The following is a 112,043-nucleotide window of genomic DNA, read 5'->3' as shown; positions in this document are numbered from 1 at the left end:
TACGCACGTAGTCGAGCAGCAGGTTAAGCATCCACGGGCCAGCAACAATGATGGCAATAAACACCGCGACAATTTTGGGAATGAAGGACAGCGTCATTTCGTTAATCTGGGTCGCCGCCTGCAGAATACTGATGATAAGACCTGTGACGAGAGCGACCAACAGCAAAGGCGCAGCAAGGGCCAGGGCGACTTTCATCGCCTCTGTGCCCATCATCATGACCGATTCAGGAGTCATTTCGCGCCTCTAACTGTAAAAGCTTTGTGCCAGCGAGCCGACAAGTAGCTGCCAACCGTCTACCAACACAAACAGCATCAGCTTAAACGGCAACGCGATTGTGGCTGGCGGTACCATCATCATCCCGAGCGCCATCAGTACGCTGGCGATCACCAGGTCGATAATCAGAAACGGAATAAAAATGGTAAAACCTATCTGGAATGCTGTTTTCAACTCACTGGTGACATAAGCGGGTAGCAAAATTCGCATCGGCACGGCTTCTGGTCCCTGTAATGGACCGCTGTTTGCTAAGCGCGCGAAGAGGGCCAGATCGGCTTCACGGGTCTGGCGCAACATAAACTCACGCAGCGGCTGGGCGCCTTTCTCCATAGCTTCCTGCATGGAGATCTTCTCTTCGCTGAACGGTTGATATGCGTCGACGTAGATTTTATCGATCACCGGCGACATGATGAAAAAGGTCAAAAAGAGCGCCAGGCCCAGTAGCACCTGGTTAGGTGGTGCAGAGGGGGTACCCAGCGCATTTCGCAGGAGACCGAAAACAATGATGATGCGGGTGAAGCTGGTCATCATCAGCAAAATTGCAGGCAGGAACGTCAGCGAGGTGATGAACACCAGTGTCTGCACGGGCAAAGACCAGCTTTGTCCGCCGCCCGGCAATGGCTGACTAACCAGACCCGGGAGTTGGGCGAGGGCAACGGGACTGAAAAGCCACAAGCCTGCCAGCGTGAGGGATAACAAACGGCGCATCAGGATCTCCCAGGACGCTTAAGCAAACTCTTCATCATGGCCTGGAAATCCGCAGGGGAGGCCGTTTTTTCTTCTGCATCGGCAGGTGCCGGGGGCAGGGTGTGCAGGACGTTAATCTGCGAGGCTGTGACACCCAGTACCAGACGGGCATCTTCGACCTCGACAATCACCACGCGCTCACGTGGACCCAATGAGGTGCTGGCTGCGACTTTCAGCCCGCGAGTACCGGCACTTTTGGGGGCAAACCCCAGACGTTTAATGACCCAGGCCACCGCCAGGATCAAGACGATGATCCCGAGCAGCGCGCCGCTTACCTGCACCAGCGGTGAGCCGGGAACGGCGGCGGGTTGAGAAACGGTAGCCTGGGTATTCATGATTAACGGCTCAGACGGCGCATACGTTCAGATGGGGTGATAATGTCAGTGATACGCACACCGTATTTATCCGCGACCACGACGACTTCGCCCTGGGCAATCAGATAACCGTTGATTAGGATATCCAGCGGTTCGCCTGCCAGACCATCCAGTGCGACAACCGACCCCTGCGTCAGGCGCAGCAGCTCTTTGATGGTCATGCGGGTACGGCCCAGTTCGACGGTCAGTTTGACCGGAATGTCCATGATCAGGTCGATGTCCTGCAAAGCACCGCTGACGTCGCCGCCACCTAACTGCTGGAATACCGCATCGGCCGCACTTTTGGTGGGCGTGGTTTTTTGCTCGTTTAACGCGTCAGCCCACAGATCGTCCAATGCGCCAGTGTTCTCATCGGACGGATTATTCATATCACTCATTTGGGCTGTTCCTCATTCAGCGAATTCAAAATCGGGTTTATCAGATGTTCTACGCGTAACGCATACTGACCGTTTACAGTGCCATACTGGCTGGTCAGCACAGGCACGCCGTCCACATGAGCAATAATGCGGTCGGGTTTTTCAATCGGCAGTACATCGCCGGGTTTCAGTTTTAAAATCTGGGATAGCCGCAGCGGAATGTCGGCAAAGTTTGCCACCAGCTCCAGCTCAGAATGCTGAACCTGACGCACCAGATTATTGCGCCAGTTCTGATCTTCATTACGCGAGTTTTCCAGCGGCGGATTCACCAGCAGCTCACGCAACGGCTCAATCATGCTGAATGGCAGACAGATGTTAAATTCACCGGTCAGGTTGCCAATTTCAACGTGGAACGGGGTGTTCACCACAATGTCGTTCGGGGAGGTGGTGATATTGGTAAATTTCACCTGCATCTCGGAACGGACGTATTCCACTTCCAGCGGGTTGATGGCCTTCCACGCGTCGCTGTAGCTTTCCAGCGCCAGCTTCAACATGCGGTTGATAACGCGCTGTTCTGTGTGCGTAAATTCGCGGCCTTCCACTTTCGTCGGGAAACGACCGTCACCACCGAACAGGTTGTCTACGGCGATAAATACCAGACTTGGTGAGAACACCACCAGACCCGTACCGCGCAGCGGCTTCAGGTGGATTAAGTTCAGGTTGGTCGGAACCGGCAAGTTGCGCGCAAATTCGTGGTATGGCTGGATACGGATCGCCCCCACGGTAATATCCGGACTACGGCGCAACAGGTTAAATAACCCCATACGGAACTGGCGCGCGAAGCGTTCGTTAATGATCTCCAAAGCCTGTAAACGCTCACGTACCACGCGACGCTGAGTGTTGGGATCATAAGGACGAATATCGCTTTCTTTTGCGATACCTGAAATGGGTTCGTCTTTGGTTTCGCTATCGCCGTTCAGCAATGCGTCGATTTCTGCCTGAGAAAGAATACTGTCGCCCATGTCTTTACCGCAGAATAAAAGCTGTATAAAGAACGTCGGTGACAACCTGTTTCGGCTGCCCAACAACAAGCGGAGTCGCCAGCGTCTCTTTGATGGCGGTAATCAGCTGTTGCTTACCTTCCTCGGTGGCGAGTGTGGCCGCATTCTGACGAGAAAATAGCAGCAGCAAGCGGCTGCGCACTTCCGGCAGATATTCGTTAAGACGTGAACGTGTCGCCTCATCTTTCATGCGCAGTGTGATACCGATATACAGCACACGGTCTGCATCACCCAGATTGACGGTAAAGGTATCCAGCGCAAAGAACACCGGGGCTGGCGGTGGAGCCGGTTCCGCTTTGACGCTGGCGGAAGGCTGCTGCTGCATGCGCCAGTAGCTATAACCTGCAGTTGCGCAGGCGGCGAGGGTAATTAATACCAGCAGAGGGATCCAAATAGCGCGTTTACTTTTTTTGTTAATCGCGGAGTCAGTCATCAGATACGGGCTTCCTGTTTCGGTACAGCTTATGGGCTGATTATCCCGTGTCCTGTCCACGACAAAGCGTGGAAAAGACGCGGATAATCATGCTACCTCTGGCGTTAGGCGAAGATGTCTACTGCGCCATCGCCGCGGGCAGCGGCTTGCAGCGAGGCTGGGGTTGCCAGTATTGCGTCATCTTCAGCGGTAAAAATGTCTTGTCCTTGAGCGCGACCAGACTGCTGTTGCTGTCCGGAAGACTGCTGATGGCCAGCGAAGCTTTCACTGCTGATGTTGCTTTGCCCCAGTTGGATCCCGCTTTCAGCCAACTGTGTACGCAGCATCGGTAATGCGGCTTCCAGTGCGGCGCGCACGTGACTGTGCGGTGAAACCATTTGTAACTGCGCGAGGTTATCGTCCAGCTTGAGCGAAATATGTACCTGACCCAGGTCCTGCGGATGCAGACGCAGCTCTGCGCTTTGCTGGCCCTGGCGCGTGAACAAGGTGACGTGCTGGCTCAGCGATTGCTGCCATTCATGGCTACCTAACGGAGCGCTTAACACCGGCGCGGCCGTCGGTAACGGTTGTGCGTGTGTTTGTGGACCACTTAGCGGGGCCGCAGTCATGCCAATGCTGGTCGGTGACGGGGTGCTGTCGATTTCAGCTCTGGCGTTCACTGCTGCCGTCAGCGGGGTTAATGTTGGATTGTTTGCCTGATTAGCACCACCGCCAGCAATCGTGACATCCGCTTTGCCTTTTTTGGCATCGCCCGGCAGTAATTCGTCTGCATTATCAGTCGCCGCGCCGTGTACCGCGCCTCGTGACAATGCGGAAAGCGCCGCATCAACAGGGGCTGGTGCGCTGTCGACGGCAGGCGTAGCCAGTGGTTGTCCTGGCAGCATGGCGAACAACGCGCTCAGGTTGGCGAGATCGTCATCACTCAGCGTAGTGTTTTTTTCGTCCTGCTGAGCGACTTTGCCCAGTGTCGTCAGGGCATTCGCTTTCAGTGAAGGCGTGAGAGCGGACAACAGTTGCTGAGCGTCAGTCATGTCGGCAAGAGAAGTCTCGGTTTGCAGCTCCTGTTGCGCCAGCAGATCGGTTAATTTGACCGACGGTGTGGCATCGCCATTTTTTTGCAGCAACCCTTTTTGCAGCTTGCTGCCAGCCGCTTTTAAATCGGCAAGCGACAGCGGGGCATCTTTACCTTGTGCGTCGCCCGCACCTAATGCGCCAGCCAGCAGCGCTAAAAAATCCTCGGGTGAATCTACCGCTTTGCCTGACTGAAGACCTGCGGCTACATCGGTGTCGGTGGTAATCAGTTGGGGTAAAGTAATCATTCGGGTTTCCTCATAGCTGCGCGCTGAGCAAATTCATCCATTTTTTTCTGATCCAGACGGTTTTCGGCCAGTAACGCCGCCGAGGTTTGTCTGTCCTGCAACGTCTGCCACGCCTGTAATCGTTGTTTTTTGTCGCGCCAACTGTTCAATGCCTGGTCTACTTTCTGTGTCCATTGATTGAGCTGTTGGCGATGTTGCTCAATCGCTTTTTCCAGCGTCTGAATAAATTGTTGGTAATTGATCCAGCGATTGCTGGTAATACCTTGGCCCATATCGGTATTCAGATTGTTGCGATACTCATGCTGATAATCGATCAGCATTTTTAACTGTTCTTCCGCCTGCTGACAGCCACGACGCATCTCTCCCAATAAGACAGCAGCGTCATCTACTTCTTTTTCAGCCAGGTCTTTCAATGTTGCTAATGCACCATGTTGTGCCATGACCTATGCTCTCCTGCTTAATCACACACCAGGGAAAATCAGTTCCAAAGCTTGTAGAGAATCTTCCCAGTCAGCCCGTTCAAAAATACCTTGCTGTAAGAATGCTTCCAGCTGCGGCCATAAGGCGATGGCTTTATCCAGCATCGGATCGCTGCCTTTGGCATACGCCCCCACGCTGACCAGATCGCGGTTACGCTGGAAACTGGACAGCAACTGTTTAAAGTTACGCACCCGTGCATAGTGTTTTTCACTAATGAGCGCAGTCATGGCACGGCTGATCGAGGCTTCAATATCGATGGCCGGATAGTGACCCGCCTCGGCCAGATGACGAGACAGCACAATGTGACCGTCCAGAATCGCGCGCGCGGAATCGGCAATCGGGTCTTGTTGGTCGTCACCCTCGGTCAGTACCGTATAAAACGCGGTAACTGAACCGCCTCCGTGGATACCGTTTCCGGCCCGTTCGACCAGCGCCGGTAACTTAGCGAATACTGAGGGTGGATAACCTTTGGTTGCCGGTGGCTCGCCGATCGCCAGGGCTATCTCACGTTGTGCCATCGCGTAGCGGGTGAGGGAGTCCATAATCAGCAATACATGCTGTCCGCGATCGCGAAAATCTTCGGCGATGCGCGTGGCGTAGGCCGCACCTTGCATACGTAACAGCGGCGAGACGTCCGCCGGAGCGGCAATCACTACCGAGCGTGCGCGACCGTCAGCGCCGAGAATATTTTCAATAAAATCTTTAACTTCGCGACCACGCTCGCCAATCAGACCCACGACGATAACATCGGCCTGGGTATAGCGCGCCATCATGCCGAGCAGGACGCTTTTACCGACGCCGGAACCTGCGAAAAGCCCCATACGCTGGCCGCGGCCAACGGTTAACAATGCGTTGATGGGGCGTACGCCGGTATCCAGGACGTGTTCAATTGCGGTCCGTTGCAGCGGGTTAAACGGCGGTGTAATCAGCGCGCCGGTTTCGGTGGTATCCGGGGCGGGCAGTCCGTCGAGCGGTTTGCCGCTACCGTCCAGCACACGACCCAGCAGAGCAGGGCCAAGCGGTAATTGCTTCCCGCTTTGCAGACCTTCTCCGGCAATATTCTTCGCGTATACGCGCGCGCCGGGCAGAACGCCTTCGACTTCTTCGAGCGGCATCAGAAACAGACGTTGACCGTTAAAGCCCACGACTTCGCTTTCGACCTCCTGGGTTTCGTTGCCGTCCTGACGTTCAATGACGCAGGTGGCACCGAGCGGCAGCTGTAACCCCGTGGCTTCCAGCACCAGCCCGGTTGCGCGGGTCAGGCGACCATAACGACGCACCGCAGGCAGCAGTGACATTTTCTCTTCGAAGTTGTCCAGCGTATTGAGCCAGCGAGTCAGGCGAGTGGTCATTACACGACTCCCGGCGCTGCCAGACGGCAGAGTTCTTGCCAGCGCGTGGCGACGCTGGCATCCAGATCGCCTTCATCAGCTGAGACTTTACAACCGCCGTGATGCAGCGTGGGATCGCCGCGTAGCCGCCAGCCGTGCAGGCTGAGAGTGGCACCGAGCATCTCCTCCACACGCTGGAGATCGTCCGGATGTACGCGCAGCTGCGGTTTACCGCTAAACAGCGGTTCCTGTTGCAATAACTGTTGGATTTGCTTAATCAGCGCCGCGTTATCCACGATTGGCGTCTGACCAATCACCTGACGCGCAGCTTCCAGCGCCATTTGCATCAGTCGCGAGGCAATGACGCTATCCAGCGCGTCCAGCGTATTCTGAAACTCACTCACCAGCTGCTGCATGCGGGCATGGATCGGCGCATGCTGTGCTCGCGCCTGGTTCTGGCCTTGCTCCAGCCCCTGGCTCAGACCTTCCTGATAGCCTTGTTCGTGACCTTTTTGTCGACCTTCCGCCAGCCCCGCGTTATACCCTTGCTCATGGGCCTGCATTTGCAGCTGTGCGAGCTGCTGTTCAAGCTGTTGCTCTGCGGAAAGCTGTGGCTCTTCAGCTTCTTCTGACAGCGGCGTTTCGCTGTAGTCGGCCAGTACGAACTCCGCCATCGGTGGGGCGAGGTCGTCCGGAGTCCAGACTTTCCACGGCAGTTCGTTAGACATAGGTATCCTCGCCGCTGCCTATCACCATCTCGCCGGTTTCCGCCAGACGACGCACAATAAGCAGAATGGCTTTCTGTTCGTTTTCCACCTGCGACAAACGCACCGGGCCGCGGTTGGCAAGGTCGTCGCGCAGAATATCGGCAGCACGTTGCGACATGTTGCGCAGGAACTTCTCGCGTAGCGGCTGTTCGGCACCTTTCAGGGCAATCAGCAGTGATTCGGAATCCACTTCCTGCAACAGGCGCTGGATACTGCGATCGTCGACGTCCACCAGGTTTTCGAACAGGAACATCTCGTCGATAATTTTCTGTGCCAGCTCGCCGTCGAATTCGCGTACGGCGGTAATAACCGCTTCTTCCTGCTGAGTTTTCATCAGGTTGATAATTTCTGCTGCCGTTCTCACGCCGCCCATTTTGCTGCGCTTGAGGTTCTGACCATCGAGCAGACCGTTCAGTACCTCGGTCAGTTCTGCCAGCGCGGCAGGCTGCACGCCGCCGAAGGTGGCGATACGCAGCATCACGTCGTGACGTAAACGCTCGTCGAACAGCGCCAGAATATCGGCGGCCTGGCCCCGTTTGAGGTGCACCAGAATGGTGGCGATAATCTGTGGATGCTCGTCGCGGATAAGGTCGGCGGCGCTTTGTGGCTCCATAAAGTTGAGCGTTTCAATGCCGCTGGTGGTATCGCGGGTTTCCAGAATATCTTCCAGCAGGCTGGAGGCGCGTTCCTCGCCCAGCGCTTTCACCAGCACGGAGCGCAGATATTCGTTGGCGTTGATATTCAGCGCGGCAAATTGTTCTGCTTCTTGCTCAAACTCGGCCAGCACTTCCGTCAACTGTTTGTTGGAGATCTGGCGTACGTTCGCCATCGCTGTACTGAGCGCCTGAACTTCGCGCGTGGAAAGGTGTTTAAATACCTCAGCCGCGCGATCTTCGCCAATGGTCATCAGCAGGATGACGCTTTTATCGGTACCGGTAAGGGCATTACTCATGATCGTTACTCATCCACTGGCGAATGACCAGCGCCACGACGCGCGGATCGTTATCTGACATTTCACGAATACGCTGGCTCATCACTTCTGCACCCAGACGTTGATTCGTACGACGCTGCTGGGTTTGTTCGTCTTTGCTGAGGCGAACTTCTACCGCTTCTTCGGTTTCCTGACGGATACGCGTTTGTTCTTGTACCGCTTTGGCTTCTTCGCTGCGGCGAACCAACTGCGGGCGAACAGCCTTACGCCACAGGATCCAGGCAACAAGCAGCACCAGCAACCAACGGCCAGCGGTCATCAACTGTTCAATAAAGACCTGCTGTTTCCAGAACGGCAGTTCGCCAATGGAATCGTCGGTCGCCGTGAAGGGTGAATTCACCACGTTCAGGGTATCGCCACGCTTGTCGGAGAAGCCCATCGCTTCGCGGGTCAGGTCCTCAATCTGTTTCATCTGATCGGCGGTTAACGGCAGCGGTTTACCGTCCGGCAACGTTTTATAGTTGACCACCACTGCAACCGAGAGACGCTGTACATCGCCGACGTTCATTTTGGTGTGGCGAATGGTACGGTCGACTTCATAGTTGCTGGTTTCATTACGCTGCGTACTGCGTGGACCAGCATTATTGTTGTTATTTGCCGTTTGCGTGGTTTGCGTGGTTTGCGCATTTTGCTGATTAGCCGGAGGGGTGGCGATTGGCGCGGTATTAGCCGGTGCTGGTTGATTAGACAATGCGCCCGGTACGCCGCCTGGCGCTCCGCTCCCGATCTGCTCGCTGACGTTTAACTGGCGTGAACGCAGCACGGCCTGGGAATCATCACCGTTTGGACGGTACTGTTCTTCGGTTTGCTCTTTATTAGCAAAATCCAGTTGCGCGGTGACCTGCGCATGTACGTTACCGTTGCCGACAATCGGCGACAGGATCGATTCGATACGACGTTGAACGCGCCCTTCGACATCGCTCGCGTATTTCAACTGCGCATCGTTAAGATCGCGGCTGCTGGTGTTCGACTGAGTTAACAGATGACCCGCCTGGTCGACCAGCGTAACGTTGCCCGGTGGCAAGCCTGCAACAGCGCTGGAAACCAGATGCGTGACCGCACTGATTTGACCTTCATCCAGTGCGCGGCCAGGTTCAAGGTTAACGGTCACGGAGGCTGAAGGCGCTTTTTGCTCACGCACAAACAGCGACGGTTTTGGCATTGCCAGATGCACGCGGGCGCGTTTTACCGGTCCCAGCGTTTCAATAGTACGGGCTAATTCACCTTCCAGCGCACGCTGGTAGTTGACCTGCTCGCTAAACTGGCTAATACCAAACTTTTCCTGATCCAGCAGCTCAAAGCCAACGGCGCCGCCCTTCGGCAGACCTTGTTGTGCCAGACGTAACCGCAATTCGTGAACTTTATCGGCAGGAACTTCTATAGCACCGCTTCCCTCAGTAAAACGATAGGGAACGTTCATCTGCGTCAGTTGGGTGACAATCGCGCCACCATCCTGATCGGATAGGTTGCTGAACAGTGTGCGGTAGTCAGGTGTTTTGGCCCACAGGACCATCGCCACGATGATAGCGACGGCAGCGGCTCCCGCCACAATCAGAGGAATTCTGGGATTCGCGCGCAGGCGGTTTAACCACTCGAGAGGTTTAAGCTGGGTTGCAGTCGATGCTGTCGCACTCATCTCGCACCTCGTGGCTTATCGTGGACGGCGTTTTTTGCAAAGTGGAACAAGACTCACTCCCGGGTCAGCAAACTCGAAAAATTGACGGTCTCATTATTTGCGGTTTCGAATTTTTCTATGCGTTAAAAACCGTGGTTTTTTATCGTTATTTAACGCCTTTATCTTATTGACTAACTGGTAATCTCAGCTAAGTAAAAAATCATCCAGGGGATCAGAATGTCGGCAATACAGGGGATTGAAGGGGTCATCAGCCAGTTACAAGCCACGGCGATGTCAGCAAAAATGCAGGATATGCAGCCACAACCGACCGTGAGTTTTGCCGGTCAACTGCATGCGGCGTTAGACAGGATCAGCGATGTGCAAACCGCGTCCCGTACGCAGGCTGAGAAATTTACCCTCGGTGAACCGGGTATTGCGCTGAATGATGTGATGACCGATATGCAAAAAGCGTCGGTATCAATGCAGATGGGTATTCAGGTGCGTAACAAGCTGGTGTCGGCCTACCAGGAAGTGATGTCGATGCAGGTGTAGGTTTAACGTGCAGAGATTGTTTGCCGGATAAGCGCAGCGACCATCCGGCAACCAGTTACTTCTGAATCAAATAGCGGATCGTTGGGCCATCCTGCTGAATATCCAGCACCGTATAGCCGTGATTACGCGCATCCAGTGGAATATTGTTGATTGACTGCGGGCAATCGCTCACCACTTCCAGAATTTCACCTTTCTTCAATTGCGGCATCGCTTCCAGCGTGGCGACAGCCGGGTATGGACACGGTTCGCCGACCATATCGAGGCGATAATCAGGCACGATATTTTTCATACAGACTCCTTGGCAGGCGTCAGTCCTGCGCGACGGAAGAAGCGTTTTTCCCAGCCGATAATGAGCATCAGCGCGGCAAACAACAGCAGATAGGTTATCAGCAGACCACCGAGCGGACCGAAGGTGTTGAGCAAATTCACTTTGTCCCAGTTGGTGGCAAGCGCGGGAGCAAAATCATCCCAGTAGTAGGCCAGAATGGTCGAGCCAATAACGTTGCCCAGACCAACCCACCAGTAATGCACCTGGCCTTCAACGGCGCGGTACATCCAGCCGGTTTCACATCCGCCCGCTAAAACGATGCCAAAGCCGAACAGCAAGCCGCCGATCACCGCATTTGGACCCGCCCACATGATTTTAGGCTCGACCCCCAGTTGCACGTAGCTAAAGATACCGATGGCGCTGACCGCCATCCCGAAGATGATCGCTTTTGCCATATGGGTGCGACCAGAAATCCACAGGTCGCGGAAGGCGGAGGTGAAGCAGATTTGCGCCCGTTCAATCAGCAGACCGAACCCAACGCCAAACAGCATCGCCAGACCGAGTTTGGGTTTATCCATCGCGGTGAGCAGCGCCCAGCCGATCATGCCGATAAACACCAGCATGCCGAGGCGAAAACGACGACGGGCCTGATCCGGCTTTTGCGTTAACGGCGAAGCGGCGGAGACTTTCTGCATTTTGACCGGAATACGGAACATCGGCAGCAGGGTAAAGCGAGCACCAAACCATGAGCCGATTGCCGTTGCCAGCGCGAAAAACCAGGCGTGTAGTGAGAACTGCGGAATGCCGGTGAAGAATGCGGCCAGGTTACAGCCCATCGCCAGTCGCGCGCCGAATCCGGCGATCATCCCGCCAACTATCGCCTGCATAATGCGCACCCGACTGCGCGGCATGCGTAACTTGACGTTGTTAGCCCACAGTGCGGCAGCAAAACAGCCACCGAACATACCGAGGATCATCATGCCGTCAATGCGGGTCAGGGGCGAGCCTTCGAGATGAATCAGCTTGTAGTATCCCCACTGTTCGGCGTGCACGCCAAACAGTTGCAGGATTTGCCCACCCCAACGGGTGAATTCACCGGTAACGGCCCAGAAGGTTCCCGTAATGCCGAAATAATAAGTGGAGAGAATACCCGCTGCGATGACCGCAGGGGCGGGGGCCCAAAATTTAATTAACCAGGCCTGTTTGAAGTGTTGCCATGACATGCGTTGCGCCTCTGAACTCAGAAGGTATGTAACAAGAAGTGTGGATACTACACCGTTCAGAATTTTTGACTATGAGTAATAAGAGGTAATACCGTATGGATCAATCTTTCTCAATGCCGCTGAAAGGCTGGCGACATCAGGCCTTTAATGCCACAATCCCATTTTCTTCGCATGCAGGATGAATGATGAAAAAATTAGCAATCGTTGGTGTATTTCTGGCGCTAACCGGATGCGCCGAAGTAGAAAATTATAACGACGTGGTGAAAACGCCAGCGCCAGCCGGTCTGGAAGGATACTGGCAGTCAAAAGGTCCGCAACGCAGTCTGGTAAGCCCGGAAGCGATTGCCAGCCTGGTGATAACGAAAGAGGGCGATACGCTGGATTGTCGCCAGTGGCAGCGGGTGATCGCGCTGCCGGGGAAACTGACGATGCTCTCTGGCGATCTCACCAACGTGACGGTGAAACGCGAGCTGTATGAGATCGAGCGCGAAGGCAATACGCTGGAATATGACGGTATGACGCTGCAGCGGGTGGATCGCCCGACGCAGGAGTGCGCTGACGCGTTAAAGAAAACGCCGCTGGCCACACCGCTGCCATAAACCGTACGCCCCGGTAGCCTCTGGCCACCGGGGTTGAACTTTACAACACGTCCTCAATCACCCACACGCTGACGCTCCCGCCGTTACAATAAAACGTTGCTTCACCGTTTTCATCGGTGACCACGCTTTCCTCGCGATTTCCCAGATAGTCACGCCAGGTTTTATTGCCGTAATTCGCGCCGAGATTGATGGTCTTTTCCCCGTCATCGCCGTTTGACAGTACCACCACACAGCCGGGAGCGTCGTCCGTTCCGCTGCGGCTAAAAGCGATACAGTTGGGATGATCGAAAAAGAGCGTCTGTACCCCGTGTGCGAAGCGCTGGCGCGCGAGGATCAGTTCATCAAGCTGTTCAATGATCGGCATGTCGATAGGATAGATTTCGCCATCGCCGCCGGTGTCTTCGTAATGCGCTCCGTAGAGGTCAGGGTAAAACACCGACGGTACGCCATTTTCACGCAGCAAGATCAGCGCATAGGCCAGCGGCTTAAACCACGGCTCGACGGGGGCTTCGAGTGCCTGTAAAGGTTGGGTGTCGTGATTGGCCACCAGCGTGACGGCATGAAACGGATCTGCTTCTACCAGGGTATCGGTGAAAATCTGGCTCATGTCATAATCGCGGCCCTGACGGGACGCTTCGTGAAACTTCATCTGTAGGGGGGCGTCGAACAGCATGGTTTTCCCCTCTACCTGGTTGATGTAGGTTTGCAGCTTGTCGACTTCGTGGGACCAGTATTCCGCGACGATAAACAGCGGTTTTGGCGCGACTTCCTGCAAGTGCTCAATCCACTCTTTATAAAACCAGGCCGGAATATGCTTGACGGCATCCAGGCGAAAGCCGTCGCAATGGGTTTGATCCATCACCCAGCGCGCCCAGTATTTGATTTCCTCGGTGACGGCGTGATTACGAAAATCGATATTTTCTCCCATCAGATAATCAAAATTACCCAACTCATCATCAACCTGATCGTTCCAGCCTTCGCCGGTGTAATCGTTAACGATTTTGAAAATGCCGTCTTCGGTGGGATTCTCTATATGGTCAATGCCGCTGAAGCATTTGAAATCCCAAATGAATTGCGAGTACTGGCCTGCGCGGGCAGGGAAGGTGTAGCGCGTCCAGCCTTCGCATTCGATAATCTCATCGCCTATTTGCGTGCGATCTTCGGCGTTAACGCGCTGGACGCGGATCTTTTCTTTCTCATCCGCGCCCATTTTGTGGTTAACCACCACGTCCAGCAGTACGGCAATATCATTGTGTTTCAGCGCGTCAATCGCCGCCAGCAGCTGGTTTTTATCGCCGTATTTGGTGGCGACGGTTCCCTTTTGGTCGAATTCGCCCAGATCAAACAGATCGTAGGAGTCATAGCCAACGGAATAGCCGCCGGACGCGCCTTTATAGGCTGGGGGCAGCCATACCATATTGATGCCGATATCATTGAGTCCGCTTGCGCGTTCGGCAAGTTCGGGCCAGAGTTGGCCGGCATCAGGGTAATACCAGTGGAAGTACTGCAATAATGTGGGATTTTTCATCTTCCGTGCTCCAGAAGTCGTTTGGCCGACCTCTGGAGTATGGAAGATAATTCAGACGAGACGGGAAATTATTGTGGGGCAGTGGGAGCGTCGGGGACTAACAGCATGCCGGAAAGACGGCCATAGGCGTTATTCAACGTTTTCTGGCGCGTTGACTGACCGATGAGATTGCTGAGCTCATCCAGGCGCCGCTGCAACAACGTTTTGAGTAATTGTTCATTATCCAGCGTCTGTTTAATATACCCGGCCACTAAATCCTGAATACTTCGCGTAATTCCCGGTGGAGTTTGCTCTTCCATGACCACTTCAATACTTTGCAGATAGGTAACTTCCTGTTCCAGTAAAAGGTCCCATTCACCGCGCTGCGCCAGTTCCAGCAGTGAGTGACTGAGCAACGCGATGCGCTGCCAACGGTTGATAAACTCCACGGCTGAGGTCATTAACGAGACTCCTGGGAAGATGCTTTCGGTGAGATCTGTTTCCAGGCATCTGCAATGTTGCCGAGTAATTCTTCGACTTCTTCAATGGCCTGACAATCATTACGCAAGTTAGCTTGCAGTAAACGGCGGATCATATAGTCATACAGCGAGGACAGGTTAGTGGCGATTTCACCGCCATTCTCCTGATCCAGGCCTGCTTTCAGACCATTGTCGATAATGTTAATGGCTTTGCTTAAGGCCTCGCCTTTGGCGACGATATCACCCTGCTGCATAAACAGGCGAGCGCGCACCAGGGCGCTGTTCGCGCCATCAAACAACATTTCGATCAGCTGGTGTGGACTGGCGCTCATCACGCCACTCTCTATGCCGACCTGTGCATAGGCTTTGGTACCGCTCGCGGTATACATACTTACCTCGTGTTATCAGGATTTATTCATCGCTGTAAATTGCTGGCCCAGATAGGTACTGGTGTTATTCAGTTTGCTCATCATGCTATCAAGCTGGGTAAACTGCGCCGTATAGCGCGCAACCATGTCATCAATGCTGGCGCTCACAGACAGGTACTGTTTGGTCAGCTTTTTCAACGTGGCATTAATGCTGTCCTGCGCGCTGTCAATAATACCGTCATCAGCCAGGTAGCTTTTAACTTCAACTGCAATCTTGGTAGTAATACCGGTTTCTTTACCATCGCCAGCCAGCAGTTCACGTACCGAAGCGGTGTTTTCGTCCAGCGCTTTTTTCAGTTTGGTATCATCGATGGTCATCTTGCTGGTTTTGCCATCTTGTTTAATGCCGATTTCATTCAGGGTCTTAAAGGCGCCTTCGCTACCAGAGTTAGCAAACTGCGCACGGATACCAGTCTGGATCATACGTACTACGCTATCACCCACCAAGGCACCGTTGTCTTTGTCCTGTCCTTCAGCACCTTGATCAACGGCTTTATATTTGGTCAGCGTATTAAAGGTATCGATCAGTGAGTTATAGGCATCCACCCAGCCTTTAATCGCTTCCGTGGCTTTGTCATTGCTTTTGGTCACGGTCACTCGGGCGTCGGTGACTTTTTTGGTCAGCTCAAGCGTAACACCTTGCGGGGCATCGGTGACTTTGTTGCTTTGACGTTCAATATCGATACCGTTCATCGTGAGCTTGGAGTTTTGGGCCTGAACCAACTCGGTCATTTTCCCAGCACCGGTCTTACTGTCGTAGGCCAGCAGATCGTTCAGCTTACTGTCGCCGTCAACGGAGATGGTCATCTTGCTGTCCAGACCTTCGGCTGCGGTGAGTACCAGTTTGAACTCACCGTCTTTCACCTTGACGATACTGGCGGAGATACCGCTGTCGGTATCGTTAATTGCCTTGCTGATATCATCCAGCGTGGTCTTATCTTGCGAGAGTTTAATCTCCAGCGGCTCTTTCCGACCCGTCTGTTCAATTTTAATAGTACGAGTACCAGAACCATCACCCAGGGCCTCTTTGCTGGAAGTAACCGATGAGGTGCTCAGAGACTGTGCCTGGGCCAGCTGCGTGACGCTGATGGTATAAATACCCGGTGCCGCGCCGGCTTCGGTGGTAACTTTCAGATCTTCGGTACTGCTGGTCACATTACTGCTTCTGAACAGTTCTGGTTTATTTAACGCAGTATTGGCCGTCTGGAATTTTTCCAGCGCACTCTTAAGCGTACCGTAGGCCGTCAGGCGGGCGGTATTGTCGGTTTGTTGCTGAGTGATTGGGTTTAAACGTTTTTTTTCCGCGATAGTCAGGTTGTTTAGCAACGTATCCAGTGGTAAGCCTGAGCCTACGCCCAATGATGTAAATGAAGCCATGCCCGATTCCTTGTGATTGCAAACAATTGTTAAGCGGGTTATCGGCAATCTGCGCGCAAAGTTTAATGATAGTTTTGTAATAATAATGCGCAGAATAGTGGGGCATATTGCGGGTAATTCTGGGGCTAAGAAAAAAGAGGGCGGAAAGTAAAAAATTTCTAAAGTTCGAATTTAAGGTGCCGATACATGGGTTACGGTGAGAAACCGTGGGCAACAGCCCAATAACATCAAGTTGTAATTGATAAGGAAAAGATCATGGCACAAGTCATCAATACGAACAGCCTGTCGCTGTTGACCCAGAACAACCTGAACAAATCTCAGTCTTCCCTGAGCTCCGCTATCGAGCGTCTGTCTTCCGGTCTGCGTATCAACAGCGCGAAAGATGATGCGGCTGGTCAGGCGATCGCTAACCGTTTCACTTCTAACATCAAAGGCCTGACTCAGGCTTCCCGTAACGCCAACGATGGTATCTCCATCGCGCAGACCACTGAAGGTGCGCTGAACGAAATCAACAACAATCTGCAGCGCGTTCGTGAATTGGCTGTTCAGTCTCAGAATGGAACAAACTCAGATTCTGATGTTCAATCTATTCAAGAGGAAATTCAACAACGTTTAGCTGAAATTGACCGGGTCTCAGGTCAAACTCAATTTAACGGTGTTAAGGTATTAACCTCAGACTCAAAACTTAGCATCCAAGTTGGCGCTAACGATGGAGAGAAGATTGATATCGATTTGAAGAAAATAGACACAGGAACTCTCGGTTTAGCAAACTTCTCTGTTGATTCAAAATTTGATGCAACAAGTGCTAAAGTTGTTGCTGCTGGTGCTGATATCGTTCTGTCCTCCAAGACTGTTAAAGCAGAAATCCAGATTGATAGTGAAACTACTACTCCAAAAGCGGCAAACGGTTTGTATGCTCTGAAGGACGGTAGTGGATATGTAGTAAAAGATGAAGACGGTGTATATCATGCTGCTACTAAAAATGCTGATGGCAAGGTTACCTGGAATTCAACTACGGCCGCAACAACAGCAACTGATGTTGATGAAACGACTAAAATTACAGAGTTCAAGGAAGTAGATAAAAAGGTTGCCGCTGATATATCCGGACTTGCTACTAACCAAAAATTGCAATCTTACAAAAAAGATAATGGCGATCTTGGATATGTGGTTAAAAATGCTGATGGTTCTTTTAATCGCGCTAATGTCGATTCTAAAACGGGTGTTGTGTCTGTAGGAACTAAAATTTCCACAAGTCCTGATGTCTTAGCTACTATCGATAATGCTTTGAAGATTGTTGACTCCCAACGTAGCTCATTAGGTGCAATCCAGAACCGTTTCGATTCAGCTATTACCAACCTGGGTAACACCGTCAACAACCTGTCTTCTGCACGTAGCCGTATCGAAGATTCCGACTACGCGACCGAAGTGTCTAACATGTCTCGTGCTCAGATCCTGCAACAGGCGGGTACTTCTGTTCTGGCACAGGCTAACCAGACCACGCAGAACGTTCTGTCTCTGCTGCGTTAATTTACGCTTATCGCGCAAACCCCGCTCCGGCGGGGTTTTTTACATTCGGCTTTACCCGTAACCCCTAAATAACCCCCCATTTCACCCACTATTCACCCGATTAAAACCCCTGCAGAAACGGATAATCATGCCGATAACTCATTTAACGCAGGGCTGTTTATCGTGAATTCACTGTATACCGCTGAAGGTGTAATGGATAAACACTCGCTGTGGCAGCGTTATGTACCGTTGGTGCGTCACGAAGCATTGCGCCTTCAGGTGCGTTTGCCGGCGAGCGTAGAACTGGATGACCTGCTACAAGCGGGCGGCATCGGGTTATTGAATGCCGTTGACCGATATGACGCTTTGCAAGGAACGGCATTTACCACTTACGCAGTGCAGCGTATTCGTGGAGCAATGCTGGACGAACTACGTAGCCGGGACTGGGTGCCGCGTAGCGTTCGGCGCAATGCTCGCGAAGTGGCACAGGCGATGGGACAACTGGAGCAGGAATTAGCGCGCAACGCGACGGAAACCGAAGTGGCGGCGCGTCTGGCTATTCCTGTGCAAGAGTATCGTCAGATGTTGCTCGATACCAATAACAGCCAACTCTTCTCCTACGACGAGTGGCGGGAAGAGCATGGCGATAGTATTGAGCTGGTGACGGAAGAACATCAGCAGGAAAACCCGTTACAACAGCTACTTGAGGGTAACCTCCGCCAGCGCGTAATGGACGCGATCGAGGCGTTGCCGGAGCGCGAAAAGCTGGTGTTAACACTGTACTATCAGGAAGAGCTGAATCTGAAAGAGATTGGCGCGGTACTGGAAGTCGGGGAATCACGGGTCAGCCAGTTGCACAGTCAGGCCATCAAACGTCTACGCACCAAGCTGGGTAAGCTATAGGGGTACACATTACCCCTGAACAATGCCGCATTACGAATTGACTACCAGGAGTTCTCATGACGGTGCAGCAATCAAAAAGACGGCCTCTAAGCCGCTACCTCAAAGATTTCAAACACAGCCAGACGCATTGCGCCCATTGCTTTAAGTTGCTCGACAGGATCACGCTGGTTCGTCGCGGGCAAATTGTGAATAAAATCGCCATCGCCCGCCTGGACACTTTGTTGGATGAAGCCGAGTGGGAGCAGGAGAAAAAAGAGTGGGTGGCACTGTGCCGTTTCTGCGGTGATTTGCATTGCAAAGAGCAGAGCGACTTTTTCGATATTATCGGTTTTAAACAGTTTTTATTTGAGCAGACCGAAATGAGCCACGGCACGGTACGTGAATACGTTGTCCGCCTGCGTCGCCTCGGGAATCACCTGACCGAACAAAATATCTCTCACGATCTGCTACAGGAAGGGTTCCTCGACGAAAACCTTGCCCCGTGGCTACCGGAAACCAGCACCAACAATTACCGCATCGCCTTACGTAAGTATGAGCAGTTTAAAGCCCATACGCATATAGGGCATATGCAGAAATCCTCCTGGACAGCCAGTTCTGATATATATTAAAAACGAATAAGGTGTAACAGAGTCGTGTTTGTGGATCACAGCAAACGTTTTACACTGTAGTCATAAATGATAGTCACTAATGACAATATTCGGGGTAACTATGAAATTAGCACTTCTGGGACGTCAGGCTCTGATGGGTGTAATGGCTGTTGCACTTGTCGCCGGAATGAGCGTAAAGACTTATGCAGATGAAGGTCTGTTAAATAAAGTTAAAGAGCGCGGCACGCTGCTGGTGGGCCTGGAAGGGACCTATCCCCCGTTTAGTTTTCAGGGCGATGACGGCAAGCTGACCGGTTTCGAAGTAGAGTTCGCCGAAGAACTGGCCAAGCACCTTGGGGTGAAAGCTAACCTGAAGCCGACCAAGTGGGACGGTATGCTGGCCTCTCTTGATTCCAAGCGCATTGATGTGGTCATTAACCAGGTGACCATCTCTGACGAACGTAAGAAAAAATACGATTTCTCTACCCCGTATACGGTTTCTGGTATTCAGGCGCTGGTGAAAAAAGGCAATGAAGGTGTTATTAAGACCGCTGCCGATCTGAAAGGTAAAAAAGTCGGCGTTGGTCTGGGCACCAACTATGAAGAGTGGCTGCGCCAGAACGTGCAGGGCGTGGATATTCGTACCTATGATGATGACCCGACCAAATACCAGGATTTGCGTGTAGGCCGTATCGACGCCATTCTGGTTGACCGTCTGGCGGCGCTGGATCTGGTCAAGAAAACCAAGGATACGCTGGCTGTGACCGGTGAAGCGTTCTCCCGTCAGGAGTCCGGGGTGGCGCTGCGCAAAGGCAATGAAGATCTGCTGAAAGCGGTTGATGCGGCCATTGCTGAAATGCAGAAAGACGGTACGCTGAAAGCCCTGTCTGAAAAATGGTTTGGAGCGGATGTGACGAAATAATCGTCATCCGCTGAAAAAAAGGCGCCTTTAACAGCGCCTTTTTTTATTTCATTGCGCCTGAGCGTGCATAATAAAAAGAACATCACAACAACGAATACCGGAGGCTGTATGCCGCTGCATAACTTAACGCGCTTTCCACGTCTGGAATTTATTGGCGCGCCAACGCCGCTCGAATATCTTCCACGTTTCTCCGACCACCTCGGGCGCGATATTTTCATCAAACGCGATGACGTCACGCCGATGGCCATGGGCGGCAATAAGCTGCGTAAGCTGGAATTCCTGGCCGCAGACGCACTGCGTGAAGGCGCTGATACGCTGATAACCGCGGGTGCCATCCAATCTAACCACGTTCGCCAGACGGCGGCGGTAGCGGCTAAGCTTGGCCTGCACTGCGTGGCGCTGTTGGAAAATCCGATTGGCACCACGGCGGAAAACTATCTCACCAATGGCAATCGTCTGCTGTTGGATCTGTTTAATACGCAGATCGAAATGTGTGACGCGCTAACCGATCCGAATGCGCAGTTGCAGGAGCTGGCGACGCGCGTTGAAGCGCAAGGGTTCCGCCCGTATGTGATCCCGGTTGGGGGCTCTAATGCTCTGGGGGCGATGGGTTATGTGGAAAGCGCGCTGGAAATTGCCCAGCAGTGTGAAGGGGCCGTTTCGCTCTCTTCCGTGGTGGTCGCGTCGGGCAGTGCGGGAACGCATGCCGGGCTGGCGGTGGGGCTGGAGCAACTGATGCCAGATGTCGAGCTTATCGGTGTGACCGTTTCGCGCAGCGTCGCCGATCAAAAACCCAAAGTTGTCACGTTGCAGCAGGATATTGCCCGTGAACTGGAACTGACGGCCTCAGCGGATATCCTGTTATGGGATGATTATTATGCGCCGGGCTACGGTACGCCAAACGAAGAGGGCATGGAGGCGGTAAAACTGCTGGCGCGCCTCGAAGGCATTTTGTTGGATCCGGTGTATACCGGTAAGGCGATGGCGGGTTTGATTGACGGCATCAGCCAGAAGCGCTTCAAAGATGAAGGGCCAATCCTCTTTATCCATACCGGTGGGGCGCCTGCACTGTTTGCCTACCATCCTCACGTGTAACAACCAGGTCGAAAAACGCTAATGCATGAAAGTATCCAACTGGTAATTGATTCCCTGCCGTATCTGCTCAAAGGCGCGGTTTTTACGCTGCAACTGAGTATCGGCGGGATGTTTTTTGGCCTCGTGCTGGGGTTTATCCTGGCGTTGATGCGTCTGTCGCCGCTGCTGCCTGTGCGCTGGCTGGCGCGTTTTTATATCTCTATCTTTCGCGGAACGCCGTTGATTGCCCAGCTGTTTATGATTTATTACGGTCTGCCGCAGTTTGGAATTGAGCTTGATCCCATCCCGGCGGCGATGATTGGCTTGTCGCTTAATACAGCCGCCTACGCTGCGGAAACCCTGCGTGCGGCAATCTCTTCCATCGACAAAGGACAGTGGGAGGCGGGTGCCAGTATTGGTATGACGCGCTGGCAGACCATGCGCCGGGCAATCCTGCCACAGGCTGCGCGCGTTGCGCTGCCGCCGCTGAGCAACAGCTTTATCAGTCTGGTGAAAGATACCTCTTTGGCCGCCACTATTCAGGTCCCGGAACTGTTCCGTCAGGCGCAGCTGATTACCTCGCGTACGCTGGAAGTCTTTACGATGTATCTGGCGGCCTCGTTGATTTACTGGGTGATGGCGACGGTGCTTTCTGCGCTGCAAAACTATTTTGAAGAACAACTGAACCGCCAGGAGAGAGAGCCGAAATGAGTGCTATCGAAGTCAGAAACCTGGTCAAAAAATTTCATGGGCAAACGGTGCTGCATGGGATCGATCTTGACGTCAAACCTGGTGAAGTAGTAGCGATTATCGGGCCGAGCGGATCGGGCAAAACCACGCTGCTGCGTAGCATTAATTTGCTGGAGCAACCGGAGGCGGGCACCATTAAAGTGGGTGAGATTACCATTGATACCGCGCGTTCGTTGACCCAGCAGAAAGGGCTGATTCGTCAGTTACGCCAGCACGTCGGTTTTGTGTTCCAGAACTTTAATTTGTTTCCCCATCGGACAGTGCTGGAAAACATTATTGAAGGGCCGGTGATAGTCAAAGGTGAACCAAAAGCCGAAGCGACAGCTCGTGCGCGTGAATTGCTGGCGAAAGTCGGGCTGGCAGGTAAAGAAACCAGCTATCCGCGGCGTTTATCGGGTGGACAGCAGCAGCGCGTAGCGATTGCCCGAGCGCTGGCGATGCGACCTGAGGTTATTCTTTTTGATGAACCGACCTCCGCGCTTGATCCTGAACTGGTTGGCGAGGTACTTAATACCATCCGCCAACTGGCGCAGGAAAAACGCACCATGGTAATTGTGACGCATGAAATGAGCTTTGCTCGCGATGTCGCCGATAGAGCGATATTTATGGATCAAGGACGGATAGTCGAGCAGGGACCAGCAAAATCCTTATTCACGCATCCGCAGCAGCCACGTACCCGTCAGTTTCTTGAAAAGTTTTTGATGCAATAAATAGTGTATATGACACTCGCCGGGATTGTTTCTGGCGAGTGCTCTTCGCATAACTATTTATAATTATTGCTTTATTATTAACATTTGATTCTGTTACTTACTTCCGCTGTTGAGTAATACTCAAGTAATTGTTCATTTGTCCGATAATTTGCATATATAAAATACATTTATGTGTTAGCTTGTTTCATATGTTTGGATGATTATCAATCTCAGGGGCATTACCACTTAGTATGCAGGATCTTGATTTCTTCACCTGGCGACGGAGCATGCTGTTACGCTTTCAGGAAATGGCGACGGCAGAGGATGTCTATACGGAATTACAACAACAGACGCAGCACTTAGAGTTTGATTTTTACGCGCTCTGTGTTCGTCATCCGGTACCTTTTACCCGACCTAAAACGTCACTTCATACGACCTATCCCAAAGCATGGGTGGCGCATTATCAGTCCGAAAATTATTTTGCCATTGATCCGGTGCTGAAACCTGAAAACTTCAGTCAGGGGCATTTACCCTGGAACGATACTCTGTTTCGCGATGCGCAACCTTTGTGGGACGCCGCGCGCAATCACGGTTTACGCAAAGGGATGACGCAATGCTTAATGTTGCCTAACCGGGCGTTGGGTTTTTTATCTGTATCGCGTGCAAGTATCCGTAACAGTCGCCTTGCGAGCGATGAAGTGGAGCTCAGGATGCAGCTTCTGGTACGGGAAAGTCTGTCTGTACTGACGCGACTGGAAGATGACATGGTTATGGCGCCAGAGATGCGTTTTAGCAAGCGGGAAAAGGAAATATTGAAATGGACGGCTGAGGGGAAAACCTCTTCAGAGATAGCCATCATTCTGTCGATTTCTGAAAATACCGTGAACTTCCACCAGAAGAATATGCAAAAGAAATTCAATGCGCCAAACAAAACGCAGATAGCCTGTTATGCCGCGGCAACAGGGCTTATCTGAGTAAATTATCGTTCTGAGTGTCAGACGCAAAACCGGCTGAGAGCATTGCTATCAGCCGGTTTCTTATTACTGGCGGTAAGCTTGTTTAATTTGCTTAACCGTGTTGGAAAATACCGCAGCCTGTGATTGATCTTCAATCAGCGCGAGCTGTTTTTCCATTTTAAGAATCACGCGGCCTGCATCGGCTTGACCCATTGCCTGCAGCATCAGCGTTAACATGGCTTTCAGGCAGGTGACTTCATTGGCCAGTTCCTGGTTATTCTCAGCAGTGGAAAAGTCAGGCGTACTCATTTATTTTCCTCGTTATGTTTCAATGAAAAAGTGCGATGTCAAATCTTAAGGCGGCGGAGTATACCATAAGCGAGGCTAAAAATATCTGTGGTTGTTTTTTGCGCGGACCAATGTTGTGGACATTAAAATAAACAACATGTTGCAGTGCATATATTTTCTCCACATGTTGTTTATTTCGAGTATTTTCCTCGTTAATTATTGTTACAACTTTGACTGCCTGGTTTGCATTCAGCGAAGGAATATGATCTTTTTGTCACCATTATGAAACAGCTACACAGATATAACCGTGGCAAAAGGTTACCAGTACTGAAAGTTTCCACTCGTCGTACAATCTAATTTCCAAAAACGAGAGCAAAATCGAAAGTCGGGCGTTTTTTACATTTCAAAGTTGAGATAAAACCCGTTAACATAGGACCGATTAACTATCGGTAGCGTTATCCCTATTCTGGAGATATTCCTTTGATCAACGTTTTTCTTGTTGATGACCACGAACTGGTGCGCGCAGGGATACGACGCATTCTGGAAGATATAAAAGGCATAAAAGTTGTCGGCGAAGCGTGCTGCGGTGAAGATGCGGTAAAATGGTGCCGCTCAAATTCCGTTGACGTTGTGCTGATGGATATGAATATGCCCGGTATTGGCGGTCTGGAAGCAACCCGCAAAATTGCGCGTTCCACGGCAGACATTAAAGTGATCATGCTGACGGTACACACCGAAAACCCATTACCTGCAAAAGTTATGCAGGCAGGGGCTGCAGGGTATCTCAGCAAAGGCGCCGCCCCCCAGGAAGTAGTGAGTGCGATTCGTTCGGTTTTTTCCGGGCAACGGTATATTGCCTCCGATATCGCTCAGCAAATGGCGCTCAGCCAGATTGAGCCTGAGAAAACGGAAACCCCGTTTGCCAGTTTGTCTGAACGCGAGTTGCAGATTATGCTGATGATCACCAAAGGTCAGAAGGTTAATGAGATCTCAGAGCAACTGAATCTTAGTCCTAAAACGGTGAACAGCTATCGCTATCGAATGTTCAGTAAATTAAACATTCATGGCGATGTAGAGCTGACTCACCTGGCAATTCGCCATGGCCTGTGTAATGCGGAGACATTAGCAAGCCAGTGACAGATCAGTTTGATGCCAAAGCGTTCCTGAAAACCGTGACCAGTCAGCCCGGCGTCTATCGTATGTATGATACCGCCGGAACGGTTATCTATGTCGGGAAAGCGAAAGACCTGAAAAAAAGGCTTTCCAGCTACTTCCGTAGTAATCTTGCGTCACGCAAGACCGAAGCGCTGGTCGCGCAAATCCAGCAGATTGATGTCACGGTAACGCACACTGAAACCGAAGCGTTATTGCTTGAGCACAACTACATCAAGCTATATCAGCCGCGTTATAACGTATTGCTGCGTGATGATAAATCCTACCCCTTTATATTCCTTAGCGGCGATACCCACCCGCGTCTGGCGATGCATCGTGGGGCAAAGCATGCCAAAGGCGAGTACTTTGGACCGTTCCCTAACGGTTATGCGGTGCGTGAAACGCTGGCGCTGTTGCAGAAAATATTCCCTATCCGCCAGTGCGAAAACAGCGTTTATCGCAACCGTTCTCGACCTTGTCTGCAATATCAGATTGGCCGCTGTCTCGGCCCGTGTGTCGCGGGTCTGGTGAGCGAGGAAGAGTATGCTCAGCAAGTCGAGTATGTTCGTCTGTTCCTGTCCGGAAAAGACGATCAGGTATTAACACAGCTGATCACCCGCATGGAAAAGGCCAGCCAAAATCTCGAATTTGAAGAGGCTGCGCGAATTCGTGACCAAATCCAGGCCGTACGCCGCGTGACCGAAAAACAGTTTGTCTCTAACACCGGAGACGATCTGGACGTCATTGGCGTGGCGTTTGACGCCGGCATGGCCTGTGTGCACGTTCTGTTTATTCGCCAGGGTAAAGTGCTGGGCAGCCGCAGCTATTTCCCTAAAGTACCCGGTGGTACGGAACTGGGCGAGGTCGTCGAAACCTTTGTCGGGCAGTTTTATCTGCAGGGGAGCCAGATGCGTACCTTACCCGGGGAGATCCTGCTCGATTTCAATCTTAGCGATAAAACCCTGCTGGCAGACTCTCTGTCTGAACTGGCCGGACGGAAGATTAACGTGCAGACGAAACCGCGAGGGGATCGCGCGCGTTATCTGAAGCTGGCGCGGACCAACGCGGCAGTGGCGCTCACCACGAAACTTTCTCAGCAGTCGACGATTACGCAACGTCTGACGGCGCTGGCCTCCGTATTGAAGTTACCTGCGGTGAAGCGTATGGAGTGCTTCGACATTAGCCATACGATGGGGGAACAGACGGTAGCCTCCTGCGTGGTTTTTGATGCCAATGGCCCGCTGCGTGCAGAATATCGGCGTTACAATATTACCGGCATTACGCCGGGTGATGATTATGCGGCGATGAATCAGGTCTTACGTCGGCGTTATGGTAAGGCGATTGAAGAAAGTAAGATTCCGGACGTCATATTGATCGACGGCGGTAAAGGTCAGTTAGGGCAGGCGAAAGCCGTTTTTGCTGAACTGGACGTTCCCTGGGACAAACAGCACCCACTCTTGCTGGGGGTGGCAAAAGGGGCCGATCGTAAAGCCGGTCTGGAAACACTGTTCTTTGAGCCGGAAGGTGAGGGCTTTAGTCTGCCGCCGGATTCGCCTGCATTGCACGTTATCCAGCATATCCGCGATGAATCTCACGATCATGCGATTAGCGGGCATCGTAAAAAGCGGGCAAAAGTGAAAAGTACCAGCACGCTTGAGACCATCGAAGGTGTCGGGCCAAAGCGTCGCCAGATGTTGTTGAAATATATGGGAGGTTTGCAAGGTCTTCGTAATGCAAGTATCGAAGAAATTGCAAAAGTGCCGGGTATTTCGCAAGCTCTGGCAGAAAAGATCTTCTACTCGTTGAAACATTAGGCCCTCTGTAGCAACATAGGGGTAATTTCACTGACAACAGATAGTTATCCGTCATATGCAATTTAATATCCCTACGTTGCTCACGCTGTTTCGCGTCATCCTGATCCCATTCTTTGTATTGGCTTTTTACCTGCCATTCACCTGGGCTCCGTTTGTTTGTGCGCTGATCTTCTGTATCGCAGCGGTCACAGACTGGTTTGACGGTTTTCTGGCTCGCCGCTGGAACCAAAGCACGCGTTTTGGCGCCTTCCTCGATCCGGTCGCTGATAAAGTGCTGGTAGCTATTGCGATGGTACTGGTGACAGAGCATTACCACAGCTGGTGGGTGACGCTCCCCGCTGCAACAATGATTGCGCGTGAAATCATCATCTCTGCACTACGTGAATGGATGGCCGAACTGGGTAAACGCAGCAGCGTAGCCGTATCCTGGATTGGTAAAGTGAAAACCACTTCGCAAATGGCTGCACTGGCTTGGCTGCTGTGGCGTCCAAATATCTGGGTTGAGTATGCTGGGATCGCACTTTTCTTCGTCGCCGCGATACTGACTTTGTGGTCAATGTTCCAGTATTTGAGCGCTGCACGTGGAGATTTGCTTGATCAGTGATCGTTTCGACGCAAATTTCAGCAAACGATCGTTAGTGGTGAAAAATATCGTTGACTCATTGCGTCAGGTAAGTAGAATGCAACGCATCGAACGGCAGCACTGATTGCCAGACGATAACAAAATCAAGTGATTAACAAAGTTACTTGGTGATGCGGGAATAGCTCAGTTGGTAGAGCACGACCTTGCCAAGGTCGGGGTCGCGAGTTCGAGTCTCGTTTCCCGCTCCAAATTAGAGACATCGGCAATAGCGGATGTCGGCTGAAAAGCCAGAAGATTTCGGCGCGTTAGCAAAGCGGTTATGTAGCGGATTGCAAATCCGTCTAGTCCGGTTCGACTCCGGAACGCGCCTCCAATTTCTTCCCGAGCCCGGATGGTGGAATCGGTAGACACAAGGGATTTAAAATCCCTCGGCGTTCGCGCTGTGTGGGTTCAAGTCCCACTCCGGGTACCATGGGAAAGAACAGAATAATCAAAGCAATAAGCAGTGTCGTGAAACCACCTACGGGTGGTTTTTTTGTGCCTGTTTTTTACAAGCATAGAACTCACTATTGCACATCAATCTATCGCCGAATCGGCGCGTTAAACATAAAGCCCCCTCGGGCAGGGTTGTTGATAAAACCATCGCGGGCGGGATTATAGTTGTGGTCCTGGAAACCATTCATCAGGATGGGATCGCCAAAGTCATCCTGTATCGCCAGGTGTCTGTGGATTCGGTTTCGTGCCCTGAACGTGAAAACGAAATCATCCGTCCCGCCAATGATGATCACGCCATTACCGGCTCGAAGTGCCGCGCTTAACTCTTGCTCTCTGACGGCCTGGTTTTGTAACGCGCTGGATGTGGCAGAAGATGACGACAGCAACAGTAATATGAGAACGGCGCATGAAAATACCGATGGCAGTTTCATGATTAATACCTATTAAAAGTATGGCTATTAAAGTATAGCTTTATGTTGTCATCTCAACTAAAAAGAAAACCAATAATTTAAACCTGCTGCCCATACTGAGTCTGAGGGGCCGGAAGAGTAGTGCCGCGCAGTTAAGAACTATAATAAAAATAGTCGGCAGGTGATAACTCCTGTTTGCCAATCGCGCTGGTTCAGGGGGCAGCTATGAACATTTCATCTTCTCCGATAGTCATGTTCGCAGCATTGCTCACCTTTAGTTGTGCAGCATATTCGGTGGAAAAAGGGAATATCTTTTCGCAGAATGCCAGGTCTATGGATCCCATCGTATTTTCTCAACAGTCATTTAATAACGTGACGTCTTATCAGGTCATGATGCGCTCTTCGTCGCCATCCGATGAAAGCAAAATTATTCGCTATAGCTTTCAAAAGCCTGGGTATGTGCGGATGGATTTTACCCAACCGCATTCAGGAGCGGTGCTTATCTTTAATCCTGTCAGCGGTAAAGTGACGTTATGGCCATTTGGTGTGGGTTCTTTGCCCATTTTGCACCTGTCGCCTACTAATTCATTGATCCAGGATGAGCGTGGTCATCGGGTGGATCGCTCTGATATCGGCGTGTTGTTGGGCAATATTCGTCATCTGCAACGCGAAGGGACAATGACCACTGTTGGAAAGGAAAACCTTGCAGGACGGGCGACGACGCACGTATCTGTGGTTGGGCCTGGAACAATGGTGGTTGATGGTGTTCACCGCTATGACGTCTGGCTGGATAATTATCACGGACTCCCTGCCAAAGTGATCAGCTATGCGCCAGATGGGCAGCGATTAGAAACCGTGCTTCTGGATGCTATGGTCATTAACATCCGTTTTCCCGCCAATTTCTTCTCACCTTGAAGGAGGCTGTATTATGGCTGACTATCAGTTTTCCACCGTCTGGCGGGTTGAGGCTTCTATTCAGGAGGTATGGGATGTTTTTTCTCATCCCGATCAGTGGCCTGAATGGTGGGAAAGTCTGGAACGCATTGTTGAGATTAAAAAAGGTGATGTACAGGGCATTGGGGCGCTGCATCGTTATACCTGGAAAGGAGCGCTTCCCTATCGCTTAACCTTTGACATCAACGTGTTAAATATTCTGCCTTGCTCGCTGCTTGAGGGACAAGCCAGTGGGGCGGTAGAAGGGCGAGGAGTGTGGTATTTTTCTGCCAGTGGCGCTGAGACCATCGTCAGATATGACTGGAATGTTCGCACCACGATTCGTTGGATGAATTACCTGGCCCCGCTGGCGGCACCCGTTTTTCGCTGGAATCACGATACGGTCATGCGCGAAGGGGCCAGAGGGTTAGCCCGTAAGCTGGCAACGAATGTACATATATTTTGAGTTCAGTCAGGGTTGAGGATTAATTAGCGTCCTGATATTTAAAATTGCCTCCACTACTGATTAATAACTTAGCGATCTCAGGCAATTTCTTATCATACACGGCGGCATTTTGTAGGCCTGCCTTGCGCAGAAGTTCTAAGTTTTCACGCGATGCGTTATCCAGCGTTGGATCGGCGCCGTATAGTTCAGGCTGAATTCTGTAGTATTTAGAGTTTTTTACCGTTGAGGCAATTTGTTGCAGATAATACGCGGTCATCTGTGGCCCCCCCTCTAGCGCGATATCAATAGCCGGTTTTGCCCAGCCAAAGGGGCCCCAGTCCTTAACTTCGGAATAAGAATACCCCTGCAATTTCTTGCCGGTGCCCAATGAGACAATAATCATATCCTTAATGCCAGCGACATTACTGAATTTAATCGCTTCGGAATAGGCGCAGAGTGCCGGGTCGTTTGCCACCACACCGCCATCAACCAGGACAAATTTTTCGGGTACCGGGGGTAATGAATAAATACGCGCTGCCTCGAAATAGGTGGGAGCTGCTGAGGTACCCCGTAAAGCATCCCTGACCAGGAAGTCCCGATTCTTGGCGAGGGCGGAGTGTTGTTTGAAAATAACAGGAAGACGACTGCTCACGTCATAAGAAACAAAGCAGGTTGGTCTTAATAATTCACTGATTTTTGTTTCACCAAATGCTGTTTTTAATACCCTCTCCAGCTCCTTTGCAGAATATTTTTCATCGCTAGCACCACCCAGTGAACTGATTGTTTTCCAGACGCCGACATCAAAAATTTCATCCCCATCCTGAAGATAGAAATTGACGGCTTCCTGAGCGGAGAACTTGGGCTTTCCTTTCGCATCAGGGCAAACGTAAGCAGAACACAGAATGGCCCCGGTACTGGTACCGGCAACGAGATCGAAGTAATCCGCAATTCTGGCGGCAGGATTTTGTGATATATCCTGCAATTTCTTCTCCAGTGCCACAAGTAGCATACCCGGAAGGATGCCTCTGATCCCGCCACCATCGATAGACAGTATTCTCATTGCCATTTTTATGTCCTCCAAAGATAAGAAACGGGATTTAGGGGTAGGGTTGTTTCCGCTATGGCTGCAGTTAAATATAGACAGGATTTACGCTGAGTTTGTTTAATAAGAAGGGGGCTGGCAGATTGATATCCGCTCACTGCTGTACTTTTTTGCCTGTAAATGGCTTAATAGCGACCTTGTAGTATCTTATTTCATTCACAGTTAACAGGTCTGTTATTGATGAATAACCTCCATCGGCTCACCTTTTTATGTCAGCGTCTGTCTGCTGTGATGATCGTATACGGTTTTTACCTTCTTAGCCGTAGCTCAACTCTTACAACATGGACAGACAGCAATGCAACGTCGACAATTTCTCAAAAATAGCGTTCTCCTTTCGGCCGCCGGTTTAGTCGGTCCTGCGGTCATTAGTCAGACGGTTCACGCCGCTGAGCCATCCGTTGCACCAGTCGCGCGTCGGCGCTTTGTGTTATCCCAGACCTATAAACTTAACCCTCCTAAGGGCTCGCACGGTGTAGTAAAACTGTGGATCCCGCTTCCTGTAGATACCGCGTTTCAACAAATGATGGCGCTTGCCTTTAGCGGAAACTATAAGCAAGCGTATGTCACCACTAATAATACTTATGGCGCGAAAACGCTGTTTGCCACCTGGCCTGACTCGCAGGGCGAACTGTTGATTAACGTTGATATCGACATTGAAACCGCCGACTGGGAACCGCTGAAGCAGGACGCGTTGAAAACCTGGCAAGCGCCGGAGCAGATTATTTACCCGCTGGATGTAAAACCGTACCTTTTGCCGACGGCACATACCCCAGTTGATGGGCTGGTTCTGGAAACCGCACGTAAAATCACCGGTAATGAGCAGGATCCGCTGAAAAAAGCACGCCTGATTTACGAGTGGGTGAGTAGCCATATGGAGCGCGATAACGACGTTATCGGCTGCGGCACGGGGGATGTAGCGGAGATCTTAAAAAGCGGTAAGCTCAAAGGAAAATGCACCGACATGAGCTCCGTTTTTGTGGCTCTGGCGCGGGCCAGCGGCATTCCGGCGCGCGAACTGTTTGGTATCCGTCTGGGCAAAGCCAATAAGCTCGAACGTTACTCGAAAAGTGCTTTTGGCAAAGCAGACAGCGCAGGCGTTGCTGATGTGAGCGGTGGGCAACATTGTCGTGCCGAGTTCTATCTGGCCGGTTACGGTTGGTTACCTTGCGATCCTGCTGATGTGACCAAAATGCGTCTGGCAGAGAAAAAATCGCATCAGGACGCCGATGTCCAGGCGGTAAACACTTACCTGTTTGGTAACTGGGAAATGAACTGGGTTGGATTCAACTACGGGCGTGATTTCGAGCTATATCCGGCAACGGAGCAGGGAGCCATGAACAACTTTGGCTATCCTTACGCTGAAGTCGATGGCGATCCGATCAATTTCTACGATCCTAAAGCGTTCTCCTACAGCTATGTTGCCACAGAACAACGCTAAAGGGGCGGGACTCACCCTGTTGACGGCCGCGGTAGCTGCCGTCACCGCTGGCTTATGCTGCGTTGGACCGCTGCTCTACCTGCTGTTTGGTATTTCGGCGGCGAGCTTTGCTGTTTTCACCCAGTTTGAGTTTTTGCGAATTCCCTTGATGCTGGTGTCATTGGGCTTATTACTGCGCGTTTTCTGGCGGCTCTATTTCTCCAGGCGGCTGTGGTGCTCCGGGTGGCTAACTCTGAAGCAAGCGCGCGTTCTCTACTGGTGTGCGCTGGCGTTGATTTTGCCGGTGCTCTTTTATCCAACGCTTGTTGCCTGGTTTTATGAGGTATTTGAATGAAAATCTTCACATTAGTTGCATGCTTGTTGCTGCCGCTGTTGGCTCAGGCGACCAATCAAAAAGTGGTGCTGGATATACAAAATATGACCTGCTCGCTATGCGTTATTTCGGTCAATCAGGCGCTACGTGAAACCGACGGCGTGATTAAAGCAAAGTCCTCCCTAAAAACCCGACAAGCAGAAGCGATTGTGCCAGAAGGTTTCCCAACCGATACTTTACTTAACGCGGTAGCGAAAACGGGCTATACCGCAACGCTCAACCGCATTGAACAACAGTAAATCACCTGCGGGTGGTTTTATTGTGTTTTCCCGGTATGATGCCCGGCGGCTTCGTGTTCTCTTTTGTGTGTTAACTTCCGGAATTCCCCTCGTTTCCTGTTAACCTGAACAGGCGGCAACTGTATGCCGCATATGCCCATTTGTATCTGTTATCCCTCCAGCCATGTAGGATGATCACAGGCAAGATTTTTTGACTAAGGAAAAGCGTTATGAAAACGGGACCATTAAACGAGAGCGAACTGGAATGGCTGGATGATGTACTGACTAAGTACAATACAGACAAGGCTATTCTGGATGTGTCAGAACTGGATGGTTTGCTGACGGCGGTGCTGAGTTCACCGTATGAAATTGAACCAGAGCAGTGGCTGGTCGCGATTTGGGGCGGCGCGCAGTATGTCCCTCGCTGGTCCTCCGAAAAAGAAATGACGCGTTTCATGAACCTGGCGTTTCAACATATGGCGGATACGGCCGATCGTCTGGATGAATATCCTGAGCAGTTTGAGCCGTTGTTTGGTTTGCGTGAAATTGACGAGCATGAACTGACCATCGTTGAAGAGTGGTGCTTTGGTTATATGCGCGGCGTTGCACTGTCAGACTGGTCCGCGTTACCGGACACGTTAAAACCAGCACTTGAGGCTATTGCGCTGCACGGTACGGAAGAGAACTTTGCGGTGGTTGAGAAATTGACACCTGAGGCGTTTGAAGAGAGCGTCGATGCCATCCGCCTGGCTGCGCTGGACCTGCATGCTTACTGGATGGCGCATCCTCAGGAAACGCCGGTCAAAGTACCGGTGAAAGTGGATGCCAAAGTAGGGCGCAATGACCCTTGCCCCTGTGGCAGCGGCAAGAAATATAAGCAGTGCTGTTTGCATTAACAGAAAGGGGCGAAAGCCCCTTTGTTTTAACCCACTTCTGGTAGTAATCCTGCTGCAATAGAAAACTGTACTGCTATCACCACAATGCCGCACAAAAATACCAGTGCCAGCGCCGGAGCACCGCCGGCTACGCGGTAGTTGGCCTGCGGATTATGTTTTCTGCTCTGCCAGGCCAGCATCGAGGGAATGAGCAGCGCCAGCACAGCCAGGGCAACGCCCGCATACCCTAATGCCATGACAAAACCACGCGGATAGAACAGCGCGAATGCCAGCGGCGGCAGGAAGGTCACCACGCCGGTTTGCATTCTTCCCGCTACGGTATTGCGGCGCTGGAAGAGGTCGGCCAGGTAGTCAAATAATCCCAATGCAACGCCGAGGAAAGAGGTTGCCAGCGCGAGGTCGGCAAACAGATGTACCGCCAGTTCGACGTGCGGCGAAGCCACGACTTCACGCAATGCCTGCAATAAGCCGTTTAAGCCTGCGTGGTTGGCTAAAAGCCCCATGAACGTTGTCGAGTTAATGCTGCCAAGCGTCGCCAGTTGCCAGAAGATATAGGCGACCAGTGGAATAGCGCTACCCGTAATAAACACCCAACGCAGTTTACGGATGTTACCGTTCATATAGCTGACGATACTGGGAACACTGCCGTGAAAACCGAACGAGGTGAAGATGACCGGGATTGCGGAGAGCGCCAGCCCCTGTTGCAGCGGCAGCGTAAGCAGGTTCACTTTATGGATATGCGGCATTAACAGAGCCAGCATCGCCACCAGGAAGATTATCTTGGCGCTGAATAGCAGACGGTTGAATAGATCGACCAGCGAGGTCCCAACACAAACCACGCCACCGGCAACAAAGGTGAACAGCAGTACGCCTGTTGTCGGAGATATATTTGTTCCGGTCCAGTCGCTGATGCTGGAGGCCAGCAGTTCACCTGCACCACTGATGTACGCCGCCGTCAGGGCATACATTAAAAACATCATGCTAAAGCCCGTTATCCATTGTCCGTAACGACCAAGATAACGTTTTGCCAGTGTACCCAGCCCGGTGTCTGCCGGGACATGTTGATATACTTCAAGCAGCAGCAGCGCGGTGTAGCACATCAACGCCCAAAGACTGACTAACAATACCAACGTGACGCTAAACCCCACGCCTGCCGCAGCCAACGGCATTGCCAACATACCGGCACCAATCGTGGTTCCCGCCACGATAAAAATACTACCCAGGGTTCTGTTTTTCACGCTTTCCTCTGTCCCAGAGATAATCAACGGTTATATCTGCGGCGCAGGTTAAGGCAAAACGCTATGTTCGTCAAATCGCCGTTACAATGGTTGTACATTAATGTTTACGATGTTTTTGACCATTAAGATGTATAACAAATGACATTTATCTGCGGATAAACCTGCGTTAGCGCAAAGCAGCGCCGTGCGGTTCACATTAGGCTACGGTCTTTATTGAGGAGGTAGTATGGAATCTATTCACGGTCACGAAGTGCTCAACATGATGATTGAATCTGGCGAGCAGTATTCAAATGCCAGCCTTGAAGCGGCGATTACGGCACGTTTCGGCGAGCAGGCACGTTTCCACACTTGTTCTGCGGCAGATATGACGGCAGGCGAGCTGGTGGCGTTTTTAGCGGCGAAGGGAAAGTTTATTGCAAAAGAAGACGGCTTCTCTACGCACGAAAGCAAGATCTGCCGTCACTGATTTTAATGGGTAATGATGGCGGGTTGCCTTCATTACCCCAAAATATTAATTCTGCGTATCAAGCGTAGCCAGTTCTTTATCGATGAAATAAAGACCTTCGCCGCTTTTCCCTGCCAGCGACAGCTTATCAATAACAGATTTAAATAATTTCTCTTCTTCATGCTGCTCGGCAACATACCATTGCAGGAAATTAAAGGTTGGATAATCCTGGTGGGTCATTGCCGCGTGTGCCAACTCATTAATTTTCTGGGTGATCAGCTGCTCGTGTTCGTAAGTGACACGGAACAGTTCATCCAGAGACGCATATTCAGCAAAAGGGGAAGAAACGGTATTAATACGCGGCAAGCTGCCGGTATCGGTCAGGTAATCGAACAGACGCTGCATGTGCGTCATCTCTTCCTGAGCGTGACGGCGCAAAAACGCGGCGGCACCTTCGAAGCTGTGATAGCTGCACCACGCGCTCATCTGTTGGTAGAGCAGAGATGAATATAATTCAAGATTCATTTGCTCATTCAGTTGGTCGATCATTTCTGTTTTCAGCATGGTTCTGCTCCACAAACATTATTATATATTGACGTGGCGTCACTATAATTTGTTATTTAATTATTTGCAAAAGGTAAAATAATAAATTTATTTATTAAAAATGCGAATGGGAATAAAACGCATTAACGATATTAAGCGGGGGATATAAATAATAAAGTGGTAAAAGACCAGCAACAATGTGCTGGTCGGAAATATTAATAATTGAATGAGGGGGATTGCGATACCGCGACACCATGACACTGCCAGGCGAGTGTAATTTTGGTATTTAAGCACAGAGAGCCTGCATATACGCTGCAGGTTGACACCGGCTGACCAAACGCTTCAGCGCTGGCATAGCCCAGGCGCTGACACTCTTTGGTGGCTGTCCCTTGGGTAACGTAGTCATCGGTACGTGCTGTTTGTAACATGGCCTGATTATAAGTCAGGCGAACCACACCAGTGATGGCGCTGGCTTCGCTGACCTGTGCCTGTTTTGTAATTGTGCATCCTGTCAGCACGAGCGGCAAAAGCGCTAGGATAAAGGTCTTCATGAGATCGCTCTGAAAGTTCGAAGATACACTATCATGGCATACAGAGGCCCTCATCAATGGCTTGAATAGCCCGAAGATCACCTGTGATTAATCACAACGAGGTCATTCGTTTGAGGCAATTCTGAACTGTTCAGACAAGAATGTGAGCGCAACTTTGTTTTTTAAAACTAAATTTCATTAAATTTGAAAGTGTGATTGCAAAATAGTAATGTGGTTGAATGTTATGACTTTCAGCGGGCTACCGCAGCGCATTCAGGAGAGTACAGAATGAAAATTGCATTGATGATGGAAAACAGCCAGGCAAGCAAAAACGCCATCATCCATAACGAGCTTAAAGCCGTTGCGGATGAGAAAGGTTTTCCGGTCTATAACGTTGGGATGAGCGATGAAAATGATCATCATCTGACCTACATCCATTTAGGAATTATGGCCAGCATCCTGCTTAATTCCAAAGCGGTTGATTTCGTGGTCACCGGTTGCGGCACGGGCCAAGGGGCAATGATGTCACTGAATATCCATCCGGGTGTGGTGTGTGGTTATTGCCTCGATCCTGCAGATGCGTTCTTGTTCTCTCAGATCAACAACGGCAACGCGCTTTCTCTGGCATTCGCCAAAGGTTTTGGCTGGGGTGCTGAGCTGAATGTGCGCTATATGTTTGAAAAAGCGTTCACCGGACGTAACGGGGAAGGCTACCCACCGGAGCGTAAAGAGCCGCAGGTGCGTAACGCCGGTATTCTGAATCAGGTGAAAGCGGCTGTGGTAAAAGAAAATTATCTGGACACGCTACGCGCTATCGATCCTGAGCTGGTGAAAACCGCTGTATCAGGCCCGCGCTTCCAGCAGTGCTTCTTTGAAAACTGCCAGGACAAAGCAATCGAAGCGTTTGTACGCGAGGTAATTGGCTAAATCCTGTTGGCCCGGCAGCGTTCACCCTCCGGGCTACCTGTTCTTGTTCGATACTGCACTTCCTGCATCACGGGTGAGTCGCAGCGAATCCACCATACCTACCAGACAAATAATGGCAATAGCGACAAAGGCCAGCCGGAAACTGATCCCTGGAATATTGCCCAATGCCAGCCTTTCACTGACCACATCGCCAATGCGGATCCCAATAGCGGCTAAAGAAATGCCCAATCCTACCGCTAATTGTGTCGCTGTACTGAACAGCGTATTAGCGTAGCTCATTTGTGCCGCGGGGACGTCCGCGAAGGCAAGCGTGCTGACGCCGGTAAACTGAATTGAGCGGAACACACCGCCCAGATACAACACCAGCAAAATAACCCACACGGGGGTCTGCGGCGTAATTAAAGCACAGGCCAGCAGCGCCAGAACGTTAAGCGCACCGTTAATCAACAGCAGTTTCTTAAAGCCCAGCCAACGTATCAACGGTGTGGTGGCCGGTTTAATCGTCAGATTGCCCACAAATACCGCCAGCACCAGCGAACCCGCGTGAAAAGCGTTCATGCCAAAACCTACCTGAAACATTAACGGCAGCAGAAACGGCACGGCGCTGATAGAGGCACGAAACAGCGATCCGCCATACATGGTGACGCGAAAAGTAGGGACGTTCATGGCATCAAGGCGAATCATTGGCCATGCGGCGCGACGAAAATGATGCAGGGCAAACAGAAATGTCACTGTTCCTAGCGCCAAAAGTCCGGCGGTCAGCCAGCCCTGAGGCTGTTGGGTTCCCAGTAACTCCATGGCATACACCAGGCTTACCATCGCAACAGAGGTTGCGATAAATCCCGTTATATCAAATGGGCGGCGCTCGTCGTCATGAATATCCGGGATAAAACGTAGCGCCAGCGCAATCGCCAGTATCCCGAGCGGTACATTGATGAAGAAGATCCAACGCCAGTTGGCATAGCTGGTAATGAATCCGCCAAGGGGGGGGCCAATGATGGGGGCGACTAACGCGGGCCAGGTCAGGGTCGCAATAGCGGTGATCAACTGATGTTTAGGCGTGGTACGCAATACCGCAAGTCGACCAACCGGAACCATTAGCGCGCCACCTACACCCTGTAAGATTCGCATGGCGACAAAGCTCTCAAGGCTTTCGGACAAACCGCATAAAACCGAGGCGAGAGTAAATATCGCCAGCGCCAGGGTAAACACCTTTCGGGCGCCGAAGCGATCCGCAATCCAGCCGCTGGCAGGAATCAGCACCGCGAGGGTGATCAGATAGGCGCTGATACCTATGTTCAGGTCTACAGCTTGCACGGCAAAACTCTTCGCCATGTCGGGTAGTGCGGTGGCAATCACTGTGCCGTCAATAAACTCCATAAAGAAAGCCCCGGCAACAAGTAATGCAGCCGGGGATAGACCGCGTTTGTTCTCAACCGCTAAATGTTCACTCATGTTGTGCTTGCCATCTCAAAAGAAACTGACTGGATCTATTTTTATTTTCCAGCGCATTCGTAATGCATGCGCGGCTATCGTTTCGTTCGTTGAATAGGTACTATGACGACCTTTCTATAAGGAGCTCACTATGTCCCAAACACTGAATGCCGATCAGGAACTGCTCTCGGACGTTGTTGCCTGTCAGCTGGTTATCAAGCAGATTCTGGATGTTCTTGATGTTATTGCCCCAGTAGAAGTGCGGGAGAAAATGTCCAGCCAACTGAAAAGCATCGATTTCTCCAGCCATCCTGCGGGCGCCGATCCGGTTACTATGCGCGCAATACAAAAAGCAGTTGCCTTGATCGAGTTGAAATTCACGCCGCAGAATGAATCTCACTAAAATAAACCGTTGTTTCAGGTTTTAGAAAGGTTTTTTTGCGCCTCGCAGAATGAGAGGCGTGAGCGTAGAGAAAATTAAGCACCAGCCGGATAAGGTGCGTCGCATCGTTATCCGGCATTAACACGATGAAAATTGAAGATTAGTGATGTTGATAATTCACGACGTTCAGCAGATGCTTATCGGTTTGCGCCATGCACAGTCCCGCACGTTTAGCGCTGCGGACTTCATCAAGAATCGTTTGTAACAGCACGCCATCCTGCTGCTGCTCTTTTTCCAGATCGTGAAGAAAATCAATGGTTGTTGCATCATTCAAGGCTTCTGCTTCATTGGTCAAGCGTGATAGCTTGCTGTAACGCTGTTGGTATTCATCCAGCGTTTTCTGAAACAGTTCTTCAAGAGAAGTTAGTTCATCACCCGGAACATCAATAGCCTTGACGATGGGGTTAGCCCCGGCACTTTTCATAAAATTGAACATACGCATCATTTGAGTCACGTTACCTTGTGCCTGAGTGCGTAGAAAGGTTGCGGTGCCAGTCAGGCTGTGTTCGTAACACCATTCACTGAGATGCAGGTAAAGATTCGATGCGTAGAACTCGAGGTTCATTTGTGTGTTGAGTTTATGAACAATTCCAACTGCAGCCATATCAATATCCTTATTTCCAGAAAGGGGGATGTACGTTACTTACGTCAGTGCAACGGGCTGCCGCTACACATCACCTCTACGTACAATTAAAACTGTTAGCAGAATAAATCCGTTCCGCCGGTCCTTTAGTGATCACGAATTATATTCGCTCCCGATCGAGATTCAGCATAACTCCTGTTCCGACTTAAGAAAATCCTTAAATCTGCGTATTTATGATTTTTTACATATTGTCATAGCAATATTAGTGATTTTTCTGCTTGTGTATATAAGTGGTGTGAATATAAGAGATTGATATTTATGGGATTAAATCCAAGCATTAATATTGAAATGATGTTTCATATCACGAAATGGAATTTCACAATCAGGTATTGTCTCTCACCGGATGATTATCCGGCCTTGGGATGGAGAAATTTCATTATCGGGACGTGTCGGTGAACGTTATCTGCTGGCTAATTTTTTGCGCCAGATCAGTTTTGTGGAAATTAATAAAGTTAAGCGCCTGAATGATTCGGCATTTATGGTTTGGTGTATTTGGAAAAATCGAGGAGTGTGTATGAAAAAGGTTGCCGTGCTACTGGCACCTGGTTTTGAAGAGGCGGAAGCCATTGTTACCATTGATATTCTGCGCCGCCTGCAGATCGAAGTTGAAACACTGGCCTGCGCCGAGTCCCGTGCGGTGGTGAGCTATCATGACGTGCCGATGGTGACGGACAGCACGCTGGCTGCGCGTCAGACGGATCTTTACGATGCCGTTGTGTTACCGGGCGGGCCGCAGGGCAGCGTTAATCTTGCCGCCAGTAAGGCTGTCATCCAGTTTATCGCTCGCCATGACGAGGCAGGAAAACTCATTTGCCCGGTGTGTTCCGCGGCTGCGCGCGTGCTGGGTGGCAACGGCCTGCTGAAGGGGCGTCGCTACGTGTGTTCGGGGGATCTGTGGCAAAACGTAACGGATGGGGAATATATCGATGCGCCGATTGTGGAAGATGGCAACCTGATTAGCGGTAAAGGGTTAGGGCATATTTTCGATTTTGCATTGACGCTTGCGGCGCGTCTATTGGGAGATGATATTCCGGTTCGCGATCACGCTGATCACATTTATTACCGATGGTAAGCATTTTCCCGAATACTCCGGTATTCGGGAACAAGGATTCGTTGGCTGATGTTATGGACTAATCTGCTATTCCTCTTTTTTCCCGTCGACAAAACCGCGTTTTTTTATGTCATTTCCCGCTGAATTTATGTACGCAATTACTGTAATTCTGTGGTGTGATGCCGCTCTCTTATGGAGAATCAATTTCCCGCTACAAATACTCTCAGCACTGGCATTGATCTTATCAATAAAAGGTAATGCCTTGTTTTACGTCCGAATTACAAAAAATCGTCTGATTTTACCCTACATAAAAGAACGTTAAAGCTGGAGTTAACCATGCACAAATTCACTAAAGCGCTGGCTGCCATCGGTCTGGCGGCCATTATGTCACAATCCGCTATCGCTGAATCCATGAAGCTCGGTTTCCTGGTCAAACAGCCGGAAGAACCGTGGTTCCAGACTGAATGGAAATTTGCCGATAAAGCCGGTAAAGACCTTGGTTTTGAGGTGATTAAAATTGCCGTCCCGGATGGTGAGAAAACCCTTAACGCCATCGACAGCCTGGCTGCAAGTGGAGCAAAAGGGTTTGTTATTTGTACGCCAGACCCAAAACTGGGGCCAGCCATTATGGCTAAGGCGCGTGGCTACGATATGAAAGTCATTGCCGTCGATGACCAGTTTGCCAACGCCAAAGGTAAGCCGATGGATACCGTACCGCTGGTGATGATGGCGGCAACCAAAATTGGTGAGCGCCAGGGCCAGGAGCTGTACAAGGAGATGCAAAAACGCGGTTGGGATGTGAAATCCACCGCCGTAATGGCCATTACCGCCAACGAACTGGATACCGCACGTCGTCGTACTTCTGGTTCAATGGAAGCGCTTAAAGCCGCAGGCTTCCCGGAAAAACAGATTTACCAGGTCCCAACAAAATCGAATGACATCCCCGGCGCATTCGACGCCGCTAACTCCATGCTGGTTCAGCATCCTGAAGTCAAACACTGGCTGATTGTCGGCATGAACGACAACACCGTGCTGGGCGGCGTACGTGCAACCGAAGGGCAGGGCTTCAAAGCGCCAAACGTGATTGGTATCGGGATTAACGGCGTTGACGCGGTTAGCGAACTGTCTAAAGGCGAAGCGACCGGGTTCTACGGTTCACTGCTGCCAAGCCCGGACGTTCACGGCTACAAGTCCAGTGAAATGCTCTACAACTGGGTAACGAAAGGTGCAGAGCCACCGGCATTCACTGAAGTGACGGATGTGGTGCTGATTACCCGCGATAACTTCAAAGAAGAGCTGGCGAAGAAAGGCTTAGGCGGTAAGTAACACAAATGCCGGATGTGACGTCAACGCGTCTTATCCGGCCTACGAATTGCGTCCTCAGAAGGCCGGATGAGGCAAAGCCCCCCTCCGGCATAAAGATCTGACTCACGGAGACGTTATGCAACAGTCTACCCCGTATCTCTCATTTCGCGGCATTGGCAAAACGTTCCCCGGCGTTAAGGCGCTGACGGATATCAGTTTCGACTGCTATGCCGGACAGGTGCATGCGCTGATGGGCGAAAATGGCGCCGGGAAATCAACACTCTTAAAAATTCTCAGCGGTAACTATGCGCCAACGACGGGATCATTGACGATCCGCGGACAAGAAGTTTCCTTCGCGGATACCACTGCCGCGCTCAGCGCCGGCGTCGCCATTATTTATCAGGAACTGCATCTCGTCCCGGAAATGACCGTTGCCGAGAATATTTATTTAGGGCAGTTACCGCACAAAGGCGGGATTGTGAACCGCTCGCTGCTGAACTATGAAGCAGGAATCCAGCTGAAGCATCTGGGAATGGATATCGATCCCGATACCCCATTGAAATACCTCTCCATTGGTCAGTGGCAGATGGTGGAGATTGCAAAAGCGCTGGCGCGAAATGCCAAAATTATCGCCTTTGATGAACCGACCAGCTCCCTGTCGGCTCGTGAGATTGAGAATCTGTTTCGTGTCATCCGTGAGCTGCGCAACGAAGGACGCATCATTCTGTACGTTTCGCACCGTATGGAGGAGATTTTTGCTCTCAGCGATGCCATCACTGTGTTTAAGGATGGTCATTACGTCAAAACGTTCACGGATATGCAGCAGGTCGATCACGACGCGCTGGTGCAGGCGATGGTCGGGCGCGACCTCGGGGATATCTATGGCTGGAAATCCAGACCGTATGGCACAGAGCGTCTGCGGTTGCATGAAGTAAAAGCCCCGGGCGTGCGTACGCCAATCAGTTTATCCGTGCGAAGCGGTGAAATTGTCGGGCTGTTTGGCCTGGTGGGGGCCGGACGTAGCGAATTAATGAAAGGACTGTTCGGTGGTACGCGTATCACGGCGGGCCAGGTATTTATTGATGAACAGCCTATCGATATCCGTAAACCAAGCCATGCCATTGAAGCAGGGATGATGCTGTGCCCGGAGGATCGCAAAGCCGAAGGGATCATTCCGGTCCATTCAGTGCGCAACAACATCAACATTAGTGCACGACGTAAGCATGTTCTGGGGGGGTGCGTGATCAACAACGGCTGGGAAGAGACCAATGCCGATCACCATATTCGTTCACTCAACATCAAAACACCGGGTGCAGAGCAACTGATCATGAATCTCTCCGGCGGTAATCAACAGAAGGCTATCCTCGGTCGTTGGTTATCGGAAGAGATGAAGGTGATTTTGTTGGATGAGCCTACACGCGGCATTGATGTAGGCGCCAAGCATGAAATTTACAACGTGATTTATGCCCTCGCAGCGCGCGGTGTGGCCGTATTGTTTGCTTCCAGTGACCTGCCAGAAGTGCTCGGTGTCGCCGATCGTATTGTGGTGATGAGAGAAGGCGAAATTGCCGGTGAGTTACTTCATGAACAGGCGGATGAGCGCCAGGCGTTGAGCCTTGCTATGCCTAAAGTCAGCCAGGCTGTAGCCTGAATAAGGAGAGTATGATGTCTTCCGTTTCTACATCGGGTTCTGGCGCAGCGAAGTCGGCGCTAAATCTGGGCCGCATTTGGGATCAATACGGTATGCTGGTGGTGTTCGCCGTGCTGTTCCTCGTTTGTTCCCTGTTTGTGCCAAACTTTGCCACCTTCATCAATATGAAGGGACTGGGACTGGCAGTATCGATGTCGGGCATGGTCGCGTGTGGGATGCTGTTTTGTCTGGCATCCGGTGATTTCGACCTGTCTGTCGCATCTGTGATTGCTTGTGCTGGTGTTACCACTGCCGTAGTCATTAACATGACTGAAAGTTTGTGGATTGGCGTGGCTGCCGGACTGCTGCTCGGTATTCTGTGTGGCCTGGTGAATGGGTTCGTGATTGCGCGGTTAAAAATTAACGCCCTGATCACTACTCTTGCGACGATGCAGATTGTACGTGGTCTGGCTTATATTATCTCCGACGGTAAGGCTGTCGGGATTGAAGACGAGCGTTTCTTTACACTCGGTTATGCTAACTGGTTTGGTCTGCCTGCGCCTATCTGGATCACTGTCGTTTGTTTCATTGTCTTTGGTTTACTGCTGAACAAAACCACGTTTGGTCGTAATACGCTGGCCATTGGGGGCAATGAAGAGGCGGCGCGCCTGGCAGGGGTTCCTGTTGTTCGTACCAAGATTATTATCTTTATTCTTTCCGGTCTGGTATCCGCCATTGCCGGGATTATCCTCGCATCGCGTATGACCAGCGGCCAGCCAATGACCTCAATCGGTTATGAGTTGATCGTGATTTCAGCCTGCGTGTTAGGGGGCGTTTCGCTTAAAGGTGGCATCGGAAAAATCTCATATGTGGTGGCCGGGGTGTTAATCCTGGGTACGGTTGAGAATGCGATGAACCTGCTGAATATCTCTCCGTTCGCGCAGTATGTGGTACGTGGCCTCATCCTGCTGGCGGCGGTGATCTTCGACCGTTACAAGCAAAAAGCGAAGCGTACCGTTTGATGATTTAAACCCTAACTTTTTAGTCTAGCTTCTGCCCATCGCCAGCCGCTACCCGGCTGGCGATTGTTTTTCCAAATGGCGAGCATGGTCACACTGTCTATACTTATATCCGTCATACATCATCTATACGCCGCGATCCGCGTGGCGTTCTGACTATGATGAGGAGGATAACCGGGTGACAGCATCACTGATCTTACCCCCTGAACAATCTGTAAACTGTGCTTACTTTTTTGATCTCGATGGGACACTTGCTGAGATTAAACCCTTTCCCGACCAGGTCGTTGTCCCTAAGGCAATCCTGCAATGTTTACATCAGTTAGCGACGCATAATGCGGATGCGCTGGCATTGATTTCAGGGCGCTCAATGGTTGAGCTTGACGCACTCACTACTCCGTTTCGTTTTCCGCTTGCCGGAGTGCATGGGGCAGAACGCCGTGACATCAATGGTCAAACGCACATAGTACACCTGCCTGAAGGTATCGAGCGTGAAGCTGGGGCTTTATTACACGCAGCGTTAGTGACGTTACCGGGGACGACGCTGGAAACCAAAGGTATGGCTTTCGCGTTGCACTATCGCCAGGCACCCGAACACGAAGCTGCGCTGATTACCCTGGCTGAACGCATCACGCGCAGATGGCCGCAGCTTGCTCTGCAGCACGGAAAATGTGTCGTGGAAATAAAGCCTAAGGGCAGCAATAAAGGCGACGCGATAGCTGCATTTATGCAGGAAGCGCCTTTTGCTGGCCGGATCCCTGTGTTTTTCGGTGATGATCTGACAGATGAAACAGGATTTGCTGTGGTTAACCGCGCTGGCGGTATTTCCGTGAAGGTGGGGATCGGGCCGACGCAGGCGACATGGCGTCTGGATGGCGTCAGGGATGTCTGGCGCTGGCTGGAGCAAATTAACTCTTCACAGCAAGAATCGAAAGCAACGAATAACAGAAGAGGTGGCTATGAGTCGTTTAGTCGTAGTATCTAATCGTATCGCCTCACCAGATGACAAAGGGAGCGCGGGTGGGCTCGCGGTCGGTGTACTGGGCGCGTTAAAAGCTGCTGGTGGTCTGTGGTTTGGCTGGAGTGGTGATACAGGTAATGAGGATAAACCGTTAAAAAAAGTCACGCGTGGCAATATCACCTGGGCCTCGTTTAATTTGAGTGAGCAAGATTACGAAGAGTATTACTGCCAGTTTTCAAATGCGGTTTTATGGCCCGCATTTCACTATCGACTGGATTTAGTTCAGTTTCAGCGCTCTGCCTGGGAAGGCTACCAACGGGTTAATGCCTTACTGGTAGATAAACTTCTGCCGCTGCTTGGCGATGACGACATCATCTGGATTCATGATTACCATCTGTTGCCGTTTGCCTGCGAGTTACGTAAGCGCGGTGTGAATAACCGCATCGGTTTTTTCCTGCATATTCCTTTTCCGACGCCGGAAATTTTTAATGCGCTCCCTCCATATCTGGCGCTACTTGAGCAAATGTGTGACTTTGATTTACTTGGTTTCCAGACCGAAAACGATCGCCAGGCTTTTCTGGACTGTCTCGCAGCCCAGACTCGGGTGTCCACGCATAAAGATAAGCAGCACCTGGCATGGGGAAAAGCGTTTCGCACTCAGGTCTATCCCATCGGTATCGAACCTGATGAGATTGCACGACAGGCGTCCGGGCCGCTGCCGCCAAAACTGGCGCAGCTAAAAGCGGAGCTTAAAAATGTGCAGAATATTTTCTCCGTGGAGCGTCTGGATTATTCCAAAGGCTTGCCGGAGCGCTTTCAGGCCTACGAGGCCTTACTGGAACATTATCCGCAGCACCACGGTAAAATTCGCTATACGCAGATAGCGCCGACCTCGCGTGAAGAGGTGCAGGCCTATCAGGATATTCGCCACCAACTGGAAACAGAAGCAGGGCGAATCAACGGCAAATATGGGCAACTGGGCTGGACGCCGCTTTACTATCTGAACCAGTACTTTGATCGTAAATTGCTGATGAAGATCTTCCGCTACTCTGACGTAGGATTGGTGACCCCGTTGCGCGATGGTATGAACCTGGTGGCGAAAGAGTTTGTGGCCGCACAGGATCCTGCTAACCCTGGCGTGCTGGTTTTATCGCAATTTGCCGGGGCGGCGAATGAGCTAACCTCTGCGCTTATTGTTAATCCTTATGACCGGGATGAAGTGGCAGGCGCATTAAACCAGGCGCTGACGATGCCACTTACCGAACGCATCTCGCGCCACGCTGAAATGCTTGAGACTATCGTTAAAAACGATATCGACAACTGGCAGGCGACGTTCATCAGTGATCTTAAAACAGTCACGCCGCGTCGGAGTCAATGCCAACTGCCAGACAATATTTCTTCCTGTTCTAAACTCGCATGAAGTCCTGGCGCTGTGTATTAATCTCCGGCTAGCGGAACCAGAAGAACGTCCACCTGGCTGGTATGAATCACGCTTTTCGCTGAACAGGAAGCGCGTGAAAAAAAACTGTGGTTATGGTTGCCGTAAATGACCAGGTCAATGGCGTATTTGCGGCATACATCCAGGATATGTTCATTCAGAGCCCCATAGGTAATAAAGGTATGCTCAATGGGGTATTCTGCTTCTTTGCTAAGTTTGTCGATAAAATCCTGAGTTTCTTCCTGCATGACTTCACGCAGGTCTTCCAGCATGGGAGCTGCAAACTGGTTATACAGTTCGGGGTCTGAGACCAGTGTAATCAGGCTAATTCGGGCGTTGACAGGGCGAGCGATAGAAACCGCCTTGTCTAACAACTGCTGACTTTCAGGGGTGGCGGCAACAGCAACAAGAATGTGCGAATAGCTCATAACTCGCTCCTTTTTTTCAAGAATTATGAGGGGGCTTTTCAGCTTTACTCAGCTTACTCCATACTGCAACGTTTCCTTCCTTCATAGTGTGAATGTCATCATGATTATTCATTAATTATTCTTATAAATAGAATAATCGATTCATATTGGTTGCAGATATGTTTAGGTAACTTAAGTAAAACCCACGGCTAATGAAAACAATGTGTTAATAAAAAATAAACATACATTAACATTTGCAAGGTCGTCACATCGCGGTATTAATTAATCGCTCTAAATATTTAAGTCATTGTTTATAAAGAATTTAATTAAAAAAGTTTTTTGAGTTAAATATGTGATCCAGCTCGCTATTTCACGGGGTGATATTAACGGTCGTGAACATAATACTTTTCGCTTTTATTGCAAGAATATTCGTACATCAGGAATCGAAATGGATAATGGAAGGTTAAGAAATAAGCAAAGTAAAAGCCACGCTGATGGATTTATGTTAAGTGTTTGGCTGGTTTATGTGATCTTGATCACATATTCTTTAAATTCGCAGCATAGCTCCGTTGTATGTGTAACTGACGGCGGGTAGAGTTGCGTCGAATTAGGAAAAATCTTAGACATTTGTAAGAATTGATGTGAGCTTGTAAGGGACGCTGCCTTCTTAAAAGGGATTGTTTAGACGACGCGTAAGTGTCGTTACGCTGCTATGTATTTGACCTTTTGCTTTTTTTTACCGGGCCTTCCCGGCGACATCACGGGGTGCGGTTTTACCGCATGAAAACAATGTTGGTTATTATGGATGCAAATAATGCATACATCCGAGTTGCTGAAACACATTTATGACATCAATTTGTCATATTTATTGCTTGCACAGCGTTTGATCGTTCAGGACAAAGCATCTGCGATGTTTCGCCTTGGTATCAGCGAGGAAATGGCGGACACGTTGGCAACATTAACACTTCCTCAAATGGTCAAACTGGCCGAAACAAACCAACTGGTATGTCATTTCCGTTTCGACGATCACCAGACTGTTACTCGCCTGACGCAAGACTCCCGCGTTGACGATCTTCAGCAAATTCATACTGGTATCATGCTTTCAACACGCCTGTTAAGCGACATCGATGATGCAGCACGTAAGAAAAGGGCTTGATGATGAGCGAAAAAAGCATTGTTCAGGAAGCGCGTGATATCCAGTTGGCAATGGAATTAATCACATTGGGCGCCCGTTTGCAAATGCTGGAAAGCGAAACGCAATTAAGCCGTGGTCGATTAATCAAGCTGTACAAAGAATTACGCGGTAGTCCTCCGCCAAAAGGGATGCTCCCGTTTTCCACCGACTGGTTTATGACGTGGGAACAAAATATTCATGCGTCGATGTTTTGCAATGCATGGCAATTCCTGCTCAAAACGGGTCTCTGTAGCGGCGTGGATGCCGTAATTAAGGCGTATCGGTTATATCTTGAGCAGTGTCCGCAGCCTGAAGAAGGGCCATTGCTGGCGTTAACTCGCGCGTGGACGCTGGTGCGATTTGTCGACAGCGGATTGCTGGAGTTGTCCCAATGCAATTGTTGCGGTGGGAATTTTATCACCCATGCACACCAACCCGCAGGCAGCTTTGCCTGTAGTTTATGCCAGCCGCCATCAAGGGCCGTAAAAAGACGTAAACTTTCCCAGAATGCTGCCGATATTATTCCACAACTGCTGGATGAACAGATCGAACAGGCTGTTTAACTGATACGGTGTGGATGAACACTCCAGCAGCGGTAAGCGATTACCGCTGCTTTTTTTTGTCCTGACCTTACGTTAATTGCCCGACTGCGCATCCTGTCATAGTCAATTGCGAAAGGATGATGTCGTGCTTATCTTATTAGGTTACCTGGTTGTTATTGGTACAGTTTTCGGCGGTTACATGATGACCGGCGGACACCTTGGGGCACTCTATCAACCGGCTGAGCTGGTGATTATCGGTGGCGCGGGTATTGGGGCATTCATCGTCGGCAATAATGGGAAAGCCATCAAAGGGACGATGAAAGCGATCCCGTTGCTTTTCCGTCGTTCGAAATACACCAAAGCGATGTATATGGATCTGCTGGCGCTCCTGTATCGCCTGATGGCCAAGTCACGTCAACAGGGCATGTTCTCGCTTGAGCGCGACATCGAAAACCCAAAAGAAAGTGAAATCTTCGCTAGCTATCCGCGCATTCTTGCCGATGCCGTAATGCTTGATTTTATTGTCGATTATCTACGCCTGATTATCAGCGGCAATATGAATACGTTTGAAATTGAAGCGCTGATGGACGAAGAAATTGAGACTCATGAGAGTGAGGCCGAAGTTCCGGCGAATAGTCTGGCGATGGTCGGCGACTCACTGCCGGCATTCGGGATCGTCGCGGCCGTTATGGGTGTTGTGCATGCACTGGCTTCTGCCGATCGCCCGGCAGCAGAGTTGGGGGCGTTGATTGCGCATGCGATGGTGGGAACATTCCTCGGTATTTTGCTGGCCTATGGATTTATTTCTCCGCTTGCCAGCGTTCTGCGCCAGAAAAGCGCTGAAACAACCAAAATGATGCAGTGCGTGAAGATAACGCTGCTCTCCAATCTGAATGGCTACGCGCCGCCGATTGCCGTTGAATTTGGTCGTAAGACTCTGTACTCCAGCGAACGTCCTTCGTTTATCGAACTGGAAGAACATGTTCGTGCGGTGAGAAATCCAACTGCGCAACAGACGACCGAGGACGCATGAAAAATCAGGCCCATCCCATTATTGTTGTAAAGCGACGCAAACATAAGAATCACGGTGGTGGGGCGCATGGCTCGTGGAAAATCGCCTACGCCGATTTTATGACCGCGATGATGGCCTTCTTTCTGGTGATGTGGCTCATTTCTATATCCAGCCCTAAAGAATTGATCCAGATTGCCGAATATTTCCGTACACCGCTGGCCACCGCGGTGACCGGGGGAAATCGTATTTCGAATAGCCAAAGCCCGATTCCAGGCGGCGGGGATGATTACACCCAGCAGCAGGGTGAGGTGAACAAGCAGCCGAATATTGATGACCTGAGAAAACGTATGGAACAGAGCCGCTTGAGCAAACTTCGTGGCGATCTCGATCAACTGATTGAATCCGATCCCAAACTGCGAGCGCTGCGTCCGCATTTAAAGATTGATTTAGTTCAGGAAGGGCTGCGGATACAGATTATCGACAGTCAGAATCGCCCAATGTTTAAGACCGGTAGTGCTGAAGTTGAGCCGTACATGCGCGATATCCTGCGCGCGATTGCACCAGTGCTCAACGGGATCCCTAACCGGATCAGCCTTTCCGGTCACACGGATGATTATCCTTACGCGAATGGTGAGAAAGGATACAGCAACTGGGAATTGTCTGCCGATCGCGCAAATGCATCGCGTCGCGAGCTGGTTAGCGGCGGTCTGGATGATGGAAAAGTATTACGTGTGGTAGGTATGGCCGCCACGATGCGTCTGAGCGATCGCGGTCCTGAAGACGCTATCAACCGCCGTATTAGCCTGCTGGTTCTCAATAAGCAAGCAGAAGAGGCCATTTTGCATGAAAACGCTGAAAGCCAGAATGAGCCGGTAAGTGTCTTACAACGGCCAGCGGAACTCCCGCCGGTAAGCGTTCCCACATCGCCACCAGCCAATCCGAGGTGATAGCGTGAGCATGGATATTAGCGATTTTTATCAGACATTTTTTGATGAAGCTGACGAACTGTTGGCTGATATGGAGCAACACCTTCTTGATTTGGTTCCTGAAGCCCCGGACTCCGAACAGCTGAATGCCATTTTTCGTGCAGCGCACTCGATTAAAGGCGGGGCGGGCACCTTCGGCTTTACCATTTTGCAGGAAACGACCCATCTGATGGAAAACCTGCTGGATGAAGCGCGGCGTGGCGAGATGCAGCTCAATGCCGACATTATCAACCTGTTTTTGGAAACGAAAGATATTATGCAGGAACAGCTCGACGCCTATAAAAGCTCAGTGGAGCCTGATGCCGACAGTTTTGAGTACATTTGCCAGGCGTTACGGCAGTTAGCGCTCGAAGCGAAAGGTGAAACCGCACCGTCAGTTGTCAACTCAGCAAAACTGAGCGTTGTTGATAGCACCGCGATGCAGGAAGAGGCGGTTGCAAAGCCTGAACTCGCCAGTGAAGAGAGCAAAAAACGCATTACTCTCTCGCGTCTGAAAGCCAGCGAAGTGGATTTGCTGGAAGAGGAACTGGGGAACCTGGCGACCTTAACCGATGTGGTAAAAGGAAGCGACACGCTGTCAGCTACGCTTGATGGCAACCTCGCAGAAGATGACATCATTGCAGTACTCTGCTTTGTCATTGAAGCTGACCAAATTGAATTCGAAACCGTCAGCGCAGCGCCCGCGACCGTTGAAACTGAAGAGGTAGCCGTTGTCGCGAAGCCGCAGCCGGTTGCCGTTGCGCCAGCGGTGAAAGCCGCCGCCAGTGAAGCGCCACATGGGCGCGCGGAGCGTGAAAAACCAGCCCGCGCCAGCGAGTCGACCAGCATCCGCGTAGCGGTTGAGAAGGTCGATCAGCTCATTAACCTGGTCGGTGAGTTGGTGATCACCCAGTCGATGCTGGCCCAGCGATCTAACGAACTGGATCCCGTCAATCATGGCGATCTCATCACCAGCATGGGTCAGTTACAACGTAACGCCCGCGATTTGCAAGAGTCGGTGATGTCGATTCGTATGATGCCAATGGAGTATGTGTTCAGTCGTTTCCCTCGTTTGGTGCGCGATCTGGCCGGTAAGCTGGGTAAACAGGTCGAACTGACGCAGGTAGGTAGCTCAACCGAACTCGATAAGAGCCTGATTGAACGCATCATCGATCCGTTGACGCACCTGGTGCGTAACAGCCTCGACCATGGTATCGAACTGCCGGAAAAACGCCTTGAATCCGGCAAAAGCCCAATCGGCAATCTGACGCTTTCCGCGGAGCACCAGGGTGGGAATATTTGTATTGAAGTGACCGATGATGGCGCTGGCCTGAACCGCGAACGTATCCTGGCCAAAGCTATCTCCCAGGGCATGCCGATCCACGAAAATATGAGCGATGACGAAGTGGGTATGTTGATCTTCGCTCCAGGCTTTTCGACCGCCGAACAGGTGACGGATGTCTCTGGACGCGGCGTGGGTATGGATGTGGTGAAGCGAAATATCCAGGAGATGGGCGGCCATGTTGAGATCCAGTCCAAACAGGGACAGGGGACCACTATTCGCATTCTGCTGCCGCTGACGCTGGCGATCCTCGATGGGATGTCCGTGCGTGTGGCGGATGAGGTCTTCATTCTGCCACTAAATGCCGTTATGGAATCGCTGCAACCGCGCGAAGAAGATCTCCATCCGTTGGCCGGAGGCGAACGCGTTCTGGAAGTGCGTGGTGAATATTTACCGCTGGTTGAGTTGTGGAAGGTCTTTGAGGTTGAAGGCGCTAAAACTGAAGCGACTCAGGGCATTGTGGTTATTTTACAAAGTGCAGGGCGTCGCTATGCGCTGCTGGTCGATCAGTTAATTGGCCAACACCAGGTAGTGGTCAAAAACCTGGAAAGCAACTACCGCAAAGTGCCAGGTATTTCTGCAGCAACGATCCTCGGCGACGGCAGCGTCGCGCTGATTGTCGATGTCTCTGCATTGCAGGGATTAAACCGCGAACAACGTGTGGCGATCACAGCCGCCTGATTGAGTGAGAAGGGAATAATATGACCGGTATGAGTAATGTAACTAAACTGGCCGGCGAACCGTCAGGTCAGGAATTCCTCGTGTTTACGCTGGGGGATGAAGAGTACGGTATCGATATCCTGAAAGTGCAGGAAATCCGTGGTTATGATCAGGTGACGCGCATCGCTAACACGCCTGCATTTATCAAAGGCGTCACGAACCTGCGTGGTGTGATTGTGCCTATCGTCGACCTGCGCGTGAAATTTAGCCAGAGTGATGTGGATTACAACGAAAACACCGTGGTGATTGTGCTGAACCTGGGTCAGCGGGTGGTTGGGATTGTGGTGGATGGCGTTTCGGATGTGCTGTCGCTGACAACGGATCAAATCCGTCCGGCACCGGAGTTTGCGGTCACGCTGTCGACGGAATATTTGACGGGATTGGGTGCGCTGGGTGACCGGATGCTGATCCTGGTCAACATTGAGAAGCTGCTGAACAGCGAAGAAATGGCGCTGCTGGATATTGCCGCATCGCATATGGCATAAAGGTAGTCAATATTATCATTCTCTGTAATATTTAGCTGGCAGTTATTAAACGCCCTCCACAATATGGAGGGCGTTTTGCTTTTAATTTTGTGTGTAGGGAAGCCAAGTAATAATGGTTGTTTTATTTTAGTTTTGAATGTTTATTGTTATTTCATTTGCTTGGTTTATTTGTATTTTTTTCTTTAATTAAAACTGGCAAGTCCTTATAGTATCTATTGTTTGCTGGCGCATATAATATAATCTACAAGTGCAATATATAAATTATTAATTGGTTGAAATAATTTATATTGTTCATGAATATATAATGAATTTGTGCCTCCTGATTTTTCTATTGGCGTAGAGGGAACTAAATATGAATGCTATATATAATATAGTCTGGAGTACGGCGCGTAATATGTTTGTGGTTGCTGGTGAGTTTTCCCGCGGTAATAATGGACTGCGTAATAGCATCAAAATAACTGGCCTGGCAACATTAATAAGTACTGCTGCTGTTAATGCTGCAGAGTTAGGCCCACAAAACGGTGCATCAATTATTTTGAGTGATAATGAAGTCGTTACGGCTAGTGGACAAACAAATACCACGGGTGTTGAGAGCATCACGACCGGCGGTGATGGCTTACAGATTGAAGGAAAAGCAACTATCAACGTATCTGGTGAAACTCTGTCTACCGGGGTTTCACTGGATAATGGCACCAAAAATGATTTAGGCACGAATACCGAAGTTCATGTCGCAGATACGGATGGCACACAAAATTCAAGTAAAAATACTACCGGAATTTTGATTTCAGCTAATAACCCGGGTACAGAGGTAACAGCATCTGGTATTAATATCGACGTTTCGGGTAAAAATAATGTTTATGGATTTAAAAATATAGGAAAAGACAGTAACGTCGATCTTGGTAGTGGAAGTTCTATTACAGCCATAACCGAAACTGATTATAGTATTGGTGGGATAGGTGATGCCCGCGGTGTTTATTTATTAGGCGGGAGTGGTACTTTCACCATGGATAATGGTTTTATCCATGCTACGAGTAAAGACAACACCGCGTGGGGGATTCAAAGCACGGGTAATGCTAAAATTGATTTAGGTAAAAATAGCCAGGTGGTTGTAGAGGGCAATAATATTGTAACCGGTATTGAGATAGGTACTGATGGTGTATTAGATGCCGATCAACTCACTATCACTGCAACAGGACTGGCAACAGATTATGGTTCTGTGACAGGTTTAAAGTTGGGTAAAAATAATCATGTTGATTTGGGAAATAACAGCAGAGTAACTATCAATGGCACCTCCGATCTTGCTGAAGGTATCTCGGTTATGGGTCCTGATGCTACGTTAATCGCCAATAATATGGATATTAATATCAGTACGACTCTGGACTGCCGCACAGGAGGGTGTACCACGCGTGGTATCGCTATTAATGAGGCCGGATCACGCATTGATTTGGGCAGCGGATCGACCATCTCAATCACCGGGTTCTATGTTGGGGCTGGAGTAACGATAAACCCCGCGGCAAAAGGTTCTGAATTTATTGCTGATAATCTAACGATTGATGTAACAGGGTCTCAGGTAAATGCAATATCAATGAACACAGGTTTTATGGATTTAGGCCAAAACAGCATCATAAGCGCAGCCGGAGAGGCGACGACTCTCTGGGTTACGGGGGGCGAATTCCACGCGGATGCACTTATCGTCAATACCGCCCAGTCTGTGGGCATCATTGCGCAGGGGGGCGATGTGATGATTGGTGCAGGCAGCGTTGTTGACGGCAGAAGTTCAGCCAGGTCGGGCTCTGCGACCAGCGGTATCGCTGCGGCCTCCGGGAGTACTCTTGATTTTAAAGGGGATGCCGACAATCGAAATGTTATTTACGCGATCGATGGTTACGGCGTGTCATCCCAGTTCTACGGCGCAACGGTTAATATCGCGAATACCGATATTATCATGAGTGGGCAAAATAACCCTTACGGGCTTTGGGCGATAGGAAGTAATAATTTAAACCGTCCGGGAATAATTAATGGTGAAAACCTGACCATTGATGTGACAGCGAGTGGGGAAAATGGTTATGGCGCGGTGGTTCAGCAGGGCGGGGCAATATCGCTGATCGGTGACACCACCATTAAAACCCAGGATGGTGTCGCTATTTTTGTTCCGGTTGTTACCGACAGTGCGGGAAATCTCTTACCCGGCGGGACCGTGACTGGTTCAGGTGTAATGGATATTACGGGCAATATCATTAGCGCGGGCGAAGGCAGTATTTCACTGGATATGGCGTCTGGTTCGCGGTTTGTGGGGGAAACGTTTGTTAACACCGAGCCAACGGTAGACTCTTCGCTGAATCTCTCACTGGCTGAACAGACGCAATGGACAATTACCGGTGATTCTTCTTTAACTCAATTAAATAATGCCGGAGATATTGTATTTGATACTCCTTCACATGACGGACAGTTCAAGACGCTGACGATTAATGGAAATTATCATGGTGATAACAGTAATCTTTATCTGAACACGCAGTTAGGGGATGACAATTCACCGACGGATAAAGTGATTATCACAGGTGATACTTCCGGTAGCACGACGCTCTATGTCAATAATATCGGGGGAGAAGGGGCGTTAACAACGAAAGGTATTGAAGTGATTGATGTCGGCGGTCAGTCTGATGGCGTTTTTACTCAGGGTAATCAGGTGCAGACAGGTTTGTATGAATACCGATTGTATGAAGATGGCGGTGACTGGTATTTGCGTTCGCAGGCTGTCCCGCCGATAGACCCGGATGATGGCGACGATGTTACACCGGTAGACCCGGATGATGGCGATGATGTTACGCCGGTAGACCCGGATGATGGCGATGATGTTACGCCGGTAGACCCGGATGATGGCGATGATGTTACGCCGGTATACCCGGACGATGGCGGTGATGTCACGCCGGTATACCCGGATGATGGCGATGATGTTACGCCGGTATACCCGGACGATGGCGGTGATGTCACGCCGGTATACCCGGACGATGGTGGTGATATTAAACCGGTAGAACCGCAATATCGGGCTGATATTGGCGCTTATCTGGGCAACCAGTGGATGGCGCGTAATCTGCAAATGCAGACCCTTTATGATCGCGAAGGGAGTCAATTACGTACAGGTGACGGCGGTATGTGGCTGCGCTTTAAAGCGGGTGAAGCGTCGTCAACAGCTGCAGACGGTCATGTGGATATTGACAACACTTATTCGCAACTGCAAATCGGTGGTGATGTGCTTAGCTGGGATAATGGTGAGCAGAGCCTGAAGGCGGGGCTGATGGTGAGTTATATTCACGCCGACACGGACAGTACGGGTAACCGTGGTGCAGATGGGAGCCGGTTCTCTGCCAGTGGTAACGTAGCCGGTTATAATCTTGGCGCTTATGCCACCTGGTTTGCGGATGCGAAAAATCACAGCGGCCTGTACGTGGACAGTTGGTACCAGTACGGGCTCTACAATAACAGCGTCGATAACGGCGATGTCGGGTCAACAGATTATGATTCGGCGGCGAGCGCGGTCTCTCTGGAAACGGGCTATCGGTACGACATCATACTTGCAAACTATAATGTCGTCAGCCTGACGCCGCAGGCTCAGGCGACATGGCAGCAATTTAAAGCGGACGCTGTCGCACAGAATGGAACGCGTATTGATGGACAAAACGGGGACAGCTGGACCACGCGCCTCGGACTGCGGGTAGATGGCAAGCTGCACAAGAATACGACGTCGGTGATCCAGCCGTTTGCAGAGGTGAACTGGTTACACACCAGTGATGATGTTGGCGTAGCATTTGATGGTGCTGAGGTGAAGCAGGATCTTCCGGCAGATCGCGCCGAGGTGAAAGTGGGTATCCAGGCGAATTTGAATAGCCAGTGGAGTATCACTGGACAAGTGGCGGGTCAAAAAGGACGTAATGACTATGGCGATCTCAGCGGTAGTTTGCTCGTACGTTACAGCTGGTAATTGATGTAAATTATCATCCAGGTGTTGTTGAAATACCCCAGTCTATGGCTGGGGTAATCTTTGTTGATTTGCTGCTCTTGTTTACTTAGCTTGCTCTTGTCTTAAAAAAGCTAAGCCTTAATTTGTTCTGTGATGTTTTCTGAAGACTCGCTTTCTTCCAGTAAACCTTCATCCTGCGCCAGCATCGCCGTTGCAATCCCGTTACCTAATACGTTGATAGCTGAACGTCCCATATCCAGGAAGTGGTCAATTCCCATCAGTAACAGGATCCCGGCAACCGGAATATTGAAGCTTGGGATGGTTGCCGCCAGTACCACCAGCGCTGAACGCGGCACACCGGCAATTCCTTTGGACGCCAGCATCAGCGTCAGCATCAGGACGGTGATTTCTGCGAAAGAGAGGTGAATATTATAGGCCTGCGCGATAAACATGGAGGCAAATGAACAATAGACCATGGAACCGACCAGGTTAAACGAATAACCGATAGGCAGCACGAATGACACGATGTTGGGTGAGCAGCCAAATTTAGTTAATTGCTCCAGCGTTTTCGGATAAGCGGCCTCAGAGCTGCTGGTGGTGAATGCGACCAGAACCGGGTCTTTCAGCATGCTCACCAGGCGAAAGACCTCTTTTTTCAGCATGACATAACCCACCGCCAACAGAACCAGGCAGGTCAGCAAAATCGCCACATAGTAGCCGCCGATAAACGATGCATAGTTAAGCAGGATCCCCAGACCCTGGGTAGAGATTACGGAAGAGATGGCGGCAAAAATTGCCAGCGGCGCGACGTACATCACGTAGCCGGTCACTTTCAGCATAATGTGGGAAACCACATCCAGCGCGGCAACCAGCGGAGCGTTAAATTTCTCTCCGAGCGATGCTCCACCAATACCGAAAAACATTGAGAACACCACGATTTGCAGGATCTCATTGTTAGCCATTGCCTCGGCTATGCTGGTTGGAATGGTATGTGTCAGAAAACCTTTCAGGCTCATGCCGCCTACGGCCAGACCGGTGTCGGTGGCTTCCAGCGGGATCGCAAGGTTTAACCCGCTCCCGGGTTGCTCAAGGGAAACCACAAACAGACCGACCAGAATAGACAATACAGAAGAGCTGATAAACCAGATCATCGCTTTGCCGCCCACGCGACCGATGGTGGACGTTTCCCCCAGGCGCATAATACCAACGGTCAGGGTGCTGAATACTAAAGGCGCAATCACCATCTTAATCAGACGTAAAAAGATGTCGGTGAGAAGCGTAATATTATCGGCCCAGGCGGTCACAACGCCGGGAGAGGCATAAGAGTGGATCACCGCACCCGACAGGATCCCCGCCAGCATGAAGATCACGATAAACAACGTGAGTTTGTTTGCATTTGCCACTAAAAAGCCCTCAGTAAGGATTTAACATTTATTGATCTGTTACTCATTTTTTATACTTATTAAGTGGTAACGAAGTATTCATCATATAAATTGGATTAAAGCGTAAACGGATACAACTTTTTTTAATTTTTTATCCATTTTGTTGTGGTATTTACGATGCGTATGTGTGATCCAAATCACACAAAAAAGTGTATTTCAGCCAATCTGGCCGTGCTCACCGATGAGTATGAATGTTATTTGCATGATAATTATGGTGTTTTTATGTGAGTAATTTGTAGTTGCTGCACACCAGTTTTACCTTCCCCTCGCCAGGCTTCACATCCCTTCAGGATTTCCTTTTTGCAAACGTAAAGTTATCTCAGCCACTGCCGATAACGTTGATAACTCGTTTTCAGGAAGGTGCCTTATGTTTAACCGTATCCGCGTTGTCACAATGCTGATGATGGTGCTGGGGGTTTTCGCACTGCTACAGCTTGTTTCCGGTGGTCTGTTGTTTTCTTCATTGCAGCAGAATCAGCAAAGTTTTGTTATTTCTAACGATCTTCGACAGCAGCAAAGTGAACTTACCTCAACATGGGATCTGATGCTGCAAACACGAATCAATTTAAGCCGTTCTTCTGCGCGCATGATGATGGATGCGTCTAACCAGCAAAGCAGCGCCAAAAACGATCTGCTGAAGAATGCGAAAGCATCGCTGGCGCAGGCTGAAACGCATTACGCAAAATTTAAAAACATCACACCGTTGCCGGAAATGGCAGAAGCCAGCGGCAACATTGAGGAAAAATATCAGCAGTACCATGCGGCCTTGGCAGAACTGGTTCAGTTTCTGGAAAGCGGCAATATGGACGCCTACTTTGCGCAGCCTACGCAGGGAATGCAAAACGCGCTCGGCGAGGCGCTGGGCAAGTACGCCAGCGTTAGCGAAAAGCTTTACGTTCAGGCATTTGATCAAAGCGCGCGGGATTACCATTTCGCCCAATGGCAGCTTGGCGTGCTGGCCGTAGTGCTGGTGCTGATTCTGGTGGTGGTCTGGTACGGCATCCGTCATACCCTGCTTAATCCTCTGTCCCGTGTTATTGCCCATATTCGGGAAATCGCCAGCGGTAACCTGACCGCAACTCTCGCCGTTAGTGGTCGTAACGAAATCGGCGAGCTGGCCAGTACGGTTGATCATATGCAGCGCTCGCTGACGGAAACCGTCACTCTGGTGCGTGAAGGCTCTGATGCGATTTATTCTGGTACCAGCGAAATTGCCAGCGGAAACACGGATCTCTCATCTCGTACGGAACAGCAGGCGTCAGCGCTGGAGGAAACCGCAGCCAGCATGGAACAGCTGACCGCAACCGTGAAGCAAAACGCGGACAACGCGCGTCAGGCCTCGCAACTGGCGAAAAGCGCCTCGGATACCGCGCAGCATGGCGGCAAAGTGGTTGATAGCGTGGTGAACACCATGCACGAAATTGCCGATAGCTCGAAGAAAATTGCCGACATTATTAGCGTCATCGATGGCATTGCCTTTCAGACCAACATTCTCGCACTGAACGCGGCGGTTGAAGCTGCCCGCGCCGGTGAGCAAGGCCGCGGCTTTGCCGTGGTGGCGGGCGAAGTGCGTAATCTGGCAAGCCGCAGTGCGCAGGCGGCGAAAGAGATTAAAGCGTTGATTGAAGATTCCGTTTCCCGGGTTGATACCGGTTCTGTACTGGTAGAAAGCGCTGGGGAAACGATGAACGACATCGTCAATGCCGTGACGCGGGTGACCGATATCATGGGTGAGATTGCCTCGGCCTCCGACGAGCAAAGCCGGGGGATTGATCAGGTTGCGCTCGCGGTCTCTGAAATGGATCGCGTTACGCAGCAGAACGCCTCTTTGGTACAGGAGTCGGCTGCCGCAGCGGCCGCTCTTGAAGAACAGGCCAGTCGCCTGACGCAGTCGGTATCGACTTTCCGTCTTGCATCACGTCCGGCCTCGACAAAACCACGCGATACACGATTACCTGCAGCGCCGAGCGCATCCTATCCGCGCCAGAGCATTGAACAAGATACGAATTGGGAAACATTTTGACTGACAGTTAAACCGCGGCCAGTGCCGCCTGATGGGAGCGTTGATGTTTAATCGTATTCGAATTTCGACCACGCTGTTTTTGATTTTAATCCTCTGCGGTGTTTTGCAGATTGGCAGTAATGGCTTGTCCTTCTGGGCATTTCGGGACGGTTTTCAGAACCTGAATCAGGTCGAACGGAGTAATCAGCAACGCGCTGCGCTGGCCCAAACCCGCGCTGTGTTATTACAGGCCAGTACGGCCCTTAATAAGGCAGGGACGCTGACCGCCCTGAGCTATCCGCCAGAGGACATCAAAACCCTGATGACCCTTGCGCGCGACAGCCTGGCGCAGTCTGAATTGATGTTTAAACACTTTATGGCGACGTCGGATTCGACGGAACAAGGCAAGGCGCTGTTTAGCGCGACGGAGAAAAGTTTCAACCAGTGGCAAAGCGATCTCGCGCATCAGGCCACCTGGCTTGAAAACAATCAGTTGTCAGATTTTCTGACCGCGCCGGTGCAGGCGGCTCAAGATGCTTTTGATGCGAATGTGAATGCGTGGCAGAGCAACATCGACCGCGTGTTGCAAACGGCAGGAGAGCAGAGTCAGCGCAATTACCATATGTCGGGGGTGATTTTCGCCACCATGGTGGTCCTGGCAGCACTGCTCACCAGCGGTGCGCTGTTCTGGTCACGCAAGATGATTGTTCAGCCGCTGGCGATTATTGGCAGCCATTTCGACAGTATTGCCGCCGGGAATCTGGCACGGCCAGTAGCGGTTTATGGGCGCAATGAGATCTCGGCCATTTTTGCCAGCCTGCAGAAGATGCAAAAGGCATTACGCGAAACAGTAAATGACGTTCGTCAGGGCAGCTCAGCCATGCATAGCGGTATTTCAGAAATCGCGATGGGCAATAACGATTTATCTTCGCGAACCGAACAGCAGGCGGCCGCGCTGGCACAAACGGCAGCCAGCATGGAACAACTTACCGCCACTGTCGGCCAGAACGCTGATAACGCGCGCCAGGCGTCAGGGATCGCCAAAAGTGCGGCAGACACAGCGCATAAAGGTGGCGAGCAGACGTCCCGGGTTGCCAGCACCATGCATGAGATTTCTGCCAGCTCGCAGAAAATCGGCGACATCATCGGCGTGATTGACAGCATTGCCTTCCAGACCAATATCCTGGCGTTGAATGCCGCGGTCGAGGCCGCCAGGGCAGGGGAGCAAGGGCGTGGTTTTGCCGTCGTCGCTGGTGAAGTGCGTAATCTGGCAAGCCGTAGCGCGCAGGCGGCGAAAGAAATTAAGGGGCTCATTGAGGAGTCAGTCACCCGGGTGCATCAGGGCTCGCAACTGGTGGATATGGCGTCGCGCACGATGACGGAAATTGTCAGTTCGGTGACCCGGGTTAACGACATCATGGGCGAGATTGCCTCGGCATCCGATGAACAGCGCAGAGGCATTGAGCAGGTGGCGCAGGCCGTCAGCCAGATGGACTCAGTGACGCAGCAAAACGCCGGGCTGGTGGAAGAAGCCGCATCCGCCACCGGACAACTCGCTACACAGGCCGATAATCTTTCCGCCTGTGTCGCATTTTTCAAGCTTGAAGAGCAAACCGTAGCAAAACAAGAGTTGGCGCAGCCGCAGGTTGTGCCCGTTGTATCCTGAATGTGATTGAGAAGGCGCTATGACATCATCTCTGCCCACCGGGCAAACGTCATTATTGTTACAGATGACACAGCGCCTCGCGCTGTCTGACGCGCATTTTCGTCGGATATGTCAATTAATCTACCAGCGTGCGGGGATCGTACTGGCCGACCACAAGCGGGATATGGTTTATAACCGCCTGGTCCGCCGTTTGCGTACCCTGGGGCTGGATGACTTTGGTCGCTATCTCAGCATGCTGGAAGCTAACCAGAACAGTGCTGAGTGGCAGGCTTTTATTAACTCCCTGACTACCAACCTGACCGCATTTTTTCGCGAAGGGCATCATTTTCCGGTGCTGTCAGATCATGCTCGTCGGCGCAGCGGTGAATACCGCGTCTGGAGCGCGGCGGCATCAACCGGAGAAGAACCCTACAGCATTGCGATTACGCTTGCCGATACCTTAGGTATGGCACCGGGCCGCTGGCGTGTTTTTGCCAGCGACATTGATACCGAAGTGCTGGAAAAGGCCAGAAACGGCATTTACCGCCTCGATGAGCTAAAGACGCTGTCACCCCAGCAGTTGCAGCGTTATTTCATGCGCGGCACCGGGCCGCATGAAGGGTTGGTACGCGTTCGGCAGGAACTGGCAGGTCATGTTGAATTTTCCAGCGTCAATTTACTGGATAAGCAGTACAACGTGCCAGGCCCTTTTGATGCCATATTTTGCCGTAACGTAATGATCTATTTCGATAAAACGACGCAGCAGGACATTTTGCACCGTTTTGTTCCACTTCTTAAACCTGACGGACTGCTGTTTGCAGGTCATTCAGAAAACTTTAGCAACCTTGTGCGCGAGTTTAGCCTGCGTGGACAGACCGTGTATGCGCATGCGCCAGGTAAGGATAAAGCATGAGTAAAATCAGGGTGTTGTCGGTAGATGATTCTGCATTGATGCGTCAAATCATGACCGAAATTATTAACAGCCACAGTGATATGGAAATGGTGGCGACGGCGCCGGATCCGTTGGTCGCCCGGGATTTAATCAAAAAATACAATCCCGACGTCCTGACGCTGGACGTGGAAATGCCGCGCATGGACGGCCTCGATTTCCTTGAGAAGTTGATGCGCCTGCGTCCGATGCCGGTGGTTATGGTTTCTTCACTGACCGGTAAAGGTTCTGAGGTCACGCTGCGGGCCCTGGAACTGGGGGCGATTGACTTTGTCACCAAGCCTCAGTTGGGGATCCGCGAAGGCATGCTGGCGTATAGCGAGATGATTGCGGAGAAAATCCGCACCGCATCGCGGGCAAAACTGGCCGCCCACAAACCCTTGGCGGCACCGACGACCTTGAAATCGGGGCCATTACTCAGTTCAGAAAAACTGCTGGTCATCGGCGCCTCAACCGGAGGAACAGAGGCAATTCGCCATGTACTCCAGCCATTGCCGCTTTCAAGTCCCGGTATTCTTATTACCCAGCATATGCCGCCAGGATTTACCCGATCGTTCGCCGAACGTCTGAACAAACTGTGTCAGATTACCGTGAAAGAGGCAGAGGACGGAGAGCGCGTTCTCCCTGGGCATGCGTATATCGCGCCTGGCGACAAGCATATGGAGCTGGCGCGCAGCGGCGCGAACTATCAAATCAAAATTCATGACGGTCCGCCGGTTAACCGGCACCGGCCCTCAGTGGATGTGCTGTTTCATTCGGTGGCGAAACATGCGGGGCGTAATGCCGTTGGGGTGATCCTGACCGGTATGGGCAACGATGGCGCAGCCGGAATGCTAGCGATGAACCAGGCGGGTGCCTGGACCATTGCGCAAAACGAAGCAAGTTGTGTGGTGTTCGGCATGCCGCGCGAGGCCATCAATATGGGTGGCGTAAGCGAAGTGGTCGATCTTAGCCAGGTGAGCCAGCAAATGCTGGTGAAAATTAGTGCCGGACAGGCAATACGTATTTGAATCAGGAGTTTATTTTTATGGCGGATAAAGAGCTTAAGTTTTTGGTTGTGGATGACTTTTCCACCATGCGTCGCATCGTGCGTAACCTGCTTAAAGAGCTGGGATTCAACAATGTTGAAGAGGCTGAAGATGGCGTGGATGCGCTGAACAAGCTACAGGCAGGGGGATTCGGTTTTGTTATTTCTGACTGGAACATGCCGAACATGGATGGACTGGAACTGCTGAAAACCATCCGTGCAGATGGTGGGATGGCTTCTCTGCCGGTGCTGATGGTCACGGCAGAAGCGAAAAAAGAGAACATCATTGCGGCGGCACAGGCAGGCGCCAGTGGCTATGTCGTGAAACCGTTCACGGCGGCGACGCTGGAAGAAAAACTGAATAAAATCTTTGAGAAACTGGGCATGTGAGGGTGTGATGATGATGCAACCACAAATTAAACCTGCTGACGAACACTCTGCAGGGGACATCATCGCGCGCATCGGCAGTTTGACCCGAATGCTGCGCGACAGCCTGCGTGAACTGGGGCTGGATCAGGCTATTGCCGAAGCGGCAGAAGCAATTCCCGATGCCCGCGATCGTCTCGATTACGTTGTACAGATGACCGCTCAGGCGGCAGAGCGCGCGCTGAACAGCGTCGAAGCTTCGCAGCCGCACCAGGACGCGATGGAAAAAGGGGCCAAAGACCTGACCAAACGCTGGGATGAATGGTTCGAAAATCCGATCGAACTGTCAGACGCTCGTGAACTGGTCACCGATACCCGTCAGTTCCTTGGTGATGTGCCCGGACATACCAGCTTTACCAATGCCCAGTTGCTGGACATCATGATGGCGCAGGATTTCCAGGATCTCACCGGACAGGTCATCAAGCGCATGATGGATGTTATCCAGGAAATTGAACGTCAGCTGTTGATGGTTCTGTTGGAAAACATACCGGAACAGGGCGCTCGTCCTAAACGTGAAAACGAAAGCTTGCTGAACGGCCCGCAGGTTGACGCCTCGAAAGCTGGCGTAGTGGCAAGCCAGGATCAGGTTGACGACCTGCTGGATAGCCTCGGGTTCTGATGAGTATTTGCCGGATGTGAGGCGTGGGCCTCTCATCCGGCTTACGCGCAATTCTGCTTAAAGCCATAAATCCCGTCTTTTTTACCGCTTACTCTTCCCATTGCTGGATAGCTGTTCTGGCATCATTCTCGCCTATATCTCTATCCAGGGTCTGATGCGTGGCAGAAGAAAGCGACGACGACAAAACAGAAGCCCCCACACCCCACCGACTTGAAAAAGCGCGGGAAGAAGGGCAGATCCCCCGATCCAAAGAGCTAACCTCACTACTTATTTTGCTGGTGGGCGTGTGCATTATCTGGATTGGCGGGGAGTCGCTTGCCCGCAGGCTGGCCGGTATGCTGTCGGCCGGATTACGTTTTGACCACAGTATGGTCAACGATCCAAACCTGATCCTCAGCCAAATCATCCTGCTGATTAAAGACGCGATGATTGCGCTGTTGCCGTTGATTACCGGCGTCGTTCTGGTGGCATTAATCTCCCCGGTGATGCTTGGCGGCTTGATTTTCAGCGGTAAATCCCTGCAACCCAAATTCTCTAAGCTGAATCCGTTGCCGGGCATTAAGCGCATGTTTTCCGCGCAAACCGGCGCAGAACTGCTCAAAGCGATACTGAAGTCGACGTTAGTGGGCAGCGTGGCCGGGTTTTATCTCTGGCACAAGTGGCCAGAGATGATGCGGCTGATGGCGGAATCTCCGATTACGGCAATGGGCAACGCCCTGGATTTAGTCGGCATGTGCGCGTTGTTGGTGGTGCTTGGTGTCATTCCGATGGTGGGATTCGACGTTTTTTTCCAGATTTACAGCCATCTGAAAAAGCTGCGCATGTCTCGCCAGGATATCCGTGACGAATTTAAGCAAAGCGAAGGTGACCCGCACGTTAAGGGCAAAATTCGCCAAATGCAGCGCGCGGCCGCTCAGCGTCGCATGATGGCGGATGTACCAAAAGCAGACGTTATTGTCACTAACCCTACGCACTACTCAGTGGCGTTGAAGTATGACGAGAACAAAATGAGTGCGCCGAAAGTTGTCGCTAAGGGGGCCGGGCTGGTTGCGCTGCGCATTCGTGAAATTGGCGCAGAGCACCGTGTCCCTACATTAGAAGCGCCACCACTGGCGCGTGCGCTCTATCGCCATGCTGAAATTGGTCAGCAAATACCGGGTCAATTATATGCCGCCGTTGCCGAAGTGCTGGCATGGGTATGGCAGCTAAAACGCTGGCGTCTGGCTGGCGGCAAACGTCCACCACAACCTGAAAACCTTCCGGTGCCTGAAGCACTGGATTTCATGAACGAGAAGAATACTGATGGCTAATCTGGTCGCGATGCTGCGTCTGCCCAGCAACCTGAAATCCACGCAATGGCAAATCCTTGCCGGACCGATCCTCATCCTGCTGATCCTGTCGATGATGGTGCTGCCGCTGCCGGCTTTCGTCCTCGATTTGCTGTTCACATTTAACATTGCGCTGTCGATCATGGTGCTGCTGGTGGCGATGTTCACCCAGCGTACGCTGGAATTTGCCGCATTCCCGACGATTTTGCTGTTTACCACATTATTACGCCTGGCGCTGAACGTTGCGTCGACCCGTATCATTTTGATGGAAGGACACACCGGCGCGGCGGCGGCGGGGAAGGTGGTTGAAGCTTTTGGTCACTTCCTGGTGGGCGGTAACTTTGCGATCGGCATCGTGGTCTTCGTGATTCTCGTCATCATTAACTTTATGGTAATCACCAAAGGTGCAGGGCGTATCGCCGAGGTTGGCGCGCGCTTCGTGCTGGATGGTATGCCCGGCAAGCAGATGGCGATTGATGCGGATTTGAATGCCGGTCTGATTGGCGAAGATGAAGCTAAAAAACGACGCTCGGAAGTGACCCAGGAAGCGGATTTTTACGGCTCAATGGACGGTGCGAGTAAATTCGTCCGTGGAGACGCCATTGCCGGTATTTTGATCATGGTGATCAACGTAGTCGGCGGTCTGTTAGTTGGGGTGTTGCAGCATGGTATGAGCATGGGCAGCGCTGCGGAAAGTTATACCCTGCTGACCATCGGTGACGGGCTGGTGGCACAAATTCCTGCGCTGGTTATCTCTACCGCGGCGGGCGTTATCGTGACCCGCGTGAGTACCGACCAGGACGTAGGCGAACAGATGGTGACCCAACTGTTCAGCAATCCTAGTGTCATGTTGCTCAGTGCGGCGGTACTTGGACTTTTGGGCCTGGTTCCGGGCATGCCGAACCTGGTGTTTCTGATGTTTACTGCCGCATTGCTGGGCCTGGCCTGGTGGATGCGCGGTCGTGAGCAAAAAGCGCCAGATGAACCGCAGCCGGTGAAAATGCCGGAAAACAACTCCGTGGTGGAAGCCACGTGGAACGACGTGCAGTTGGAAGATTCGCTGGGAATGGAGGTAGGTTATCGCCTGATCCCAATGGTGGACTTTCAGCAGGATGGCGAGTTACTGGGGCGAATTCGCAGTATTCGTAAGAAATTTGCTCAGGATATGGGCTTCCTGCCGCCGGTGGTACACATCCGTGACAATATGGATCTGCAGCCGGCCCGCTATCGAATTTTGATGAAAGGGGTAGAAATTGGCAGCGGTGACGCCTATCCGGGACGCTGGCTAGCCATTAACCCGGGTACTGCTGCCGGGTCGCTGCCGGGTGAGAAAACGGTCGATCCGGCTTTCGGACTGGACGCTATCTGGATTGAAAGCGCATTGAAGGAACAGGCGCAGATTCAGGGCTTTACGGTGGTTGAAGCCAGTACTGTTGTTGCTACGCATCTAAATCACCTGATTGGCCAGTTCGCCGCTGAGCTGTTTGGCCGTCAGGAAGCGCAGCAGTTACTGGATCGAGTGTCGCAGGAAATGCCAAAGCTGACGGAAGATCTGGTGCCGGGAGTTGTGACGCTCACCACGCTGCATAAAGTGCTGCAGAACTTACTGGACGAGAAAGTACCGATTCGTGATATGCGCACCATTCTTGAAACGCTGGCGGAACATGCGCCGCTGCAAAACGATCCGCATGAGCTTACCGCGGTCGTCCGTGTTGCGTTGGGACGCGCCATCACTCAGCAGTGGTTCCCGGGTAATGAAGAGGTTCAGGTTATCGGTCTTGATACTCCGCTCGAGCGTTTGCTGCTGCAAGCGCTGCAGGGGGGGGGAGGCCTGGAGCCTGGGCTTGCAGACCGCCTGCTGGCCCAAACACAGGAAGCGCTGTCCCGGCAGGAAATGTTGGGCGCGCCGCCTGTCTTGCTGGTTAATCACGCGTTGCGTCCGCTGCTGGCGCGGTTTTTACGTCGCAGCATCCCGCAGTTGGTGGTGTTATCGAACATGGAGCTTTCCGATAACCGCCATATCCGCATGACGGCGACCATTGGAGGTAAATAATGCGCAAGTTACTGTGGTTGTTGTTTTTTCCTCTGGTGGCGCAGGCCGCCGGAGAAGGGGCCTGGCAGGCAAGCGGTATGGGGATCACCTTAAATCACCGTGGCCAGTCAGCCTCGTCTGCGCCTTTGGTTCCTGGCCAGCCGGTCTCTGGCTTAATGACGCTGGTAGCCTGGCGCTATGAGCTGAATGGCCCCACGCCCGCAGGTCTGCGGGTGCGTTTATGTTCTCAGTCCCGTTGTGTCGAGCTGGATGGGCAAAGTGGGACCACCAACGGGTTCAATAATGTTCCGGCCATTGAACCGATGCATTTTGTCTGGGAAGTCCCCGGCGGTGGTCGCCTGATCCCCGCGTTACGCATTCAGAGCAATCAGGTGATTGTGAACTACCGTTAACACCCTCCGTCATTCAGACCAGCAGTTGAAACTGCTGGTTGTTTCAACATTCCAGTCTCTCATTCAATTAAATAGAAACGCAGTTTTATAAAATAAGTGACGTACGTTGCCGGACTCTTTGTATTGTTGCCATTCCACGAACCCTTCTGGCAGAAATAGAAAGGTTTCACTTCCTGTTTGCTTTTACTGTGCCCTTATAAGGATGCCCATTGTCAAAGCGAGGATTGCGGGGCCTCCCAAATACAGCTGCTGCGCCGCAACAGGGGCAGGTCACAGCATTGAATCCGACATTGACAGAGGTTAAGTAAATGATTGTTTACCCGGTTAAACATAGCCCGTTGTTGCGCCAGCCAGAACATTTTATTGCCAGGGATGAATTAAAAGCGCTGATCAAAAAGGTGACGCATAACCTGGTCAATATTCATGACGAAACAGGTGAGTTCTTGCTGCGTCTGGACGATGGACGCGTAATTGATACCAAAGGCTGGGCGGGATGGGAGTGGACGCACGGCGTCGGCTTGTACGGGATGTATCAGTACTATCTGCAAACCGGCGATGAAACGATACGCGATATCATCGATAGCTGGTTTGCCGATCGCTTTGCTGAAGGTGCAACCACCAAAAACGTTAACACCATGGCGCCATTTTTAACGTTGGCGTATCGCTATGAAGAGACGCGTAATCCAGCGTATCTACCGTGGCTCGACTGCTGGGCTGAGTGGGCAATGCATGAGATGCCGCGTACCGAGTTCGGCGGTATGCAACACATTACGCTGGCGGAAGAAAACCACCAGCAGATGTGGGATGACACGCTGATGATGACGGTTTTACCGCTGGCGAAGATTGGCAAGTTACTCAATCGCCCTGACTACATCGAAGAGGCAACGTATCAGTTCCTGCTGCACGTGCAAAACCTGATGGATAAAGACACGGGCTGTGGTTCCACGGCTGGAGCTATGAAGGAAATCATAACTTTGCCAATGCCCACTGGGCGCGTGGCAACAGTTGGTTAACTATTGTGATCCCGGACTTCCTCGAATTACTTGATTTACCAGAAAACAATGCCGTTCACCGCTATCTGGTACAGGTCCTGAACGCACAAATCGCGGCGCTGGCGAAATGCCAGGATGAAAGTGGGTTGTGGCATACCTTGCTGGACGACCCGCAGTCGTATCTGGAAGCATCGGCAACTGCCGGATTTGCTTATGGGATCCTCAAAGCTGTACGTAAACGCTATGTTGGGCAAGAGTATACGCTGGTGGCCGAAAAAGCCATTCGTGGCATTGTGCAGCATATTTCACCGGAAGGTGAACTGCTGCACACCTCGTTTGGCACCGGGATGGGACACAATCTCGATTTCTACCGCAACATCCCTCGGACTTCTATGCCTTACGGACAAGCGATGGCGATGCTGTGTCTTACCGAATACTTGCGTAAGTATTTTTGATATCGGTATTCGATGGCGCTAACGCTATCGGACCTGATGGTTGAGTCGTCACTGTGTGTACCGTGTTGTCCTGCGGGGCAAAGAGATGATCCATGATTTGACGCATAACCGGCGCGGCGGTGACACCATCGCTGCCGCCGTTTTCCAGAATTAACGCCACCGCGACCTTCGGGTTCTTATAGGGCGCAAATGCGGTATAGAACACGTGGTCGCGCAAGCGGACAGGGATCATCTTCGCATTGTAGGTCTGATTTTCTTTCAGGCTAAAGACCTGCGAGGTGCCGCTTTTCGCCGCAATGCCGTAAGGTGCGGTGTGAAAGAACTTATAACCTGTACCATTTGGTTCATTCGCCATGCCGAACATCGCCTGACGCACCAGTCCCCAGTAGGGTGACGAGGCTGAGGCGATTTGTGACGGTGCTTCTGGAGCCTGATACGGCGTGAGGGTTTTGCCATTTTCTTCATCGAGTAGCAGGTGAGGGACGATAACCTTGCCGTTGTTAATCAGTGCGACCATGGCTTTGACCATCTGGATAGGAGTGGCAATCCAGTAGCCCTGGCCGATACCAACTGAGATAGTATCCCCCTGATACCAGGATTTTTTATGCACTTTTTGCTTCCATTCACGGCTCGGGAGCAGGCCGTTATACTCCTCATCAAGATCGATGCCGGTCGGTTTACCGTAACCAAACTGGCTGAGCATGCTGTTAATCCGGTCGATCCCCATCATATACGCCACCTGATAGAAGAACGTATCGGCAGACTCTTCTATCGCTTTGGTGACATCCAGCATACCGTGGCCCGTTTTTTTCCAGTCACGGTAATGTCGCTCGGTGCCGGGTAGCGTCCAGGTAGGAGCACCGAAGAAACTGGTCTGCGGCGTGATCACACCGTTTAGTAATGCTGAAATCGCCATATACGGTTTGACCGTTGAAGCGGGGGGGTACAATCCCTGTGTGACGCGGTTGATTAATGGCAGGTCTTTATCCTGGAGTAGCTTGTTATAGTCCTGATAGCTAATGCCTTTGACAAACGGATTAGGGTCATAGCTGGGGTTTGAGACCATCGCCAGTACAGAACCGTCGTGTGGATCTTCAACCAAAACGGCGGCACGCTGGCCAGCCAACAAGCTCTCAATATATTGCTGTAAATGTAAATCCAGCGTCAAATGGATATTTTTTCCGGCAACGGGCGGCACATCTTTGAGCAGGCGTACGATGCGTCCGTGGTTATCTACTTCCACCTCCTGATAACCGGTCTTTCCATGCAGTTCATTTTCGTAATAGCGCTCAATACCTTGCTTACCGATATTGTGATCGGCGGCGTAGTTCTCTGCCTGACCCTTTTGATCCAGTGCTTTCAGGTCGTTGTCATTGATTTTTGAAACATAGCCAAGCACATGTGCCAGCGCCGCGCCATAGGGATACTGGCGGTCTTCGTAGCTATTAATGTTTACGCCGCTAAAATGAAACTGGTTTACCGAGAAACGGGCGATTTCCACATCGGTAAGCGCATTTTTTAGCACGACCGGACGATAGCGGCTGCTGGCTTTTAGCTCATGGCGAAACTGATCAATATCATCAGGAGTGAGGTCAACGATGGGCGTGAGCTGCTGGATCAACGCATTCATATCGCTGATTTTATAAGGCGTAACGGAAATATCGTACCAGGTGACGTTGCGCACCAGCGGGATGCCGTTGCGATCGTAAATCATGCCACGTGTGGGGGCGACGGGTAGCATTTTGATGTCGTTTGCATTCGACCGGGTGGTGTAATACTGGTGCTGACAGATTTGTAAGTTATACAGATTGTAAATCAGGATGCCAAAACAGATGACCACCAGGCCAAAGGCCACCAACACACGCCGCTGAAAGAGTTTTTCTTCCGCCTCAAAATCTCTGAATGTCATTGACCCGTACCCGATTAATTCGCCGCCTAATGATACGGAGGCTTAAACGGGATGACAGGCAAAAAATGTTCCATATCTCTAGGGAAATGTGTCATTCCTTGTGGGCTGTTACAAATTACAGTGAACGTCGCCGCTTCTCGTAGGCCTGATTGCGCTGCCATGAGAACGGGTCAGGGAAAATAAAAAAGCCCGCGACATAGCGCGGGCTTCCACATTACTTGAGGTAATTACATACGTTCTACGGTTTCGATACCCAGTGTATCCAGACCCAGCTTCAGGGTTTTCGCCGTCAGCTGTGCCAGTTTCAGCCGGCTGTTACGAATCTCTTCGTTTTCAGCGCTGAGGATAGGGCAGTGCTCGTAGAAGCCAGAGAACAGACCGGCAACGTCGTACAGGTAAGCACACATCACGTGCGGTGTACCTTCACGCGCAACGACGGTCAGCGTTTCTTCAAACTGCAGCAGACGCGCAGCCAGCTGAGCCTCGCGATCTTCGTTGATAATCACCTGCGCATTTGCCAGCGCGCTTTCGTCGATATCCGCTTTACGGAATACGGACAGTACGCGGGTGTAAGCATACTGCATGTACGGCGCGGTATTGCCTTCGAACGCCAGCATGTTGTCCCAGTCGAAGATATAGTCCGTGGTACGGTTTTTGGACAGATCCGCGTATTTCACCGCGCCGATACCGACCGCATTTGCCAGCTTTTCCAGCTCATCGGCAGGCATATCCGGGTTCTTCTCTGCGACCAGACGACGTGCGCGCTCCAGCGCTTCATCCAGCAGATCGGCCAGTTTAACCGTGCCGCCAGCGCGGGTTTTGAACGGTTTACCGTCTTTGCCCAGCATCATACCGAACATGTGGTGTTCCAGCGGCACCGAATCCGGCACATAACCAGCTTTACGTACGATGGTCCAGGCCTGCATTAAGTGCTGATGCTGACGAGAGTCGATGTAATACAGTACGCGATCGGCATGCAGGGTTTCGTAACGATACTTGGCACAGGCGATGTCGGTTGTGGTGTAGAGATAGCCGCCATCTTTCTTCTGAATGATAACGCCCATCGGTTCGCCTTCCTTGTTTTTATACTCATCAAGGAATACGACGGTAGCGCCTTCGCTTTCAACAGCCAGGCCTTTGGCTTTGAGATCGGCCACGATGCCAGGCAGCATCGGGTTGTACAGGCTCTCGCCCATGACGTCGTCACGGGTCAGGGTAACGTTGAGGCGATCGTAGGTTAACTGGTTCTGCGACATGGTAATGTCGACCAGTTTACGCCACATCTCGCGGAAGTATTCGTCGCCGCCTTGCAGCTTCACGACATAACTACGGGCGCGTTCCGCGAAGGCTTCATCTTCGTCGTAATGTTTTTTTGCGTCACGGTAGAAACCTTCCAGGTCAGCCAGCGCCATCTCTCCGGCATTTTCCTGCTGCTGTTTTTCCAGCCATGCGATGAGCATACCGAACTGAGTACCCCAGTCGCCGACGTGGTTGGCGCGGATAACCTTGTGACCAAGGAATTCCAGCGTACGCACCGCCGCGTCACCGATGATGGTGGAACGCAGGTGACCAACGTGCATCTCTTTCGCTACGTTAGGCGCGGAGTAGTCAACCACAACGGTTTGTTTAGCCGGTTGGGTGACGCCCAGACGATCGGAAGCCAGCGCCTGCTGAACGTGCTGCGCCAGAAATGCCGGGTCGAGAAAAATGTTGATAAAGCCCGGGCCTGCAATTTCAACTTTGCTGGCAATCCCGTTGAGATCCAGATGAGTCAGCACCTGCTCAGCCAGTTGTCGCGGCGCCATACCCAGTTTTTTAGCGACAGCCATCATGCCGTTAGCTTGATAGTCGCCGAACTGTACTTTTGCTGACTGACGAACCTGTGGTTCGCAATCTGCAGGCGCGCCTGCAGCAATCATGGCCTGACTGACTTTTTCTGAGAGAAGAGCCTGAATATTCACCGGAATACCTTACATTTATGAAGCGGCCTAAAATTCACCGCACCAGTTTAAGAATTAAGGGCGGGAGTATACTGCAAATGCCCGTTGCCGTCAGCATTGTGTGTACCGCCAGTAGCCTGAAATGTAAACCATGCAATGGCGTAAATTTATCCATGATGTGTTCGGAGAAAACAGCGGTTGGATGGCGCAGCGCAACAGAGTAAATTAGCGACTTTGAACATGGATATGAGCTTTTAATATGGCGAACTGGCAAACCGTTGCAGAACTACAGGATATTTCTGCAGATTTACCGCATTTCACGCAGGCATTAACGGAACTTTCTACCCGTCTTGGGCTGGATATCACAGGCCTGGAAGCCGATCACATTTCCTTGCGTTGCCATCAAAATACCACTGCAGAACGCTGGCGTCGCGGGTTTGAACAGTGCGGTGAATTGTTGTCAGAAAACATCATTAACGGCAGACCTATTTGTCTTTTTAAACTGCATGAGCCGGTTTGTGTGCAACATTGGCAATTTTCCATCGTCGAACTGCCGTGGCCGGGCGAAAAACGTTACCCACATGAAGGCTGGGAACATATTGAAATTGTTCTGCCGGGTGAGGCACAAACGCTGAATGCGCGAGCGCTGGCGCTGCTTTCCGATCACGGTCTGAGTCAACCTGGTATATTTGTGAAAACCAGCTCGCCAAAAGGAGAACGTGAACGTTTACCGAATCCGACGCTGGCGGTTAGCGATGGTAGCGTGACGATAAAATTCCACCCGTGGTCGATTGAAACCATTGTGGCAAGCGAACGTCAGGAGTGAGCATGACTATACTGGAAATCTGCTGTTACAGCATGGAGTGCGCGCGCACGGCTCAGCAAAACGGCGCGGATCGTATTGAGCTTTGCTCGGCACCCAAAGAAGGGGGCTTAACGCCTTCGCTGGGCGTCTTGCGTTCTGTTCGCCAGCACATTTCGATTCCCGTCAATCCCATTATTCGTCCACGTGGAGGCGACTTTTGTTACACCGAAGGTGAATTCGCTGCAATGCTGGATGATATAGCGATGGTCAGAGAACTAGGGTTCTCAGGGCTGGTGACCGGCATTTTAGATGCGGATGGCGATGTCGATATGCCGCGCATGGAGAAAATAATGATCGCCGCCGGTTCACTGCAAGTCACTTTTCATCGTGCCTTTGATATGTGTGCTAACCCACTCAATACGCTTAAAAAATTAGCTGATTTGGGCATCGCCAGAGTACTCACCTCCGGGCAAAAATCAGATGCGGCGCAAGGTTTAACAAAAATAATGGAACTTATTACGCAGCCTGGTGCTCCAATCATTATGGCCGGAGCGGGGGTTCGCGCCTCGAATTTGTCCCTGTTCCTTGATGCTGGGGTGCAGGAAGTCCACAGTTCTGCCGGAGTATGGCTGGCTTCACCAATGCGTTATCGCAATTCGGGGTTGTCGATGTCTTCGGATGCGCAGGCGGATGAGTATTCTCGCTATGCGGTAGACGGGGCGGCGGTTGCTGAAATGAAAGCAATCATTGCACACCATCAGGCCAGCTGATTTTACCGTTGCATCATGTCGCCCAATATGATGCTTGCTCGTACCAGGCCCCTGCAATTTCAACAGGGGCCTTTTTTTCTCCTTCTCCTGCATATTTCGGTCTGCAACTGTGTTGGCTTTCCTCGCTCACCCCGGTCACGTAGTTATCTACGCTCCCAGGGATTTGCTGCGTCGCCGCCTTGTTGCAAACCGAACTATTTTGGAGAAATGGTGCTATACGTAATAGTCATTTGACAAAAATGACTACGGTTTACGCGCAATCAATACCGCACGCAGTGGGGCGGGGTAGCCTTCCACCGTCTTACTGTGGTCGTTCGGGTCAAGGAAGTCGGCCAGCGATTCGGTAATCATCCATTCGGTGCGGCGCTGTTCTTCGGTAGTGGTCACACATACGTCGGCAATGCGCACATCAACAAACCCGCATTTTTCCAGCCAGTTTTTTAGCGCCAGTGCAGACGGGATAAAGTAAACGTTACGCATCTGGGCGTAGCGATCGCCCGGCACCAGCACGGTATTTTCATCGCCTTCGACGACCAGCGTTTCCAGTACCAGTTCGCCATCTTTAACCAACTGATCCTTTAACTGCCACAGGTGTTCCAGCGGCGAGCGGCGGTGATAAAGCACGCCCATGGAGAATACGGTATCAAAGGCGTTGAGCGCCGGAAGCTGTTCAATACCCAGCGGCAGCAGATGCGCGCGCTGGTCATTGCCCAGCAGTTTACGCACCGCCTCAAACTGGCACAGGAACAGTTGGGTCGGATCGATACCGACCGCCAGATGTGCGCCCGCGCCAATCATGCGCCACATGTGATAGCCACTTCCGCAACCGACATCAAGAATGGTACGTCCGGTGAGATCAGACAAGTGCGGCAGGACGCGATCCCACTTCCAGTCGGAACGCCATTCGGTATCGATGTTGACGCCGTACAGCGAGTACGGTCCTTTACGCCATGGCATCAGGTTACGCATCAGGGTGTCTATGCGTTTAAGCTGACCTTCGCTGAGCGGCTCTTTGCTTTCTGCGGTAACGCTGTGCAGTAAGTCCAGACGATGCGGCGTTAGCTCGGGCAGAAACTCGACGGCGTTTGACCATTGTTTAAAAAGACCGTGCTGATCGCGCTGCCAGGCAGCGATTTGCGCCGGAAGTGTTTCCAGCCAATGGGACAGGTGATTTTTGGCAATCAACTGATAAAAGTTACCAAAATCGATCATGCGCTAACCTCAGCTTTCAACGCCACCAGAGAGCCAAAGTTGAAACACTGGAACCACAACTCACTGTGCTCAAAGCCGGCCTGATGTAGTCGCGCTTTGTGCGTTTCGACCGAGTCGGTGAGCATCACGTTCTCCAGCATGCTGCGCTTCTGGCTGATTTCCAGTTCGCTATAGCCATTGGCTCGTTTGAAGTCGTGGTGCATGTTGAACAGCAACTCGCCTACGTTCGCGTCTTCGAAGCTGAATTTTTCAGATAGCACCAACGCGCCACCGGGATTCAGCCCCTGATAAATCTTATCCAACAACGCCTGGCGCTCGGGTGGCTCAAGGAATTGCAGGGTAAAATTCAGCACCACCATCGAAGCATTTTCGATAGTAATGTTGCGAATATCGCCTTCGACAACCTCAACCGGAGTCGGTGCTTTATAAGCGTCGATGTGACGACGGCAGCGCTCAACCATCGCCGGGGAGTTATCGACAGCAATAATTTTGCAATTCTCGTGATGAATATTGCGACGCACCGAGAGCGTCGCCGCGCCCAGAGAACAGCCCAGATCATAGACCTGCGTGTTGGGTTGTACGAAACGTTCGGCCAGCATGCCAATCATAGAAATAATATTGGAATAGCCAGGAACGGAACGCTGGATCATATCCGGGAAGACTTCAGCTACCCGTTCATCAAAGGTCCAGTCACCCAGACTGGCGATAGGCGCAGAAAAAAGCGTGTCGCGGTGAGACATAACGTAAAAATCCGGGAAAAATAAAGTGGCGTATTGTGCGCTAATGCAGGGAGAAAACCAACTCCCAGGGCATATACCAAAGATTCGCCAGCACCATTAGCAACAGCGAACACCAGGTTGCGCTCATGCCTGAACGGCGCCAGCGGAAAAGCCGATGGTGGAATCCGTAATAATGCATCAGTCGTCCGGCAATCAACATCAGCCCGCAAAGATGCACCATCCACGTCTCTGCGCCGTTCATTTCCATAAATAACAGCAGCACTAACGCGACGGGAATATATTCCACCGCGTTACCGTGAATGCGGATAGCGCTTTGCAGTTCGCTAAAACCTCCATCGCCATAGGCAACGCGATATTGCATGCGCAGGCGAACAACGTCAAAGGAGAACTTTATTAACAATAACGCACCCAATACGGCATAAAGCGCGCTTACCATACAAACTCCCTTTTAAAATGGCTGATGGCCTTGACTATGATAGGTGGCATTTTCAGAAAAGAGAAGATTGCTGTGGAATAGACGGTGCTGATCCGATCTCTGGCAGAGCACTGCGTAAATCTGACCATAGTGTATCAACAAGCTCCGGGGCCTGCGCGATGTCCGGCGTATGCAAAAACAGATACGGCGTCGTGGTGTGTTGCCATAGTGACAGCTTGGTCAGCCAGACGGCAAAAAGCGCGCTGTTTTGTGCCATATCATCGCTGCCGATAAAGCGTACCATCGGATGGTTAGCCGTCACCACCGCATGCACCGGAACCTTCGGTTTCTTGCGCTGGGCGTCACGTATCGCTTCGGTATGTGGGATTGCGGCATGTACCGGGCGGCTGTCCAGAATCACCCGGTTTACTCCACGCTCGTGTAACCCGCGATTAAATAGCTGTTCGGCTTCGCCTTTGGCAAAGAAGTCTGGATGGCGAACTTCCACACCGTAGGTAAAGCATTTGGGGAGCGCATCGAGAAACTGCCACAGGGCAGGCAAGTCGCGTGGGCTAAAAGTCGCGGGTAATTGTAGCCAGTATTGTCCAATGCGCGATCCCAGCGGCGACATGCGCGTAAAAAATTCCTGCACCAGGTCATCACAATTACGCAGCGCGGCCTTATGCGAAATGGTCGCCGGAAACTTAAAACAAAATCGAAACGTATCGGTGGTCTGTGCTTGCCAGCGGGCAACAATATCGGCTTTAGGCAGCGCATACAGCGTGGTATTGCCCTCCACGCAGTTAACATGACGGGCGTTAGGGGTTAACTTACTGATTTTAATAATCCTCTACTGCTAGTTTGTGGTCTATGGGGCATCAATGGGGCAAAATCACCCAGCTTCTGATTCAGCATTGCGATCTGCTCTGCGTTATTGTCTGCCATCCATGCGCCGTACACATTGAAAACCATTTGCGCACTAGCGTGCCCCATCTGACTGGCTATAAAGCTTGGATTGGCGCCAGCGGCCAGTGACCAGCACGCGTAAGTGTGGCGCGACTGGTAAGCTTTTCGATGCCTGATCCCCGCCTTTTTTAACCCTGCGTCCCACGAGTCACCAAACGAATCAACCTTGTAGATAACCCCCACATCCTTACTTCGACGGACTATCTTAGGGTTAAAGACAAATGTACAGCTGTGCTGCGTTGTTCGACCATATTCACGCAATTGCACGTTGATGTGATACTGCTGCCCGAGTCTAGTCATTTCCATCTGATTCCTTAACGCATCGATGGCTGGCTGAATGAGGTGTATCACTCTATCCGTACTGGCGTCCGTTTTCGGTAGTGTGAACTCGCCCAGTTTTGTATAATTACGGCGAATTGTTATTGTACCCGCTTCAAGGTCTATATCTTCCCATGCCAGGGAAACCAGTTCTCCGTGACGAACACCTGTGTACACCGCCAGTGACCACATGTTTTTCGTCTGCTGATGCCGGCACGCATCTATCAGACGGATGAATTCATCACGGCTGAGCGGATCTGGCTCCACCCTGGCCCTTTTTAATGGCTTTATTCCATCAAAGGGATTTGCCTTTATGTACCCATTATCGGCGGCGAACTGGAACATTCCGGCGATAGTCGTCATGTAGTAATTGACGGTGACCGCGCTCCGGCCCTTAACAGGGATCCTGCCCTTTGCCGCGCACTGATAACCCATCAAAAGCTCTTTCCTGATGTACAGCAACTCTTCTTTCTCAATCGCTGTCACTAGTCGGGTAGCCCCGATCAGCGGTACAACAACTGCCACGACCGACTCGTACCGTTTGTGCGCGTTCGCGCTGATTTCCATCTTTTTCAGATCCAGCCACTTCTCTTCGAGTTCTTTCACTGTGATTTCTTTCTTGCCCAACCCAAAAATTTTAAGGTTAGGTGAATCTGGAAACCGTTCAGCATAATCAAAGCTTCCCGTGCGGATGGCAAAGCATACCGACACCCGCAGTTCCCCGGCGATCTTCCTGTTCTTAGCGGTGTCAGGGACACCGAGGTTTTCCCTGACGCGCTTACCTTTAAAATTAAACCAGATGCGCAGACTGCCACCGTGGTTTTCGACGCCTGTTGGATATGTGATTTTATCCATTAATACCTCCAGACGCCCAAGAGCGATACGAGCTTACCTTTTTCATGGCATCAAATCATCCTGGCTGCTTGCTTTTCATTGAAGCGACCCAGGCATCTACAGCCTTTCTGTTATACATGCACTCACTGGAAGGTTTTGGATTCCCGTCAGGTGATACGTGGATATACTCCCTCCCAACCATCCAGCACTCTTTTCTGGCCCGGAGGATGGTACCGGGCTTGAGCCCGGTCACCGCGATCAGAACACTTTCACAAACCCAATCGTTAGGAGCTAACTGAATAACATTGCTCATATACCCGCCTCACACCACGTTCAGGCCACGGCAGTGGCACCACGTTTCGAACATTCGTTTAACCACTTCCCGGCAGTAGAATCCTTCCTGATCCCTCGAGAGGTCGTAGCGGTTTCCGTACCGCTGACGCACCCAGATTTCAAATGCCTTATTCAATTGATCCCTCCAATTTTTCATCAACCCGACGAACGCAACGCTCAAACGACGACGGCGTAACAATCTTTTTCAACTCAGCAACCAGGTAATCGTTGTGTCGCTGGTGGAGTTGCATGTTGTTTTCTTTTTCAATCTGGCGGAGAACAGCAAGACGGGCTGTGATGATGCGACGCTTCGCTTTTACAACCCGTAAGGCATTCTCTGCCTTTTTGCGCCACGCACTCCATTCACTACTACTGTTTGAGTTGGACAACTGGTCTTCAATGCTCAGTTGTGTTTTTTCAGCGATTACCAGTTGCTGGAGGCAGTCATTTACAGAGTTCAGATTGTCTGTATTGATAAATGATTTTTGCATCACTTCACCTCCACACCGATCCCTGCGATAACACAGGCTCGTTCTATAGCTTCTTTTACCCAGCGCTTATAGCTTTCCGGATGGAATACCTCGCTTTTCCCGGTACCGCTCCAGAACGCCTTTGACGTGATATCTGGCAGGGTGATGGTCAACGGTTTACCAGAAGTGACATCGCAAACCACTCTCTCCCAGTGGTCGCTAGTCTGCGATTCAAGACGCTGAATTAACTCCCCAATACTTAAAGGGGCGATCAACTGCTGGCGTAAGCGCTGAATCTCCGCCGCCATGTAGTAACCGGTTTTGCTCCAGGTATCTACATCATCACCGGCCATATCCGGTTCCATCGTCGCCATCAGAACGGCGTCGTGATAGTCCTGGCTGCCATTGGTGATCGCGACAGCGTAGGTATCACTGTTTTCGCGCTTATGGATAAGCACGACAGGGTTAGTGATTTTGCTCATTTCGCCGTCTCCCGCTCAGCTTCGATGATGGCATCTACAGCCATCACCAGAGTTCTGGCTAGGTCGTCGTAATCCTGCCAGGCATCATTGCTAAAAAAATTCGTGAGCATTACCGGCGCTATCTGCACAACGAGGTGCTGGCGGTAAGTCATGCCACGGGGAGTATCAATGCGCGGGCATGGGTAAGCTGAATGCTGGCCTTTGCTCATCGTGTCGCCTCTCGTTGAATTGTCTTGTAGGCTCGCAACATATCGCGAGATTTTCCGGACAAAACCGTCTTCATGAAGAACATTCCACTACGGTTTGCAACTATTCCTGGTGTGCAGAGCAGTGTGGCGTCTACCACGCGGTTATGTTTACGGAACTCAAACACAGTACTGGTGATCACGATGTTCGCTACGGCGCCATAGTCCTGGTATTGGATTTTCATGAAATTGAATCTCCGGCAGTTTCTTTTGTGTAGTTTTCCCATCCACCATAGCTGTTAACCATTTCGCCCAGCCGCGAGAAGCAAGCATTCATCCATCGGATGCCCCTTGGGGTTAGTGTTGGTACAGTCCCCCAGTCGATGAAGTCAGAATTACTGCGGTGCATATATTTAATGAGGTCCAGAATGTTGATGTAATGGGCACGGCGTTTTTCCATATCCCATCCCTTATCTTCCAAATACGAATCGATAAAGCTCTTAATGGCTGGTTGGTCTAGTGAAATATCCCCGTACTGATGGCGGTACACCGGGCGACGGTGCATGCTGACTAAGTGGAACAGGTAGGCATCAGACACCCATATCAGCGCTTGCTGGTGGGCCAGCTCAACAGAGCCAACCGGTACCCAAATTTCATTATTGTTCACTGTTGACCCTCCCATCCAATCACCTGGAACAGCCCCATCTTAGGGTGATACCACCGGGTGCCTCGAGGTTCAGCTTCAAACATCATTTTGGTGAATGCCGTCATAAATGGCTGCTCACGCACAATGGTCATGGTGGATTTGGTTCCTCCAGGCGCAATAAATGGGATAGGCTTATGGTCGATGTCATAAGCGGAGACTAACTGGCGACACTTTGCATCTGAAAGTCCGCACAGTGCTTTCAATTCCGAGTATCCAGCCCAACCAGGAGGCGTTGCACCACGAGCGATATGATCTACTAGCTCGGTAACCTCAACGACCTTGTCCTCAACGTGGTTAAGGCGACGCTCCTGCTCAACATTCAGCAGGGCCATTTCGGCAATGATCTCCGCCTGAGATTTAGGGCGTTGGTATCTATAGCTGCCAGTTTCGCGGATAGATGGCAGAACATCTTCGCATACCCAGTCTTGTACACGTTCAGCGGAAGCAAGCTGGCTACGGAGAATGAGCCGGTAAGCATCAGATTCAGACGCAAGTTGCATGCCACGAATTTTGTCGTTAAAACCCAATTCTCGCGATTCGCTATAATTGAGTTTAATCAATGACTTGCAGTGAGTTTTTAGCGCGTCAGCCGGATTTGCGTAACCCAGGGATTTTGCCAGCTCAACGGCATCAAATACTGGTTTCCCCTGGTAAAGCATCCCGCTCAGAGAAATGCCGAGATCCGACGAGTTAAATTTCATCAGTTGATTACTCATTGTCTTCTTCCTCCAGTTCCTTTGCTTCTCGTACGGCAATTGCATCAAGTTCTGCATCAAGCGATTCGGCCTCGCCATAGGTCGCGATGCGGATAGATTTGAATGCTGGTTCGCTGAATTCAGCATGCCCCTTACAGAGCCCAGCAGTCGCAGAAACTACAGCCTCCATTTCGCTACTACTGCCGACAAAGATTGAATATTCGCGGCGCTCGGCATTTTCAGTCACCATGAATGTGACGCAGTACCACGCAGTGATAAGTTCGTTTTTCATCATCATTTACCTCAGTGCAAAATGTGTTGAACGGGTATTGCTTCGCCGACACGTAACCGAACAGCAAGATCCATAAACATCTCGTCGAGAAAACCGCTGAACCACGAATGACCGTCTTCTTTCAGGCGCTGATCGTTGGCGGAGTAGAACTGGAAGACAGCCAGATATCGCTCCTGTGGTTTTTGCTCGAGCAGTGCGCCTTCTACGTGTTCAATAAGCAGGTTCTCGATAAGCTGCCGCGTTAAGCCAAAAACAAACTCACCAGTTTTAAATTGGTATTCACCGTCACGAAGTCCCCAGCGTTTTTCGCACTCAATCAGGTAGGTAAGGGCGACAGTTCCGCGCATGTGCTTACAGATGATTTCAGCCCACTCGTGCTGCTCGGCAGCAGTTAGCTCGTGGTCGCCACTGCGTTTTTCATCCATCATCCATGCAGGGAAATTCATACCCGTCCTTTCGTGGATATCTTTCAGCCTTGCGACAAGTTGCTTGATGTTTTCGTTATTTCCTGCCATCAGTTAATTCCTCCGCTTGTATGTTTCTTTTTCACGTAATCAACAACCTCGCTCAGAAGTTCGTCGATAATTAATTTCCCTGAATCTGTCAGGTATTCGGTGTGTTTATTAATTTCTATGGCATTTTGATATGCGTTTTTGATAGTGGAGTCACCCTCATATCTGTTAAGCCCTCCTCGAGTTAATCCTTCAAACCGTAATAACAACTGATTGATGAAATGCTCATTTACTTCTACGGTTTCAATTTTGTTATCTGGAAGTTTTATAATCAGCAGGTTTCCACCAGTCTTACGCTGGAGTCGCGCTAATGCCGCGTTAGAAATTCGGCGTCGATAGGTATCGATAATATTCATAGTTAGTACCCATAAGCTTTCTTAAGATAAAGAATAGCGATTACCTCGTAACCGCAGGACGCATAGAGGCATGCTGATCTGTATGCCGTTTTATCCTTAATGAAAGTCATACGAAGCGCCTCACAGCTAAAGAAGCGACTACCCGACCGTGAATTTTTATATCTTTCAGCTCATCGGTATTGAGGGTGAAGGTTTCGTAATGATGGTTGTCCGAAATAATTTTCAATGAACCACAAACTAATGGCTCAACCCTCTTAATAAAAAGGCACGGACGGCCAAATACATCCATCGTATAAACATAAATGCCAGGGGTTAGCGCTCGGCCACCGCAATCAACGAAAGCCACAACCTCACATGGTTCGATGGTGGGCTGCATTGAGTCACCTTCCATCACGCAGCTCTGCACGCGGTTGCCAAAGTCATTAATGTTGTCTGAACCGAACAGCATTTGAGGCGTTTTAATTGGTTTGTTAATTGCGATAGCATTTTGCATTTTTATTTCCTCAGGGTGAGTTTGTACCCACCCAAAAAGGTGTTATTTATGATTAGATGGTTAATTAGTTAGTTAAATGGCAGAGAACATTTTTTTTAATGTCAGGATGGTCATCAATGATTTTTTTAGCAGCATCACATGCTTCATCGTATGACTTAAAAAAATCAACCAGGACGAAATATTTATCGATGCGTTCGTAAACAGCGAATTCCATCTCACCAATAAACGTTGTGTTAAATTGGTAGTTAAATTCACTCTCATGTGGCTGCGCAGCGTAAAGATATGACCAATGAGAATTGGCTTCTTTGAGCTTGGTGTGAATATCAAATTCTTGGCTGACTGGCTTGTGGTTTACAGTTACGCTCATCTTATTGGCTCCGTTGTTTGCCGATGAGTGAAGCATACCTATGGGTAATAAGATTGGTCAATACCTGTGGGTAATAATTTTTTTGTGTTTTTTTTAGGGCTTTGATTTTAAAGGTAATAAAAAACCCGCCTAAGCGGGTTTAATCAGATAATTTTTAATCTAGCTTCGACTGCAACGCCTAGCAGTTTGCAGTTCCCGTTTATAGGAATTATCGGATAGGAAGGGTTCAATGGTTTCAGGAAATGATCTCCACCATCAATAACCAGCTTTTTGAAGGTGGCTTCGTTGGCATCAATTAGCTTTGCTAGCACTAGGCTTCCATGTTTAGCTTCACGTCCCGTATCGAAGAGCACCATCATCCCTTCCGGGATACTCATTCCTACAGGGGAAGTCATAGAGTCGCCTTTGATCCGTAGCCAAAAACCTTCACCCTCAACATGAGCATCAGATTCACACCACTCTTCAACATCATCCAAGGTATAAGGTTCTATTGCCTCTGCCCAAGCCCCTGCACTAACCCAACTGATCACTGGATAACTCTTCCCTGGATTTGGTTGTTGTACTAATTCTACGTTCGATTTTTCTTGGGTAATGCCGTCCATCCATCCTCGAGGTAAGCCGAACGATTTTTCGATAACTTCGATCATATTGTCGGCGATGCGTTTTCTACCTGCCTTGCCTTCTGGCCAAAGCATTCTTAGAACGTAGGAAGGCTCTCGCTCAATCTTCCGAGCGAGTTTTGAGGCGTTCCCATCACAGTAATCATCCCTCAATTGGATGAGTCGTAAACGACGTTTTTCGTATTTATCCATAGCGTTCATTTTATCCTTTGTTACCCGTTGGTAAATAACCTATGGGTATTGATTATGTTGATACCTGCGGGTAATATCAACTGAGAATTTAAACAGAGGTCAATTATGGAAGCTCTGAAGACGTACATGGCGAACTTAACGCCTGAAGAGAAGAAGCAATTCGCGCTCAATTGTGGGACTACGCTCAACTACCTCAGAAAGGTAATGAGTACCGGTAAACCTATCGGTCCTGAAATCTGCGCTCAAATTGAGATCCACAGCGGAGGAGAGGTTTCTCGTAAATCACTCAAACCAAATAACTGGCAGAAAATTTGGCCAGAGCTGCTTCGGCACAATCATGGCTGATAACAGAACTGTTATGCCGCAAACATACAGTCAGGCAGACGCAGAGTGGATTCATAAGCAACTAATAACCCTAGCACCATCCGCACGACAGAAAGCTATTGAACGCTACTCGACTGTGTATCAGGAATCGTTCGAAGCCGAGCCCGTTTCATACCGCAAGGAGAACCGGGCAAGGCATGAAGCCAATATGCGGCTTCGCCTGTTTGTGAGAAATCACGGCAGGGCTTTACAGGGGTATACCGCCGAACCTCCCCTGGCCGGAACGCCACCGCGTTCCTGATTGTTGCGGGTTTAAAGGTACCCGGACAAAAGCAGGCTTAAAGGTGCCTGTTCAGGTTGGCAACTCACTAACTCAATTCCCCGTATGTACTAGGTAAGTAGTACGTTTTTATGGGGAAGAGGGAAAGGGGGGGTAAGGGGGGATTGGGTGTAGGGGTAGGAATAGGGTCTTTTCCAACAGGAGAGATCCATTGGTTAAGTAGATCACTGTCTTAAGGGCGCAATTAAAAAACGCCTGTATCAGCAAACAAGTACAAGGCGCTCAGGCGCTGAGAAACAAAAAGGGTTCTTTCTGGAAGAGTGATTTTTCAGGGGAGCTGAATCAGAAGGGAGGCTGGCAGCCTTTGGGGAGGCCACCAGCCATGTGAGGGGGAATCCATGAAAACCACATCACAGAATTATTATCTCATCACCGCGGGGTCCGCACAATGCAGCTGACGATCACACCGAATTTTGCACAGGAACGAGCACTTAACCAGCTGCGCCGTAACTGGAAGGATACAGAAACCTTCATGGTGTACTCGCCGACGGGCAGCGGTAAAACAGGACTGGCCGCCTTCATCGTTGCCGGGTTCGTCAGTCGTGGCATGCGGGTAATGTTTTGCGCGCCTTACCAGATCCTCATAACCCAAACCGCAAACCGTTTTGTGGAGTATGGGTTGCCGGGTGATGAAATCGGCTATGTCTGGGCGGATCACCCAAACTACGATCCTACCCTCAAAATACAAATCGCCAGCGCCGATACGCTTATTCGTCGCGTGTTTCCTGACAATATCGATCTGCTGATTATCGACGAAGCTCACCTGAGAAAAAAACGCATCCTGCAGGATATCGAACGCCTGCGCGAAAAAGGCGTGAAAGTGATCGGACTGTCGGGTACACCGTTTTCCCCGTTCCTGGGCAAATACTATGACCGACTGATTAAGCCAACCACCATCGGCGAGCTGATCCAGCGCGGCGACCTGAGCAAATACGAATTTTACGCGCCCACGAAGCCGGATCTGAAAGGAGTTAAAACCTCTCCATCCCTGCAGTACGGTACCGACTACAACGAGGCGCAGCTGGCGGAGATCATGTGCGGTTCCACGCTGGTGGGCGACATCGTCCAAAACTGGCTGGAGAACGGCCGGGACCTGCCGACAATCGCGTTCTGCGTCAACGTAGACCACGCTAATTTTCTGACTATTCAGTTTAACCAGGCTGGCGTAAATGCAGAGGTTATGACTGCAGATACGCCTGCGGAAGAACGCCAAACCATCATTCACCGCTTCGAAACTGGCGCCACAAAAATCATCGTCAGTGTAGGGGTGCTGGTTGCCGGGTTCGACAGCGATGTTCGCTGCATCATCTACGCCAGGCCAACTAAGAGCGAAATTCGCTGGCTGCAGGCGCTCGGGCGTGGCTTGCGCACCGCTCCGGGTAAAGAGTCCTGCCTCATCTTCGATCACAGCGGCACCGTGCACCGCTTGGGTTATCCGGACTCTATCGAATATGACGATCTTCCGGGTAAATCAGACGGGATGGAGGAGGGCGCGCGCCGCGCAACTGAGGAACGAGCAGAAAAGCTGCCTCACGAATGCTCGCAATGCCACTTCATGAAGCCTGCTGGCGTCTATGTCTGCCCTAAATGTGGCCACAAGCCGCTGGCCGGTGAGGACATTGATACCGACACCGGGCGAAAACTCAAAAAACTTGGGGGCGAGCAGCGCCAGCCGACGAAGGAAGAGAAACAAGCCTGGTGGAGTCAGATCAAATTCTATCAACGCCAGCGCGTATCGCTGGGGAAAAAGCCTGTCAGCGATGCCTGGTGTTCTCACACCTTCCGCGAACGTTTTGGGGTATGGCCGAACGGCCTGAGCGATTACCCGATGGACATCACTCCGACAGTCTCAAACTTCATTAAGCACAAGCGGATCAGCTTCGCTAAACGAATCGAAGCTCAGCAGCGCCAGCAGGCACAGGCAGAAGAGCAGCCTACCCAGGAAAGAATTCAGCAGGCGCTTAATCGCGTCAGTGATATCAGACAGCAGTTAGGAAAACGAGCATGAAAACGGTAGAAGCAGCAAAAGGCCATTGGGCCATGATTTTTGAGCATTACGGACTGCCGCCGATCACCGGTAAAAATCACTTTAAGGGGAAGTGCCCGCTGTGTGATTCGATTGGAAAGTTCCGCATCGATAACCGCTACGGCGCGGGAACATGGATATGCACCTGTGGCAACGGTGACGGGCTTAAGCTGGTTACCGAAACCCAGGGCAAACCATTCAACGAGGTTTGCCGCGAAATCGATGCACTGATCGGCAATACGTTCAGACGTGACAAACTTCCCGAGACTAGCGACGCTTCCAAGCTGCGGAGAAAGGTACTCAACAACTTTGCAAAAATGTCTCCTCTGCGCGGTACATCCGGCGCTGAATACCTGAATTCACGCGGTATTTATCAGCTTCCGGCTGAGGCCGTGCGACTCAACCCCAAGCAACGGCATAACGGACGGGTATACCAGTCTATTTATTCACTGGCAACAGACGATAAAGGGGAGCTGTGTTACCTCCATCAGACGTTATTGGATGGTGCAAAGAAAGCTGACATCGGGGCCAGCGCCAAGCGGCAGAAATCGCTGCAGGAAGATAACTATCTTGATCACGCTCGTTCGGTCGCTATCCGTATGTTCCCGGTCGCCAGCACACTTGGCATCGCTGAAGGTATCGAAACTGCGCTGTCTGCACATCAGATTTACAAAGTGAATACCTGGGCGACTATGACCGCCAATTTTATGAAGAAATTCCGGGTCCCGGCAGGCGTTAAGCATCTGATTATTTTTGCCGACCGCGACGAGACAAGCGCTACGGGTTTAGCTGCTGCCTGCGAATGCGCTCACGCAAATCTGATGGCTAAAAATGACCTGCAGCGCGTGAGCGTGTACTGGCCGGATCACGATGATTTCAACAATATGCTCATGAACGGCGATCAGGTTCGTGAGCTGGTTTTCTATAAAAAACAGCAGGTGGCCGCATGAAACTGGAAGCATCGCTCAAACATTTTAGTCCACAAGGAATGCATATCAGCGACGACGTGAAAGGAACAGGAGCAAAAGACAATGCGTGATATGTATGAGCTAATGGACCTCTGGGGGGCTTGGGCTGCGGCAGACAGTAGCGGTGTTGACTGGCAACCTATTGCCGCTGGGTTTAAGGGGCTACTACCTCACGGCAAAAAATCACGTCTTCAGTGTAACGATGATGAGGGCATCATGATTGACGGTTGTGTGGCTCGTCTGCGGAAATATAAGCCAGAAGAGCATGAACTGATTATTGCTCACTTTGTTATCGGTATCTCATTACGCACGATTGCGAAAAAGCGGAAGTGTTCTGATGGGACGGTCAGGAAGGAATTGCAAACAGCATTAGGATTTATAGATGGGGTGCTGTCAACTTTCGGTTAGAAGGGGGGGCTATAGCCCCCCTCTAATTCAACGGCTAAAAAAACTTTGTTGGAGGTATTTGCTGCTGTTCTTATCGTTACTCAAGCGTTTTGTCGACGGAGTTATGGTTTTAACCGGCTGAGAAGGGTTAAATTTTTTCTGCCATTCGCGTAGTTCAATGTTTGTTTGAAGCTGAGTAGACATGGTTTCCCTCATTAATTCCTATTAAAGTACTGATAGTTAAGCTCTTTATCGAAGTAATGTTTTCGCTTAACCCAGACAAAACCGTCACCTTTAGATATTATAGCAACATCGATTGGACCGCCAACAGTTTCACTATCGTTTGAGATTTTTCGTTTGAAAGCGGTGAGGTTAACCAACGACTCTGCCATGTATCCTAGATCTTGCTTTGGAAGGAACTCAATCATCTCCACAACTTTGCTAATGTGGTTTTCGATTATGTATTCCCGTATCTCACCAGTTGTTTTCGTCCAATCTTCATTTGCAAAATTCGTAATATCGGCAATTAAAGCATCACTTTCATCAGTCGGAAGTGAAGATTGTTTAATTCTTTCAATTACATCGTTTAAGATGCTATCTGTTCCTTTTTCAATTTTAGGGAACATGAAATCTTGAAGCTCACCACTTATTCCTGTCATGAAGGCACTAACTTCATCTTCTTGAGCGTAAGCTGTGACACCACTTTCTCCACCACTTGTACTTTTATCCATATTTGGTGAATAGCGAAGTTTGTTTCCAAAAAAACCGATCACATCATATGCTAAAATACTTGGGAAAAACTCCTTTTCTCCATAACCGGCAATAACTAGGCCAGTATTTGTTCCAAATGGAGATTTTCTGCATATAATATGTGCGAACATCGTTGAAAGTGCATCTATAAGTGTGCTTGGTAACTCTACTCCATCTTCTTGATATAGTATTGCTTCGCAAGCGTCTTTCGCAATCGGTGTGGAAAAATCAATGGCGCTAGTCAAATCTTGGGAATCAAACCCTTCATAAAAATTACTTGAGTTAAAGTTATTAACGAACTCTCTACACGCATTTTCCAAAATATTATAAGTTTCTAATGTGCTGGGTTGATGTTTGTTCTGCTCAATAAAACCTTTTATGTGATTATCTTGAATGTGTTGCATGAAACCAGGGAATACATTGTAAAGAAGGATATCTTCTAAGTGATTTTTTTTAATATCATCAGGGATTATGTGATCACATTCACAAAGAAAGTTCCAAAAATTTGCAGCGTACTGTTCAACTGTATCATAACTTTTGTTGCCTAACTGACGACGATACTCTTTAATAATCATTTCCCAAGGAACACCACATAAGCTTCCTGCTCCGTAGACCATCAGACCTACAGGATGATGTTTACTTAATGCAAATAATTTCTCTGCACCATTATTTATTTTTACAGTATTTCCACCTGTTATAGTGACTGCGGAATCAGCCGCAAGTGAAACTGCAAGTTTGTTATATACTGCTATTTCAGCTGTCATTGGCATCACTCGAAAAAATAATTAATTAGTCTGTTTATCCTACATGCTGGCAGGTTTTTCAAGGGAAAATAACTAACGCGTACGCAAAAAGTATCGTAACATGATAAGAGTGGTCACTTCGACACATAGCTTAACAATCGAAGCCCTGCCAGAAATGGTGGGGTTTTTGTTTTTCGCACTCAGTGTAAGTGAAATATAACCATGTGCTTTCAGGGTGAGTTACTATGCAGATTCCTTTCAAAAGTTGTCTGGAGAGTGGCATGGAATTAACATTTAAGGATCTGAAAGAAAAACGCACTAAACTGGTCGAGGCGCAATGGAAGTTACAGGATAAACTTCAGGAGAAGGCGAGCGAACTACTACGAGAGTATTCAGGTTCTCTTGATCTTACATCTCGTGAGTGGACTGGTTCTGACGGAACAAGATGGCCTTATGTGGACATTGGTATTTGGGAGGAGGAGGGGAAGTTCTTTCCTGTCTTAATCCCCCAACTCAATATGGACAGCCGTTACCACTTGAATTTCGTGATTGCAACCACTCTTGATGATTCTCCGCTAACAGGTGGCTACAGGCAGGGCGTAAGCATCTCACTCTGGTATGAGAACTCATCATTTTATGCTGAAGTAGGCTCAGGAGACGACGTCTCCCGTTTTTCTGTCTCATCTCAGCTGGGTGGATTTTATCAGGTATGCAACGCTATTAAGGCGTTAATTAGCTCTTCTATGGATCGCGCCATGCCAGATATTCCAGCGAATTAATAAAGCATAAACATCTTTCAGGGCTATGCAAATGCATGGCCTTTTCTATATCCCGTTGTGAAATGTTCGTGAGGCATGGGTTGTCAGCCAAAGGATCACCGGGAGACACCCAGCACCACGCATCCATTATTGCATAGCAAAAAGGCTCACAACGGTGGAACTTTTAGCAGGGCGAAAAAAAGCCCGCATTGGGTTGCGGGCATAACAGAGAACAAATAGCTAATATTCAAGTTGTCTTTCATCAACTTGTCAGAAGAATTTAACCTTAAGAAAAATTGATGTAAAGACAATATTGATTTCTGGTTACAGGCTGCGCATTTGCGTGGCCTTTTCTATTTCAGGCTCACGGGAATCATCCGCTACGTGCTTTGTTGATAAATCCAGCCCGAGGGCCTGACCCTTTTCATACACAGCACCCGCTACCAACGCGAGGTGAGAGCATGCAACGCATGGATAAAATCAGAGAGTGGCTCAGTTATTGGGTTGGAGGCTTAACGACCATGGGTGGCGTTCTTTCCCTGAACGACTGGGCAATCATCATCGGTATCGCCTGCACTATCGGAACCTTTGGCGTGAACTGGTACTACAAGCGCAAAGAGCGTGAGGATAGGTTAAATGGCAATGTCACCAAAGTTCAGGAATAGCGTTATTGCTGCCATACCTGCCGGTGCTATTGCTATCGCTGCGGCATTGATTACTGGCCCAACGGGTAATGATGGCCTTGAAGGTGTGCGCTATCAGCCTTATCGGGATGTTGTTGGGGTGTGGACGGTATGCTGGGGCCATACTGGTAAAGATATTATCCTCGGCAAGACCTACACCAAAGCAGAATGTCAGGCGCTGTTGGATACAGACCTGAATATTGTCGCCAGCCAGATTAACCCATATATCAACGCACCGATCCCCGAAACGATGAGGGGGGCGCTGTACTCATTTGTGTATAACGTTGGCGCGGGGAGCTTCAAAACCTCCACACTGTTACGAAAAATCAACCAGGGTGATTCGAAAGGCGCATGCAAAGAACTGCAGCGCTGGACGTATGCCGGTGGTAAGCAGTGGAAGGGGCTGATCGCCCGACGCGAGATTGAGCGTGAAGTTTGCGAGTGGGGCCAAAAATGAGCCGATTAACAGCAATCATCTGCGCTATCGTTATCTGTCTGCTGGTCTCCATGGCCTGGACGATTAACCATTACCGCGACAACGCCATCACCTACAAAGACCAGCGAGACAAAGCCGCCAAGAATCTCAGCACGGCTAACGCCACCATCAAAGATATGCAGGTACGCCAGCGAGATGTCGCTGCTCTGGATGCCAAATACACGAAGGAACTTGCAGATGCTAAAGCTGAAAATGATGCTCTGCAGCGCAAGCTTGATAATGGTGGTCGGGTGCTCGTCAAGGGAAAGTGTCCAGTGCCTGCCACAAGCGAAACCGCCAGCACCTCCGGCGTGGGCCATGATGCCACCGTCGAACTCTCTGACGTTGCTGGACGAAACGTTCTCGGTATCCGATCCGGAATCAAGCAAGACCAGTCAGCCCTGAGGGCGCTGCAGGAATACATCAACACACAGTGTCTGAAGTAACCAAGCCTCGCAATAGCGGGGCTTTTTTGTATCCGTATTTCACCGCGCACCGCAGCGCATTAAACCACGTCGAACCCAACCCTTTGGAATGAGCCTTTGAGGAGTCAGTTAGTGCTGGCGAGCCTCGACGGGCTGATCTCCTATGCGGCAAAGGTTCATCTCAAAGCAAGGTACACGCAATGACATACCCAACAGTGATAGTAAATGGCGTCTCCGTCCGTGTGGACGAGAAGGGAAGATATAGCCTGAATGACCTTCATGCCGCCGCTGTTCTGAAAGGCGAGGCTACTGAGTCGCAAAAGCCAGGTAAATTCATCCGTAGCGCTTCAGTGAAACGGTTTGTTCAGGCGCTGGTAGGCAAAGGACAAAAATGTCCTATGGAAGATAACCCGGCACTTAGGGTAATCCGAGGTGGTGACGAGCCAGGGGTATGGGCTGCAGAACTGCTCGCTATCCGATATGCAGCCTGGATTAAGCCGGAGTTTGAAATCCGCGTTTATGAAACCTTCCGCGAGGCCGTGCTCAACGGGCTTAGCAATATGAACAGACTCAACCGCCTCGACTTACTGATCGCCAATGAGACCAAAGAGGTCAGTGCCTGCGCCCGGGCAATGAACAAGTGGGGCGTCGGTGGCCGCAAGAAACTGCTCAACTGTGCTCGTGAGCGGATCGTCAGTCAGATGGATCCTGACATGGTCACGCTGATGGAAGCGAAAGCAGGTTAGCCAACGCAAAATTGCGTCGGCGGAGTAGCCATTCCAAAGCGTCCTATCCCGGGCGCTTGATAATAACTGAAGAGGGAATGGATATGGCGACCGAAGAAAAGAAAATGGGCCGCCCTACAGATTACCTACCTGAAGTAGGCGAGGACATCTGCAACTTGCTTATGCTTGGCGAAAGTCTCCGCTCAATCTGTAAGCGACCAGGAATGCCAGCAATCAGGACTGTTATGTACTGGTTGCAAAGGCATGACGACTTTATGCAACAGTACGCACGCGCACGCGAGGTACAGGCGGAGCTTCTCGCTGAGGAAATCATCGAGATTGCCGACGACAGCGCTGGTGATGTCATTGTTGATGAGGATGGTCGCGAGCAGACCAATCATGAACGAGTAGCGCGCTCTCGTCTTCGCGTGGATGCCCGCAAGTGGTACGCATCAAAACTTGCGCCAAAGCGCTATGGCGATCGCGTTCAGCACGATCAGAAGATCACTATCACCGACCTCACCGACGAGGAACTGGACAAGCGTCTTATGGAGTTGACCAATGCACAGTCTGAGCCGGGAGGAGAAGCTTGAACTCCTGAATATCCTTGAGGAGAAAAAGCGTAGGGAAAGCGTTTATCGATATCGCAAGTACTACGACACTCGTTATGCATGGCAGCGTAAGTTTATTGCCGCTACAGCTGAATACCGGCAGTGCGCACTGATAGCCGCAAACCGTGTGGGGAAGACCGATACGGCCACCTACATCGACGCCATTCATCTGCTGGGTGAATACCCGGATGGCTGGAAAGGCCACCGATTTAATCATGCTCCCTTGATGTGGTGCCTCGGGTATTCAGGGGAGAAATGTCGCGATCTGTTGCAGGCTGCCATTATCGGCAAAAAGGTGAACGGTGAGTTTACTGGAGGCCTGATCCCCCCTGACAGAATCGTGACAACAGAGCCTATGACAGGGACGCCAAACGCCGTGCGTTCAGCCTATATACGGCACGCAAGCGGTGACCTGAGCAAGGTCCAGTTCTGGTCTTACACCCAGGGTCAGCATGCCCTGATGGGGGATGATATCGACTGGTTCCACATCGATGAGGAGCCAGAAGATCAGACGATTTACCCGCAGGTGCTAACCCGTACCGCTACCGGCGATCAGGGGCGTGGTGGTCGAGGCATCCTGACCTTTACTCCTGAGAACGGGCGCACAGAGTTGGTAATTCAGTTGCTTGATACGCCAGCCGCTTCTCAATTCTGCATGAATGTTGGCTGGGATGATGCGCCTCACTTAACCGAAGAGACGAAGCAAGCGCTTCTCGAATCATATCCTCCGCATCAGCGCGACATGCGTACGAAAGGTATCCCCATGCTTGGTCACGGACGCATATTTGATTTCAGTGAGGACGCGATCACCTGCGAGCCATTCCCGATACCTAAGCATTACATGGTCATTGATGGGATGGACTTCGGGTGGGATCACCCGCAAAGCCGCGTTCAACTGGCAATCGATATGGACAGCGAAACCTTCTACGTAACCAAAGCATGGAAGGCCAGCAAAACATCGCCCGCCGAGGCGTGGGGCGCTACCAAATCATGGGCTAACAAAGTACCAACCGCGTGGCCCCAGGATGGATTGCAGACAGAGAAGGGCAGCGGTCTTCAGCAGCGGGAATATTACAGTGATGCAGGATTTTTAATGCTTCCTGAAGCCGCCCAATGGCCTGATGGTTCCCGGTCGGTTGAGCCTGGGCTTTTTGAGTTGCATGACCTGATGAGCACCGGCCGCTTCAAGGTTTTTGCTGGTCTGCGTGATTGGTTCGAGGAGTTCAACTTCTACCATCGCGATGATCGGGGTCGCATTGTTAAGACGCGTGACGACCTTCTTGATGCCACCCGATACGCCTACATGATGCGCCGCTTTGCTAAGCGATACGGCGACATTGGCATTGTTAAAGATAAAAAGATCCCCGCCCCGATTAGACCAGTACCCAGAGGACGATAATGGCTGACAACGAAAGCAGGCTGGAAAGCATTCTGTGCAAGTTCGACGCAGACTGGACAGCCGGAGAAGAAGCCAGAACCGAGGCGAAGAATGACCTTTTCTTCTCCCGGGTATCTCATTGGGATGACTGGCTTAATCAGTACACAACATTGCAGTACCGAGGACAGTTCGACGTTGTGCGCCCGGTAGTGCGTAAGCTGGTCGCAGAGATGCGCCAGAACCCGATTGATGTTCTCTACCGACCGAAAGACGGCGCAAGCCCTGACGCAGCCGATACGCTGATGGGCATGTATCGCACTGACGCGCAGAATAACGCCTCAAAGATATCGGTGAATGTCGCTGTACGTGAGCAGATTGAATGCGGTATCGGGCATTGGCGACGTGTTACCAGATACGAAGACCAGAGTCCGACCAGCAACAACCAGATTGTGCTGCGTGAGCCGATCCACTCCTCATGTTCAAGTGTGGTGTGGGACAGCAACAGCAAGCAGATGGACAAGTCGGACGCCCGGCACTGCACGCTGATCCACTCAATGAGTCGTGACGGCTGGAAAAACTTCGCAGAAGAGCATGGTCTTGATGAAGATGTCATACCCTCATTCCAGAGCCCGACCGAGTGGGTATTCCCCTGGCTGACTCAGGACACCATTCACGTCGCTGAATACTACGAGGTGGAGCGGAAGAAAGAGACCGTCTACATCTATCAGGATCCGATTACCGGTGCGCCGTCGGCGTACTACAAGCGCGACATCAAGAACGTTATTGATGACCTGGCAGATCGCGGGATGGTCAAGGTTGCAGAGCGCAAGGTTGAGCGCTGCCGGGTGTACAAATCAATCATCACCTGCACCGACATCCTGAAGGACAGGCAGCTGATTGCTGGCGAACACATCCCGATCGTGCCTGTATTTGGCGAGTGGGGCTTCGTCGAAAGCAAAGAAGTGTACGAGGGCGTAGTTCGGGCCACCAAAGACGGCCAGCGCCTGCGTAACATGATAATGTCGTTTAACGCTGACATCGTCGCCCGTACGCCGAAGAAAAAGCCAGTGTTCTGGCCTGAGCAGATCGCCGGTTATGAGCACATGTATGACGGCAATGATGATTTCCCGTACTACCTTCTCAACCGCACCGACGAAAACAATGGCGACCTTCCTGTTCAGCCTATCGCCTACATGGAGAACCCAGAGGTACCGCAGGCCAACGCCTATATGCTTGAGGCCGCTACCGCAGCAGTGAAAGAGGTAGCGACGCTTGGCGTGGATGCAGAGGCTGTGAACGGCGGCCAGGTTGCATTCGAGACGGTAAACCAGCTGAACATGCGCTCCGATCTGGAGACGTTCGTATTCCAGGACAACCTTGCCACTGCGATGCGCCGTGATGGTGAGATTTATCAGTCGATCGTCAATGACATCTACGACATCCCCCGCACCGTTACCATCACGCTTGAAGATGGCAGCGAGAAGGAAGTGCAGCTGATGGAGCAGGTGGTAGACCTCGCAACTGGCGAAACAACCGTCCTGAACGACATCAGGGGCCGCTATGAGTGCTACACCGACGTTGGCCCATCCTTCCAGTCGATGAAGCAGCAGAACCGCGCTGAGATTCTGGAATTGCTCGGCAAAACACCGCAGGGCACGCCGGAGTATCAGCTTCTGTTACTGCAGTACTTCACGTTGCTGGATGGCAAAGGCGTCGAAATGATGCGCGACTATGCCAACAAACAGCTGATCATGATGGGCGCTAAGAAGCCTGAAACTCCTGAAGAACAGCAGTGGTTGATGGAGGCGCAGCAGCAACCTCAGCAGCCATCACCTGAACAATTACAGGCTCAGGGCGTATTGCTCACTGGTCAGGCCGATCTGCTCAATGCTCAGGTTAAGCAGCAACAGTTGCAGGTTGATGCCGCCAAGGTTGAGAGCGCTAACCAACTCAACCAGGCGAAGATCGCCGAAATCTTCAACAATATGGATCTCGACAAGCAAGCAGCATTCCGCGAGTTCCTCGACCTCATGCAACGGGCGCAGAACGAAAGCGCCGCCGATGCACGAGCCAACGCAGAGTTACTTCTCAAGGGTGATAGCCAGACGCACAAACAGCGGATGGATCTCGCCAGCATCCTGCAATCGCAGAGACAAAACACACCTTCCGGCAGCGTAGCCGAGAATCCTCAATAAGAGAGAGTTAATCATGCAAGACACCATCAATATTCAGGAAGCTGAAGGCTTAAACACGTCCGGCAATCAAGCAGCGGCATCTGCTGATGGCTCTGTTGTCGATAATGCCAACGGCAACGCAGGGCATGATGAAGGCTTCGAGATTGTCCTGAAAGACGATGAGGCAAAGCCAAAACAAGACCCGGAAACTAACGCGCGATTTGCGGCTAAGCGACTGGAACGCAAGCGTCAACGTGAGCTTGAGCAACAGGCGGAAGCAGTAAAACGCGGTGAATTGCCGGAGAACTTACGGGTTAACCCGGAGTTACCACCTCAGCCTAACGCCAGTGACTATTTCTCTGATGAAGCTTTAGAGAAATACGGCTGGGATACCAATCGTGCGCAGGCTGCTTTCACGCAGGCTAACAACGAATGGCTAATCAAGGCGCAGGATGCCCGAAGCAATGCTGTTGCTGAGCAAGGGCGTAGAACTCAGGACTTTACCCAGCAATCAGCGCAACACGTCGAAGCTGCCCGTAAGCACTATGACGCGGCGGAAAAACTCAATATTCCTGACTATCAGGAAAAAGAAGATGCGTTTATGCAGATCGTTCCGGCACCGGTGGCGACTGACATCATGCGCCTATTCCCTGAGAAATCCGCCGCGCTCATGTATCACCTTGGGGCCAACCCCGAGAAAGCCCGCCAGTTACTGGCGATAGACGGGCAGTCCGCGCTGATTGAACTCACTCGACTCTCAGAACGCTTAACTCTCAAGCCTCGCGGCCAACAGGTCTCGTCCGCTCCCCCTGCAGATCAATCCCTCACTGGCGACGTGTCGGCGGCTAACGTCGATGCGATGCGCAAGGCGATGGAAGCAGCATCAAGCAAGGGTGATGTAGATACCTATCGCAAGCTAAAGGCAAAACTTAAAGGAATTCGATAATGGCATTGAACGAAGGTCAAATCGTTACGCTGGCGGTGGATGAAATCATTGAAACCATTACCAGCCTGACACCAATGGCGCAGAAGGCGAGCAAGTACACGCCTCCTGCAAGCGAAATGCAGCGCTCCAGCAACACGATCTGGATGCCTGTAGAGCAGGAATCTCCAACTCAGGAAGGTTGGGACTTAACTGGCAAATCAACTGGTCTGCTGGAGCTTAACGTTCCGGTAAGTCTGGGTGAGCCGGATAACGACTTCTTCCAGCTGCGTGCTGACGATCTGCGTGACGAAACAGCATATCGCCTCCGCATCAACGCCGCCGCCAAAAAACTGGCAAGCAACTGTGAAGTTAAAGTTGCCAACCTGGCTGCTGAAATGGGCTCTCTGGTAGTAACCAGCGATGACCCGATCGGTACCGCTGCCGGTTCTGGCTGGGACTTCGTGGCTGATGCAGAAGAAATCATGTTCTCGCGTGAGCTTAACCGTGATTCTGGACTGTCTTACTTCTTCAACCCGAAGGACTACAAGGCAGCCGGTCACGATCTGATTAACCGCGACATGTTCGGCCGCATCCCTGAAGATGCCTACAAAAACGGCACCATTCAGCGTCAGGTTGCTGGCTTTGATGACGTCCTGCGCTCGCCTAAACTGCCAGTACTCCCGGCTTCAACCGCCACCGGTCTAACCGTCAGCGGCGCACAGAAGTTCAAGCCTGTAGCGTGGGATCTGGATGCAGACGGAAACAAGCGTAACGTTGATAACCGCCTGGCTACGGTAACTCTCTCTGCTACCACTGGCCTGAAGCGCGGCGACAAAATCAGCTTCACCGGCGTTAAGTTCCTCGGTCAGATGGCTAAAAACCTGCTGGCTCAGGATGCGACATTCTCTGTCGTGCGCGTTGTCGATGGCACTCATGTTGAGATTACGCCTAAGCCTATCGCTCTGGATGACACTTCCCTGTCACCTGAGCAGCGTGCTTATGCCAACGTGAACACCTCGCTGGCAAACAGCATGGCGGTAAACGTACTCAACACCACCACTGCACGTACCAACGTGTTCTGGGCAGATGACGCGATCCGCATCGTTAGCCAGCCAATCCCGGCTAACCACGAACTGTTCGCAGGCATGAAGACCAAGTCGTTCTCCATCCCTGAAGTGGGCTTGAATGGCATCTTCGCGACGCAGGGCGACATCAACACCCTGTCCGGCCTGTGCCGTATCGCGGTCTGGTATGGCGTCAACGCAACCCGCCCGGAGTCAATCGGCGTCGGCCTGGCTGATCAGGCGTAATCACTAATCTTCAAGGGGCTTCGGCCCCTTTGTTCATTCTGGAGCAGAACATGACACAGATGGTGTATCGCCAAGGCGACATGAGCAAGTGGAGGGGCGTTGGCTACGACTACGAGATTATCTCTGAGGAAGATTTGCAGGAGTATCTCGATGCCGGCTGGTTTGCGCACCCTGATGATCTGGTGAACTCTCTGGCAGAGCCAGAGCCAACACAACGCAAAAAGCCGGGGCCAAAGCCTAAGGCGGGCGACAATGCAGATAGCGACTAAAGGCGACATCGTCCGGGCGGCGCTGCGTAAGTTGGGCGTCGCTTCTGATGCCACACTCACCGACGTTGAGCCGCAGTCAATCCAGGACGGCGTTGATGACCTCGAAACGATGATGGCTGAGTGGTACCAGGACGGGAAGGGCATCATCACCGGGTATGAATTCACTGACCCGGATAACCCGCCCGCCGAAGGTGACGACCACGGCATGCGCTCCAGCGCAGTCAGTGCTGTGGTGTTTAATCTGGCCTGCCGCATCGCTCCTGATTACGCAATCGAACCAACCGCCAAAGTCATCACCACCGCCCGTTATGGCAAAGAGCGACTCGTCAAAAACACGGCGTTAAGTCGAGCCAAGCGCGCACCGTATCCGAGCAGAGCCCCTATTGGCAGCGGCAATAAACTAGCCACTCTGAATGGATGGCATTACTTCCCGGGAGAGCAGAAAGATGCCGATCCAGCAACTGGCCCTGATGAGGGGAACGGGTAAAGACTACCGCAACGCCGACTACATCGACTATCTGCCGGTGAATATGCTGGCTACGCCCAAAGAGGCGCTCAACGCATCGGGTTATTTGCGCTCCTTTCCGGGTATAGCGAAGCGATCTGATGTTGCCGGTGCATCTCGTGGGGCACAGTACAACACCTCTCAGAACGCCGTATATCGCGTTATGGGCGGCAAGCTCTACAAGGGTGATTCGGTGGTAGGTGATGTGACTGGTTCTGCCCGGGTGTCTATGGCGCATGGTCGAACGTCACAGGCTGTCTGCGTCGGCGGTCAGGTGGTCGAGTATCGTTACGACGGCACGACAAAGACGGTCGCAAACTGGCCGGCGTCCAGCGGATTTGTTCAATACGAACTCGGGTCCGCGCGCGACATCACCAGGTTACGTGGACGCTATGCCTGGGCGAAGGATAACTCTGACTCGTGGTTTATCTCTGACCTCGAGGATGAGTCTCACCCTGATCGTTACGCAGCTGAGTACCGGGCGGAGTCGCAACCTGACGGCATTATCGGCATCGGAACCTGGCGCGACTTCATCGTGTGCTTTGGCGCGACAACAACTGAGTTTTTCTCACTAACTGGCGCAAGTACGCAGGGCGCTGCGCTGTATGTCGCCAACCCGGCGTATATGGTGCCGAAAGGGATAGCCGGGACGTTCTGCAAATGCGAGTTCATGGATGCTTACGCCGTTATCAGCAACCCAGCCACCGGAGCGCCATCGGTCTACATTCTTGACTCTGGCAGGGCTTCACCTATCGCCACCTCCAGCATCGAGAAGATTATCAGGTCGTACACTGCCAGTGAGCTTGCAACTGCTGTGATGGAGTCATTGCGATTCGACTCTCATGAGTTGCTGCTGATCCACTTGCCGGGCCAGGTTCTGGTATATGACGCATCAGCCAGTCAGAGCGGGCCGCAATGGTCAGTGCTGAAAACCGGGCTGGGTGACGATGTCTACCGGGCTATCGACTTCATGTACGAAGGCAACTCCATCACCTGCGGCGACAAGTCAGCATCGGTGAAGGGAGTGCTGCAGTTCGATGTTTCCAGTCAATATGGTATTGACCAAGAACATATTTTGTTCAGTCCATATATAAAGGCAGATAATGTAATTATTAATGACCTTGAATTAGAAACATCGGGTGGGGTGTGTGGTAAAATAGACCGTATATTTATATCAGCCACTACCGATGGAATTAATTACGGGCGCGAGCAATTGGTCGTGCTGCAATCCCCATTAGTTTACGACAATAGGGTTTTGTGGAGGCGAGTAGGTCGGGTTCGTAAAAATATCGGTTTCAAGTTCAGAGTAATTGCAAGTGGTCCCGTAACTTTATCGGGGCTATCCATCCGCACAACATAAATCGAAACTTGAGGAGTAGATATGTTAAGTGAAGAAGTTCGTGATGTCGTTGGTTATGAAGGTCTTTATGCGGTAACAAGTGATGGGCGCATATATTCGCATTCACGGGTAATCAATACCTGCCACGGAGCGACTCGACTAATGAAGGGGAGGTGGTTGAAGCCTGCGAAAGATGGTGGAGGTTATCTCTTTGTTGGCCTGTGCAGGGAAGGGACGGTAAAACCGACAAAGATTCATAGAATTGTCGCTGAGGCATTCCTCGAAAATAAGGATGGAAAGCCTGCCGTAAATCACATTGATAATAATAATCAAAATAACCATGTCTCGAACCTTGAGTGGTGCACTAATAAAGAAAACATGCAGCATTGCTCAAGAAGCGGAAGAATAAAGATACCTCACTATTTTGGGTCGGATCACCCTTCATCTAAATTAAATGATGCTGCAGTTATTCATATAAAGAAAGATAGCGAAACACCAATCAGTGTTTTAGCTAAGAAATATGGAGTAGCAGTCCAAACCATACACTCAATCAAGAATGGGAAGACGTGGAGGCATATAGGTGGCTAATGATGCGCTAAACCAGCCTGTAATCCTACGCGCAACCAGCCTTGTAGCATCGTCGCTTCCGATTGGGTCCAGTCCTGCATATCAGCAGTACATTCTGTCGCAGGCATTGGACTTCACCAACGTAGCCAATAAGGCAAATGAAGCTGGGGACGGTGCTTACGATGCGCAGGTCAGGAACGACCAGCAGGACGTTCAACTGCTCGATCATGAAATCCGCTTGGGTGACGCAGAAGCGCAGATCCAAAACCATGAGACGCGCATCACCTCTGCAGAGGCTGCGATTGTTTCACTGGATGGTCGGGTAACTGCAGCCGAAAGCGATATTGAATTCCTCACCAACGAACTGATAGCGGTGCAGGGCGATATCGCTGATCTGCAAACAGACGTATCCAGTCTGCAAAGTGACGTCTCTAATCAGGGGGTGCGTCTCACCCAGGCCGAGACGGATATCGACGATATACAGGCCGACTACGTTTCAAAAACAGCCATAGCCGCACAGTCACTAGCTTCATCGCTGGGAGTGGCGACATCGTTCTCAATCGATGGCGTCAAGGTGCTTGGCCCAAAACAAACCGGATGGACGGCGGGAACTGGCTCACCAAACCTCGGGGTGTTTAATGCCGACCAGTCATTCACTGTCGGCGCAGCATACTCACAGACTGAAGTGCAGGCCATCGCCACTGAACTGATAGCAGCTCGCAAACGCATTCTGGCACTTGAACAGGCACTGAGAACTCACGGCTTAATTAATTAAGGATACCCATGCTCACAAAAGTCGATGCTCTCACTGGGCAGGGATTGATGCGCCTGTGGGGTGTCCCGTCATGGCCTGATTTCGATGCCAGTTACTGGCTTTGGAAGGGTTGCGGAGTATTCGTGACGATTGACCATGGCGACCACGTCGACCTGCACATGGCGATGAAGCCAGGAGAGCGCCACCGTTGCCGGGATGCCGTGGCGGATGTGCTGAAGATGATTGGCGACCGGGAAGTGCACGCCCCGATCCGCTTTGAGCACAGGCAGGTGTGCAACCTGGCGAAGAAATTTGGATTCGTCGAAACCTGGCGCGGAGAGGTCGAGTATATCGACGATACCCGCGGCGTTCTTATTTTAATGAAGAGGTATGCAAATGGGCGGCATTGCTAAAGGTATCGGTAACGCAGTCGGTAGTGTCGTAGGCGGCATCACCGGCTCAAACAAGGCTGCTGATGCTCAGGTTAGCGCAGCCAAAGACTCAAACCAGATGGCCTGGAATATCTACCAGGACCAGAAGAAAACCAACCAGCCATTCCTGAATGCAGGATTGACCGGTTTAACCGGGTTGCAGGGTATTGCAGGTAAGCCAATCGACCGCAACGCCTCGCTCGCTGAGTATTACGCCTCACCAGAATACAAAATGCTAAGTGACCAGGCTCGCTATCAAGGCCTTACTGCTGCTGAGGCAACCGGCGGGCTGGGTTCAACCGCTACCGGGAATATGCTCTCATCCATCGCGCCTCAGCTTGGGCAGAACTACCTGAACATGATGACTGACCAGCAGAATAATATGTATCAGCAACTTATGGGGCTATCCAACGTTGGCCTATCAGCTGCTGGCGTATCCAATGCCGCAGCTGGTAGTTATGCGAATAGCTACGGCGACAATATGGCCCAGATCGGCGCGGCAAAAGCCGGTAATTACCTGGCTAATGGTAATGCGCTAACTAGTGGGCTTGGTTTCCTTTCAGGTACAAGCGCTGGTCAGCAATTTGGTACCGGTATTGGGAATATTGTTAAAAGCTGGTTTTAAGGAGGGTATATGGCGATTGTTAACCCCATTGATTACAGCGGTGGCAGTGGATTCTTGCAGGGGCTAAAGGCATACGGTGGCATGCAGGAGATTCAGCAAGCGCGTATGGCTAATGAACAGGCCGCAGCACAGCAAGAAGCACTGAACGCTTTCAAGTCTGACTGGCAAGCATCTTTTGGTGATCCGCAAAAGATGTCGGCACTTGTTGCCAAATACCCAGGTCAGATGGACGCCATCAAAGCTGGTATAGGATTTCAGGATGAGCAACATCAGCAGGCTCTTGGTAATGCCGCGCGAGACCTGCGCGTAGCAATGGCGACGAATAACCCACAAGCCGTTGGCGCCGCAGCAATGAAGCACGCCGGAGTCCTGGGAACGGTAGGGTCTTCGCCCGAAGATATCATGCAGCAGTTCCAGCAGGATCCGCAGTCGCTTTCTCACACCGTAGAAGCCGTTGGTATGAGCGCACTGGGGCCAGAGAAATTCTACGATGTGCAGCAGAATCAGCAGAAGATTGACGAAACCGCCCGCAGCAATCGAGCCGGAGAGTCACTGCAGGCACGCGGGCAGAATATGTCTTATCAGTCAGCAATGACCGGACATAACTTAGCGGCGCAGAGACTGGCGCTTGATCAGCAGGAGTTTGGCCTCAAGGTGCAGCAGGCACAGGAAAAGGCTCAGCAGCTTATTGAGGGCGCACCAAAACTCTCTGTGAATATGGAGAAATCCATCGAGAAATCAGTTAATGATTCCGCTGCAAGCACTAATTCTGCTGATTCCATGGCTGCACTGGCGCAGCAGTTCAGACAGGAAAAGCCAACTACCGGCCTGTTTGGTAATGCCTCGAATATGTTTGCCAAAGTCACCGGCACCGATACAGCTTTGCGAGATCTACGCATCCGTCAGAATGCCTTGGTTAACAATCAGGTATTAAGATTCCTTCCGCCTGGACCGGCTACTGACAGGGACGTTGAAATCGTCAGGCAGGGTGCCCCGACAGACATGGATAACCCAGAGGTTGTTGCGCGGTGGCTCGATGCTATGTCTAACCTTGAGCGCCGTAGCGCACAGTTTAATGACTTTAAGGCTGAATGGATGAGCGCCAATGGAAACCCTGGGCAATCCAGAAATGGCGGCCAGGTTCTCGGTATGGATGTTCAGAAAGGTGAGTCGCTCGGTAGCGCAGCAAGGCGTTATATGGCTAATAACCCAATCTCTGGGTCCAGAGTAACTAAAGACCAGCATGCACAGCCAGCAGTTCCGCAGCAATACGGACAGACGCAGCAACAGGCACAAGCCCACACCTCAAAATCAGGCATTCAATTCACGGTGGAATAATGAAAGTTACCGCTAATGGGAAAACATTCACATTTCCAGACGGAACCAGCAATGAGCAGATCGGCGATGCCATTGATGAGTATTTCGCTGGTCAGGCCGCAACTCAAACACCGCAGGAACAAGCGCCACAGGCACAGCAAGCACCACAGCAGCAGGGACAGTCTTTGCTGCAAAGCGCAGAGCAGGCTGGTCGCGGTCTGGTAAACATCCCGTTCGATGTGCTGCAGGGTGGCGCGAGCCTGATTAACGCCATCAGTCAGGGCTTAGGCGGGCCACGCGTACTGGATGATGTGTATCGCCCGGTAGATCGGCCAACTGATCCACATGCGCAGGCAGGAGAGGCTATAGGGGGTTATCTCATGCCATTCGGCTCAGCTGCTAAGGCTGCGGGTATAGCGGAAAAAACGCCGGGACTGATAAATAGTGCAAGCAATGCCGTGAACATGGCTACAGGGTCATTGGCTGAAGCAAGCAATCAGCAAGGCGATTTCGCTGATAATGCCCTAAAGAATTATGCCATCAATGTAGGCACGCAAGGCCTACTGTCTGGCGCTGCTAAGACGGTTGGCCGTGGTATCACGGCTGTTCGTGGGGAAATGGCACCAGAAGCAAAAAGATTGATAGATACAGCTGAGGGAATGGGCGTCACGCCGATGACCTCTGACATGATTAAACCTGGCAATGCTTTTACTCGAGGGCTTGTGCAGGGAGGGGAGGGGGCCATATTCGGCACTGGTTCTAAACGGGCGGAACAATACGCTGCTCGCAGCAAACTTATTGGAAACTTTTTTTCCAGGTTTGGCGAATACAATCCAGATGATATCGTAAAATCCCTTACCAGCGCATTGAAAGGAAGGAAAAATGCGGCTGGCGCAGTCATCGATGATGTTACCAATAAGATGGGGAATACCGCGATTGATACATCTAATACAATGAATGCGCTAAATACGGCAATTGCAAGGCAGGAGCGCCTTGGTTCATCGGCTAATCAAAATCTGCTTACGTCTTTACGCAATCTTCGCGACGAGTTATCCAACCCGTCAACAGATCTAGATGTAACCTTTGATCTACTTAGACAGCACAGAACAGCATTCCGATCCAATGTTCAGGGTGACGCCATGGTATTTCCTAATCAGGCGAAGGCTGCGACAAATATGATTGAAAATGCCATGACAAAGGATTTGCGAAATTCTGTTGCAAACACACTCGGCCCATCAGATGCGGCCGCGTACCTTAAAGCCAATTCTGATTACTCCAACATCTTCAATAAGGTGCTGAATAAAAACATCGCCTCCAAGCTCAACAGGGCAAGCAGCGAGGCCACCCCAGAGTTAATTAACAGTGTCGTCTACAGCAGAAATGCATCCGATATCAAGCGGATATGGGGCGCGTTAGATGATAAGGGCAAGGACGCCATGCGCGCGGCCTACATAAGCAAGATTGCAGAAAAAGCAGGGGATTCTCCGGCCAAATTTCTTACTGAGGTGAATAAACTAAAAGCGCAGTCAGGGGGCGAAATCTATGGTGCCATTTTCAGTGGTAAACACATGAAGGAGCTTGATGCCCTTCATGATGTCCTTAAGCAAACATCAAGATCTGATGCAGCAAACGTGGTAACACAGACTGGGCAGGCTTTAGCAAACCCTCTAAGGATCGCAGCAGCGGTTCCTACACTTGGAACTTCACTTGCTGCTGAGGCAGGCTATGGGCTCATGATGAGGGCGTATGAGAGTAAGCCAACAAGAAATGCATTGCTGCGGCTTGCCAATACAAAAGCTGGAACCCCAGCCTATGAAAAGGCACTCAATCAGGCAGCAATAATGGTTAGGCCGTTATTGGTAAACCAGGCTACCCAGCAACAATAAATCTTGGAATGCCCCTTCTCTCTGAATATGATTGCTTTGGCTGATAAACACAGGAATAAGCAATGTCATACTTTAAGAGAAGGGATTGGTTCTTTGGCGTCTTTGCGGTGATCGGTCTTTCGCTATATTTCATTTTCGATGTTGATTTTTATGCTTACAGCTGGCCCATCAAGCTTGGGGTGGTAGGCTTCATATTTAGCTTATATCTTAGCTTTGTGGAGATACCTGGTGTTTTTGGCGAGCTTGCAAAGCAAAGGGAGATCAACGATAAGTTGAACGACAAGATCAATGACCTAAAAGACCAGATCAGGTATCCCGGCAACAAATAGCCCACTCAGGTGGGCTTTTCTTAGTTGCAGCCAAATTGATTGCAGGTATGGTTATATGATTGACCTTTTGAATTCCGGCCATAAATCATTTTAGTTCCACCCATATTTGTCTGTGTTTCATTCCATGTTTGACCGTTGGATGCACGCCCATTTGTGTAGGTGGAGTTTCCAATCGTGTTAGATGTTTGTGACCATGATGAACCGGTATTCGAGTTCCTACCATGAACGGTAGTCATTCCTCCCATTCTGCTAACTTGATAGGTGTTCCCGTTGTTGTCGTAGCATGTGGACATTGCGTTACTACCTATGCATTGGGCATATGCGGCAGAAGAGGATAGTAAGAAAATTGCAGCGATTAATTTTTTCACGGCCTTGATTCCAAAAATTTGTACAGTCGAATGATGGAGAGAATAGAGCATTTATTTCTATACATCACTGCGTGTAATCAATTATTTCTTTCTGTAGTGCTCAGCCAGTTTGTCGAAAACCAATTTCTGCACCTCTCTTGAGACTGAATCAGCCTCGCGTTCCGCATCATCACGAAATCCGGTAATCGGTGATGGCCTGGACAATGACTCCTCCATCGTTGCCACAATCTCTGCATTGATGGATCTGTTGTTCATCTTCGCGCGCTGCTTAATCTTCGCGTGTAATTCGTGCGTAAGCCTCAAGTGGAACTGCGCCTCATCGTATTTGCTATACATCCTTGATGCCTCACCAGTGGGTGGAATGGCATCGTAAAACCTACTGGATAAATCAACAATCATACCATTTTGGTATGTAACTATATCTTACCGCAGCTCGCCTGTGGGGATTACTTGCGCCCGGAGCACAGCAATATGTCAGATATTACCGCGAATGTTCTTATCGCCATGCCTAGCCAGCCATTTACTATGGCTCGTGCATTTAAGGCTGTTGCCAATGGAGAAATCTTTATTGGGTTAGTGGATACAGATCCTACGAATCCTGCTAACCAAATTCAGGTTTATATTGAGAATGAAGATGGGACTCATGTTCCAGTACCTCAGCCATTGCGAATAAATGCTGGCGGATTCCCCGTTTATAACGGTCAGATTGTTAAATTCGTCACCGTGCAAAATTACAGTATGGAGATTCGCGATTCATACGGCACCCAACAATTCTATTTTGCTGATGTTCTGAAATATGCTCCAGACCAGTTAAGGGCTGAATTAGCTGCGCTGGGCGGCGCTGCATTGGTAGGCCCAGGGGTAATGAGCCGAGGGCTGGATAAGTTTTCAATTCTGCAGGGGCGGCCAGGAGAGAAATTCGGAGATGATATTACCCGAGGGATCGGGGTTCATCTTGCGGAGCCGATTACCGGGAGCGGGCTCACTGTCAACACGGCCAAGTTCAATTATATCAGGATTGACGATGACCGTTTCAATGCTGTTGATGACATGGTCCCAGGAACAAAGGTTGACGGATTCCTCTTGAATCACAAGTTCGGGGGGGCGGGATGTAAAGGCGGCCGCCACGCTGCTGAGTTCATCCTTGAGCAGCTTGGTCAGACTGATGCAACAAATACTGATAGAAACTATGTAGGCGTCACCGGCTTTGCGACCTCCTCAACTGGAGATGGTGGAGCATCGCTTGCTGGCGCGAAGGGCGCTTATTTTGGAGGTAACTTCTACGGCACGTTAACTGCTGGAGCCATGTATACGCTCAACGTAACTGGCGCAGAGTTCAACGTTGGTATTCCTGATGGCGCCAGTTCAAACATCAGAACCGGCCTGCAAATTGGCGGCACCAAGGCAAAACGCGGCGACGTAATTGATGCTGCAATCAGCGTCGGTAATATGGGCGGCGCATGCACATGGCGGACTGGTATTGTTTTTGGCCCGCAGAATGGCGGGGCGGTATTTGGTGAAGACAGCCGTGTACTTTCAGTCGACAGCCCAAAAATAGACCGCGTTCTTTCTCTTGGTTCACTGGTTGAGGTGAACCACATCATTTTCCACAACCTGGTTAAGCTCAGCACCAAATCTTTGCAATTAGAAGACTCAGGGGCGTTTACGTCAGTAGGTTCTCCAACTATTGCAAGCACGGTGCAAACAATATACCGGTCCAGTGGGGCTGGCTCTGCTTTTGACGCCAGAGTAGTGGTTAGCGGTGGTAGTGCAACGGATGGGCAGG

At 51.0% G+C, this 112,043-nt stretch carries 122 protein-coding genes, 3 tRNA genes and 2 pseudogenes (2 of these 127 only partly in view); 76 read left to right on the top strand and 51 right to left on the bottom strand.

Going from position 1 to position 112,043, the window contains the following annotated elements; translation table 11 throughout:
* From fliQ to fliF, 12 genes are all read right to left on the bottom strand, one after another.
* Positions 1-235: the 5' portion of a flagellar biosynthesis protein FliQ gene (fliQ, locus tag C2U41_RS12155; protein WP_003030425.1), read on the bottom strand. 35 nt of this gene lie to the left of the window's left edge; the window shows 235 of its 270 coding nt (coding positions 1-235); it begins with the start codon at positions 233-235; its stop codon lies beyond the left edge, outside the window.
* Positions 236-244: 9 nt separating this feature from the next.
* On the bottom strand, positions 245-982 hold the full coding sequence (fliP, locus tag C2U41_RS12150) for a flagellar type III secretion system pore protein FliP (protein ID WP_003030427.1): 738 nt from the start codon (positions 980-982) through the stop codon (positions 245-247).
* Positions 982-1,359, bottom strand: coding sequence for a flagellar biosynthetic protein FliO (fliO, locus tag C2U41_RS12145; RefSeq protein ID WP_085951576.1), 378 nt, complete (start codon positions 1,357-1,359; stop codon positions 982-984). Before fliO ends, fliP begins: the two co-directional genes overlap by 1 nt.
* A complete protein-coding gene (gene fliN, locus C2U41_RS12140; RefSeq protein WP_003030433.1) occupies positions 1,359-1,772 on the bottom strand; it encodes a flagellar motor switch protein FliN in 414 nt (137 codons plus the stop codon). The genes fliO and fliN overlap by 1 nt, the downstream gene beginning before the upstream one ends.
* Positions 1,769-2,773: a flagellar motor switch protein FliM gene (gene fliM / locus C2U41_RS12135; protein ID WP_003030434.1), complete on the bottom strand. Its 1,005-nt coding sequence runs from the start codon at positions 2,771-2,773 to the stop codon at positions 1,769-1,771. The genes fliN and fliM overlap by 4 nt, the downstream gene beginning before the upstream one ends.
* Before the next feature lie 4 nt (positions 2,774-2,777).
* Positions 2,778-3,245: a flagellar basal body-associated protein FliL gene (fliL, locus tag C2U41_RS12130; protein WP_003030435.1), complete on the bottom strand. Its 468-nt coding sequence runs from the start codon at positions 3,243-3,245 to the stop codon at positions 2,778-2,780.
* A 104-nt stretch (positions 3,246-3,349) separates the two neighbouring features.
* On the bottom strand, positions 3,350-4,564 hold the full coding sequence (gene fliK, locus C2U41_RS12125) for a flagellar hook length control protein FliK (RefSeq protein ID WP_103848422.1): 1,215 nt from the start codon (positions 4,562-4,564) through the stop codon (positions 3,350-3,352).
* Entirely contained in the window at positions 4,561-5,004 is a 444-nt protein-coding gene (gene fliJ / locus C2U41_RS12120; RefSeq protein WP_003839084.1) for a flagellar export protein FliJ, read from the bottom strand. The genes fliK and fliJ overlap by 4 nt, the downstream gene beginning before the upstream one ends.
* A gap of 21 nt (positions 5,005-5,025) precedes the next feature.
* Positions 5,026-6,396, bottom strand: coding sequence for a flagellar protein export ATPase FliI (gene fliI / locus C2U41_RS12115; RefSeq protein WP_003030440.1), 1,371 nt, complete (start codon positions 6,394-6,396; stop codon positions 5,026-5,028).
* Positions 6,396-7,103, bottom strand: coding sequence for a flagellar assembly protein FliH (fliH, locus tag C2U41_RS12110; RefSeq protein WP_103848423.1), 708 nt, complete (start codon positions 7,101-7,103; stop codon positions 6,396-6,398). Before fliH ends, fliI begins: the two co-directional genes overlap by 1 nt.
* Positions 7,096-8,094 carry a flagellar motor switch protein FliG gene (gene fliG, locus C2U41_RS12105; protein WP_003030443.1) on the bottom strand — a complete coding sequence of 333 codons (999 nt, stop codon included), beginning with the start codon at positions 8,092-8,094 and terminating at the stop codon, positions 7,096-7,098. Before fliG ends, fliH begins: the two co-directional genes overlap by 8 nt.
* Entirely contained in the window at positions 8,087-9,769 is a 1,683-nt protein-coding gene (gene fliF / locus C2U41_RS12100; protein ID WP_061548903.1) for a flagellar basal-body MS-ring/collar protein FliF, read from the bottom strand. The genes fliG and fliF overlap by 8 nt, the downstream gene beginning before the upstream one ends.
* A gap of 216 nt (positions 9,770-9,985) precedes the next feature.
* On the opposite strand from fliF, the gene fliE reads away from it, so the two are divergent.
* On the top strand, positions 9,986-10,300 hold the full coding sequence (gene fliE, locus C2U41_RS12090) for a flagellar hook-basal body complex protein FliE (protein ID WP_003030448.1): 315 nt from the start codon (positions 9,986-9,988) through the stop codon (positions 10,298-10,300).
* 55 nt (positions 10,301-10,355) lie between these two features.
* Here the strand turns inward: fliE and yedF are convergent, their stop codons facing one another.
* The gene (gene yedF, locus C2U41_RS12085) at positions 10,356-10,589 is read right to left on the bottom strand and encodes a sulfurtransferase-like selenium metabolism protein YedF (protein ID WP_000790504.1); all 234 of its coding nucleotides are present in this window, start codon (positions 10,587-10,589) and stop codon (positions 10,356-10,358) included.
* A complete protein-coding gene (yedE, locus tag C2U41_RS12080) occupies positions 10,586-11,791 on the bottom strand; it encodes a selenium metabolism membrane protein YedE/FdhT (protein ID WP_146051397.1) in 1,206 nt (401 codons plus the stop codon). Before yedE ends, yedF begins: the two co-directional genes overlap by 4 nt.
* Before the next feature lie 185 nt (positions 11,792-11,976).
* Between yedE and yedD the strand changes: the two genes are divergently transcribed.
* Entirely contained in the window at positions 11,977-12,390 is a 414-nt protein-coding gene (gene yedD, locus C2U41_RS12075) for a lipoprotein YedD (RefSeq protein ID WP_003030454.1), read from the top strand.
* Between the two features lie 40 nt (positions 12,391-12,430).
* Here the strand turns inward: yedD and amyA are convergent, their stop codons facing one another.
* From amyA to fliD, 4 genes are all read right to left on the bottom strand, one after another.
* The gene (gene amyA / locus C2U41_RS12070; protein WP_103848425.1) at positions 12,431-13,918 is read right to left on the bottom strand and encodes an alpha-amylase; all 1,488 of its coding nucleotides are present in this window, start codon (positions 13,916-13,918) and stop codon (positions 12,431-12,433) included.
* 68 nt (positions 13,919-13,986) lie between these two features.
* Entirely contained in the window at positions 13,987-14,358 is a 372-nt protein-coding gene (fliT, locus tag C2U41_RS12065) for a flagella biosynthesis regulatory protein FliT (RefSeq protein WP_103848426.1), read from the bottom strand.
* Complete coding sequence (gene fliS / locus C2U41_RS12060) at positions 14,358-14,765, bottom strand: flagellar export chaperone FliS (RefSeq protein ID WP_016150550.1); 408 nt, start codon at positions 14,763-14,765, stop codon at positions 14,358-14,360. Before fliS ends, fliT begins: the two co-directional genes overlap by 1 nt.
* A 15-nt stretch (positions 14,766-14,780) precedes the next feature.
* Complete coding sequence (fliD, locus tag C2U41_RS12055) at positions 14,781-16,181, bottom strand: flagellar filament capping protein FliD (protein ID WP_103848427.1); 1,401 nt, start codon at positions 16,179-16,181, stop codon at positions 14,781-14,783.
* Between the two features lie 255 nt (positions 16,182-16,436).
* Between fliD and C2U41_RS12050 the strand changes: the two genes are divergently transcribed.
* The 8 genes from C2U41_RS12050 to sdiA all read left to right on the top strand — a co-directional run bounded on the left by C2U41_RS12050 (position 16,437) and on the right by sdiA (position 23,586).
* Positions 16,437-17,708, top strand: coding sequence for a FliC/FljB family flagellin (locus tag C2U41_RS12050; RefSeq protein WP_103848428.1), 1,272 nt, complete (start codon positions 16,437-16,439; stop codon positions 17,706-17,708).
* Between the two features lie 162 nt (positions 17,709-17,870).
* The gene (locus C2U41_RS12045; RefSeq protein ID WP_103848429.1) at positions 17,871-18,590 is read left to right on the top strand and encodes an RNA polymerase sigma factor FliA; all 720 of its coding nucleotides are present in this window, start codon (positions 17,871-17,873) and stop codon (positions 18,588-18,590) included.
* A 56-nt stretch (positions 18,591-18,646) separates the two neighbouring features.
* The gene (gene fliZ, locus C2U41_RS12040; protein ID WP_016150547.1) at positions 18,647-19,198 is read left to right on the top strand and encodes a flagella biosynthesis regulatory protein FliZ; all 552 of its coding nucleotides are present in this window, start codon (positions 18,647-18,649) and stop codon (positions 19,196-19,198) included.
* Between the two features lie 100 nt (positions 19,199-19,298).
* Positions 19,299-20,099, top strand: coding sequence for a cystine ABC transporter substrate-binding protein (gene tcyJ, locus C2U41_RS12035; protein WP_003030469.1), 801 nt, complete (start codon positions 19,299-19,301; stop codon positions 20,097-20,099).
* Positions 20,100-20,207: 108 nt separating this feature from the next.
* A complete protein-coding gene (gene dcyD, locus C2U41_RS12030; protein ID WP_103848430.1) occupies positions 20,208-21,194 on the top strand; it encodes a D-cysteine desulfhydrase in 987 nt (328 codons plus the stop codon).
* Positions 21,195-21,215: 21 nt separating this feature from the next.
* Complete coding sequence (gene tcyL / locus C2U41_RS12025) at positions 21,216-21,884, top strand: cystine ABC transporter permease (protein ID WP_003030474.1); 669 nt, start codon at positions 21,216-21,218, stop codon at positions 21,882-21,884.
* Positions 21,881-22,633 (top strand): L-cystine ABC transporter ATP-binding protein TcyN, encoded by a 753-nt coding sequence (gene tcyN / locus C2U41_RS12020; RefSeq protein ID WP_003030477.1) that lies wholly within the window; start codon positions 21,881-21,883, stop codon positions 22,631-22,633. Before tcyL ends, tcyN begins: the two co-directional genes overlap by 4 nt.
* 230 nt (positions 22,634-22,863) lie before the next feature.
* On the top strand, positions 22,864-23,586 hold the full coding sequence (sdiA, locus tag C2U41_RS12015; protein ID WP_003030480.1) for a transcriptional regulator SdiA: 723 nt from the start codon (positions 22,864-22,866) through the stop codon (positions 23,584-23,586).
* A gap of 66 nt (positions 23,587-23,652) precedes the next feature.
* Here the strand turns inward: sdiA and C2U41_RS12010 are convergent, their stop codons facing one another.
* Complete coding sequence (locus tag C2U41_RS12010; protein WP_003030482.1) at positions 23,653-23,877, bottom strand: DUF2594 family protein; 225 nt, start codon at positions 23,875-23,877, stop codon at positions 23,653-23,655.
* Positions 23,878-23,896: 19 nt separating this feature from the next.
* The gene (locus tag C2U41_RS30135; protein ID WP_418219448.1) at positions 23,897-24,040 is read right to left on the bottom strand and encodes a hypothetical protein; all 144 of its coding nucleotides are present in this window, start codon (positions 24,038-24,040) and stop codon (positions 23,897-23,899) included.
* Positions 24,041-24,336: 296 nt separating this feature from the next.
* Between C2U41_RS30135 and uvrY the strand changes: the two genes are divergently transcribed.
* The 6 genes from uvrY to C2U41_RS11980 all read left to right on the top strand — a co-directional run bounded on the left by uvrY (position 24,337) and on the right by C2U41_RS11980 (position 27,877).
* Positions 24,337-24,993 (top strand): UvrY/SirA/GacA family response regulator transcription factor, encoded by a 657-nt coding sequence (gene uvrY, locus C2U41_RS12005; protein ID WP_003030486.1) that lies wholly within the window; start codon positions 24,337-24,339, stop codon positions 24,991-24,993.
* Positions 24,990-26,822, top strand: coding sequence for an excinuclease ABC subunit UvrC (gene uvrC, locus C2U41_RS12000; protein ID WP_003030488.1), 1,833 nt, complete (start codon positions 24,990-24,992; stop codon positions 26,820-26,822). Before uvrY ends, uvrC begins: the two co-directional genes overlap by 4 nt.
* 55 nt (positions 26,823-26,877) lie before the next feature.
* Positions 26,878-27,426 (top strand): CDP-diacylglycerol--glycerol-3-phosphate 3-phosphatidyltransferase, encoded by a 549-nt coding sequence (gene pgsA / locus C2U41_RS11995; RefSeq protein WP_003030490.1) that lies wholly within the window; start codon positions 26,878-26,880, stop codon positions 27,424-27,426.
* A gap of 151 nt (positions 27,427-27,577) precedes the next feature.
* Positions 27,578-27,653 (top strand) — tRNA-Gly (locus C2U41_RS11990).
* 51 nt (positions 27,654-27,704) lie between these two features.
* Positions 27,705-27,778: transfer RNA gene (locus C2U41_RS11985), tRNA-Cys, on the top strand.
* Positions 27,779-27,790: 12 nt separating this feature from the next.
* Positions 27,791-27,877 (top strand) — tRNA-Leu (locus C2U41_RS11980).
* A 109-nt stretch (positions 27,878-27,986) separates the two neighbouring features.
* On the opposite strand, the gene C2U41_RS11975 is transcribed toward C2U41_RS11980, so the two are convergent.
* On the bottom strand, positions 27,987-28,331 hold the full coding sequence (locus tag C2U41_RS11975) for a hypothetical protein (RefSeq protein ID WP_103848431.1): 345 nt from the start codon (positions 28,329-28,331) through the stop codon (positions 27,987-27,989).
* 204 nt (positions 28,332-28,535) lie between these two features.
* On the opposite strand from C2U41_RS11975, the gene C2U41_RS11970 reads away from it, so the two are divergent.
* The gene (locus C2U41_RS11970) at positions 28,536-29,225 is read left to right on the top strand and encodes a LolA family protein (RefSeq protein WP_048217380.1); all 690 of its coding nucleotides are present in this window, start codon (positions 28,536-28,538) and stop codon (positions 29,223-29,225) included.
* A gap of 13 nt (positions 29,226-29,238) precedes the next feature.
* On the top strand, positions 29,239-29,709 hold the full coding sequence (locus C2U41_RS11965) for an SRPBCC family protein (RefSeq protein ID WP_003839113.1): 471 nt from the start codon (positions 29,239-29,241) through the stop codon (positions 29,707-29,709).
* Positions 29,710-29,728: 19 nt separating this feature from the next.
* Here the strand turns inward: C2U41_RS11965 and C2U41_RS11960 are convergent, their stop codons facing one another.
* Positions 29,729-30,754, bottom strand: a complete 1,026-nt coding sequence (locus tag C2U41_RS11960; protein WP_103848432.1) for a patatin-like phospholipase family protein — start codon at positions 30,752-30,754, stop codon at positions 29,729-29,731.
* Positions 30,755-31,085: 331 nt separating this feature from the next.
* On the opposite strand from C2U41_RS11960, the gene C2U41_RS11955 reads away from it, so the two are divergent.
* The 4 genes from C2U41_RS11955 to C2U41_RS11940 all read left to right on the top strand — a co-directional run bounded on the left by C2U41_RS11955 (position 31,086) and on the right by C2U41_RS11940 (position 33,715).
* On the top strand, positions 31,086-32,228 hold the full coding sequence (locus tag C2U41_RS11955; protein WP_032936841.1) for a transglutaminase-like domain-containing protein: 1,143 nt from the start codon (positions 31,086-31,088) through the stop codon (positions 32,226-32,228).
* Positions 32,206-32,562: a mercuric transporter MerT family protein gene (locus C2U41_RS11950; RefSeq protein WP_048217381.1), complete on the top strand. Its 357-nt coding sequence runs from the start codon at positions 32,206-32,208 to the stop codon at positions 32,560-32,562. Before C2U41_RS11955 ends, C2U41_RS11950 begins: the two co-directional genes overlap by 23 nt.
* Positions 32,559-32,840 (top strand): heavy-metal-associated domain-containing protein, encoded by a 282-nt coding sequence (locus C2U41_RS11945; RefSeq protein ID WP_032936843.1) that lies wholly within the window; start codon positions 32,559-32,561, stop codon positions 32,838-32,840. The genes C2U41_RS11950 and C2U41_RS11945 overlap by 4 nt, the downstream gene beginning before the upstream one ends.
* 209 nt (positions 32,841-33,049) lie before the next feature.
* On the top strand, positions 33,050-33,715 hold the full coding sequence (locus C2U41_RS11940) for a YecA/YgfB family protein (RefSeq protein WP_003034581.1): 666 nt from the start codon (positions 33,050-33,052) through the stop codon (positions 33,713-33,715).
* Between the two features lie 26 nt (positions 33,716-33,741).
* Here C2U41_RS11940 and tyrP read toward each other — a convergent pair whose 3' ends face one another.
* Positions 33,742-34,953 (bottom strand): tyrosine transporter TyrP, encoded by a 1,212-nt coding sequence (gene tyrP / locus C2U41_RS11935; protein WP_003839123.1) that lies wholly within the window; start codon positions 34,951-34,953, stop codon positions 33,742-33,744.
* 226 nt (positions 34,954-35,179) lie between these two features.
* On the opposite strand from tyrP, the gene C2U41_RS11930 reads away from it, so the two are divergent.
* Positions 35,180-35,419 (top strand): YecH family metal-binding protein, encoded by a 240-nt coding sequence (locus C2U41_RS11930; RefSeq protein ID WP_003034586.1) that lies wholly within the window; start codon positions 35,180-35,182, stop codon positions 35,417-35,419.
* 45 nt (positions 35,420-35,464) lie between these two features.
* On the opposite strand, the gene ftnA is transcribed toward C2U41_RS11930, so the two are convergent.
* Together ftnA and yecR are read right to left on the bottom strand one after the other, a co-directional pair.
* Positions 35,465-35,962: a non-heme ferritin gene (gene ftnA, locus C2U41_RS11925; RefSeq protein ID WP_003034588.1), complete on the bottom strand. Its 498-nt coding sequence runs from the start codon at positions 35,960-35,962 to the stop codon at positions 35,465-35,467.
* Between the two features lie 194 nt (positions 35,963-36,156).
* Positions 36,157-36,492, bottom strand: a complete 336-nt coding sequence (gene yecR / locus C2U41_RS11920) for a YecR family lipoprotein (RefSeq protein ID WP_003034590.1) — start codon at positions 36,490-36,492, stop codon at positions 36,157-36,159.
* Between the two features lie 267 nt (positions 36,493-36,759).
* Between yecR and C2U41_RS11915 the strand changes: the two genes are divergently transcribed.
* Complete coding sequence (locus C2U41_RS11915) at positions 36,760-37,398, top strand: RpiB/LacA/LacB family sugar-phosphate isomerase (protein ID WP_003034591.1); 639 nt, start codon at positions 36,760-36,762, stop codon at positions 37,396-37,398.
* Positions 37,399-37,431: 33 nt separating this feature from the next.
* Here C2U41_RS11915 and C2U41_RS11910 read toward each other — a convergent pair whose 3' ends face one another.
* A complete protein-coding gene (locus C2U41_RS11910; RefSeq protein WP_032936844.1) occupies positions 37,432-38,853 on the bottom strand; it encodes an MFS transporter in 1,422 nt (473 codons plus the stop codon).
* Between the two features lie 130 nt (positions 38,854-38,983).
* Between C2U41_RS11910 and C2U41_RS11905 the strand changes: the two genes are divergently transcribed.
* Positions 38,984-39,235, top strand: coding sequence for a DUF2766 family protein (locus C2U41_RS11905; RefSeq protein ID WP_003034595.1), 252 nt, complete (start codon positions 38,984-38,986; stop codon positions 39,233-39,235).
* Between the two features lie 139 nt (positions 39,236-39,374).
* Here C2U41_RS11905 and C2U41_RS11900 read toward each other — a convergent pair whose 3' ends face one another.
* Positions 39,375-39,878 carry a non-heme ferritin-like protein gene (locus C2U41_RS11900; protein WP_003034597.1) on the bottom strand — a complete coding sequence of 168 codons (504 nt, stop codon included), beginning with the start codon at positions 39,876-39,878 and terminating at the stop codon, positions 39,375-39,377.
* A gap of 553 nt (positions 39,879-40,431) precedes the next feature.
* On the opposite strand from C2U41_RS11900, the gene C2U41_RS11895 reads away from it, so the two are divergent.
* The 6 genes from C2U41_RS11895 (at position 40,432) to otsA (ending at position 47,300) form a co-directional block, all read left to right on the top strand.
* On the top strand, positions 40,432-40,989 hold the full coding sequence (locus C2U41_RS11895; protein WP_003034599.1) for a DJ-1/PfpI family protein: 558 nt from the start codon (positions 40,432-40,434) through the stop codon (positions 40,987-40,989).
* A 315-nt stretch (positions 40,990-41,304) separates the two neighbouring features.
* The gene (locus C2U41_RS11885) at positions 41,305-42,294 is read left to right on the top strand and encodes an arabinose ABC transporter substrate-binding protein (protein WP_003034602.1); all 990 of its coding nucleotides are present in this window, start codon (positions 41,305-41,307) and stop codon (positions 42,292-42,294) included.
* A 115-nt stretch (positions 42,295-42,409) separates the two neighbouring features.
* The gene (gene araG / locus C2U41_RS11880) at positions 42,410-43,924 is read left to right on the top strand and encodes an arabinose ABC transporter ATP-binding protein AraG (RefSeq protein ID WP_032936845.1); all 1,515 of its coding nucleotides are present in this window, start codon (positions 42,410-42,412) and stop codon (positions 43,922-43,924) included.
* 14 nt (positions 43,925-43,938) lie between these two features.
* A complete protein-coding gene (gene araH / locus C2U41_RS11875; protein ID WP_003034609.1) occupies positions 43,939-44,925 on the top strand; it encodes an L-arabinose ABC transporter permease AraH in 987 nt (328 codons plus the stop codon).
* Positions 44,926-45,100: 175 nt separating this feature from the next.
* Positions 45,101-45,904 carry a trehalose-phosphatase gene (gene otsB / locus C2U41_RS11870; protein WP_003034610.1) on the top strand — a complete coding sequence of 268 codons (804 nt, stop codon included), beginning with the start codon at positions 45,101-45,103 and terminating at the stop codon, positions 45,902-45,904.
* Entirely contained in the window at positions 45,879-47,300 is a 1,422-nt protein-coding gene (otsA, locus tag C2U41_RS11865) for an alpha,alpha-trehalose-phosphate synthase (RefSeq protein WP_032936846.1), read from the top strand. The genes otsB and otsA overlap by 26 nt, the downstream gene beginning before the upstream one ends.
* A 17-nt stretch (positions 47,301-47,317) precedes the next feature.
* Here otsA and uspC read toward each other — a convergent pair whose 3' ends face one another.
* Positions 47,318-47,746 carry a universal stress protein UspC gene (gene uspC / locus C2U41_RS11860; protein ID WP_003034619.1) on the bottom strand — a complete coding sequence of 143 codons (429 nt, stop codon included), beginning with the start codon at positions 47,744-47,746 and terminating at the stop codon, positions 47,318-47,320.
* Positions 47,747-48,539: 793 nt separating this feature from the next.
* Between uspC and flhD the strand changes: the two genes are divergently transcribed.
* The 7 genes from flhD to C2U41_RS11820 all read left to right on the top strand — a co-directional run bounded on the left by flhD (position 48,540) and on the right by C2U41_RS11820 (position 57,944).
* Entirely contained in the window at positions 48,540-48,881 is a 342-nt protein-coding gene (gene flhD, locus C2U41_RS11850) for a flagellar transcriptional regulator FlhD (RefSeq protein WP_003034622.1), read from the top strand.
* Complete coding sequence (flhC, locus tag C2U41_RS11845; RefSeq protein ID WP_008785071.1) at positions 48,878-49,462, top strand: flagellar transcriptional regulator FlhC; 585 nt, start codon at positions 48,878-48,880, stop codon at positions 49,460-49,462. Before flhD ends, flhC begins: the two co-directional genes overlap by 4 nt.
* A gap of 124 nt (positions 49,463-49,586) precedes the next feature.
* A complete protein-coding gene (motA, locus tag C2U41_RS11840; protein ID WP_003034628.1) occupies positions 49,587-50,474 on the top strand; it encodes a flagellar motor stator protein MotA in 888 nt (295 codons plus the stop codon).
* Positions 50,471-51,400, top strand: coding sequence for a flagellar motor protein MotB (motB, locus tag C2U41_RS11835; RefSeq protein ID WP_003034631.1), 930 nt, complete (start codon positions 50,471-50,473; stop codon positions 51,398-51,400). Before motA ends, motB begins: the two co-directional genes overlap by 4 nt.
* A gap of 4 nt (positions 51,401-51,404) precedes the next feature.
* Complete coding sequence (cheA, locus tag C2U41_RS11830) at positions 51,405-53,441, top strand: chemotaxis protein CheA (protein ID WP_003034635.1); 2,037 nt, start codon at positions 51,405-51,407, stop codon at positions 53,439-53,441.
* Positions 53,442-53,461: 20 nt separating this feature from the next.
* Positions 53,462-53,965, top strand: a complete 504-nt coding sequence (gene cheW, locus C2U41_RS11825; protein WP_003839146.1) for a chemotaxis protein CheW — start codon at positions 53,462-53,464, stop codon at positions 53,963-53,965.
* A gap of 352 nt (positions 53,966-54,317) precedes the next feature.
* Entirely contained in the window at positions 54,318-57,944 is a 3,627-nt protein-coding gene (locus C2U41_RS11820) for an autotransporter outer membrane beta-barrel domain-containing protein (RefSeq protein ID WP_103848433.1), read from the top strand.
* Positions 57,945-58,054: 110 nt separating this feature from the next.
* Here C2U41_RS11820 and C2U41_RS11815 read toward each other — a convergent pair whose 3' ends face one another.
* Positions 58,055-59,326: a dicarboxylate/amino acid:cation symporter gene (locus C2U41_RS11815; protein WP_003839151.1), complete on the bottom strand. Its 1,272-nt coding sequence runs from the start codon at positions 59,324-59,326 to the stop codon at positions 58,055-58,057.
* A gap of 406 nt (positions 59,327-59,732) precedes the next feature.
* Between C2U41_RS11815 and tar the strand changes: the two genes are divergently transcribed.
* From tar to bglB, 10 genes and pseudogenes are all read left to right on the top strand, one after another.
* Entirely contained in the window at positions 59,733-61,388 is a 1,656-nt protein-coding gene (gene tar / locus C2U41_RS11810; protein ID WP_032936849.1) for a methyl-accepting chemotaxis protein II, read from the top strand.
* 43 nt (positions 61,389-61,431) lie between these two features.
* Positions 61,432-63,033: a methyl-accepting chemotaxis protein IV gene (gene tap, locus C2U41_RS11805; RefSeq protein ID WP_003844172.1), complete on the top strand. Its 1,602-nt coding sequence runs from the start codon at positions 61,432-61,434 to the stop codon at positions 63,031-63,033.
* Positions 63,034-63,052: 19 nt separating this feature from the next.
* Positions 63,053-63,925: a protein-glutamate O-methyltransferase CheR gene (gene cheR, locus C2U41_RS11800; protein WP_003034649.1), complete on the top strand. Its 873-nt coding sequence runs from the start codon at positions 63,053-63,055 to the stop codon at positions 63,923-63,925.
* Complete coding sequence (locus tag C2U41_RS11795; RefSeq protein WP_003839158.1) at positions 63,922-64,971, top strand: protein-glutamate methylesterase/protein-glutamine glutaminase; 1,050 nt, start codon at positions 63,922-63,924, stop codon at positions 64,969-64,971. Before cheR ends, C2U41_RS11795 begins: the two co-directional genes overlap by 4 nt.
* Positions 64,972-64,988: 17 nt before the next feature.
* A complete protein-coding gene (cheY, locus tag C2U41_RS11790; RefSeq protein ID WP_003034656.1) occupies positions 64,989-65,378 on the top strand; it encodes a chemotaxis response regulator CheY in 390 nt (129 codons plus the stop codon).
* A 10-nt stretch (positions 65,379-65,388) separates the two neighbouring features.
* Complete coding sequence (gene cheZ, locus C2U41_RS11785; RefSeq protein ID WP_003034659.1) at positions 65,389-66,033, top strand: protein phosphatase CheZ; 645 nt, start codon at positions 65,389-65,391, stop codon at positions 66,031-66,033.
* A gap of 158 nt (positions 66,034-66,191) precedes the next feature.
* A complete protein-coding gene (flhB, locus tag C2U41_RS11780; RefSeq protein ID WP_003034664.1) occupies positions 66,192-67,343 on the top strand; it encodes a flagellar biosynthesis protein FlhB in 1,152 nt (383 codons plus the stop codon).
* Positions 67,336-69,414: a flagellar biosynthesis protein FlhA gene (gene flhA, locus C2U41_RS11775; RefSeq protein ID WP_003034666.1), complete on the top strand. Its 2,079-nt coding sequence runs from the start codon at positions 67,336-67,338 to the stop codon at positions 69,412-69,414. Before flhB ends, flhA begins: the two co-directional genes overlap by 8 nt.
* A complete protein-coding gene (flhE, locus tag C2U41_RS11770; RefSeq protein WP_003034667.1) occupies positions 69,414-69,806 on the top strand; it encodes a flagellar protein FlhE in 393 nt (130 codons plus the stop codon). Before flhA ends, flhE begins: the two co-directional genes overlap by 1 nt.
* Before the next feature lie 308 nt (positions 69,807-70,114).
* Positions 70,115-71,253 (top strand): annotated as a pseudogene (gene bglB / locus C2U41_RS11765) (beta-galactosidase BglB).
* Here bglB and mrdA read toward each other — a convergent pair.
* Complete coding sequence (gene mrdA / locus C2U41_RS11760; RefSeq protein WP_048240847.1) at positions 71,225-73,162, bottom strand: penicillin-binding protein 2; 1,938 nt, start codon at positions 73,160-73,162, stop codon at positions 71,225-71,227. The pseudogene bglB and the gene mrdA sit on opposite strands and share 29 nt — an antisense overlap.
* A 227-nt stretch (positions 73,163-73,389) precedes the next feature.
* Entirely contained in the window at positions 73,390-75,123 is a 1,734-nt protein-coding gene (gene argS, locus C2U41_RS11755) for an arginine--tRNA ligase (RefSeq protein ID WP_003844166.1), read from the bottom strand.
* 238 nt (positions 75,124-75,361) lie between these two features.
* On the opposite strand from argS, the gene C2U41_RS11750 reads away from it, so the two are divergent.
* Both C2U41_RS11750 and cutC read left to right on the top strand, forming a co-directional pair.
* Entirely contained in the window at positions 75,362-75,928 is a 567-nt protein-coding gene (locus tag C2U41_RS11750) for a VOC family protein (protein WP_003034677.1), read from the top strand.
* 2 nt (positions 75,929-75,930) lie between these two features.
* Positions 75,931-76,677, top strand: a complete 747-nt coding sequence (cutC, locus tag C2U41_RS11745; RefSeq protein ID WP_032936856.1) for a copper homeostasis protein CutC — start codon at positions 75,931-75,933, stop codon at positions 76,675-76,677.
* 243 nt (positions 76,678-76,920) lie between these two features.
* Here the strand turns inward: cutC and cmoB are convergent, their stop codons facing one another.
* The 18 genes and pseudogenes from cmoB to C2U41_RS11650 all read right to left on the bottom strand — a co-directional run bounded on the left by cmoB (position 76,921) and on the right by C2U41_RS11650 (position 86,865).
* On the bottom strand, positions 76,921-77,889 hold the full coding sequence (gene cmoB, locus C2U41_RS11735) for a tRNA 5-methoxyuridine(34)/uridine 5-oxyacetic acid(34) synthase CmoB (RefSeq protein ID WP_003839177.1): 969 nt from the start codon (positions 77,887-77,889) through the stop codon (positions 76,921-76,923).
* Complete coding sequence (gene cmoA / locus C2U41_RS11730; protein ID WP_003034686.1) at positions 77,886-78,629, bottom strand: carboxy-S-adenosyl-L-methionine synthase CmoA; 744 nt, start codon at positions 78,627-78,629, stop codon at positions 77,886-77,888. The genes cmoB and cmoA overlap by 4 nt, the downstream gene beginning before the upstream one ends.
* Positions 78,630-78,669: 40 nt before the next feature.
* Positions 78,670-79,065 carry an MAPEG family protein gene (locus C2U41_RS11725; RefSeq protein WP_003034689.1) on the bottom strand — a complete coding sequence of 132 codons (396 nt, stop codon included), beginning with the start codon at positions 79,063-79,065 and terminating at the stop codon, positions 78,670-78,672.
* 52 nt (positions 79,066-79,117) lie between these two features.
* Positions 79,118-79,891 carry a DUF72 domain-containing protein gene (locus tag C2U41_RS11720; protein ID WP_181013966.1) on the bottom strand — a complete coding sequence of 258 codons (774 nt, stop codon included), beginning with the start codon at positions 79,889-79,891 and terminating at the stop codon, positions 79,118-79,120.
* Complete coding sequence (locus C2U41_RS11715) at positions 79,870-81,183, bottom strand: tyrosine-type recombinase/integrase (protein WP_047400034.1); 1,314 nt, start codon at positions 81,181-81,183, stop codon at positions 79,870-79,872. Before C2U41_RS11715 ends, C2U41_RS11720 begins: the two co-directional genes overlap by 22 nt.
* 55 nt (positions 81,184-81,238) lie before the next feature.
* Complete coding sequence (locus C2U41_RS11710) at positions 81,239-81,475, bottom strand: excisionase family protein (protein ID WP_019077032.1); 237 nt, start codon at positions 81,473-81,475, stop codon at positions 81,239-81,241.
* 148 nt (positions 81,476-81,623) lie between these two features.
* The gene (locus C2U41_RS11705; protein WP_103848435.1) at positions 81,624-81,986 is read right to left on the bottom strand and encodes a hypothetical protein; all 363 of its coding nucleotides are present in this window, start codon (positions 81,984-81,986) and stop codon (positions 81,624-81,626) included.
* Positions 81,986-82,162 (bottom strand): annotated as a pseudogene (locus C2U41_RS29715) (ATPase); the annotation flags it as partial. The pseudogene C2U41_RS29715 and the gene C2U41_RS11705, both read right to left, overlap by 1 nt.
* Positions 82,163-82,443: 281 nt before the next feature.
* Entirely contained in the window at positions 82,444-82,656 is a 213-nt protein-coding gene (locus tag C2U41_RS11695; RefSeq protein WP_059444897.1) for a hypothetical protein, read from the bottom strand.
* Positions 82,653-82,877, bottom strand: coding sequence for a hypothetical protein (locus C2U41_RS29710; protein WP_097724900.1), 225 nt, complete (start codon positions 82,875-82,877; stop codon positions 82,653-82,655). The genes C2U41_RS11695 and C2U41_RS29710 overlap by 4 nt, the downstream gene beginning before the upstream one ends.
* Entirely contained in the window at positions 82,874-83,299 is a 426-nt protein-coding gene (locus C2U41_RS11685) for a hypothetical protein (RefSeq protein WP_233901297.1), read from the bottom strand. The genes C2U41_RS29710 and C2U41_RS11685 overlap by 4 nt, the downstream gene beginning before the upstream one ends.
* Positions 83,296-84,054, bottom strand: coding sequence for a BRO-N domain-containing protein (locus C2U41_RS11680; RefSeq protein WP_078310261.1), 759 nt, complete (start codon positions 84,052-84,054; stop codon positions 83,296-83,298). Before C2U41_RS11680 ends, C2U41_RS11685 begins: the two co-directional genes overlap by 4 nt.
* The gene (locus C2U41_RS11675) at positions 84,047-84,331 is read right to left on the bottom strand and encodes a hypothetical protein (RefSeq protein ID WP_146051398.1); all 285 of its coding nucleotides are present in this window, start codon (positions 84,329-84,331) and stop codon (positions 84,047-84,049) included. The genes C2U41_RS11680 and C2U41_RS11675 overlap by 8 nt, the downstream gene beginning before the upstream one ends.
* 5 nt (positions 84,332-84,336) lie before the next feature.
* Complete coding sequence (locus tag C2U41_RS11670) at positions 84,337-84,840, bottom strand: hypothetical protein (protein ID WP_103848438.1); 504 nt, start codon at positions 84,838-84,840, stop codon at positions 84,337-84,339.
* Positions 84,840-85,193, bottom strand: coding sequence for a hypothetical protein (locus C2U41_RS11665; protein ID WP_103848439.1), 354 nt, complete (start codon positions 85,191-85,193; stop codon positions 84,840-84,842). The genes C2U41_RS11670 and C2U41_RS11665 overlap by 1 nt, the downstream gene beginning before the upstream one ends.
* Positions 85,194-85,299: 106 nt before the next feature.
* Positions 85,300-85,686 (bottom strand): S24 family peptidase, encoded by a 387-nt coding sequence (locus C2U41_RS11660; RefSeq protein WP_103848440.1) that lies wholly within the window; start codon positions 85,684-85,686, stop codon positions 85,300-85,302.
* A gap of 64 nt (positions 85,687-85,750) precedes the next feature.
* Positions 85,751-86,053 carry a hypothetical protein gene (locus C2U41_RS11655; RefSeq protein ID WP_103848441.1) on the bottom strand — a complete coding sequence of 101 codons (303 nt, stop codon included), beginning with the start codon at positions 86,051-86,053 and terminating at the stop codon, positions 85,751-85,753.
* Between the two features lie 143 nt (positions 86,054-86,196).
* Positions 86,197-86,865: a LexA family protein gene (locus C2U41_RS11650; RefSeq protein ID WP_103848444.1), complete on the bottom strand. Its 669-nt coding sequence runs from the start codon at positions 86,863-86,865 to the stop codon at positions 86,197-86,199.
* A 126-nt stretch (positions 86,866-86,991) separates the two neighbouring features.
* On the opposite strand from C2U41_RS11650, the gene C2U41_RS11645 reads away from it, so the two are divergent.
* The 5 genes from C2U41_RS11645 to C2U41_RS11620 all read left to right on the top strand — a co-directional run bounded on the left by C2U41_RS11645 (position 86,992) and on the right by C2U41_RS11620 (position 90,931).
* The gene (locus tag C2U41_RS11645) at positions 86,992-87,210 is read left to right on the top strand and encodes a YdaS family helix-turn-helix protein (protein ID WP_233901296.1); all 219 of its coding nucleotides are present in this window, start codon (positions 86,992-86,994) and stop codon (positions 87,208-87,210) included.
* Complete coding sequence (locus tag C2U41_RS29705) at positions 87,203-87,490, top strand: hypothetical protein (protein ID WP_103848443.1); 288 nt, start codon at positions 87,203-87,205, stop codon at positions 87,488-87,490. Before C2U41_RS11645 ends, C2U41_RS29705 begins: the two co-directional genes overlap by 8 nt.
* Positions 87,491-87,917: 427 nt before the next feature.
* Complete coding sequence (locus C2U41_RS11635; RefSeq protein WP_103848818.1) at positions 87,918-89,537, top strand: DEAD/DEAH box helicase; 1,620 nt, start codon at positions 87,918-87,920, stop codon at positions 89,535-89,537.
* On the top strand, positions 89,534-90,505 hold the full coding sequence (locus C2U41_RS11630) for a toprim domain-containing protein (RefSeq protein WP_103848817.1): 972 nt from the start codon (positions 89,534-89,536) through the stop codon (positions 90,503-90,505). Before C2U41_RS11635 ends, C2U41_RS11630 begins: the two co-directional genes overlap by 4 nt.
* A gap of 81 nt (positions 90,506-90,586) precedes the next feature.
* Positions 90,587-90,931: an antiterminator Q family protein gene (locus C2U41_RS11620; protein ID WP_016150499.1), complete on the top strand. Its 345-nt coding sequence runs from the start codon at positions 90,587-90,589 to the stop codon at positions 90,929-90,931.
* 194 nt (positions 90,932-91,125) lie between these two features.
* On the opposite strand, the gene C2U41_RS11615 is transcribed toward C2U41_RS11620, so the two are convergent.
* Positions 91,126-92,424: a hypothetical protein gene (locus tag C2U41_RS11615; protein ID WP_016150497.1), complete on the bottom strand. Its 1,299-nt coding sequence runs from the start codon at positions 92,422-92,424 to the stop codon at positions 91,126-91,128.
* Positions 92,425-92,684: 260 nt separating this feature from the next.
* Between C2U41_RS11615 and C2U41_RS11610 the strand changes: the two genes are divergently transcribed.
* From C2U41_RS11610 to C2U41_RS11515, 20 genes are all read left to right on the top strand, one after another.
* Positions 92,685-93,182, top strand: coding sequence for a hypothetical protein (locus C2U41_RS11610; protein WP_000423994.1), 498 nt, complete (start codon positions 92,685-92,687; stop codon positions 93,180-93,182).
* 440 nt (positions 93,183-93,622) lie between these two features.
* Entirely contained in the window at positions 93,623-93,826 is a 204-nt protein-coding gene (locus C2U41_RS11605; RefSeq protein WP_094543023.1) for a phage holin family protein, read from the top strand.
* A complete protein-coding gene (locus C2U41_RS11600; RefSeq protein ID WP_044702618.1) occupies positions 93,798-94,301 on the top strand; it encodes a lysozyme in 504 nt (167 codons plus the stop codon). Before C2U41_RS11605 ends, C2U41_RS11600 begins: the two co-directional genes overlap by 29 nt.
* The gene (locus C2U41_RS30130) at positions 94,298-94,765 is read left to right on the top strand and encodes a lysis protein (RefSeq protein WP_044702617.1); all 468 of its coding nucleotides are present in this window, start codon (positions 94,298-94,300) and stop codon (positions 94,763-94,765) included. The genes C2U41_RS11600 and C2U41_RS30130 overlap by 4 nt, the downstream gene beginning before the upstream one ends.
* A 179-nt stretch (positions 94,766-94,944) precedes the next feature.
* A complete protein-coding gene (locus C2U41_RS11590; protein WP_103848816.1) occupies positions 94,945-95,490 on the top strand; it encodes a KilA-N domain-containing protein in 546 nt (181 codons plus the stop codon).
* An 83-nt stretch (positions 95,491-95,573) separates the two neighbouring features.
* The gene (locus C2U41_RS11585; protein WP_103848822.1) at positions 95,574-96,062 is read left to right on the top strand and encodes a DNA packaging protein; all 489 of its coding nucleotides are present in this window, start codon (positions 95,574-95,576) and stop codon (positions 96,060-96,062) included.
* Complete coding sequence (locus tag C2U41_RS11580) at positions 96,031-97,479, top strand: phage terminase large subunit family protein (RefSeq protein ID WP_103848815.1); 1,449 nt, start codon at positions 96,031-96,033, stop codon at positions 97,477-97,479. The genes C2U41_RS11585 and C2U41_RS11580 overlap by 32 nt, the downstream gene beginning before the upstream one ends.
* A complete protein-coding gene (locus tag C2U41_RS11575; RefSeq protein ID WP_103848814.1) occupies positions 97,479-99,653 on the top strand; it encodes a portal protein in 2,175 nt (724 codons plus the stop codon). Before C2U41_RS11580 ends, C2U41_RS11575 begins: the two co-directional genes overlap by 1 nt.
* A 13-nt stretch (positions 99,654-99,666) precedes the next feature.
* A complete protein-coding gene (locus tag C2U41_RS11570; protein WP_103848813.1) occupies positions 99,667-100,578 on the top strand; it encodes a scaffolding protein in 912 nt (303 codons plus the stop codon).
* Positions 100,578-101,867, top strand: a complete 1,290-nt coding sequence (locus C2U41_RS11565) for a P22 phage major capsid protein family protein (protein ID WP_103848812.1) — start codon at positions 100,578-100,580, stop codon at positions 101,865-101,867. Before C2U41_RS11570 ends, C2U41_RS11565 begins: the two co-directional genes overlap by 1 nt.
* Positions 101,868-101,917: 50 nt before the next feature.
* Complete coding sequence (locus C2U41_RS11560) at positions 101,918-102,136, top strand: hypothetical protein (protein ID WP_103848811.1); 219 nt, start codon at positions 101,918-101,920, stop codon at positions 102,134-102,136.
* Positions 102,120-102,623, top strand: a complete 504-nt coding sequence (locus C2U41_RS11555) for a packaged DNA stabilization gp4 family protein (RefSeq protein WP_103848810.1) — start codon at positions 102,120-102,122, stop codon at positions 102,621-102,623. The genes C2U41_RS11560 and C2U41_RS11555 overlap by 17 nt, the downstream gene beginning before the upstream one ends.
* On the top strand, positions 102,583-104,001 hold the full coding sequence (locus C2U41_RS11550; protein WP_103848809.1) for a packaged DNA stabilization protein: 1,419 nt from the start codon (positions 102,583-102,585) through the stop codon (positions 103,999-104,001). Before C2U41_RS11555 ends, C2U41_RS11550 begins: the two co-directional genes overlap by 41 nt.
* 21 nt (positions 104,002-104,022) lie before the next feature.
* Entirely contained in the window at positions 104,023-104,568 is a 546-nt protein-coding gene (locus C2U41_RS11545; RefSeq protein ID WP_103848808.1) for an NUMOD4 domain-containing protein, read from the top strand.
* Entirely contained in the window at positions 104,561-105,322 is a 762-nt protein-coding gene (locus C2U41_RS11540; protein ID WP_103848807.1) for a hypothetical protein, read from the top strand. Before C2U41_RS11545 ends, C2U41_RS11540 begins: the two co-directional genes overlap by 8 nt.
* A gap of 8 nt (positions 105,323-105,330) precedes the next feature.
* Positions 105,331-105,714, top strand: a complete 384-nt coding sequence (locus C2U41_RS11535) for a hypothetical protein (RefSeq protein ID WP_103848806.1) — start codon at positions 105,331-105,333, stop codon at positions 105,712-105,714.
* Positions 105,698-106,357, top strand: coding sequence for a DNA transfer protein (locus tag C2U41_RS11530; RefSeq protein ID WP_103848805.1), 660 nt, complete (start codon positions 105,698-105,700; stop codon positions 106,355-106,357). The genes C2U41_RS11535 and C2U41_RS11530 overlap by 17 nt, the downstream gene beginning before the upstream one ends.
* Positions 106,358-106,366: 9 nt before the next feature.
* Positions 106,367-107,695 (top strand): phage DNA ejection protein, encoded by a 1,329-nt coding sequence (locus tag C2U41_RS11525; protein WP_103848804.1) that lies wholly within the window; start codon positions 106,367-106,369, stop codon positions 107,693-107,695.
* A complete protein-coding gene (locus C2U41_RS11520) occupies positions 107,695-109,560 on the top strand; it encodes a DNA transfer protein (protein ID WP_103848803.1) in 1,866 nt (621 codons plus the stop codon). The genes C2U41_RS11525 and C2U41_RS11520 overlap by 1 nt, the downstream gene beginning before the upstream one ends.
* A 62-nt stretch (positions 109,561-109,622) precedes the next feature.
* The gene (locus tag C2U41_RS11515) at positions 109,623-109,889 is read left to right on the top strand and encodes a hypothetical protein (protein WP_103848802.1); all 267 of its coding nucleotides are present in this window, start codon (positions 109,623-109,625) and stop codon (positions 109,887-109,889) included.
* 449 nt (positions 109,890-110,338) lie between these two features.
* On the opposite strand, the gene C2U41_RS11510 is transcribed toward C2U41_RS11515, so the two are convergent.
* Entirely contained in the window at positions 110,339-110,593 is a 255-nt protein-coding gene (locus tag C2U41_RS11510; protein WP_103848801.1) for an Arc family DNA-binding protein, read from the bottom strand.
* Positions 110,594-110,728: 135 nt separating this feature from the next.
* On the opposite strand from C2U41_RS11510, the gene C2U41_RS11505 reads away from it, so the two are divergent.
* Positions 110,729-112,043: the 5' portion of a phage tailspike protein gene (locus tag C2U41_RS11505; protein WP_103848800.1), read on the top strand. The gene runs 893 nt beyond the window's last position; 1,315 of the gene's 2,208 nt are visible here — the first part of the coding sequence; the start codon lies at positions 110,729-110,731; its stop codon lies off the right edge, out of view.

Origin of the sequence: Citrobacter freundii complex sp. CFNIH4, from assembly GCF_002934505.1 — a bacterium.
Lineage (GTDB): Bacteria > Pseudomonadota > Gammaproteobacteria > Enterobacterales > Enterobacteriaceae > Citrobacter > Citrobacter freundii.
The sequence above is the reverse complement of the archived record's forward strand: the minus strand, read 5'-3'. Positions and strand labels throughout refer to the sequence as shown.

What these genes read in the sequence shown, in the direction of transcription:
- cheY (WP_003034656.1), top strand. Translation starts at nt 64,989, where the DNA reads ATGGCGGATAAAGAGCTTAAGTTTTTGGTTGTGGATGACTTTTCCACC.
- C2U41_RS29710 (WP_097724900.1), bottom strand. Translation starts at nt 82,877, where the DNA reads ATGAAAATCCAATACCAGGACTATGGCGCCGTAGCGAACATCGTGATC.
- cheR (WP_003034649.1), top strand. Translation starts at nt 63,053, where the DNA reads ATGACATCATCTCTGCCCACCGGGCAAACGTCATTATTGTTACAGATG.
- uspC (WP_003034619.1), bottom strand. Translation starts at nt 47,746, where the DNA reads ATGAGCTATTCGCACATTCTTGTTGCTGTTGCCGCCACCCCTGAAAGT.
- fliD (WP_103848427.1), bottom strand. Translation starts at nt 16,181, where the DNA reads ATGGCTTCATTTACATCATTGGGCGTAGGCTCAGGCTTACCACTGGAT.
- C2U41_RS11580 (WP_103848815.1), top strand. Translation starts at nt 96,031, where the DNA reads ATGCACAGTCTGAGCCGGGAGGAGAAGCTTGAACTCCTGAATATCCTT.
- fliZ (WP_016150547.1), top strand. Translation starts at nt 18,647, where the DNA reads ATGACGGTGCAGCAATCAAAAAGACGGCCTCTAAGCCGCTACCTCAAA.
- C2U41_RS11615 (WP_016150497.1), bottom strand. Translation starts at nt 92,424, where the DNA reads ATGACAGCTGAAATAGCAGTATATAACAAACTTGCAGTTTCACTTGCG.
- C2U41_RS11590 (WP_103848816.1), top strand. Translation starts at nt 94,945, where the DNA reads ATGACATACCCAACAGTGATAGTAAATGGCGTCTCCGTCCGTGTGGAC.
- C2U41_RS11610 (WP_000423994.1), top strand. Translation starts at nt 92,685, where the DNA reads ATGGAATTAACATTTAAGGATCTGAAAGAAAAACGCACTAAACTGGTC.
- C2U41_RS11535 (WP_103848806.1), top strand. Translation starts at nt 105,331, where the DNA reads ATGCTCACAAAAGTCGATGCTCTCACTGGGCAGGGATTGATGCGCCTG.
- C2U41_RS11725 (WP_003034689.1), bottom strand. Translation starts at nt 79,065, where the DNA reads ATGGTAAGCGCGCTTTATGCCGTATTGGGTGCGTTATTGTTAATAAAG.
- cmoA (WP_003034686.1), bottom strand. Translation starts at nt 78,629, where the DNA reads ATGTCTCACCGCGACACGCTTTTTTCTGCGCCTATCGCCAGTCTGGGT.
- C2U41_RS11950 (WP_048217381.1), top strand. Translation starts at nt 32,206, where the DNA reads ATGTTGCCACAGAACAACGCTAAAGGGGCGGGACTCACCCTGTTGACG.
- C2U41_RS11545 (WP_103848808.1), top strand. Translation starts at nt 104,023, where the DNA reads ATGTTAAGTGAAGAAGTTCGTGATGTCGTTGGTTATGAAGGTCTTTAT.
- C2U41_RS11975 (WP_103848431.1), bottom strand. Translation starts at nt 28,331, where the DNA reads ATGAAACTGCCATCGGTATTTTCATGCGCCGTTCTCATATTACTGTTG.
- C2U41_RS11510 (WP_103848801.1), bottom strand. Translation starts at nt 110,593, where the DNA reads ATGTATAGCAAATACGATGAGGCGCAGTTCCACTTGAGGCTTACGCAC.
- fliL (WP_003030435.1), bottom strand. Translation starts at nt 3,245, where the DNA reads ATGACTGACTCCGCGATTAACAAAAAAAGTAAACGCGCTATTTGGATC.
- C2U41_RS11515 (WP_103848802.1), top strand. Translation starts at nt 109,623, where the DNA reads ATGTCATACTTTAAGAGAAGGGATTGGTTCTTTGGCGTCTTTGCGGTG.
- C2U41_RS11680 (WP_078310261.1), bottom strand. Translation starts at nt 84,054, where the DNA reads ATGAGTAATCAACTGATGAAATTTAACTCGTCGGATCTCGGCATTTCT.
- C2U41_RS11600 (WP_044702618.1), top strand. Translation starts at nt 93,798, where the DNA reads ATGGCAATGTCACCAAAGTTCAGGAATAGCGTTATTGCTGCCATACCT.
- cutC (WP_032936856.1), top strand. Translation starts at nt 75,931, where the DNA reads ATGACTATACTGGAAATCTGCTGTTACAGCATGGAGTGCGCGCGCACG.
- C2U41_RS11960 (WP_103848432.1), bottom strand. Translation starts at nt 30,754, where the DNA reads ATGGCAATGAGAATACTGTCTATCGATGGTGGCGGGATCAGAGGCATC.
- C2U41_RS11555 (WP_103848810.1), top strand. Translation starts at nt 102,120, where the DNA reads ATGCAGATAGCGACTAAAGGCGACATCGTCCGGGCGGCGCTGCGTAAG.
- C2U41_RS11970 (WP_048217380.1), top strand. Translation starts at nt 28,536, where the DNA reads ATGAACATTTCATCTTCTCCGATAGTCATGTTCGCAGCATTGCTCACC.
- otsA (WP_032936846.1), top strand. Translation starts at nt 45,879, where the DNA reads ATGAGTCGTTTAGTCGTAGTATCTAATCGTATCGCCTCACCAGATGAC.
- C2U41_RS11940 (WP_003034581.1), top strand. Translation starts at nt 33,050, where the DNA reads ATGAAAACGGGACCATTAAACGAGAGCGAACTGGAATGGCTGGATGAT.
- yedD (WP_003030454.1), top strand. Translation starts at nt 11,977, where the DNA reads ATGAAAAAATTAGCAATCGTTGGTGTATTTCTGGCGCTAACCGGATGC.
- tar (WP_032936849.1), top strand. Translation starts at nt 59,733, where the DNA reads ATGTTTAACCGTATCCGCGTTGTCACAATGCTGATGATGGTGCTGGGG.
- C2U41_RS11655 (WP_103848441.1), bottom strand. Translation starts at nt 86,053, where the DNA reads ATGAGCGTAACTGTAAACCACAAGCCAGTCAGCCAAGAATTTGATATT.
- C2U41_RS11930 (WP_003034586.1), top strand. Translation starts at nt 35,180, where the DNA reads ATGGAATCTATTCACGGTCACGAAGTGCTCAACATGATGATTGAATCT.
- fliK (WP_103848422.1), bottom strand. Translation starts at nt 4,564, where the DNA reads ATGATTACTTTACCCCAACTGATTACCACCGACACCGATGTAGCCGCA.
- fliI (WP_003030440.1), bottom strand. Translation starts at nt 6,396, where the DNA reads ATGACCACTCGCCTGACTCGCTGGCTCAATACGCTGGACAACTTCGAA.
- fliH (WP_103848423.1), bottom strand. Translation starts at nt 7,103, where the DNA reads ATGTCTAACGAACTGCCGTGGAAAGTCTGGACTCCGGACGACCTCGCC.
- C2U41_RS11665 (WP_103848439.1), bottom strand. Translation starts at nt 85,193, where the DNA reads ATGAATATTATCGATACCTATCGACGCCGAATTTCTAACGCGGCATTA.
- C2U41_RS30130 (WP_044702617.1), top strand. Translation starts at nt 94,298, where the DNA reads ATGAGCCGATTAACAGCAATCATCTGCGCTATCGTTATCTGTCTGCTG.
- cheW (WP_003839146.1), top strand. Translation starts at nt 53,462, where the DNA reads ATGACCGGTATGAGTAATGTAACTAAACTGGCCGGCGAACCGTCAGGT.
- mrdA (WP_048240847.1), bottom strand. Translation starts at nt 73,162, where the DNA reads ATGACATTCAGAGATTTTGAGGCGGAAGAAAAACTCTTTCAGCGGCGT.
- C2U41_RS11650 (WP_103848444.1), bottom strand. Translation starts at nt 86,865, where the DNA reads ATGGATAAATACGAAAAACGTCGTTTACGACTCATCCAATTGAGGGAT.
- fliP (WP_003030427.1), bottom strand. Translation starts at nt 982, where the DNA reads ATGCGCCGTTTGTTATCCCTCACGCTGGCAGGCTTGTGGCTTTTCAGT.
- C2U41_RS11620 (WP_016150499.1), top strand. Translation starts at nt 90,587, where the DNA reads ATGCGTGATATGTATGAGCTAATGGACCTCTGGGGGGCTTGGGCTGCG.
- flhD (WP_003034622.1), top strand. Translation starts at nt 48,540, where the DNA reads ATGCATACATCCGAGTTGCTGAAACACATTTATGACATCAATTTGTCA.
- sdiA (WP_003030480.1), top strand. Translation starts at nt 22,864, where the DNA reads ATGCAGGATCTTGATTTCTTCACCTGGCGACGGAGCATGCTGTTACGC.
- C2U41_RS11900 (WP_003034597.1), bottom strand. Translation starts at nt 39,878, where the DNA reads ATGGCTGCAGTTGGAATTGTTCATAAACTCAACACACAAATGAACCTC.
- C2U41_RS11945 (WP_032936843.1), top strand. Translation starts at nt 32,559, where the DNA reads ATGAAAATCTTCACATTAGTTGCATGCTTGTTGCTGCCGCTGTTGGCT.
- motB (WP_003034631.1), top strand. Translation starts at nt 50,471, where the DNA reads ATGAAAAATCAGGCCCATCCCATTATTGTTGTAAAGCGACGCAAACAT.
- tap (WP_003844172.1), top strand. Translation starts at nt 61,432, where the DNA reads ATGTTTAATCGTATTCGAATTTCGACCACGCTGTTTTTGATTTTAATC.
- C2U41_RS11530 (WP_103848805.1), top strand. Translation starts at nt 105,698, where the DNA reads ATGGGCGGCATTGCTAAAGGTATCGGTAACGCAGTCGGTAGTGTCGTA.
- flhA (WP_003034666.1), top strand. Translation starts at nt 67,336, where the DNA reads ATGGCTAATCTGGTCGCGATGCTGCGTCTGCCCAGCAACCTGAAATCC.
- C2U41_RS11965 (WP_003839113.1), top strand. Translation starts at nt 29,239, where the DNA reads ATGGCTGACTATCAGTTTTCCACCGTCTGGCGGGTTGAGGCTTCTATT.
- C2U41_RS12010 (WP_003030482.1), bottom strand. Translation starts at nt 23,877, where the DNA reads ATGAGTACGCCTGACTTTTCCACTGCTGAGAATAACCAGGAACTGGCC.
- C2U41_RS11705 (WP_103848435.1), bottom strand. Translation starts at nt 81,986, where the DNA reads ATGCAAAAATCATTTATCAATACAGACAATCTGAACTCTGTAAATGAC.
- yedE (WP_146051397.1), bottom strand. Translation starts at nt 11,791, where the DNA reads ATGTCATGGCAACACTTCAAACAGGCCTGGTTAATTAAATTTTGGGCC.
- araH (WP_003034609.1), top strand. Translation starts at nt 43,939, where the DNA reads ATGTCTTCCGTTTCTACATCGGGTTCTGGCGCAGCGAAGTCGGCGCTA.
- C2U41_RS11795 (WP_003839158.1), top strand. Translation starts at nt 63,922, where the DNA reads ATGAGTAAAATCAGGGTGTTGTCGGTAGATGATTCTGCATTGATGCGT.
- C2U41_RS11820 (WP_103848433.1), top strand. Translation starts at nt 54,318, where the DNA reads ATGAATGCTATATATAATATAGTCTGGAGTACGGCGCGTAATATGTTT.
- fliS (WP_016150550.1), bottom strand. Translation starts at nt 14,765, where the DNA reads ATGTATACCGCGAGCGGTACCAAAGCCTATGCACAGGTCGGCATAGAG.
- tcyL (WP_003030474.1), top strand. Translation starts at nt 21,216, where the DNA reads ATGCATGAAAGTATCCAACTGGTAATTGATTCCCTGCCGTATCTGCTC.
- fliJ (WP_003839084.1), bottom strand. Translation starts at nt 5,004, where the DNA reads ATGGCACAACATGGTGCATTAGCAACATTGAAAGACCTGGCTGAAAAA.
- fliT (WP_103848426.1), bottom strand. Translation starts at nt 14,358, where the DNA reads ATGACCTCAGCCGTGGAGTTTATCAACCGTTGGCAGCGCATCGCGTTG.
- fliE (WP_003030448.1), top strand. Translation starts at nt 9,986, where the DNA reads ATGTCGGCAATACAGGGGATTGAAGGGGTCATCAGCCAGTTACAAGCC.
- C2U41_RS11905 (WP_003034595.1), top strand. Translation starts at nt 38,984, where the DNA reads ATGTCCCAAACACTGAATGCCGATCAGGAACTGCTCTCGGACGTTGTT.
- C2U41_RS11565 (WP_103848812.1), top strand. Translation starts at nt 100,578, where the DNA reads ATGGCATTGAACGAAGGTCAAATCGTTACGCTGGCGGTGGATGAAATC.
- fliG (WP_003030443.1), bottom strand. Translation starts at nt 8,094, where the DNA reads ATGAGTAATGCCCTTACCGGTACCGATAAAAGCGTCATCCTGCTGATG.
- C2U41_RS11895 (WP_003034599.1), top strand. Translation starts at nt 40,432, where the DNA reads ATGAAAAAGGTTGCCGTGCTACTGGCACCTGGTTTTGAAGAGGCGGAA.
- fliM (WP_003030434.1), bottom strand. Translation starts at nt 2,773, where the DNA reads ATGGGCGACAGTATTCTTTCTCAGGCAGAAATCGACGCATTGCTGAAC.
- C2U41_RS12050 (WP_103848428.1), top strand. Translation starts at nt 16,437, where the DNA reads ATGGCACAAGTCATCAATACGAACAGCCTGTCGCTGTTGACCCAGAAC.
- C2U41_RS11955 (WP_032936841.1), top strand. Translation starts at nt 31,086, where the DNA reads ATGCAACGTCGACAATTTCTCAAAAATAGCGTTCTCCTTTCGGCCGCC.
- C2U41_RS11910 (WP_032936844.1), bottom strand. Translation starts at nt 38,853, where the DNA reads ATGAGTGAACATTTAGCGGTTGAGAACAAACGCGGTCTATCCCCGGCT.
- C2U41_RS11695 (WP_059444897.1), bottom strand. Translation starts at nt 82,656, where the DNA reads ATGAGCAAAGGCCAGCATTCAGCTTACCCATGCCCGCGCATTGATACT.
- cheZ (WP_003034659.1), top strand. Translation starts at nt 65,389, where the DNA reads ATGATGCAACCACAAATTAAACCTGCTGACGAACACTCTGCAGGGGAC.
- C2U41_RS11550 (WP_103848809.1), top strand. Translation starts at nt 102,583, where the DNA reads ATGCCGATCCAGCAACTGGCCCTGATGAGGGGAACGGGTAAAGACTAC.
- C2U41_RS11585 (WP_103848822.1), top strand. Translation starts at nt 95,574, where the DNA reads ATGGCGACCGAAGAAAAGAAAATGGGCCGCCCTACAGATTACCTACCT.
- amyA (WP_103848425.1), bottom strand. Translation starts at nt 13,918, where the DNA reads ATGAAAAATCCCACATTATTGCAGTACTTCCACTGGTATTACCCTGAT.
- C2U41_RS11645 (WP_233901296.1), top strand. Translation starts at nt 86,992, where the DNA reads ATGGCGAACTTAACGCCTGAAGAGAAGAAGCAATTCGCGCTCAATTGT.
- pgsA (WP_003030490.1), top strand. Translation starts at nt 26,878, where the DNA reads ATGCAATTTAATATCCCTACGTTGCTCACGCTGTTTCGCGTCATCCTG.
- yedF (WP_000790504.1), bottom strand. Translation starts at nt 10,589, where the DNA reads ATGAAAAATATCGTGCCTGATTATCGCCTCGATATGGTCGGCGAACCG.
- dcyD (WP_103848430.1), top strand. Translation starts at nt 20,208, where the DNA reads ATGCCGCTGCATAACTTAACGCGCTTTCCACGTCTGGAATTTATTGGC.
- C2U41_RS11675 (WP_146051398.1), bottom strand. Translation starts at nt 84,331, where the DNA reads ATGATGATGAAAAACGAACTTATCACTGCGTGGTACTGCGTCACATTC.
- C2U41_RS11915 (WP_003034591.1), top strand. Translation starts at nt 36,760, where the DNA reads ATGAAAATTGCATTGATGATGGAAAACAGCCAGGCAAGCAAAAACGCC.
- cmoB (WP_003839177.1), bottom strand. Translation starts at nt 77,889, where the DNA reads ATGATCGATTTTGGTAACTTTTATCAGTTGATTGCCAAAAATCACCTG.
- C2U41_RS11670 (WP_103848438.1), bottom strand. Translation starts at nt 84,840, where the DNA reads ATGGCAGGAAATAACGAAAACATCAAGCAACTTGTCGCAAGGCTGAAA.
- C2U41_RS11750 (WP_003034677.1), top strand. Translation starts at nt 75,362, where the DNA reads ATGGCGAACTGGCAAACCGTTGCAGAACTACAGGATATTTCTGCAGAT.
- C2U41_RS11635 (WP_103848818.1), top strand. Translation starts at nt 87,918, where the DNA reads ATGCAGCTGACGATCACACCGAATTTTGCACAGGAACGAGCACTTAAC.
- araG (WP_032936845.1), top strand. Translation starts at nt 42,410, where the DNA reads ATGCAACAGTCTACCCCGTATCTCTCATTTCGCGGCATTGGCAAAACG.
- C2U41_RS11630 (WP_103848817.1), top strand. Translation starts at nt 89,534, where the DNA reads ATGAAAACGGTAGAAGCAGCAAAAGGCCATTGGGCCATGATTTTTGAG.
- C2U41_RS11885 (WP_003034602.1), top strand. Translation starts at nt 41,305, where the DNA reads ATGCACAAATTCACTAAAGCGCTGGCTGCCATCGGTCTGGCGGCCATT.
- fliF (WP_061548903.1), bottom strand. Translation starts at nt 9,769, where the DNA reads ATGAGTGCGACAGCATCGACTGCAACCCAGCTTAAACCTCTCGAGTGG.
- C2U41_RS11525 (WP_103848804.1), top strand. Translation starts at nt 106,367, where the DNA reads ATGGCGATTGTTAACCCCATTGATTACAGCGGTGGCAGTGGATTCTTG.
- ftnA (WP_003034588.1), bottom strand. Translation starts at nt 35,962, where the DNA reads ATGCTGAAAACAGAAATGATCGACCAACTGAATGAGCAAATGAATCTT.
- C2U41_RS11560 (WP_103848811.1), top strand. Translation starts at nt 101,918, where the DNA reads ATGACACAGATGGTGTATCGCCAAGGCGACATGAGCAAGTGGAGGGGC.
- C2U41_RS11715 (WP_047400034.1), bottom strand. Translation starts at nt 81,183, where the DNA reads ATGGATAAAATCACATATCCAACAGGCGTCGAAAACCACGGTGGCAGT.
- C2U41_RS11570 (WP_103848813.1), top strand. Translation starts at nt 99,667, where the DNA reads ATGCAAGACACCATCAATATTCAGGAAGCTGAAGGCTTAAACACGTCC.
- fliN (WP_003030433.1), bottom strand. Translation starts at nt 1,772, where the DNA reads ATGAGTGATATGAATAATCCGTCCGATGAGAACACTGGCGCATTGGAC.
- C2U41_RS11605 (WP_094543023.1), top strand. Translation starts at nt 93,623, where the DNA reads ATGCAACGCATGGATAAAATCAGAGAGTGGCTCAGTTATTGGGTTGGA.
- flhE (WP_003034667.1), top strand. Translation starts at nt 69,414, where the DNA reads ATGCGCAAGTTACTGTGGTTGTTGTTTTTTCCTCTGGTGGCGCAGGCC.
- C2U41_RS29705 (WP_103848443.1), top strand. Translation starts at nt 87,203, where the DNA reads ATGGCTGATAACAGAACTGTTATGCCGCAAACATACAGTCAGGCAGAC.
- yecR (WP_003034590.1), bottom strand. Translation starts at nt 36,492, where the DNA reads ATGAAGACCTTTATCCTAGCGCTTTTGCCGCTCGTGCTGACAGGATGC.
- tcyJ (WP_003030469.1), top strand. Translation starts at nt 19,299, where the DNA reads ATGAAATTAGCACTTCTGGGACGTCAGGCTCTGATGGGTGTAATGGCT.
- C2U41_RS11520 (WP_103848803.1), top strand. Translation starts at nt 107,695, where the DNA reads ATGAAAGTTACCGCTAATGGGAAAACATTCACATTTCCAGACGGAACC.
- tcyN (WP_003030477.1), top strand. Translation starts at nt 21,881, where the DNA reads ATGAGTGCTATCGAAGTCAGAAACCTGGTCAAAAAATTTCATGGGCAA.
- C2U41_RS11710 (WP_019077032.1), bottom strand. Translation starts at nt 81,475, where the DNA reads ATGAGCAATGTTATTCAGTTAGCTCCTAACGATTGGGTTTGTGAAAGT.
- C2U41_RS11660 (WP_103848440.1), bottom strand. Translation starts at nt 85,686, where the DNA reads ATGCAAAATGCTATCGCAATTAACAAACCAATTAAAACGCCTCAAATG.
- C2U41_RS11575 (WP_103848814.1), top strand. Translation starts at nt 97,479, where the DNA reads ATGGCTGACAACGAAAGCAGGCTGGAAAGCATTCTGTGCAAGTTCGAC.